Below are 82,662 nucleotides of genomic sequence, written 5' to 3' on the forward strand. Positions count from 1 at the left end.
GCGCCGAGAAACCAGTCGCTGTATTTCAGGCAGAGGATGAGAACGGTGGCAAGGACAATGAGTTGTATCAGTCTTTTTTTCGTCATGAGCAAGTCTCCTAATATATCTGGATAATGAGTTGTGTCTGCACCGCCGGTGAAAGATACCGGTAGGATTCTGCACCGTGCGGCTGAAAATATCATACCACATTCCGGTCTGTATGTGGTAGAATAGTATCAGATTTTAACGTGAAAGAAGGAGGAGCATTATGACACAGGAAACACGGAACTATATCATCGGAAAATCACATGAGCTTATGGAAGCAGTTACATGTAGCAAAGAGGCAAAAGCGGCGGCAGAGAGCTGGCTTGCGGCAGCGGGAACGGAGAGAGAAGCGGAAGAGACAGAAAAATACATTGCCGAACTTGAGGAAGATATCGTTACCGTAGACGCGCTGATCGCTCTTGCGGAGTCGGAGACGGGAGCAAAGATATTTGGTGACGGTGCAAAAGGCGTGGCGGACCATGGAAGGGAGATCAAAGCCGCCGGCGCGAAATACTGCGACTGCCCGGCATGCGCAGCGGTGGAAGCGATACTTGCAAAAAAAGATGAGATGCTGCATTCATGAAAAAGAGGATGAGCCGGAAAATACTATTGGCTGTAGTCCTGGTCCTTGCTCTGCTGATCGCAGCCGCTTCGTTTGTGATCACGGGATGGATTAACAGGGAAGAGGAGGAGCGGAGTTATGAACTGCTCAGCGAGGAAACGGAGAGGCTGGCCGGGGAGATCCGTACAGAGATCCGCGGTGATACAGAGAATCTCAGGATGCTTGCCGCAGTCATTGCCGCCGAGGACACAGACCTGACTTCACCGGAAGTCAGGTCCCTTCTCGGCGCATACAGCACCCTGGGAATGATATCCCGGGTTGAGCTGCTCCTTCCGGATGATACTGTTGTTACAAAGTCAGGACAGAGCGATGCCTCGGGCGTACTTTCGTTTTCGGAGGAAGCGGCAAAAGGGGTACATGTCAGCCGGAGGGAGACGGATCCGGACAATGGGGGAAAATATATTCTGCGTAGTTATGTCCCGGTGGAAAAAGACGGAGAGACAGTGGCAATGCTCTATGGAGTGATTGAACCGGGGACTCTTCCCGGGGAAATGGCGGCGGAGCCGTATGGAGGGGAAGCGGCGGTCTATATTATAGAAGGACAGACAGGCGACTTCCTTGTGGATACGTGGCACAATGAGGCGGGAGGAAACATATGGGCGCTGGGAGAGCGGAAAATGGCTCCCGGGTATAACCATGAACAGTTGAAAGCGGGGATGACGGAAGGAAAGACCGGCTATGTCGTGTTTGTATCTGATACGACAGGGGAATACCTTTATTTTTACTATGAGCCGGTGGGAATCAATGACTGGCAGCTTGCCCTGTCGGTGCCGGAGAAAGTGGTCTTTGAAAATGCGGAAAGGATCCGTCTGGGAATGAATCTGTACCTTGTTTTCGAGACGGTGTGTTTTGTGATCGGTGTTCTGTGGATTTTCCGCTACATGAGAATGAAGAAAATGTTTCAATGGCTCTGGAGAGAGTTGCACGTATCACTACGGCGAAATCAGTATCCCTGTGGATAAACTGCGAATCCGGGCTGTCCCGGTTCTTTTCCTGGCAGAGCGACGGCAGTACGGAACCGTGGAATAAGGAAACAATGACAGAACTGCGGAACTTTTTCCGATCGGGCAGTGACTTCTTCGAGAAGAATGGCATGACTGCGATCCCGGTCAGGGAGACGGACGGCAGGGTGTGCGGAGTACTGGCGGCTCAGGACGCCGCCGATCATTTCCGGCTGGCGCTGCTGAAAAGCATGGGTTACAGTTTCAGCATGTTCAGCCATAATCTCCGTCAGTACGCGCTTATGAAAAAGCAGGGAGAGATGGATCTGCTGTGCGGGCTGTATAACCGGAACCGTTATGAAATGGACCGGGAAAGAATACAGGAAATATATACGGAATCTATAGCCTGCATCTATCTGGATGTGAATGGTCTGCATGAGCTGAATAACAGCCGCGGGCATGAGGCGGGCGATCTTATGCTCAAGAGTGTCGCGGAAAAGATCGCAGGGTATTTTGACAGAACCCATGCATACCGGATCGGCGGAGATGAATTTGTGGTATTTGTGCCGGATACGGAAGAGAGCGTGGTGCAGGAGAACGGGAGACGGTTCGTGGAGGAACTGGAACAGGAGAATATTTCAATATCCATGGGGATTCAGCGGGATCACGGAGATGTCTCTGCGGATAAGCTGACGAAATCTGCGGAGCAGAAGATGTATGCGGCGAAACGGGAGTACTACGGGCAGGAGGCACATGACCGGAGGAGTAGAAAATAGATTTCAGACAGGGACAGAAAACAGGGGCTGGCGCAATCGGTGATTTCCTGATCATCGATGCGGCAGCCCCGTTTGTTACATCAGTTGTTCTGACTCAGCGATATACTGCACTGTGCTCCGGCAAGGCCGTCTGCGGTAACCTTCAGCACTGCGCTGCACTTCTCATAGCCTGCGCGGATGACTGCCGTTGCTCTTCCGTGATAAGATACGCATTTCCCGGAGGTGTAATTATCTTCTGTGATCGGATTGGATGAGCCGAATCCTGCCAGGATGGCATCTGCAGATTCCAGTTCTGCCGTGAGATTTACCTGTGCGTCCGGTACGACGTTCCCGTCTGCATCCAGTATTTCCACTGCCACATAGGAGGTGCTTTTCCCGTCCGGGGTGAGTTTCGTGCGCTCCGGGAGGAGACGGACTGACGCCGGAGCCCCGGTTGTCTTAAGCTCGATGCTCTTTCCACCGCTTACGGCTCTGAGAACTCCCGTTTCATAGGGAACTTCAAAAATGGCAGTATAGCGGTTCTCTTTTCCGGCGGGGGCAGTCCCCAGAGACTTCCCGTTCAGGAAGAGCTCCACTTCTTCTGCAGAATAGACAAATACTTTCACAGGTTTTCCCTCGTACCCGCTATAATTCCAGGAGGCATTCACCTGGTTCCATCCCCAGTTGCTGACCACTTCTGTTTCCCCGAAGTTTTCCGGGTGCTGGGTGAACAGTCCGATTGCGGGGCTGCCCCACACGATCCGGCGGTATACGCCCTGTGGCAGCAGTTCCCCGTTGATGGTAAAGTCCGCGTCGTTGGCAAGGCGCCACGGATAGTCGGAGGAGTGGGAGGAGAGCATGAAAGCTCCCTGTTTTGCATCTTCGGTTTCCGGAGAAAAGAACGCGCTTTTTCCGATTCCCGCTTCGCCGATGTAATCGAAGGCCGTCCAGGTGCAGTCACCGATCACATAGGGGAGCTTTTCCGTGAGATCCCATACTTTATCGATCTGGTTCGGATAGCTCTCCGTACCCAGGATGACCCGCTCCGGATAGCGCTCTCCCGCATATTCATAGTGGGCATCCAGATAGTTGTATCCCACCACATCCAGACAGTTGGCAAAGGCTTCGGTGCGGTCCTCCCAGTCGTTGCTGCCCTTGCTCAGATCCAGATTCTGGACATTTCCCTGTGCAGCCTGCATCATTTTCCGGAACATCTCATTGCTGCTTTTGTCATCCAGTCCGGACCACATGGAGCAGAGCCCGTTTGTGATAAGGCGGGTGGAGTCAAGGCTTCTCACGTATGCGGCCAGCTCCATGGCCAGGGCATAACCGTCCCCCATACCGCCCCGTTCTTCCACTTCATTTCCTGTGGACCAGAGCAGGACAGACGGGTGATTGCGGTCGCGGAAGACGAATGCCTTCATATCATCCTGCCAGTGGTCTGCAAAGAACTGGTTATAGTCGCCGGGCTGTTTGGCAAATCCCCAGGCGTCGAATGCCTCGTCGATGACATAGAGACCCAGGCGGTCGCAGGCGTCAAGGAGTACGGCTGACGGCGGATTGTGTGCCAGACGGACCGCGTTGTAACCGCTTTCTTTTAAGAGTTTCAGTTTCCGGTATTCACTGTCGTAGAGAGAGACTGCGCCCAGAAGGCCGTTGTCGTGATGGATGCAGCCGCCCTTGAGCTTCACGGTCTTTCCGTTTACCTGCAGCCCGTGGACCGCGTCCGCTGTGACTGTGCGGATTCCGAAAACTGTCTCTGCGGTGTCGGAGATGGTCCCGTCCGCTTTGGAGGAGTCCAGGTAAACACTGAATACGCCCATGTCTTTTACTGTGGCTTTTATGTGGTACAGGTTTGTGTGTTCCGCGTCCCAGAGAAGAGGATTCTTTACAGTAAAGGGAACCCGTGCCGTGGCAGTCTGTCCGGCTTTGACAAAGAGAGCCGTTTCCCGGCAGCTCCGGTCCGGGCCGGCAAGCTCCACACTGACTTTCACCTGATGATCCTTTCCGAGTGTGTTTTTTACGGTGACTTCCACCATAACCTGCGCTTCATCCGCGCAGGAGCCGGATTCATCGATGGAGGGATCTGTTTCGTCCAGGCAAAAATGCCGTCCACGTCGATATGGATAGGGCTCACATGGGCGAGAGTTACGTCACGGTAGATTCCGGCGCCGGTATACCAGCGGGAGTTGGGCTGCATGCTCGGGTTGACCAGCACGGAGATACGGTTTTCCTCACCGTAGTAGACGTAGTCCGTAATGTCTGCGGTGAACGGGGTGTATCCGTAGTGGTGGACTTTTACCAGGCTTCCGTTTACGGAGACGGACGCATTCATCATGACGCCGTCAAAGTGAAGATAGATTTTCTGACCTTCCCATTCCGCCGGGATAAGCATCTTTTTTGTATATGTGGCAGCTCCTTCCGTGTAATAGCCCATGGCAGGTCCGGCGGGTGCGTCCGGGTGTACGTCAGATTCGATCATGTAGTCGTGGGGAAGGTTCACTTTCTTTCCCAGAATGTCTGCATCGTTTCCGGGAAAGACGCGGACCTGTCCCTTTTTGAAAAACCAGTCTCTGTTGAGATTTTCCCATTTCATAGTTATTTGCCTCCGTTTTGTATTTCTGTTTCGTATTTCTGTTCCGGATTCCGGATCAGTGCATTCGGAAATGCGTTACTACTATCATAGAAAATTTCAGGGGGTATGGCAACGACGGTTTGATATCAGATCAGAAAAAAGATGGACGGTTTGCACTCGGATTCCCTTGATGAGCCTTTGGAAAATGTGGTATGCTGTATTGACAGATGATCAGGAGGTGCGGAATATGGCGGGATGGAAACTGAAACTTCACAGGGATATTCTGAACAGGCGGGATGTTTTCTATCCGTCTCTGAAGGAACGGACGGAAGCTTACGAATCTTTCTACCTGCGCGGAAAACATGGAGAAAAAGCGGAGAGCGGGACGCTGATCCGGGAAAATGAAGCGGCATTTAAGGACGTGCCGCAGGTATCCGCGCTGACCTGGGAGACGTTTCAGGCGCAGGATGACCGCAAGGCGGAGGAACCTTTTTCCACCCTCCTGGCAATTTACGGAAAGGATGGAAATGAGTATACGTTCAGCCGCAGGGGAATGCGCCATATGGAGCGGGAATTCCCGTGGCAGGGGCATTACCACACCCATGACTACATTGAGATCCTCTATGTGATCCACGGAAGTTTTGAACAGATCCTTCTCGGGGAACGGCAGAAATTCACGGAGGGGGAGATCGTCATCACGGACCGGAATCTGGAGCATGCAGATTATCTTGCCGGGGAGGAGGATACGGCGGTGCTGTTCCTGCTCCTGCAGAGCGGATATCTGGACCGCCTGCTTGCATCCTATGATCCCAACGACGACCTGCAGCATTTTCTCTTTCACGCTCTGAAAAGGCAGAGAAAGGAGCAGAGCTATCTCCATCTTATGCCATCCGACATAACAGAGGGGCAGAAGATATGTACAGATGCAGAAGCTGACTGCCCGGGGCAGATCCGTCTGGACCGGGTGATGGAACTTCTGGTCTGCGAGGACTGGAATCCGGCGGAGGGCACCTCGGATATCATAAAGGGCGCCCTGATCCGTCTGCTCTCAATCCTCTGCCAGAGCTATACCATGAAGCTTCACAGCTCTGACCGGGAGAGCAGGGAGAAGCTTTTCCTCTATGAACTGGAGCGGTACATCAGGCTGTCGAGAGGGCAGGCAGATGCAGCCATGCTGGAAAAGGTCTTTCATTACCACCGCAATTATTTTAACCGGATCCTCCAGAAATACCGGGGAATGTCCTTCCGGGAATATACCAGGAAGATCCGTCTGGATTATGCTGCTGCGCTGCTTTCGTCAACCGGCCTTCCGGTCCGGGAAGCTGCCGCCCGTGCCGGTTGGAATAACAGCAGCCACTTTTATCATCTCTTTGAGGCACGGTTCGGCATGTCGCCTGCCGATTACCGGAAGATGGGAGAACGGGGCGGGCAGAGTTCCGGACCGGATGTCTGACGCGGGAAATTTACGGCAGCATATCGAGCAGGAGCTCTGCAATCCGCTGCGGCGTCTCCCTGCATCCGTGGTACAGCCAGCGCTGCAGAAGGGCGCGGAATCCGGCACGGTAGAACCAGAAGATGTATTTCAGCGTCTCATCGTCGGTGCCGCCATCCTGTTCCAGCAGGCGGGTATGGCAGATGTCCCGGACGGATTTCCACAGTGCGGAGAGTCCGCTGTTTACCGATTCTTCTGTAGTGTGATTCAGATATATTCTGAAAAATTTCTGGTGTGTCCGCATGTACTCGAGCAGCCGGACCAGGTTGTTTTCCGTCAGGGGAAAGGTGCCGGGGGCGTTCTCGTCGTTGAGGAGCCCGCCGATATCTTCCATATATTTGATTCCGGTTTTCCGGATCAGATCCGGGATGTCGAGATAGTGGTCATAAAAGGTGGAGCGGTTAATGCCGACCGCCTTGCAGAGTTGGGAGACTGTGACTTTCTCCGGCGTCTGATCCTGACAGAGCGTCAGGAACGCTTCTTCAAGTTTTCGCTCGGTTTCCTGAAAACGCTGGTTATTCTTTTTGTTCATGAAGAATCCCTTTCTTTTATTAATACAACACTTGTTGTGAAAATGATGGTTGAAGGTGCCGTATATCAGAATTATAATATATTCAGATTAAAACAACAAGTGATGGAATAAAGAAAGGGGAAATCGATCAATGAAGGCAGAAAAAACAGAAGAACTGTTTGCAAAAGGCAATGTCTGGATGGCTATCGCCAAGATGGGAATCCCGGCGGTCGCCACAATGCTGGTGGTTCTGCTCTACAATATGGCGGACCAGTTCTTTGTGGCGCAGACAGGAGATTCCCTGCAGATTGCGGCAATCTCACTGTCCTCGCCGCTTTACTCTCTTGCGATGGCAGCGGGAACTCTGGTGGGAGGCGGCGGGATGGCGGCCGTATCCAACGCACTGGGCGGGAAGAACACGAAGCTGGTGAAAGCCTTAAGTTCCGCGGCGCTGATTCTGGTGCTGGCGGCAGGCGTAGTGTTCACCGGTGCGGTTCTGATCTTCCCCGATCAGATTCTGGGAATGCTGGGCGTGGATGAATCGACCTGGCAGTACACGAAAGACTACATTACGATTCTTGCGCTGGGGATGGTGTTCATCCTTTTCTCCAATGCGTTTGCCAATATTATCCGCGCGGAGGGGGCTGCGAAGGAATCCATGATCGGAAACGGCATCGGGACACTTGCCAATATCATCCTTGACCCGATTTTTATCCTGGCTTTCGGAATGGGTGTGAAAGGAGCAGCCATTGCCACGGTAATCGGCAATATGCTTGCCAGTGTCTATTACGTGGTGTACATTTACCGCTCCCGTTCCGAGCTTTCCCTGAATCCGAAATATGCGTTTGAGGTGCCGGTGGCTTTCTGGAGAGTGGCTGTACTTGGCGTGCCGAATGCGGTCAGCACACTGCTGAACAGTCTGACGGGAACGATTTCAAACCATATTCTCATGGGGTACGGAGCATCTGCGGTCGTTGCCATGAGCGTGGGCGGCAAAGCCTCCATGATCGTCTCCATGGTTGTCATGGGAATCTGCATGGGAGTGCAGCCCATCATTGCATATAACTACGGCGCGGGAAATGTGGCGCGGACGAAGGAGGTGCTGACGAAGATAACGGTTGTTTCCGTGGTGGCAGGAGCTCTTCTGACGGTTGTATGCTGGTGGCAGCGCCCGGCGATCGCGGGGCTTTTCCTCTCCGATCCTGCGCTCCTTGACCAGAGCGTGCAGATCATGAGCATTTCTCTGATCACTACGGCTTTCCTGGGATTTTACTATGTGGGGCTGAATTTTCAGCAGGCAGCCGGAAACGCAGGCCGGGCGGTTGTGCTCTCGGTACTCCGTCAGGGAATCCTCTATGTTCCGGCAATCTACCTGATGAACTGGAGCTTCGGTCTGGAAGGCGTGTACTGGGTATCCGTGATCTGTGATACCGTCTCCATCATACTGGCTGTGGGACTTTTGCTGTACCAGATGAGGCCCGGTACTCTTCCGGAGTCATCCCGGTGTACTTCTTAAACACTTTTCCGAAATAACTCTGGGAGGAGAAGGCGAGAAACTCGCTGATCTCCACCAGAGAGAGGTCGCTTACAGTGAGCAGCTGTCGGGCGGCCTTGATTTTTTCACTCTGGACATAATGAATGATTGTCATCCCTGTCTCCTTTTTGAAAAATGTACAAAGATAGGAACAGTTCATATTGAGTTTCTCCGCGAAAAAATGCGGAGAGAGCTTTTCGTCCAGGTGGTTGTAAATATAGTCGTGAATATATTTTACCACCGGTGAGCCGGAAGGCAGATCCCGAAGCTTTGCCACCTCCTGCGTGAAATCGGTGAGCATCCGGAAAAATACATCGCTGATATCCGATGAAGTGTCCGAATTCATGATCTGGTCAATATACCCGTACATCATTCCTGTCGCTGTGTCGGCGTTTACTCCGGCTTCAATGGTCTCGTGGGTGAAGCGGACCAGGGCGCCGAGAATATACTTCCGGTGTGCGGAAGGTATGGCTGCGGGCTGATAGGATGAGCTGGAAAAATATTTGGCAATAATCTCTTTTAGGTCCCGTGTGTTCCCGAAGCGCAGGCTGGACATAAGCAGATGTTCCAGATTTACCGCCTCCTCCGGAGGTGTATTGACGGACGGATAGGCTTTGATCGGATACGGAATTTCCCAACGAAAACTGACCGCTGTGATTTCCTCCGGATCCGGGATGCGGATAAGACGGCAGAAAAGCCGGATGCCGGAGAGAATACTGCTGACCTGTCTTCCCCCTGTGTAGTTCAGGTACTCCTGGATCTGAGTCCCGGAGGCAGCCGGCCTTCCCAGACGGCTGCAGATCTGTCTTGCCTGGCGCATGGAGCACGGGAATCTTAAGACAGGACCGAGAAAGAGAACTTCATCCGTACCCGGGATACAGACTCCGCCGAAATAGAGAAACTCCGGGGTAAATCCGTAAAAGGCGGGCGGGAGAGGCTTTTCAATTCCGGCGAACAGGATCAGGGGAAGATTGAAATCCTGGGTGGGGTGGGATGCTTTTTCCAACAGGTCGGTGCCGGAAAAGAGACAGACCGGTATGTTGACAGCTTCAAAAAATGTCCGGATCAGTTCTTTTTCTACCATAGTGTCCTCCATTTATAGTATTTTCCATTTCATAGTATTTTTTGTCATATAAAAATATCTTTAGCAAATATATTAACATAAAACAAAATATTTTTATATAAGAAATGAGAATTATGAGCTATTATTTCTAAAAAATAAAAGAGAACGTGCATAAAAGCACAGGAAAGAGGAGGACTTATTCATGAAGAAACAAAGGAAACCAGGCTGGATGATTCCTGCCGGAGAAAAAGTCGCAATGTTCTGCGGATCCGGTTCTTACCAGTTCATGAATACATTCGTACAGTCGTTTCTGTCGGTGTATATCCTGATGGTGGGAATCAGCCCGGCAGTAGCGGCAGGCGTACTGCTTGTCCTGAAGGCATGGGACGCAGTGACAGACGTTCTTGTGGGATATTTTATTGATAAATGGAAGATCAGAAAAGGGAAAAATCCATTTACAAAATGGCTGTTTTCCGGAAGATATATGCCGTGGTTCCGTATATTATTCCTGGCAATGCCTATCGGTACGATCGTTCTGTTTACCATTAGCACATCCCTTCCGATGTGGCTGAGAATCGTACAGTATTTTGTGGGCTACCTGCTGTTTGACTTTGGTATGTCAGCGATGAGCGCGTATAATCTGCTTCCGCTCTCCACCACGAACAACTATGACGAGAGAAGCTTCATCCTTTCCTGGAACGGACTGGGGCAGGGCATCGGCTCCCTTCCGGTCATCCTTCTCGGAACAGCCATGATCGCCGGATCCGTGGGATACGGCGGAGCTGCCACGATCTTCTGTATCGCCGGCATTATCCTGGGACTGATCCCGGCTGTCTTCGTAAAGGAGAGAAATGCGGGAGAATTTATGGAGAGCGAGGAGAAAAAGAAGTATACGGTCAAAGAGATGCTTCAGACACTTAAGAATATTCCGGAGTACCTGTTTTTCCTGATCGGCGTGCTGATATCAGGTATCTTCTATACGAGCGGATACGGAATGTTTGTCTCCTATTACATTTTCGATGACGCAATGCTCAGCATCGTGCTGACTCTGTGCAGCGTGCTGCCGACCATCGTGCTTGTACCGTTCCTTCCGGTGATTTTCAAGCATGTGGACAAGATCGTCGTGGCAAGAGTGGTATGTTTTGTCTTTGCAATATGCGGAATCCTGATCTGTGTACTGGGTGCGGATTTCCTGAAAGCAAACCTTCCGTTCCTGTACCTGCTTTCCGGACTTCAGGGTATGTGCTATTCCTTACATATGTTTGCATGTTCCCAGCTTACCGTGGATATCGTGGAGATGGCGAAGTACCGCACAGGCACAGACGCAGGCGGAATCATTTCCGCAGCATACAGCTTTGTCACCAAACTGGTCAGCTCCCTTGTGACAAGCGTAACCCTTCTGATCCTCGGATTTTACGGATTCGTATCTGTGGAAGCTGCATCCTTTGAGGAACTTGCAGAGCTGAACGCCCAGGGAATCGGACTGCAGACAGACCGGGCACTGGAAGGACTTTGGAATGTCTCCTACCTGTTCCCGCTGATCGGATTTGCACTGGCAGGAATTCTCTACTTCTTCGTGAAAGTGCGCAGAAAAGATGTCAAGGTCTACATGCAGGTCAACAGCGGTGAGATTTCAAGGGAAGAGGGAGAGAAGCTGCTGGCACAGAAATAGCGGCTAACAGAAGCCTGAAAAAATAAGCGAAAAATTTCTTCCTATGACGAAAAATTCTCTCGGATGATCAGCGGAAATTTTCTATAATACATACAGCAGTAAAATTATCACGCTGGCAGTATTGCAGAGAATGAAACTGTACAGCAGTAAGAGGAGGAATTAGGCATGGATTTTCAGGCTAAGTGGATCCGGGCGTCGGAGGAAACCGGCGATGTCTGCCCGGTGTACAGAAAAGAGTTTCAGACAGAAGGAAATAAGATCAGCAGGGCAGAGCTTTATATTACCGCTCTCGGTGTATATAAAGCCTGCCTGAACGGAAAAAGGATCGGCGGATACGTCCTGGCTCCGGGCTGGACTTCCTACGACAGCCGTCTGCAGTATCAGGTTTATGATGTGACGGAACTCCTTAAGGCAGAGGACGGACAGGATGAGAAAAATGTCCTGGAAGTCACAGTGGGAAAAGGCTGGTATGCCTCCCCCATGCCGGGATGGATGGAATCTGAGGACAAGCTGCGCAGGAAGACACGCCGGACAGGTGTATTCGCCGAACTGCATCTGCGGGAGAAAAATGGAAATGAGACTGTGATCGCCACGGATGATTCCTGGGAATGGGCGGAAAGCCCGGTGCGCTTCAGCGAGATTTACGACGGGGAGACTTTCGATGCGTCCTTTGAGCCATCTGCGTGGAAGACATCGGAAGTGTTTGAAGGTCCTGTGGAACTTCTGATCCCTCAGGAAGGCGAGGAGATCCGGGAGATGGAACGGGTGGAGGCAGCGTCTGTGTTTACCACCCCGGCGGGAGAGACCGTTGTGGATTTCGGGCAGGAAGTGACAGGATATGTGGAATTTACAGTCAATGCAAAAGCCGGTGACAAAGTCCATTTCCTGCACGGCGAGGTCCTGGACAAAAACGGAAACTTCTACAACGCCAACTACCGCAGCGCCAAAGCGGAAGTGTGCTATACATGCAGGGACGGGAAACAGACCTGGCATCCACAGCTGACATTTTTCGGGTTCCGCTACATTAAGCTCCTGGATTTCCCTGGAGTGCCTGTGCCGGAGGATTTCACGGCGGTAGTTGTGTATTCTGATATCCGCAGGACCGGACGCCTGGAGTGCGGCGTGCCCGAGCTGAACCAGCTCTTCTCCAACATTTTCTGGGGACAGAAAGGAAACTTCCTGGATGTTCCCACGGACTGCCCGCAGAGAGATGAGCGGCTCGGATGGACCGGAGACGCCCAGGTGTTCGTCAAGACGGCAAGCTATAACTATGATGTGGAGAAATTCTTCCGCAAATGGCTGCGCGACATGAAGGCGGACCAGAGTGCGGACGGTTCCATCGGCCAGGTAATCCCGGATTATCTTCCGGAGGGAGAGCCCAGTGCTGCATGGGGAGACGCGGCGGTGATCTGTCCGTGGCAGATCTATCTGACCTACGGAAATAAAGAAGTTCTGGAAGAACAGTTCGACAGTATGAAAAAGTGGGTGGACTATATTACGGGGGCCACGAAGGATGAATACCTCTGGACCGGCGGCACCCATTTCGGAGACTGGCTGGGACTGGACGCTCCCTCGGGAAGTTATAAGGGATCCAGCCGGGAGGACTTTATCGCATCTGCATTTTACGCATACTCCACGGAACTGGTGGTAAAGGCAGGCCATGTGCTGGGGAAACCGGTGGAGGAGTACGAGAAGCTTTATGAAAAAATCGTGGAGACATTCCGGAAGACTTATCCGGTCTACAAGACCCAGACCGAGCATATTCTTGCCGTGCAGTTTAAGCTTGCATGGAATCTGCAGGAGACAGCGGATGCTCTGGCGGATATGATCCGCAGGGACGGCATGCAGATGCGCACCGGATTCGTGGGGACGCCGTACCTGCTCCATGTGCTCAGCGATTACGGACACGCGGATGTGGCTTATTCCCTTCTGCTGCGCCGGGAATACCCGTCCTGGCTGTACTCCGTGGGGAAAGGCGCAACCACGATCTGGGAGCACTGGGACGGCATTATGGAAAACGGTGATTTCTGGAGCGATGATATGAACTCCTATAATCACTATTCCTACGGCTCGGTGGCAGACTGGGTATATGAGTCGGCTGCGGGGATCCGGCTTCAGGAGGATGCGCCGGGATTTGAGCGTGTAGTAATCGAGCCCAATCCGGACAGCCGTATGGGATGGCTTGATGCCGAGATCATGACGCGGCACGGCAGAGTGCGTTCCGCGTGGAAATATACAGGAGAACAGATCCGCTACGAGATCACCGTAGATATGCCTGCGCATATTTCGATCGGTGATACGCAGAAGGATGTGGAGCCGGGAACTTATACATTCTGGGATTAACTGCTGTCAGGCTCCGCCGGCAGCAGGAAAAGATGATAATAATGAAAAAGGAGAAAGAAAATGGAAAAAGAGATTTATCATGCAAAAACTGCGCCGGAATATCAGGAGCCTTTCATCGATATCGATGAAGAGCGGGAAAGAATACTGCCCGACAGCAGCAAAGTCGGATACCGCTACATGCACGGCGGATTTAAGAATACGGGAGTAAAATTCAGCTACTGTTTCCCGAAAAAGGAAAACTACACGGGGAGGTTCTTCCATTACCTCTCGCCCTTCCCGGGACCGGACGAGGAACTGGCGTCCCTGGAAAAGACAGGCGTCAATGACAGAATCGCGTTTGCTCTTGTAAACGGCGCTTACTATGTGGAGAGCAACATGGGTTCCACATCCATGTTCGGAGCAAAGGAGAATCCCCGGGAAGTCTGGCAGTCTAGTGCGGCAGTGGCAGAATACTCCCGTGTAAAGGCGATGGAGATCTATGGATGCAGCCGCCCTTACGGTTACGTCCACGGAGGAAGCGGCGGCGGATACAAGACCATGGCGTGTATCGAGAACACGGACGCCTGGGATGGAGCCGTACCTTTTGTCATCGGTTCTCCGGTATCCCTTCCTAATACGATCATGATGCACGCACAGGGACAGCGCTGCCTGCGCAGAGTGTTTAAACAGATCGTGGACGCGGTTGACGCAGGCGGAAGCGGCGATATGTACGCGGGACTTACAGAGGACGAGGCATTCATGTTAAGAGAGATCACCAATATGGGATTCCCGCCGAGGACGTGGTATCTGGAGGCGGCAGGGAAGATCGACGACGGCTCTCTTCCGGTGCTCGCGCCTCTGGTGGAGGCTCAGGATCCGGAGTATTTTACGGATTTCTGGACCGTTCCGGGATATCTGGGCGCAGATCCGAAGAGCAGCGCTGTGAAGGACCGGCTGCAGTTCCACGGGATTGTGAAGAGCGTGCATGTGCCGGGAGCGCCCGTGGATGCTGACAGCACGATGGAAGATGCGGCTTTGGAGTCCGGAGCGGAGGTTGGAGAAGCCTCTTCTCATGTGGACGGGCGCAACGGCGTTGACGATGCCTGGAAGAAAATGCTGGCAGACGGGAACGGCGCCTGGATCGAACTGGAGGAAGTGCCCCAGGGGGATGACCTGTACCTGAAAGGAGTCAATATCTGCTTTGAGAGCGGAGAGGCAAAAGGGATGAAGCTTATCCTGGACCAGATCAGAGGAAATTATCTTACCATCGGCATGTGCTACGGGATGGAGGATCTGCCGGGGGTACTCTCGAAGGTGAAGCCGGGGGATCAGGTGTTCCTCGACAACTCCAATTACATTGCCATTCAGTCCTATTACCGCCATCAGGTGCCGGCGGATTTAAGCTTCCATGCCTGGGATCAGTTCCGGGATGAGAACGGGAAACCGACGCTTCCCCAGAGAAAACAGGTTCTCGGATATGATATGTCGGGTACCGGTACGGTGCAGGATGGGAACATTCAGGGAAAAGTGATCATTCTTCAGGCACTTATGGACGAATCTACTTGCCCCTGGTGCGGGGACTGGTATTATAATAAGATCAGGGAGACGAAGGGAACAGACAGCGAGGCACGTCTCTATTACATGGACCGCTGCCTGCACGGAGACGATTCGGCTCTGGAAAACAATATGACGGTGGACTATACCGGAGCGTTAAGCCAGGCGCTTCTGGACATGTCCGACTGGGTAGAGCGGGGAATCGAGCCGCTTCCATCCACAGTATATCACAGAGAAGGCGGCCAGATTATCCCGGCGCCGTCTGCAGGAGAGCGCAAAGGCATTCAGCCGGTGATCACATTCCTGGCGAACGGGACGGAATGTGCCCGTGTGAAACCGGGAGAGACCGTACATTTTACAGTCCGGGTGGAAGTACCTCAGGGAGCGGGAGCGGTCACAAAGGTTCTGTATGACACGGAAGAAGTCTCTGTATTTCCGGCAGAGGGAGTGTTCCGGAATGAAGCCGCGTTCCGGTCTTATGAGAAGGACGGGCTGCAGTGTGCAGAAGCAGAGTTTACGGCGGTATATGAGAAGCCGGGTACATATATGGCTTCTGTTCAGGTACGGGCAAACCGGAAAGGCGATGCGTCGGATATCTATACGCAGGTGAAGAATCTTGCCAGGGCAAGGGTGATTGTCGGATAGGACGCCTGTTACCCGGGAAGCCAGGCGAAGCCGGTGCGGATTTGCGGGCGGTGCGGATTGCCCGGAAGAAAAAGAAAACGGAGGGTGAAAGATATGGAGAACACGATAGAGGAACGTCTTGCCACACTTGCCAACTATCTCTATATCGGAGGTGAGATCAGCCTCTGGGGATTCGGGGAAGACGGAGAACTGTATTACAGCACCTGCCCGTATGAGAAGGATATGCTCCTGTTCTTTAAGGACAGGGGCTGTCTTGCTTATGCACTTGGAAGGAAAGAAGCGGATACAGTCCCCTTTATCATGAGTGATAAAATGGGGCTGCTCTGGGTGGGCGAGTTTGCAGACCTCAGCGGGTCGAAAATGAGGATGCTGGTTGTTCTTGGCCCGTTTTTCGACCGGGCAATGTCGGTGGAAGAGATCGATAAGGGGCTGCGGAAAGTGGACGCGCCGCTTCCAACGAGAGGCAGATTCCGCGATATCTTTCAGAAACTGCCCGTTCTGCCTGCGGGGATTATGAACCAGTATATCCGGATGCTGCACTATGGGATCACAGACGAGACCATCGAGCCGGGGAAATTTGTCTTTCAGTCGCTGGATCCGGCCGGAAATCCGCAGGAGGACAGCGAAGAGAACCGGGAGCGCCTGGAGCATCATTTTACCGAGTATGAGCGGGCGCTGGGCAGGGAAGGAATCATCGCCCAGTGCATCCGCGAGGGCAACCTGAATTACCGGGAGATCGTGGATGAGGAAAACAAGTGGGCGCTTCCCCTTGACCTGGACCTGGGCGACCCGGTCCGGGAGGCGAAAGATACGGTGCTTCTCTTCAGCGATCTGTGCTGCAGGTCTGCGATTGAAGGAAAACTTCCGGTAAAGACGGCGAAAGAGATTCAGCGGAAATATATCCGACGGATAGAGAGATGCTCGACAATATCAGAACTGATGAAGACCAACCGGGATCTGCTGGAAGAGTATGTCACCTCCGTCTATGAGTTTATCAGCAGAGATAATACGGTGTCGGTGCCGATCCGGACCTGTTGCGACTATATCCGGTCCCATTTTATGGAGGAGCTGGACCTGAAGACCATTGCGAAAAATATCGGTTATACGGAGTATTATCTGAGCAGAAAGTTCCAGAAGGAGATGGGGATGAAGATCTGGGACTACATCAAGTCCGTGCGTCTGGAATATGCCAAGGTGTGGCTTGTCACAACGGAGAAGAGCATCCAGGAGATCAGCGAGAAGATGCAGTTCGGGACGAGAAATTATTTCAGCCGGGTATTCCGGGATAAAGAAGGGATGACGCCACAGGAGTATCGGGAGAGGGCGAGGAGCATCGGGAGGACAGAAGGGGCAGGAAAAGATTAAACTGCCCCTGATTCTGTTAGTGTCAAAATGGATTCCTCGAAATCACGTGCGCTCTGGCAGAGTTTGGTTACTTTAGACCAGTTCTCACAGACGGTAGGTACAAACTGCTCAAATATGCGTACACGCTTCTTTTGACCGGGAATCCGAATATTGTGATAACACTTTCTGTGTGCAATGATATGTTCCCATGGTGCCTCAATCATTTCAACGCCATCGGTCTGGTCGTAAGCAGCAACGATCCAGGCTTCAGTACTGTCGCATGGGATAACAATACAGGTATCAGATGTATCTTTGAGCCATGTGGCAAGAAGTCCTTTGAGATGGGACATATATCCTGCAACAGAAATATTGTGCCCGGGGCAAGGGAGAACGATGGGACAGGCAGCGCGTCCTTCAGGAGTGAGATCACACTCTAAAGGATTCCAGTCCCCTTTATGAATACATTCCGTAGCTTTGCACCAGCAATGAGAGGATTTTTCTTTACGGGATACATCCCCATCCATTTGAATAACCAGAAAATCCAGGGCGGGTTGGATGTCTTGCATTAATTCCCTGCGAATTGGCGCGTTGTCATGACACCATTTCCAGACACCTTTCCACCCGTTTCCATATTTCCCGCTAAGGTCGTTTTCAGGTTGAAGCAGGACATATTTGTTCTCTTCCCCAGTGATCTGGTCAATGACACCTTTCAAAATAATATAATCGGTGGGACCTTCGCAGACAATTCCTATGTGCTTCATATCAGAGTCGGAACACCTCCCAACCGGCCATTAATCCAAAGACGGGACAGTGGCTGACCTTCCATGATCAGTTCCTGAGAAACTTTGATTCGCTGGATCTGGGCATAACCATTCGCATCACGGTCTACTGCGAATAAGCGGATATCATCGTTGCTCAGATTAAGTCCATCCAAAACCAGCGGATTATGTGTGGTCAGAAAAACATGTTTGCCCTGCTGCAGGATCTGCTCACAGAAGACTTCCATCATCTTTTTAGCCAAACGAGGATTCAAGGCATGATCAAAGCTGTCTACTGCAAAAATGGAAGGCCCCTTCGGGTGCATGGCCAGTGCAAGCATAAACAGAACATAGAGAGCGCCTTCACTGGCATCGTATCCGGTGAATTGAGCGGTATCTTTCATGTAGCGGTCTGTGAACTCGATAATATCACGAGTGGTTGGAACATTGGCGTTGATGTTACTTTTCTTTGGGGCAGCAACTGTAATTTCAGCAGCCCAGTCAATCATATCGAGAATGTCATCCATATAGAGATTACCGAAAAAAACTTCACTATCTTCAGAGTGGATCAATGTCCTGATAGCTTCCGCAAGACGGCCGCCATTGAGTCCGATCGGTGTTGTCTGGGTCGTATCAGGAGCAGTGCCGCGTAAAGTGATGGTGTTCGGCTGAAAAATACCATATGCCGAAAAATCTTCCGCAATTTTTCGGCTGGCTTTCAAGTCAATCGCATCATCAATAAGAAAAAAGCCAATGTAGTTGTTGCTCTGTTGGGAAGAGGCATTGCTGCGTCCCCACAGCTTTTTGTTGTTCTGGAAAAACGCTTCAGAATGATATTTCCAATATTCTGTATCTGTGGGGGGAGTTAAGTGAACGTCATACTGGTACACATCCGGACTGCTGTTATCGTCCCATTCCAAAGAAAGGTCAACGGTAGGCTTTAGGCGGCCGATGCTCTTGAAATTTGATTTATAGAGGGCAGGTACACTGAGACGAACTCCTTTGCGTTGGAGACTGGCGGCATCAACACGATCTGTCATGGCCGCACTCAACAAACCGATGCCTTCCAGAATAGTGGATTTTCCGGAACCGTTCGCTCCGATAAATACATTGACTTTTCCCGGTTCAAAAGATGTTTTATAAAGACATTTAAAGTTTCCAAAACTGATTTTTCTCAGATTCATATGATTACGTCACCTCTTTTCTAATATAGTATAGCATGTTTTTGAAATTAAATACAATATAATTAGAAAAAGGGGCAATATCTAATCTGCTGAATAAATTGATTTGTACGGAGTCCTTTTATACTTTGATTCTGGGAAACGTGCGTAAAAGAAAAAAGTTTAGATTTATGAATTTTATGTTTTAATCTGGTATGTCCATTTCAGGATAAAAAGTGTTTAATATAGTTAACACAAAAATAAATCTGAAATCAAAGGAGGAAAGTTTAATGAAAAAACGATTGGTTGCAGCGCTGTGCAGTGCGGTTATGGTGTTTTCCCTTGCGGCATGCGGCAATTCGGGAGGTTCACAGAACGGCGGAGAGGACGGCCAGAACAGTGACGGGAACTCGGATGATGAAATTGTCGAGATATTCTGGCAGTTTCCTACGACGGGAGAGTTCAGTGAAGCGTTTTACCGGATGGAAGATGCACTCAATGAGATGATGGAAAAGGATATCGGAGTACATGTGACTTTTGTTGCGACAACGCTGACAGATTCCCAGCAGGATGCCACGCTTGCAGTTTCTACAGGGGAACAGCTTGATATCTGTCTGACAGCATTTACAGCCCTGGGCAATCTGGTAGAAAACGGCATGATTCTTGAGCTGGACGACTTGCTTGAGGAGTACGGACCGGACATTATCTCTCACGCTGAAAATAAGGTGGAGGGATGCTATTATGACGGAAAGCTGTATGCGGTGCCGACATGTGCAGACCAGGTATGGAATACCTATGGCTATATCATGAAGAAACAGTATGCAGACAAGTATGGTTTTGAGCAGGATGACAACAGGCTGTATACCCTGGATGAAATTGAAGATATGTTTGAGATCGTCAAGGAAGGAGAGGGAGAGAACTTCTATATGATGGCTCCCTGGAATAATACATATGAGCCTTTAAACTACAGCCTTCAGGAATATGATCCGGTGACGGGAAGCTTTTCCGCAGGCGTACTGATGCTGAACCGGAGCTTCGATGATCTGACGCTGTACAATTTCTTTGAGACAGAAGAATACAAAGCATTCTGTGAGCGGATGTATGACTGGGCTCAGAAAGGGTATATAGCTCAGGATGCCGCAATCGATACAGAGTATGCAACCCGATCGGCACAGGTCAATTATCTGGGGAACTTTGGGTATGGAATGCCAAGCAGTGACATGCTGACGGACAATGCTTCCTGGAATCAGGATGCAGTGCTGTTCCGGACTGTTGCTCCGTTCTATAAGCTGAATGGAGGATGCACCGTGAACTGGAATATCCCCATTACTTCGGCTCATCCGGAAAAAGCAATAGAGGCTATTAATTATACATTCAAAAATGTAAAGGCGGCTACCCTGCTCCAGTATGGTTTTGAAGGGGAAGAGTATGAAGTAGTGGAAGATAACGGAGAACATCAGGTGATCAAATACCTGTCTGATAATCCTGCAGATCTGCCCTATATGAATGCCTATGGTATCTGGGGAGACAGGTTTGAACTTCCGAGTATATATCCCAGCCCGATTGACTGGGGAGAAAGAATGCTTGCGTATGAGGCACAGATTCCCGAGGGACGGAAATCTCCTGCCCTGGGGTACAGTTTTAAAGCAGAAAGTGTATCCTCTGAAGTCGCTGCAGTGGAAACCGTGATGGAACAGTACTGCTACAGTTTCAATGCCGGGGCGCTGGATCCGGACAAAGCACTGCCGGAGTTCATCGATGCGCTGAAAGCTGCGGGAATCGATAAGGTAATCGCAGAAAACCAGAGACAGCTGGACGAGTGGGCGGCAAATAAATAATAAAGAAAAAGAGAATGGACTGCCGCAGTGGTCTGACCCGGCCATGGCGGCAGTCTTATGATATAAGGAGAACAAATTATGATGGGAAAAGGGAATGCTCCGGCGGTCAGAACGAAAAAGAAGTTTAAGCGTACGTGGCCTTTTTACCTGATGGTACTGCCGGGTCTTATTTATCTTCTGATCAATAACTATATGCCGATGTTCGGTATTATCATTGCGTTTAAGGATATGAATTATTCCAAAGGAATCTTCGGAAGCGACTGGTGCGGACTTGAAAACTTCCGTTTCCTGTTCGGGACAAAAGACGCATGGACGATCACCCGCAATACAATAGGATATAACGTGGCCTTTTTTGTGATCGGAACCTTTCTGGCAGTTTTTCTGGCGATCTGTATGAATGAGATCCGTTCCAGAACAGCGTCAAAGCTGTATCAGACGCTGATCCTGCTTCCGTATCTTATCAGCTGGGTGGTAGTCAGCTATCTGGTATATGCCTTTCTGTCAGGGGAAAACGGTTTCCTCAATAAAAGCCTGTTTCCGGCTCTGGGCCTGAAACCGATCAACTGGTATCAGGATAAAACTTACTGGCCTTATATCCTTGTTCTGGTAAATACGTGGAAGAGTGTGGGATACAGCATGATCATCTATTTTTCCAGTATTGTCGGGATCAGCCAGGATTATTACGAGGCAGCCCGGATCGACGGCGCTTCCAAGATAAAGCAGATCCGCTATATCACGCTGCCGCTTCTGAAACCTACTGTGATCACCATGTTTATCCTGAGTGTAGGTCAGGTGTTCCGTTCGGATTTCGGTCTGTTCTATCAGGTGACAAAAAACAGCGGAGCGCTGTATGAATATACCAGGACGATTGATGTATATGTGTATCAGGCGCTGATGAAGAATGCGGACTACTCCATGTCCGGCGCGGCAAGCGTATATCAGTCGATCTGCGGGTTTATACTGATTGTTGCAGCAAATCTGATTGTGAGAAAATATAACAGGAGCAGCGCGCTGTTCTGAAGGAGGATACTATGAAAACAAGAGAATATTGTGTTACACAGGTAATAACGAATGGAATCTGTATTATTGTCACCATTTGTGCGATCCTGCCTTTTATCCTTCTGGTGATTGCTTCTTTTACGGATGACAGTTGGGCGGCTCTGCATGGATTTACATTTTTCCCGGGGAAATGGAGCCTGACAGCTTACCAGTATATCGCGGCAAAATGGGCGACAATCGGAAGAGCGTATCTTATGACTCTGGTGGTGACTGCAATCGGAACACTGGCAAGTCTTTTTATTTCCGTCCTGTTTGCCTACGGAATCAGCAAGCAGAATGTAGCCGGAATGAAAATCATAAGTTTCCTTCTGATCTTTACCATGCTCTTTAACGGCGGACTGGTATCAACTTACTACTGCTATGTGAAGATATGGGGAATCAAGGATACGATCTGGGCGCTGGTGGTGCCGAATCTGATGATGAATGCCTTCAATGTGATCCTTATAAGGAATTATTTTGTCAACAGTATTCCCGCCAGTCTTGAGGAGGCGGCGCGGATTGACGGAGCGGGAGAGTTCAAGATCCTCGGATGGATTATCCTGCCTCTGAGCAAACCCATCATTGCCACGATCGGTCTGATGACCCTGCTTGTTTACTGGAATGACTGGCAGAATGGTCTGTATTATCTGACAGCACGGAATGGTGCTGACTATTTCACCATTCAGATTGTGCTGAATAATATTAACGAGGATATCCGTGCAATTTCGGCAGCGGTAACTACCGGAACCATGACAGCCGGTGTGTCTCTGCCGTCCACGACGATACGTATGGCGATCGCTGTGGTGGGCGTCCTGCCGATTCTGGTTTTATATCCTTTCTTCCAGCGTTATTTTGTCAAAGGTATTACACTGGGCGGCGTAAAGGAATAGAGATTCTGAGAGAAGAAAATATATAAGGACAGGGAAAGTGGAGGCGCGATGAGAAATATTGCAGTAAAAGTGATTGTTGTTTTTGTATTATTGATTTTACCTTTGAATCTGTTTGTTGTATTCCAGGCAAATGCAATGATTTCTACAACTGCAGAACAAGTGCGCATGTCGGAACAGGGCATGATGGACGTTTATGGAGAGACACTGGCAAACCGGATGGATAATGCAGTGTCTCTGCTGTATTATTTCGAGACAAAGAATACAGACTGCCTTTCCATGACGCAGCAGACAGAAAAAAATTATACTTATCAGAAAGGCAGACAGCAGCTGTATTACAGTTTCCGGACAATGGCGGATATGATCGACGGCGCGGAAGGGTATTTCTTCTTTTTCCCCAAGGTCAGTGATATGATTATGCTCAGCGGCAGCAGTGCGGACGAAGAACTGGAAAAGTGCCTGCAGGAGCAGAGGCTGGGGGATCAAGCCCGACAGACCCGCGGGTGGTATATTCAGGAAGCAGGAGACAATACCTATGCCGTGCTGTACATTGAACTGAAAAATGTATCCTATGGAGCATGGATAGATCTGTCAGACATTGCGGACAATATCCGGAAAAGTCTGGATTATGAGTCCCTGGATGTTGTGATCGGGGAGGGAGAACTGCCAGAGAACGAACTTTTTGCTTCCTTCCGTATGGATAATATCTATATAGGAATTTCTCTTGAACAGGATGAGATTATCCGGGTTCACGCACTGTATCAGAGGAGTCAGCTTGTTATGGCGCTTTGTTATCTCGGACTGATCCCGGTATTGTTTCTCTTTATCCGAAAAATATTCATTGCACCGCTGAAAAAGATCAATGATGCACATGTTCAGTTCCAGAAGGGAAATATGGATTACCGTCTGCCGGAAAAGGCGGGAAGCAGGGAATTTGAAATGGCATACCGCTCTTTTAACAAGATGGCAGACCATATCAAAGATCTGCGGATTCGGGAGTATGAGAGTAAGATTGAAAAGCAGAAGATGGAACTGCGCAATCTGCAGCTGCAGATCCGCCCTCATTTTCTTCAGAATACATTTAATCTGATCTATTCACTTGCCCAGGCGCGGGATACAGAGTCTATCCAGAATACGATGCTTTACCTTTCCGGTTATTTCCGGTTCATTTTCCGCAGCGACAAGGAACTGGAACTGTTTGCCAAGGAGCTGAAGCTGATCGAGGGTTATATTGCCATGGCTTCTTTAAGGTATGATAACGGGATCGAGTTCAGCTGCGATATTGATCCGGAAGTGGAAATGGTGCGGATGCCGCCGCTTCTGATCCATAATTTCGTGGAAAATGCGGTGAAGTACGGAGTCTGCCAGGACAGAATCCTGCACATTGACCTGCAGGCGAGATATGATGATAAGCGGGTGACATTTACGATTATGGACGACGGAAACGGAATGTCAGCGGAAATCCTGGAGCGTAACCAGAAAATGTTCAGGGGAGAATATGTCCCGGAAGACAAAAATGCTCATCTTGGGTTGTATAATTCCTTGAAGAGGTTAAAATATTTTTATGGAGATACAGCGTATATTGAGGTGATTTCCGAACCGGGAGAAAGTACCTGCTTTACGATTTCATTTCCCTATAATATGGAATTTTCAGATGATCCCGGGGATATATGATTTTGCCGGAGTGAGGTGTGCGTGAATGAAACTGCTGATTGTGAATGACGAGAAACTGACCGCGAACATGATGAAAAAAGAAATCATATGGAAAGATTACGGGATAGATGAAGTTTTTACAGCCTATGATGTGAAAGAGGCAAAAGAAGTGATCGGGGAGCAACAGATCGACGTCCTGCTGTGTGATATCGAGATGCCCGGAGAGAACGGAATTGCTCTTCTGCGATGGATACGGGAAGAGCAGAAAGATATAGAGTGTATCTTTCTGACCTGTCATGCATCTTTTGAATATGCCAGGGAAGCGGTTACTCTGGGGTGTCAGGATTATATACTGATTCCGGCAAAGTATGAGGATATAGGAAAAGCTGTGGAGAAAGTGGTAAAGCGGATACGGATCCGTGAGGAGGAAAAACGTTATCAGGAACTGGGGAGAAGGACAGTCCAGGAAAATCTTGCCACGGCTGCAGAGACTCATGGGGTAAAAAAGAGCGCGCAGCAGGTGGCGGAAGAAGTGGTAAAATATATCAAAGAACATCTGACGGAAGAAGAACTGTGCATTAATGAAATCGCATCATGGACCCACATGCATCCGGTGTATCTGAACCGGATATTTAAAAAGGAAAAAGAAAGTTCAATCGGGCAGTACATCATCAGTGAAAGGATGAAACTGGCAGAAGCGCTGCTGTTGGAAAATAAACTGAATGCCTATGCGGTGGCGGAACAGGTGGGATATAAAAGTTATTCTAATTTTAACCTGACTTTTAAGAAAACTTTTGGAGAATCCCCGACTCAGTATATTAACAGAAAGTCTCATAAGGAGTAACAAAGAAAAGCGAATTTTGACCTGTCCTGACAAAAATGTGACTGTGCATGCCGGGACAGTTCCTCTATAATACAAATTAAAGTGAAATGCATATCTGAAAAATCTGAATATGGTAAACTGATAATTCCAGCCGGTTCTGCCCGGTTGTGTCCCATTGAGACGACGGGAAGATGATGAAGGAGGGAATGACAGTGAGAGAGAGAAGAACAAATTCACTTCGAATGACAGAAGGCAGCGAGATCAGAAATATCCTGATATTTATGATCCCGCTCCTTATCGGCAATATTTTCCAGCAGCTTTACAATTTTGTAGATTCGGTCGTGGTAGGGCGGTTTATCAGCGCCCAGGCACTGGGATACTGGAGCGTGTGGGTTACCGCGATCTTTTCGTCCATGCTGGCGGCATCGCTGTGCATCTGGCGTTACCGCAGCGGAAAATGGATGAAGAAAGCTGCTGTGTAAAAATATTTATTTTTAAAATTATATATTCAGGAGGAAACACGATATGACAGAAAAGGAATTGCAGACATTACTCGAAGACATGACGCTTCAGGAGAAGATTGACCAGATGTTTCAGGTGGTCGGGATGTTCTATATAAAAGACAACACCGGCATTGAAAGCGGACCTGCACAGGAACTCGGCGTGACACCGGAAGATTTTGATATGGCAGGATCAATCCTCGGAATAACCGGGGCGCAGCGTCTCATGGATGTGCAGAAACGTTACATGAAAAAGCAGCCTCACCACATTCCCATGCTGTTTATGGCGGATATTATTCACGGCTTCCGCACCATATTTCCCATGCCGCTTGCACAGGGGGCCATGTTCGAGCCGGAACTCTCTGAAAAGTGTGCGTCCGTGGCAGCAAAAGAGGCGGCAGTCAGCGGCCTTCACGTAACCTTTGCGCCGATGTGTGATCTGGTGCGGGATGCGCGCTGGGGAAGAGTGATGGAATCGACGGGAGAGGATCCTTATCTGAACAGCCGGTATGCGGCGGCGATGGTGAGAGGATTCCAGGGAGATGACATGAAAGCGCCCGGGAAGGTGTGCTCCTGTGTGAAGCATTTTGCGGGATACGGGGCCGCGGAGGCAGGAAGGGACTACAATACCGTGGAACTCTCCGAGCACACATTGAGGGAGTATTACCTGAAGGCATATCAGGAGGGAATCAGCGCCGGGGCAGGTATGGTGATGACTTCCTTTAATACGCTGAACGGGATCCCGGCAAGCGTGAACCGCCGTCTGATGCGGGACATTCTCCGGGGCGAGATGGGATTTGACGGCGTGCTGATCTCGGATTACGGGGCGCTTCGTGAATCGGTTGTCCACGGATGTTCCGCGGATGACCGGGAAGCGGCAGAAAAAGGAATCCGGGCAGGCGTCGATATTGATATGATGACCGGCGTATATTCGGCAAATCTGAAAAGCCTTGTGGAAGAGGGAAAGGTGGATGAGAAACTCATTGATGAGAGCGTCATGCGGATACTGACTCTGAAAAACAGGCTGGGACTTTTCGAGAATCCTTATAAAGATGCGGATCCGGAGCAGGAGAAAGAAGTGATCCTCTGCGGGGAGCACCGCCAACTGGCGAGAGAGGCGGCGCAGAAATCCTTTGTCCTTCTGGAAAATGACGGAATTCTTCCTCTTGATCTGAAGAAAAAGACTGCTTTTATCGGCCCGTATGTGGAGAGCAGGGAACTGATCAGCTCCTGGGCCGTGACCGGAAAGACAGAAGACTGTGTCACTATCCGGGAGGCTGTGGAGGAACTTCCGGATATGGAGAATGTGGTATTCTGCGCGGATGCCACAGATCTGGATAAGGCAAGGGAAGCGGCCCGTGAGGCGGATACGGTTGTCCTTGCCATCGGGGAGAGCTACCGGCAGAGCGGAGAGGCGGCAAGCAGGGGGATGCTGGACGTTCCGGCGGAACAGATGGAACTCCTGCGGGCAGTGTCGGCAGTGAACGGGAATGTGGTTGTTGTTCTCTTTAACGGAAGACCCCTTGACTTAAGGGAAGTGAAGGAAAGAGCGAAAGCCGTTCTGGAAGTATGGTTCCCGGGCACAGAGGGAGGACATGCGATCCTGGATGTGCTGACCGGAAAGGTCAGCCCGTCGGGAAAGCTCCCCATGAGTTTCCCGTACTGTGTGGGACAGGTGCCGGTATATTACAATCACTTCTCGACCGGACGGCCGCAGCAGAAAGGGGCGGATGCAGGATACGTGTCACGGTATCTGGATATTCCCAATGAACCTCTCTATCCTTTCGGGTACGGACTGACATACACGGCATTTGATATATCCCCTGTGGCACTGGATAAAAAGGAAATGAAGACCGGGGAGAAGCTGACGGCGCGTGTCAGCGTGAAGAATACCGGAAAAACAGCGGGAACCGAGACTGTCCAGATGTATATTCAGGATGTTTCCGCCAGTGTGGCGCGTCCGGTCAGGGAGCTGCGCGGATACCAGAAAGTCGTGCTGGAACCGGGAGAGGAGAAAGAAGCCGCTTTTGAGATTGACGAAGCGATGCTTGCCTTCCTCCGGGATGACGGAACGGTGGGAAGCGAGTCCGGACGCTTCCGCGTATGGATCGGCAGCAGCAGCGAGACGGAAAACGAAGCAGAATTTACCGGGATATTTGAGGACTGAAATAAATACGGAAAGAGCGCTGCGGAAAATAAATGAAGGAAATCAATGAGAAAAACAGATACAGATAAGGAGGAACCAGATCATGGAAAAATATCTTGATACAAAGCTTTCGGCAAAGGAGCGGGCGCAGGACCTGCTCTCAAAAATGAGCCTTGAGGAGAAGATGGGGCAGGTCAACTGTCTCTTCCCGTGGGGAGACAACTGGGAGATGCTGGAGAAAGAAGCCGCTCACGGAATCGGAGAGGTCAGCACACTTGAGGTGAGGGAGATCGAGAGCCTTGAGGAGGCGGTGCAGTGGCAGAGAAAGATCCAGAAGATGGTGATGGAGAAGAGCGAGCATCATATCCCCGCCATCTTCCATATGGAAGGACTGTGCGGACCGTTTATTCAGGATTCCACAAGCTTTCCGTCCGGAATCGCCCGGGGCTCATCCTGGGATCCGGCGCTTGAGGAGAAAGTGGGGAGATGCGTGAGCCGTCAGGAGCTTGCCTGCGGATTTACGAGAGTCCTTGCACCGGTGCTTGACATTTCCAGAGATTCCCGGATGGGGCGTCAGGGAGAGACATACGGGGAGGATCCGACCCTGGCGGCAGCCCTCGGAACCGCTTATACAAAGGGCATCCAGGAGAACGAGACAGCGGGACGCCATGCAGAGTCGGCAGCCAAGCATTTCCTCGGCTTCCACAACTCCCAGGGAGGCATCCATGGGGCAAACAGCGACACGCCGGAGCGTCTTCTTGACGAGGTATACGGCAAGCCCTTCCAGGCTGCCATCAAGGGGGCAAACCTGCGGGGAATCATGCCATGCTACTGCTCCATCAACGGAGAACCGGCTTCCTCATCAAAGAAGATTCTTACGGATCTGCTTCGCAACGAGATGGGATTTGACGGCGTGTGCGTGGCGGACTATGGTGCGGTGAGCAATGTATATAACGCTCAGAGTGTCGGGGAATCTGTTACGGAAGCAGGGCTCATGTGTATGGAAGCGGGCATGGACGTGGAACTGCAGATGCGGACGGCTTATAACGATGAAATGAAAGAATGGTTCCGGACAGGAAAAGCAGATATGGCGATTCTCGACCGCGCGGTCCTGAGAGTCCTTGAGGCAAAATTCCGGATGGGACTGTTCGAACATCCCTATGCGCTGGACGGTGAGGATCTGAAGTCAGTATTCTATAACGAAGAGGACAGAAACGTTTCCCTCCAGTCAGCCCTGGAGTCCATGGTGCTTCTGAAGAACAACGGCATACTTCCTCTGGACAGCCAGATCAGGGACGGAAAAGTACGGACCATCGCGGTGATCGGTTCCCAGGCGAAAAATGCCAGGATCTTTTTCGGCGGTTATACCCACCTGAGTATGGAAGAAGCGGTTCATGCCGTTGCCAATTCCATCGCCGGTCTGGAATCGGGAAGCATAGAAGGCAAGAAAGCGGCACTGATCCCGGGAACACAGATCCAGAGCGATGAGACGGAAGAGTTTGACGAGATCCTCAAGGTGCAGAAACCGGGATGCAGGAGCCTTCTGGAAGAACTGCGCGTCAAACTTCCGGACACAGAGATCCTCTATGCTTACGGATATCCGGTGGCGGGAAATGACCTCTCCCACATTGATGAGGCGCTGGAGGCGGTAAAGAAAGCGGATGTTGTCATTATGACACTGGGCGGCAAGCACGGCTCCTGTTCTGTAGCGACCATGGGAGAAGGTGTGGACAGTACGGACATCAACCTTCCGGAGTGCCAGGATGAGTTCATCCGCCGGGCGGCAGAACTGGGAAAACCGATGATCGGCGTGCATTTTGACGGGCGTCCGATCTCCAGTGATGTGGCAGATCAGTATCTGGATGCCATCCTGGAGGCATGGAATCCATCCGAGACGGGTGCGGAAGCGGTTGTAAAGGTTCTGACAGGAGAGTATAATCCGGGCGGGAAGATGCCGGTATGTGCGGCGAGAAACGCGGGACAGATTCCGATATTCTACAATCACATCAACGGATCTTCCTGGCATCAGGGCGAAAGTATCGGATTCCAGGACTATGTGAATATGCCCCACACGCCAAGGTATTTCTTCGGCTACGGGCTTTCCTATACGACGTTTGAATATTCGGATCTGAACCTGGACCGGAAAGAAATCGCTCCGGACGGCAGTGTGAAGGTACATTTTTCCGTGAAGAATACCGGGGACCGGGACGGCGAGGAAGTGGTTCAGCTTTACATCCACGATGTTCGCGCGTCTGTGGCAAGACCGGTGAAAGAACTGGCAGGATTCCTGCGTCTTGGACTGAAAGCAGGAGAGAAGAAGACGGTAGAGTTTACCCTTCAGGCGAGCCAGACGGCGTTCCTTGACCGGGAGATGAAGTGGAAGATCGAGAAAGGCGATGTGGAGATCCTGGTGGGAAGTTCCTCCGAGGATATCCGGCTGAAAGATATGATTCAGATTACGGACAGCGCGTGGATCGAGGGAAGAGACCGGGCATTTTACGCGGAAGTACAGACTCTTTGAGACGAGAGGATGAGACGAGAGGAGAGATGTGACAATGAATCAGATGGAACAGACAATGAACCAGACAGAACAGTATGATGTTTTTGAAATATCGTTTGAAAATGCCGATACAGAGAATCACGTCATTGAACATGCGGCAGTGTTTGAACATGGGGGAAAGGAGTATCCGGCGGATGCGTTCCGAAAAGAAGACGGAGTATATGCCGTGCGCTTCATGCCGATGGAACAGGGAACATGGAATTACCGGATCTGCGTGGATGGAGCGGGAATGGACTCTTCTGTGGAAAGAAACATGCAGAAAACCTTCGAGTGTGTGGCAAATACCCATGGCAATCACGGCCCGGTTCACACGCAGGGGGACGGATTCCGCTATGCGGACGGCAGCAGATACCTGCCTTTTGGAACCACATGTTACGCATGGATCCATCAGAGTCAGGAACTTCAGGAAGAGACGCTGAAGACGCTTGCAGAATCTCCGTTCAACAAGATCCGGATGTGCGTGTTCCCCAAGTCCATGCCATACAATAACAACGACCCGGACGTGTATCCTTTCCGGAAGAGGGAGGACGGCTCCTGGAATGTGTGGGATCCGGATCCGGTTTTCTGGGAGAAGCTCGATACCCGGCTGGCACAGTTGAGAGATCTTGGGATCGAGGCGGATCTGATCGTCTTTCATCCCTATGACCGGTGGGGATTCGCGGAGCTGTCCCAGGAGGAGTCCCTTGTCTATCTGCGGTATTGTATTGCGAGACTTTCCGCTTATTCCAATCTCTGGTGGAGTCTTGCCAATGAGTATGAAATGGTGTACGCTAAGAGCATGAAAGACTGGGAAGAGTACGGGGAGATGCTTCTTGAAAAAGATATATACGGACATCTCCGCTCGGTACACAACATCTTTCTGCCGTTCCCGAAGAAGCCCTGGCTGACCCACTGCTCGGTTCAGTCTGTGGATATCGGTCATATTCCGGTGTGGAAGAAGGAGTATGGCATGCCTGTAGTGATCGACGAGTGCGGGTATGAGGGGAATATCGAATACGGATGGGGCAACCTGACCGGAATGGAAATGGTGCACCGTTTCTGGTGGACCATCTTCCGGGGCGGATACTGTACCCATGGAGAGACGTTCCACAGAGAGGACGAGGTACTCTGGTGGGCGAAGGGCGGAAAGCTCTACGGAGAGAGCGCTCCGAGGATTGCCTTCCTCAAGACACTGCTTGAGAGTCTGCCCGGAGAGTGGAAGCCGATCCATCTGAACCCCACGAACCCGAATCTGGATCTCAATGATCCGGAGGCAGTGGAGAATGAGAGAAAATTCCAGAAGGCTCTCTCAGCAATGCCCGAGAGTGTGAAAGAGGGCGTGATGCTCGGACTCAATACACCGCTTCAGCTTGAGTCTGAGAAGTTCCTTATGAAATATCTGGAGAGAATGCGCCCGTGCATGGCACACCTGGATCTGCCGAAGGAAGGCAAATGGACGGTTGAGGTTATTGATACATGGGAAATGACCTGGACAGTGGCCCTGAGGGGCGTCAGCGGCAAAGTAAAAGTGGATCTTCCATCGAAAGAAGGAATTGCCCTTCTGGCGCTGAAGGAAGACTGAAAAAACAGGAGGAAAATGTTATGTATGATGCAATTTATCCCGGCCAGACCTGGCTGGACACAGAGGGAAAAAGAATCCACGCCCACGGCGGATCTGTGATGTATCTGGACGGAGTTTACTACTGGTACGGAGAAAACAAGGAAAAGACAACAGGGAAGGATGACATCTGGCACTGGGGCGTGCGCTGCTATACGTCCACCGACCTGTACAACTGGGAGGACAAGGGGCTGATCATCCCTCCGGAACCGGACAATCCGGAGTCATCCCTTCACCCCTCATCCATGATGGACCGCCCGCATATCATTTACAATAAGATGACGAAGAAATTCGTGTGCTGGCTGAAGATCATGAACAAGGACGGCACCCAGACGGAGACGGTTATGACGGCAGACTCCATCCTGGGGCCCTATACCAAGGTGAGAGAAGGTCTTCGTCCGCTGAATATGAGCGCCGGGGATTTCGATCTTGTAGTTGCGCCGGACGGAAAAGCCTACTACTATTTCGAGCGCGTTCACAGCGAGACGATCTGCGCGGACCTGACGCCGGATTACACGGATGTGACCGGTTACTACAGCACCCATTTCCCGCATATCGCACCGCCCTATGTGAGGGAGGCGACTGCGCACTTTTACCGGAAAGGAAAGCACTATCTTGTGACTTCCGGAACAACAGGGTATCTGCCCAATCCGTCAGAGATCGCCATCGCGGACACATGGCACGGGCCATATACGGTGCTCGGCAACCCGCACCCTGACGATAAGAGCCATACTTCCTACCACTCGCAGATTTCCTCTGTATTCAAGGTGGAAGGAAAGAAGGATCTGTATATCGCCGTGGCAGACCGCTGGGTTCCGGGGCATATGGACTGGGAGTACGAGAAATACAAGAAAGTATTCGAGAAGAACTTCATGCCTGACTTTGAGGGGGAGGTTGACGTGTCCGATTATGAGATGGACAGCGCTATCAACACGTCTCTGGCAGACTATGTGTGGCTGCCGTTCCGCTTTGACGGAGAGATGGGATACCTGGACTGGAAGGACTCCTGGAGGATTGAGGATTACGAGTAGAATACAGGGACTGCCGAGGGAGTATACATAGTACACTGCTTGCGGCAGTCCCTTATAGAAACGAACAATATAATATAACTGATTTGTTCAAAAAATGCTTAAATAGTATGTTATTTTTTTGTACACCACCGAATAAGAATCAGATTAATAAGATATAAAATAATCGCACTCCAATATCCGAGTCCATAAAACTGTATGAACTCGAATTTAAGATTTTGTAAATAGAAAAGCCCCAGTTTGAAAACAGGATAAAGAGAAAATAAAATAATATAAAATATGTCTATTATATAAAGAGCCACAAATATATTTTTCATTATGCAGTAAATATATAGCAAAGTTCCGACAAAATATAGTATACCGTATATGAAATAAAAATCTGTAACCATTTCCACGCCTGTTGTATTTCCCAACGAATAAGCTTCAAAATCGTAATCGGTTTTAATAAACCAGTCAAAACCCAATAGACATACTACAAGCAAATAATTAATCAGTATTGTAACTTTTTGTTTTTGCCTCATTGCAATATCTCCTTCCTTTTTTATAAGTATCGTAAAGGGGGAACCTGCAGGGTGTTATGTGTAGGCTAAGCTATGAGAGGAAGGTTATCCTTTCTGGCTGCTGTGTCAGAATTAATTAGTTTGTTACGCCAAATTCTTCTTTTACCAGTTGTTCTTTCACAGACTCTAAATAATTTGAGTACCCATTAATAGTGTTTGTACTCTCGTTTGAATCAGGCGCAATCTTACCTTCAGAAGAATAATACTCCTGCTTCACGGACTCCAGATACTTCAGAATAGGAAGCTTTTTTCTATATACTTCATATTCAAACTCCCAATATTCTTCCTCGGTATCAAACTCGTTAATTAGAAGCTGCATATCTTCCCTATTTTCTGCAGTCTGAACAAGATTCTTTAATTCATTTATGTAATCCCTGATTTCTTCTTCTGAAGCTGTAAATCCTGAAGTAATTGCTTTTTGATATAATGCTTCTCTTTCCAACAGGTAATCTATGGCCTTTTCTCTTGCTTCTGTGTCTGTATTACCTGCTTTTATATAAAAATCTGTTGCCATATCAACTTCGTTTACTGTTACTATGCCACCACTTTTTCCCTGCGCATATATATCAGAATCATTTTCGTTTTTACTATAACGTTCAAATGCTTTTTCGACTTCAATTTGTTCCGTTGCCTTTAATGGATATCTGGAAAAAACTGCCCAGTATCCCCAAAATTTATCTTCGCTATGGTATGTATCGACCATGTTATACTCATTTTTCATCATGGTGATCAAATTTTCATCCGAGTAATATACAATTCCTGCGACATCATCCAGACTGCCGGTAATAAACTCGATCATGACCCCTTCATCATTATACGTACACTCTATATTCCGCTCCGCCAGCAATCCATATCTATCATTGTCTATAACCACTTTTTCGCGATCTTCTGCATCCACTGTTGATAATATTTTCTGAACTGCGGCGTTGTAAGAATCCCATAGAATGGATAACCGGTATTCGTTCAGGGAGTAGTAGATTCCCAGATTCGTATTATTACTGATCCATAATATAAAGAAAATCATCAGATAGAGAAACACATGCTTTGCTTTGTTCTTTACCATATAAATCACTGCTGCGGCAAAATAACCGGCAATGATGAGGTTTCTGCCGAGTGTAAATGCAAAAAAGAACGCTGCCAGAACGACAAGATTGATTAAGACAGTCCCTGCAATCCGCAATGCCGTGTGATGATAAAGATAATTTTTCATTTTTTCCATTTTCCCCATCTTTCTTTGTAAATGTTAATGCCCAAATACACTGATTTAGCTAAGTGGTATAAACATGGAATTAGAGGCATAAATTTGCTCGGACAAGGATATTTCAGGTAGGAAATTTGTACGATTCCCCATAATATTAAAAAAAATATTTCTTCTTTTAAATCCAACTCATCCATATTACTATTTACCTCCTTTCGAAAACCTTTCTACTTATAAGACGCGGGTAAAGCACAAAAATATAACATCTATTTAAAAGTTTTTTATTTTTTATGTTATATTTTTATATAGTTAATGCGTCTTATATATGTAAGATCTTATTTTACTGGTAATTACCACGAGAGGGAAAAGCATATGGGTGATAACGAACAACTGCTGCGAAAACTCATGAATGAATATGGTGATGACATATTGAGACTTTGCATTATATACATGAACGATTACCACACAGCAGAAGACGCATGGCAGGAGACATTTATAAGGGTCTATAAAAATCTGAACAGGCTGTCAGAAATCAGCTCAATAAAACCCTGGATATGCAGGATCGCTATTAATACATGCAGAACCCTTCAGCGGAAAACAGCATACAGGAGATATAATGAATTAATTATTGACGATATAACAGGAGAGACACATAGTAACATTACCCTGTGCGAGAACCATTTATCGATGTGTAAAGCAATCGATCAGCTGTCGTTAAAATTGAAAGAAGTAATCATCCTGCACTATCTGCATGACTTCAGTGTAAAAGAAATCTCATCCATCTTAGGAATTGGAACCGGAACTGTGTTGGTCCGGCTGCAGAGGGGCAGGGAAAAATTGAAAGAAATATTAAAGGAGGATTGCGCATCATGACAGATCTGTCAAAGCAATTAAAAGAAGAGCTTTCTGTTTTTACAGTACCTGATAAATTAGTTGAAGACACAATAAGAAAAACCAAATCCGGATCCGTATCTGATGCCACTAAAAAACACAATAAATTTTTCACTGTTGCTGCCGTTTTAGCGTTATGCCTGTTGATAAGCGGTTCTGCGATTGCCGGTGTACTGAGATATCAGAATATTTATATAAATGGTGAAGCGCTCCCTGAACTTGATGCCATGAAAACATACAGCTACTATGAAGCAGACGGCCTGCAGCCATCAGGAACTGCCGCACCTGTTATATACAGTAAGGAGTATGAAGATATCAGCGAACTTATAAATGAAATTCATAAAAATCTTCTCGTTCCTATGGCTTCCGGTGCAGAATACCAGGATATCTATTACGAAACCGATAAGACAGACTATGAATATATCAGATATCAGTTATCAGCAGCCATTGGTACTGGCAGAACAGCTATAGAATCTCAGATATTCATTGCCCTAAGTGACAGCCAGATCCGCAGCTACTCGCAGGAACTGCTCGGAGACTATACATTTGAGAAAGAAGAATTAACAAAAAATGGAAATAAAGTGATCATTGCCGGTTCCGAAGCAGTTGATCTGATTATTTTTGTTGCGGATGGAATTTTATATCAGTTTGAGGCACCGGTTTCAGCAGAAGAACTTCTTGAATATGTGAATGACATGATCAAGTAACTCGTACTTTCAGACCATGATAGAATTAATCGCGCCGGGAATACTATATAGTATCCCCGGCGCGGCTGTCAAAGATCAGGATTTTCACTCCCCCGGCTCCTCCTGTTCAAATACCGCTCCGTCCGGAACGCAGGGCAGAGTTTCCGATGAATCGCCGGAATATCTGTACTCCGGCAGCGGGGAGGATTCCCCGGCGAGAAATACCAGGTTCTCTCCTTGGCGGCGGAATGTGTAATGATTCTCACCGTCATCGGTATAAAGCAGGAGCTTATCCCCTTCCTCTTCCATTCTGCCGCGGGGCAGATAACTGCTGAGCAGGGAGTAAGTGAAGGTAAATGTGCCGTCGGAAGGGGAGAGGACAACCCCTGCCGCATCGTATTCGGGCGTGTACCGGTAGGTGATTGTTTCTTCCGTCTGCGCTGTGCCGGAATTGCCCGATCCGGAATTGCCGGGAACAGAGCTGTCCGTGCCGGAACCGCTTGTGCCGGAATCGCCTGTGTCCGTGCCGGAATCGCCTGCGCCGGATTCCCGGCTTTCAAAATATTCCAGGGCCTTCTGCTCGCAGGCAGCCGCCTGCCTCTCCACACCTGCTGTCAGGTCGAGCGCCCGTCCCTGCAGCCGCAGGGGGAATTTATTACGGATATCGCCTTCATAGTAAGAGCCGTCCCGGGGCTCCCAGTATTCTTCCAGTTCGAAGTTCCCGTCATCCCCCGCGGCTGATCCGGTGTTTTCACTGCCCTTTCTGACGGTGACGACCGTGGGAATGTATGCACCGGATTGTTCCTGAAGGCCGTCCGTGCTGTCGTAGCTGTATTCCCCGTACATAACCCACATGTAAACGGTGATCCGGTCATCGCTTTCGTCTGTCCCGAGAATGTCAAAATCCGTGCAGCAGTAATAATTGGCGCTGTAGTCCGTGCGGTAGTGTTCCAGTATCACAGTTTCCAGATAGGCGGACAGTTCCTGATCGGAAGCACTGTCCCCTGTCGGGCTCTTATCCGGCGGACTGGTGAGAAAGCAGACGGCCAGTATGACACATACGACTGCTGCAGCGGTTACGATCCAGAAGCCGGGCTTTCTGTAGTTCAGGACAGATCTGATCCGGGCTTTTACGCCTGCTTCGCCAAATGCCAGAGGGCAGGCTGCCAGGGAACTTCTGGGGGCGCTGCAGTTGATCAGGGCATGGGCGTATGGCTTTTTGACTCCGGGTCCCATCTCTTTTATTACCTGTTCGTCGCAGGCAAATTCGATATCCCTGCAGAACAGGAAATATGCCGCCCAGACCAGCGGATTGAACCAGTGGATGGCAAGAAGGAAAAATCCGAGCGGTTTCCACCAGTGGTCGTGCCGCCTTAAATGCGCCTTTTCATGGGCGGTGACATAAATGCTGTCCTGTCTGTCAATGCCAGAGGGCAGATAGATCACAGGGCGGAATACCCCGAAAATGAAAGGGGTGCCGATCTGGTCGCAGAGCCGGATATTTTCCTTATAAGGTATGGACTCACGGACTTTCCGCTGCGTGGCAAGAAAGCTGATTATCGCGTAGAGGAGCATCACTGCCATACCGGCGACCCAGATAACACAGGCGGCGAAAACGATGACCTGTGCAGGATTGGCGCTCTCTTCGGCAGCAGGAGCAAGGGCGGAAGAGATGGCAGGATTCACTGCGGAGTTGACAGCAGAAATGCCGCTCTGGACAGCCGGTGTGTCAGCGGTGGTGAAATTCTCCGGAATCGTCTGTGTGCTGGGAATCAGGCTTAAGGGACTCTCCAGGGCAAACGGGCAGACCAGACGGATGCCAACCAGAGCCCACATCAAAACTGCTGCAGATTTCGGAGCCTTTTTCAGCAGCAGGCGCAGGAGCATAACCGCGATGACAAGCCATCCTGCCGCAATGCTCATATTTACTACTTTCAGGAACAATGCTTCCATAATCACCCCTCCTTATACTCGTCAACCATGCGGCGCAGGCGCTCCACTTCGTCCGGTGACAGATTCTTCCGGGTTGTGAAGGCGATGAGAAATGCCGCCAGTGATCCGTGGAAATTCTCCTCTACAAACTTTTCGCTCTGGAGAGCATAAAATTCTTCTTTTGAGACCAGGGAAGTCACGGTTCCCCGGTTGTTCTGGAAAATCCCCTTGTCGCAGAGCCTTTTTAATACCGTATAAGTGGTGGATTTCTTCCAGTCCAGAAGTTCCAGGCTGCGGCGGGCAAGCTCTGCCGATGACAGTGGTTCATTTTCCCAGATAATTTCGGCAAACTTTGATTCAACGGGTCCCATCTGGTAAGCGCTCATGACAACCTCCTTTCTGCCGCGGATGAAAACCGCGGAGAGAATGTGAACGATTATAAAAGGATTTCATCAAAGAAAAATTCTACATATTGTAGACTAATTCTAATCTACAACATGTAGAATCAAGTTGTCAACAGATTTCTGTTATTATTTATAAATTTCTTCCCTCTTTCAATCGTATCTTCAAACTGCCTCTTCAAAGAAGAGGGGTCATATAGAGGGGAAGATAAACGATTCCACCCTCTTCTTTCCGGTCCCCGGTATGAAGAACATAGGGAATATATGTCTGCTCCTTATATTTATTGATAAATTTGTGCAGGGAAGAAAGAGTATAATTTTTTCCGGATTTTACCTCGATTGGTGAAATATTGTGGCGGCTTCCGGTCTTGCTTTTTGCAGTAAGGAAATCAATTTCCATGCGGGAGGCTGTATCTTCCCGGGAAGAATTTGAATAAAAATATAATTTGTGGCCGCCTGCAGTCAGCATCTGCGCTACAATATTTTCCACAATCATTCCCTTATTTACTTCCAGTTTATCAAATAACAGCTTTTTATAAAGCTCACTGCTGACGATTCCATTTTCATCAAATGCATGGCTGATCAGAAGACCGGTGTCAGCCATGTAACATTTCAGTGTCATACGGTCCATATTCAGCTTCAGCCCGATATCGGGAGCAGTAGAATTATAGCAGATATTGACGATCATCGCGTCATCAAGCCAGAACAGGGCGTCTTCATAATCCCGGAAACGGGCATCCTTTTTCAGGGATGACAGACGGAATTTCTTTTCATGTTTCTGAAGTTGGGAAGGGATTGCATCAAAGATGCTTTCTACTTTCATTTCATAGCCCTGGGCATGCTTAATAATATCTGCCCGGTAGAGTGTCAGAATATCCCTTTTTATCTGATCTACTCTGTCAAAATCACGGGACTCGGTATATTCCTGTACAGCCTGCGGCATCCCGCCGATAATCATATACTGACGGAAATAGTCCATTGCTTTTCTGTGCAGAACCTGCCCCATAGGACGGGCACTCTCATAATTTTTGCGAATAATATCCATGAGCATGTCATTTCCCAACGCCCAGAGAAATTCTTCAAAATCCAGAGGATACATTTTAATGTGGCGTTCTTCGGATGGAATTAAAATATCCTGTACATTTTTCCGTATGGACATCAGTGAACCGGTTTCGATATAATCATATCTGCCATCGGCCACAAGATATTTAATGGCGGCACGGGCGCGGGGATACAACTGAACTTCATCAAAAATAATCAAAGATTCATGTTCATATAATTTTACATTATAGTAGCCGGCTAAATACATAAAAAGGGTGTCCAGATCATTCAGATAATGTTCAAACAATTCTTTTACATCATTGTCTGCCCGGTTAAAATCGATCATAATGTATGATTTGTATTCATTTTTGGCAAACGCTTCTGCAATATAGCTCTTTCCGACACGCCGGGCTCCATCGATCAGCAGAGCAGTTTTCCCGCAGCTGTTTTGTTTCCATTTTTTCATTGCATCATAAATCTTTCGCTTCACAAGTTCCACCTCCGTATTTGCTGAAACCGTCATTGGATATCTGTAATTTATCACGAAATCGAGAATTTTACAATTAAAATTCTACACGAAATCAAAGATTTTATAACAGAATATTCTACACGAAATCAAGATTTTTTGCTTTCCTGCTCTCTCTGCTAACAAAAAAATATTTCTGAAATATCGCTAATTTATATCCCTGACGACAAATCTGAACCTTATCAGCGCTTTCGGCCCGCGATATGATTTTTACCAGAAACAAAAAGATCCGCGGATGAAAATGATTTTTTAAGAAAGGTAAGAGGTGTATAAAATGGGAAACTTTAAAGTACATGGAATTTTTCAGACGGGAATTCTTGTGTCCGATGTGGAGGAATGTCTCAGGCTGTTCCGGGACGGTCTCGGGCTGAATGTGGTGTTTGATGCGAGAAACCAGATCCAGAGCGCTAAGGAACTCTGCCACGGCGTGGAGAACCAGACGATGAACGTGCTGATGCTCCGCGGGGATGACGGTGTGGACCTGGAGATCCACCAGTATGTGAATCCGCCGGCACATCCATGCAAGCCGCTGGAGCACACGGACATTGGCTCATCCCACTTTATGCTCCGTGTTACGGGGATCGAGGAGGTCGTAAAAAAAGTGGAAGAACTGGGATACGAGATGATGACTCCGGTGATTGCGAGCAAGACTCTTCCGGACTTCAAGTTCGCGTATTTCAGAGGACCGGACGGTATGATGGTGGAGCTGCAGGAAGGAAGCTACATGCGGAAAAAAGACTGACAGGCAAGTGTAAAAAGAAAGGGCGGAGAATGATGGAATTAAAAGAGTATGATTTAAGCGGAAGAGCGGCGATCGTGACAGGCGGGGGAACCGGGATCGGAAAAGCATGTGCGGAGCTTTTGGCTAAAATGGGGGCAAAGGTGATGGTTACCGGGAGAAGAAAGGAAAAGCTGGAGGCCGTGCAGGACGAGATCCGGGCGGCAGGCGGAATCTGCGAGATCTTTGCCTGTGATATTTCCTCGGAGGAGTCATGCCGGGAACTGATCCGGCACTGCACGGATGTGCTCGGTGCTCCGGCGATTCTTGTGAACAATGCGGGAACTTCCGGCACGGCATACAGCCTGGAAGGCGAGTTTGACACAGAGCTCTACAGAAATACCATGGCGGTTGATCTGGACAGCATTGTATGGCTGATCAAATATTTCTATCCCGGATGCCCTCAGGAGACTGGCGGTTCAATTGTCAATATCTGTTCCATTGCCGCTCTGAAAGGAACCGGCCATGTGGCATATACCGCCGCGAAAGGAGCGGTGCGCAGCATGACCCGTGTGCTGGCGAGAAAGCTGGGGCCGGAACATGTGCGGATTAATTCGGTTTATCCGGGGCTGATTCAGACAGAGATGACCCAGAAAGCGGTGGAGAACGAAGCTTTCGCGGAATCCCAGAAGAAGAATACCCCGGTGGGAAGAATCGGACAGCCGGAAGATATCGCCCAATGCGTCCTCTATCTGGCGTCGGATGCCTCCTCCTTTGTGACAGGACAGGATTTTGTGGTTGACGGCGGGTATACATGCTGACGGAAATGCATGCTGGCAGAAATACCATCGATGATGAGATCACATAAGGGGATTCCATCAGGAAGTAAAAAAATCCGTATAAAAACGAAAAAATGCAGGGTGGAAAATTTCTGCACGGATGATATACTGGAGAGAGAAAAATAAGTTCTAAAGACGCCGGAAAATACGGCGGACTTGTTCTTGCAGAATGGAGGCAGCAGAAAATGAAGAAACAGGTATTTAACCCATATCTTCCGTCCTATGAATACATTCCGGACGGGGAACCCCATGTGTTCGGGGACCGGATCTATCTCTATGGGAGCCACGACCGCTTTGGCAGTGCAGGTTTCTGCCTGAATGACTACGTGTGCTATTCAGCGGATGTGAAAGATCTGACAGACTGGAAATATGAAGGAGTGATCTTCCGGAAAGATCAGGATCCGGTGAACCAGAACATCCCGGAGGATGCGCCGGAGCAGCAGCTTATGTTCGGCATTACGCCGGAAAAAGAGGAAGATCTGAATCCAAGAGGAGTCCATGCCATGTGGGCGCCGGATGTGGTGTGCGGACCGGACGGCAGATATTATCTTTTCTACTGTATGGATTTCCTTCCGGAGATCCGTGTGGCGGTCTGCGATACGCCTGCCGGGAAATATGAGTATTACGGAATGGTAAGACATGCGGATGGAACGGTACTGGGAGACCGGGAAGGAGACCTGATCCAGTTTGATCCGGGTGTGTTTGTGGATGACGACGGAGAAATCTATCTCTATTCCGGGAACGCGCCAATAAGACCGGAGATGGATGACGGGACAAAGGGCTCCCAGGTCATGCGTCTTGAGACGGATATGCTGACGCTGAAGGAAGAACCGAGGCATCTGATGCCGAGTATTATGGAGAGCGCAGGAACCGGGTTCGAAGGACACGAGTTCTTTGAGGCAAGTTCTATCCGGAAGATCCACGGGAAATATTATTTCGTTTACTCTTCTGTCAACAGTTCCGAACTCTGCTACGCAGTCAGCGACCGTCCGGACAGAGATTATACATACGGCGGAACTCTTGTAGATATCGGGGATATCGGACTGAACGGAAGAACCAGGGAAGAGGCGGTCAACGCCCTCGGTAATACTCACGGGGGAATTGAGTGCGCAGACGGTCAGTGGTACATTTTCTATCACCGTCAGACTGCACGGACCAGCTTCAGCCGTCAGGGCTGCGCGGAGAAGGTCTTTTTCGATGAAAACGGCAGGATCGCCCAGGTGGAGGTGACTTCCTGCGGACTGAATAAAGGACCGCTTGTGGATGAAGGCACTTATCCGGCGCGGATCTGCTGCCACCTGACCGGAGCGAAAGGTGTGACTTTTTCTCATCCTCTTGCCATGAAGATGGACTATCCGTTCCTGAATCAGGACGGCAAAGATATTGAGCCGGAGTCAGAGGAGGCAAAAAGAGAGACCGAGCTGCCGCTCCAGTATATCTGCAATATCCAGGACGGTACGGTGATCGGGTATAAATATTTCCGGTTCGGAGAAGAGAACGGGACAGGTGATGTGGAATATCAGATAAAAGTTCAGGTGCGGGGAAATGCACAGGGAACACTTTATGTTCAGACCGCTCCGGATAAGGAGGGAGCGGAGGTGTGCGGAAGCATCCCGGTGAACATTGACACGGAGCAGAAAGAGAGTGCCGGCGGGCCGGACGGATGGACGGAACAGACGGGTTCATTCCGGATCCCGGCGGGAGTACATCCGCTTTACTTCCGGTATGAAGGAACCGGAGCGTTCGATATGGTCACTTTTACTTTGAAGAAATAATACTTTCTGAATAAAGTTTTTTTGAGTAAAAAATATTTTCTGCAGCCTCGTCCTGTCAGGATGGAGGCTGCAGAATTTTGTACAGGAGGAGTTAAGCCGATGCTGCAAACAGCGGAAATATTTGGGGATGGAATGGTACTGCAGATGGCAAAGCTGGTTCCGGTCTGGGGAACAGGAGTGCCGGGGAGAACTGTGCAGGTACGGATCCGGGGCGGAGAAAATCCGCAGAAAAAGGAGAAAAGGAATGGCCGGACAGAGGAGAAGAGCACAACAGTCGGACCGGACGGGAAATGGAATGTCAGATTAGACGGCCTGAGCCCTGCTTCCGGTATGACCATGACAGTTACCGACGGAGAGGATACTCTGGAATACCATGATGTGGCTGTGGGTGAAGTCTGGCTTGCAGGCGGACAGTCGAACATGGAGTATCTGATGGGATTTGACGCGGAGCGGGAGCAGGAGAGAGAACTTTTAAGACAATGTGGGGAGCTGCAGCGGATCCGCTTTTTCTCCTGCCCGAAGATTTCCTGGGAGGGAGAAGAGGAGCAGTATGATTACAGCAGCTATGGCTTCTGGCGGAAATGTACGGCAGAGGATCTGGACTTCCTGCCTGCGGTCCCCTACTATTTTGCACGGCAGCTTGCGGAGAAGTTTTCAGATCGGTTTTCAGATCAGGAGAAAGCAGTGTTCAGGGATGTTCCCATTGGCATCGTGGACTGCACCTGGGGCGGCACCCGGGCGATGTGCTGGATGACAGAGGAAAAGATCCGGGAATCCGGCGGAGAGGCGTGGCTTGCAGACTATGAGGCAGGACTTCGGCTGCGCGATCCGGAAGAAGAGGCGGAAGAGTACCGGAAGAATCCGCTGAATGCTCCCACAGATCCGTTCCGGTCGGAGTTTGACTGCAGGGTGCTCTACCCGGGGCTTACCCGGGAGGAACAGGAAGCCCGGATGCGTGAGATCAAAGAGGAAAACGCACAGTCGGAGGAACAGGGGAATCCGGTGATTATCGGACTGTGCCACCCATGGCGTCCTGCGGGACTGTATCACACGATGCTGGAAAAGATCATTCCGTATGCGGTTCGAGGTGTGATTTACTATCAGGGCGAATCGGATGCTCAGAAAGCGGAGCTGTACGAGGACATGCTGACCGGGCTGATCGGACTCTGGCGTGAGAAGTGGGGAGAAGAACTGCCATTTCTCATGGTACAGCTTGCACCTTTTGAAATCTGGTATGAGGAATCCGGAGAGCGCTATCCTGAGATCCGGCAGGCACAGCAGAATGTGGCGGACAGGATGCCGAAAGTCTGGCTTGCGTCCAACGGAGACGCGGGAATGCGCTATGATATTCATCCGAAGCATAAGCGCCCCGTGGGATACCGTCTCGCTTTGCTTGCTCTGAAACATGTCTACGGGGCAGATATTGCCGCAGACGCGCCCAGGTGTACCGGAGCGGTGATGAAAGGACAGGAAATAGAGCTTTCGTTCTCCCATGTAAAAGAATTTTGTGTGAAAGGAAACCGGATCAACGCGCTCCGGGTGTACGACGGAGACCGGGAGCTTTCGGAAGATGAGTATACGGCAGCGCCTGCGGAAGAGGATGCTGTACGGGGAGATACGGGCAATATTCTGAAGATCATGCTGAACAGCCCGTTGAAAAATCCGAAGGTGAAGTTCGCACAGACGGGATACTATGAGGTGAATCTGTATAATGAGGAGATGATTCCGGCGCTGCCCTTTGAGGCGGGGCGGAAAATAAGGATATTGCAGGACGGGATCTTGAGGTGAGTGCAGTCCTGGACACCGGAGAAGTGATCGGGTTTTCATAGAAAAATACTTTACAGTCCGGCAGTAAGGCACTATAATGTTCCTAAAGAGAACGGCATTGCCGTTAGGGGGATTTAGGCGTCAGGGACACAGAATTGGCTATATATTACAAATATATGAGCGTGTTCATCGCAGCAGGAATGGTATGAAAAAGAAGAACGAGGATGAGGCGCGGAGAACCAGGCTTTACGGCGCTTATGTGATCTATGTGAATGCAGCGGTGAAAGACGGGGCAGACAGCGGGGAAGAGAGCAGGCGAACCGTTCTACGGCACGTAATCTTGCGGAGCTTGGAATGCCGTTGGAGCAGATTGCGAAAGCTGTCAGCACGGATGTGGTTACAGTGGGAAAATGGCTGCAGAAGCCCGGGCAGACTGGCGGCAGGCATTGAGAGGAAAAACGGACATTGACTTTCTGTGTTCTGCTTGCTAAAATACACATATGTAAAGTGACTGCCGAAGAGGCGGCACAATGCAGAAATATGCCGGATAAAGGAGTCCTTCGCTGTGAGGCGGAGGATTTTTTCATAACGGCACAATTATGTTACGTGAAAGAGGAGTGAAAGAATGAAGAAAACAGAAACAGACAACAAGGAAACACTCAATGGAAACGAAACAGTAAAGTACGGCGCCCTGGCCTTTCTGCCCCTGCTCGTATTTCTGGCTCTCTATGTCGGATGCGGCCTCGCATTTACGATCATGGGGGCAGAAGATCCGTTTAACAAGATGCCGAGACATGTGGCGCTGCTGGCAGGCGTGGCGGTTGCGCTTCTTCTGGCGCCAAAGCTGAAGATTGATGAAAAGCTGAATGTCCTGACAGAGAACATGGGAAATTCAGGGGTCATGATGATCGTTCTGATCTATCTGATGGCAGGCGGATTTCAGGGGGCGGCTTCGGCTATGGGAGGAAGAGATTCCGTGATCAATCTCTGCCTGAGTTACATCCCGGTACAGTTCCTGATCCCGGGAATCTTTCTGATGTGCTGTCTGATCTCGACTGCAATCGGTACATCTATGGGAACCATCGCGGCGATGGCGCCGGTAGCCATCGGCGTGGCAGAGGGAGCAGGGCTTAACGCGGCTATGGTCTGTGCAGCGGTAATCGGCGGCTCCTATTTCGGAGACAACCTTTCCATGATCTCTGATACCACGATATCAGCGGCACAGGGCTGCGGGTCCGACATGAAAGACAAATTTAAGATGAACTTCTTTATCGCATTTCCGGCGGCGATCGTGACACTGGTTCTTTATGCTGTACTCGGGGGCGGCGGAAGCGGCGAGATTGAAGTGGGCTCCTTCGATATTATCCAGGTCCTTCCGTATGTGATCGTCCTTGTTATCGCGCTGATCGGAGTGAATGTGGCACTGGTTCTGTTTATCGGAATTCTGGCATCCGGTGTGATCGGAATTGCCCAGGGAACAGTGACGTTTTTCGAGTGGACGGAAGGAATCGGAACCGGTATGAGCGATATGTTCAGTATCAGTATTGTTGCAATTCTGATTTCCGGTATCATCGGACTGATCCGTCACTACGGCGGCGTTGAGTGGCTGGTCGGCAAGATTACGGCAAAGATTCATACACGCCGCAGCGCGGAGTACGGAATCGGCCTTCTGTCAGGTGTCCTGTCCGCTGCGATGATCAACAATACAATCGCGATTATCATTACATGTCCGATTGCCCGCGAGATCGGAAAGAAATATACCATTGCACCCAAACGTCTTGCCAGCCTGGTAGATATCTTCGCATGTGCATTTATCACGCTGATGCCCCATGACGGAGGAATGCTGATTGTAACGGAATATGCCGGTGTTTCACCGCTTTCTGTTCTGCGGTATATGTTCTACACATTCGCCCTGCTGATTGCTACCTGCATTACGATTCAGTTCGGGCTGCTTCGCACGAAAGAAGAAAAAGAAGCTTTGAATAAATAGTTTTTGACACAACATAACCTCCCGTAAGTAAGAATGTGACTATGGGATAGACCGGGGATCCGGCAGCAGGTATTGCTCACTGCTTAGGGCTGCGCTTCGCTTGCATGCGCTGTTCGCAGCACCTGCTGCCGGATCCCCGGTGTTCATGTCGATATGTTCTTACTTGTGGGAGGTTATCCTGTGTCAGAAATATTTATATTCGGAAACAGAAATATTTACGGTCATCAATATTTGCGGTCAGAAAGACAGGAGTGCTCTCTGTATGATCTCTGCAACGGTTTCCTGTCCCAGTTCTGTGCTGACTGTCAGGTCATAGTTCTTTGAGTGTCCCCACATCTGATGAGTATAATAGTGGTAATTATCCGCCCGCCGGCGGTCCATCTGCTGAATCTTCTGGCGAGCAGCCTGTTCGCTGAGCTCTTCTGTGACCATGATACGGCGGATGCGGTATTCCACAGGAGCTTTGCCGTTTTGCCTGTTTCCCTCTGAAATGTCCGGGGAATCCTGCGGATTCCCGGTAAGTTGTCCCCGGGCGGCTGCAGCAGCTGCCGTTTCCCCGGAATCGGATGAATCCTGTGCTCTGACGGACACGGCTGTTCTGCGGTGCTCTGCGCACTTTTCCGGGCCCTGCCTTCTGCTCCGAACAGCGCAGGCTCAAGAAAATGGAGAGCCCTGCCGAACAGTCTGGCGAGAAATCCGACCAGAAGCGCAGCGATTATGGTCCCTTCGCGGACGCCGTGGAGCCGGCCAGAGAAAAGAAAGGACAGAACACCGGCGATGACGGTCAGTGACACGTCGAAGGAAATCTTTGTGATGCCGAATTCTGTTTTCCATGTGGAAGAGACCGCGCGCACAAAAGATTCTCCCGGAAGCATTGCCACATTGGCAAGCACTTCCGTATAGACGCCGAATCCGAGGATCACACATCCGATCAGAAGGCTGATGACTTTTACGGGATATGTCTGCGGATTGACGAATCCCAGAAGGATCATGGTCAGGTCAATAAAATAACCGAACAGGATGGAGATGGGAATCTGCAGAAAATGTTCCGGTTTAAAATTTTTTCTCAGAATGCAGAGCTGGATCAGGATCAGAAGAATACTGAAGATGATAGTGAACTGCCCCAGGGTCAGGGGAAAGTTCAGGCTGAGCACATAGGGAATGGCCGAGATGGGAGAAGTTCCCAGGTCAGCTTTTGTAATCAGGCTGACTCCCAGTGAATTGATAAAAAGTCCGATCAGAAATATGATGTAGCGTTTCAGTTTTTCCAATATGATTCCTCCCTCGATGTTAAATTCTGATTAATTCGGGAAAAGACTTCCATGAATTTTTCCCGGTCTGATTCGGAAATACCGCGGAAAGCTTCGTCTTCCAGCGCAGTAAATGCCTCGGCTGTGACAAGCGTGTATTCTCTGCCCTTTTCCGTGAGAAAGATATGGAACGTCCGGCGGTTTCCGTTGAGGACGGTCCGGCGGACCAGGCCTTTCTCTTCCATACGGTTCAGAACAGAGGTAAGCGACCCGGCTTCGATATGGCATCCCCCGGCGATCTCTTTCTGGCTGGCTCCGTCGTGCTCCATAAGATAGTCCAGGACTTTCGGCTGCCCTGCGGTAAGACCCGTGCTTTTCAGCCTCCCGAGCAGCAGTTTCTGAAGGAGCAGGTGGTTTGACATGAGAATATAGTGGAATGTTGGCTTCATCCGGATATCCCTCCCGAAATTATCTGATATTCAGCACATAAAACCGGCAGTACATAGCAGGGATGCACTGCTGAGAATTAGAATTATAACAGTTTGAATTCAAACTTTATGCGCCGGTGACTATTATAGTTGTGAGTTGCAGTCTTTGTCAAGGGAGAAATGGAGGCTGTTTCTGGGGTGCTTTGTCTTGAGGATATCTTTCTGTTTGCTCATGGCAACGTGGGTGTAAATCTCTGTTGTGGTGATGGAGCTGTGACCGAGCATTTTCTGGATATAGCGGATATCCACGTCCTCCTCGAGGAGAAATGTGGCGAATGAGTGGCGGAACATATGCGGGGTGATGTGCAGGCTGATGGAGGCGAGAGAAGCATATTTGCGCAGCATCAGCCGGACAGACTGTTCGGTGAGGCGTCTGCCGAAACGGTTTACGAAGAACCATCTGCCTTCCCGGATCTCCGAGGAAAAAGCGTGAATATAGTTGGAGAGGGCGAGTATGACTTCCGGATTTTCAATCTGGAGAATCCTCTCCTTGGCCCCTTTCCCGTGGAAGAGCAGCGAGTGATTTTGCATGTCCACCTGTTCCGGGGTGAGGGTGCAGAGTTCTGAGATCCGGGAACCGGTGGCGAACAGAAGCTCCGTGACCGCAATATCCCTGCACAGGGTCTTTTCCTGTAGTATAGTCATAGGTTCACGCTGCCTTTCATAGAGAGTCGAGAGAAATGTCTGAATTGTGTGGCGCGGAATGATCCGCGGCAGTTTCTGCGGTTCCCGGAACTGCAGATCGATCCTGGAGAAGGGATTCTGGTTCAGGATGTCTTCAAATTCCAGATAGTGGCAGAACGCCTTGATGCTTGCGATTTTCCGCTTTGTCGTTCTTGGCCTGAACTGCCGGTGAAGCGAGGTGACGTAATCATTGAGGGAATCCCTTGCAAATGGATCGCCGTAAGCTTCCATGAATTCTGCAAACTGGCCGAGATCGATCCGGTACGCCTTGAGGGTTTTCGGATCCAGCTCTTTGCGGTACTGGCAGTAGGTCAGATAAGTGGCTGTTAGTTCAGTTAGATTTTTCATTTGTAACCCTCCATTTCATTTTTGTTTTGCGTTTAATTATACGGGAAAAAGAGATGGAGAGGAATTAACTCTTTACATTTCTGCGGCAATCTATTAGATTAATGTATAGGAAAGATGGTCCGGACGGGCAGTGGCACAAAGGGCCGGGAATAGGAGAAAAGTATGAGATTAGGAGAAAAACAGGTACTTACTGTTGTGAAGATCGTCGATTTCGGCGTATATCTGGGAAGTGATGAAGAGCGCGTGCTTCTTCCGAAGAAACAGGTTCCGGAAGGAATCGAGAAAGGAGATCCGGTGGAGGTTTTTCTGTATAAAGACTCCTCGGACCGTATGATCGCGACGACGAAGGAGCCGAAGCTGACTCTCGGGAAAATGGCGGTTCTGGATGTCGTCGATGTGGGGCGTGTGGGCGCGTTTCTGGACTGGGGGCTTGAGAAGGATCTGCTGCTCCCCTTCCGTGAGCAGACGGTGAAGGTGGAAAAGGGCGACAGATGCCTTGTGAGCCTTTATATTGACAAGAGCGGAAGGCTCTGCGCGACGATGAAGGTCTATCCTCTTCTGAGGACGGATTCCCCTTATCAGAAGAATGACACGGTGAAGGGAACCGTATATGAGATCAGCCGGGAATTCGGCGCTTTCGTGGCGGTTGACAACTGCTTCTCCGCATTGATTCCGCGCCGGGAGATGTACGGGAGAATCCGGATCGGCGATGAAGTTGAGGCGAGAGTGGCTGCGGTGAAATCAGACGGAAAACTGGATTTAAGTGTCCGCGGCAGGATCCCGGAGCAGATGGATGAGGATGCCCGGCAGATCATGGAACAGATTGAAAAGCGGGGAGGAGAACTCCCGTTTACGGACAAGGCGGACCCGGAACGGATCCGGGCGGAATTCGGCCTGAGCAAGGCGGCTTTTAAGAGAGCGGTGGGACGGCTCCTGAAACAGGGGAAGATCCGGATCGACGAAAATCAGGGGAAAATCTTGAAAACCAGATGAAATCGGTTATAATGAGAAGAAGACAGAAGGGAGAATGAACGATGAAAGTTCATAATATAACAGATATAGAAGGCTTTTTCAAAGTGGTTGACCAGTGCAGGGGCAGGGTGGAGCTTATTACCGGTGAAGGAGACAGACTGAATCTGAAATCAAAGCTCTCCCAGTATGTTTCCATGGCAAATATTTTCTCAAACGGAGAGATACCCGAGCTTGAGCTGATTGCGGAGGAGCAGGAAGATGCGGACCGGCTGAGCCGCTTTATCAATGGCGGAACAAAATAGTTCCGCGCAGGGAAAATCAGTTTTTTGATGATATGGAGATCGACTTCCGGTACTGGCTGCCGGAAGTTTTTATTCATGGCAGCGGAAGGCTTGCAGTGCGTGCCGTCTGCTGGCTGACAGAGGTGGAAAATGAGTTTTGTACATTTGCATGTCCATACAGAGTACAGTCTGCTGGACGGTTCCAACAAGATTAAGGAGTATGTGTCCCGGGTGAAAGAACTGGGGATGAACAGTGCTGCCATCACGGATCACGGGGTGATGTACGGTGTCATTGATTTTTACCGGGAGGCGAGAAAACAGGGGATCAACCCGATTCTGGGATGCGAGGTCTATGTGGCGCCGAACTCCCGGTTTGACAGAGAGGTGACGGGCGGAGACGACCGCTATTATCACCTGGTTCTGCTTGCGGAGAACAATGAGGGGTACGCCAATCTGACGAAGATCGTTTCCAAAGGGTTCGTGGAAGGTTACTATTATAAACCCAGGGTGGACAAAGAACTTCTGCGGCAGTACCACAGCGGGATTATCGCGTTAAGCGCCTGCCTGGCAGGGGAGATCCCGCGCTATATTCAGAAAGGGCTCTATGAGGAAGCAAAGAAGGCAGCCCTTGAGTACCGGGACATCTTCGGGGAGGGAAACTTCTTCCTGGAACTGCAGAATCACGGGATACCGGATCAGATGCTTGTCAACCAGCAGCTTCTGAAGATGTCGGAAGAGACAGGGATCGGGCTTGTGGCGACGAACGATGTCCACTATACCTACGCGGAGGACGCGAAACCTCATGATATCCTTCTGTGTATCCAGACCGGCAAGAAGCTCTCGGACGAGAACCGCATGCGCTATGAAGGGGGACAGTACTTTGTAAAGTCTCCCGAAGAGATGGCGCAGTTGTTCCCCTACGCCCTTCAGGCACTGGAAAATACCCAGAAGATTGCCGACCGCTGTCACGTTGAGATCGAATTCGGAGTCACAAAGCTGCCGAAATATGATGTGCCGGAAGGTTATACCTCCTGGGAATATCTGCAGAAGCTCTGCTATGAAGGACTGGAAAAGAGATACGGGAATCCCTCGGATGAGTTGAGGGAACGCCTGGACTACGAACTCGGCACCATCCGGAATATGGGGTATGTGGACTACTTTCTGATTGTGTGGGACTTTATCAAATATGCCAAGGATCACGGGATCGCCGTGGGACCGGGGCGCGGGTCCGCAGCCGGGAGTATCGTCTCCTACTGCCTGGGGATTACCACCATCGATCCCATCCGTTATCAGCTCCTCTTTGAGCGTTTCCTGAATCCGGAGCGTGTGTCCATGCCCGATATCGACGTGGATTTCTGTTTTGAGAGACGGCAGGAAGTGATCGATTATGTGGTGCGCAAATACGGAAAAGACCGGGTGGTGCAGATTGTCACATTCGGTACCCTGGCAGCCCGGGGTGTAATCCGTGATGTGGGACGTGTTATGGATCTGCCCTATGCGTTTGTGGATTCCATTGCCAAGATGATTCCCCAGGAACTCAACATTACCATAGACAAGGCGCTCCAGGAGAATCCGGAACTGAGGAGAACCTATGAAAATGACGAGCAGGTGAAGACTCTCATTGATATGGCAAAGCGCCTGGAGGGGCTTCCGCGCCACAGTTCCATGCATGCGGCGGGCGTGGTGATCAGCCAGAAGTCTGTGGATGAGTATGTGCCGCTCTCCCGGGCGGCAGACGGCACGATCGTCACTCAGTTCACCATGACCACACTGGAAGAACTGGGGCTTCTGAAAATGGATTTCCTGGGCTTAAGAACTCTGACTGTGATCCAGAACGCAGTGGAGATGGCGAGAAAAAAAGATCCGGATCTGAATATGGAAAAGATCGACTACGATGACCAGAAGGTGATGGATTATATCGGCACGGGAAAGACGGACGGAATCTTTCAGCTGGAGAGTGCGGGGATGAAAGGATTCATGAAGGAACTGAAGCCCCACAGCCTGGAAGATATCATCGCCGGTATCTCACTGTACCGCCCGGGACCGATGGATTTCATCCCGCAGTATATCAAGGGAAAGAACGACCGGTCCTCCATTACCTACGACTGTCCCCAGCTCCAGCCGATCCTGGAGCCCACCTACGGGTGTATTGTATATCAGGAGCAGGTTATGCAGATCGTGCGTGATCTGGCGGGATACACCCTCGGGCGGAGTGACCTCCTGCGGCGTGCCATGTCCAAGAAAAAAGGGGATGTGATGCAGAGGGAACGGCAGATCTTTGTCTACGGGGACGAGGAAAACAATGTGCCGGGCTGTATAAAGAACGGTATCGATGAGAAGACTGCCAACAAGATCTACGATGAGATGATCGATTTCGCGAAATATGCTTTCAACAAGTCCCACGCGGCGGCTTATGCCGTTGTGGCGTATCAGACCGCGTGGCTGAAATATTACTATCCGGTGGAATTCATGGCGGCTCTCATGACTTCCGTGATTGAAAATCCCTCAAAGGTGGCAGAATATATCTATGCCTGCCGTCAGATGAATATTAAGATCCTGCCGCCGGATATCAACAAAGGGGAAGCGCAGTTTTCCGTGGACAACGGAAACATCCGTTACGGTCTGGCTGCCATTAAGAGTATCGGCAAGCCGGTGATCCAGGCGATTGTGGAAGAGAGGGAGGCTTTCGGCCCCTTTAAGAATCTGGAGGATTTCATTACAAGAATGTCCTCGAAAGACGCCCTCAATAAGCGTGCCATCGAGAATTTTATCAAGGCGGGCGCCCTCGATACACTGGGGGGCACGAGAAAGCAGTTTATGAGCATCTACGTGCAGATCGTGGAACATGTAAACCAGGAGAAGAAGTACTCCATGGCGGGGCAGATGAGCCTTTTTGATATGGCGACTGACGAACAGAAAGCGGATTTCCAGATCCGTCTTCCGGATGTAGGGGAGTATTCAAAGGAAAATCTCCTTGCATTTGAAAAAGAGGTGCTGGGCATCTACATCAGCGGTCATCCTCTTGAAGAATACGAGGAAAAGTGGAAAAAGAGCATCACTGCAACGACAGCAGATTTCCAGCCGGATGAGGAGACCGGACGCACAAAGGTGCGGGACGGCGCGAAAGAGGTGATCGGCGGGATGATCACGGACAAGACGGTGAAGCATACCAGAACCAATCAGATGATGGCGTTTGTCACCCTGGAGGATCTGCTGGGAACCGTGGAAGTCGTGGTTTTCCCCCGGGATTATGAGAAGAACCGGGATAATCTGGAGATTGACAGCAAGGTGTTTATCCGGGGAAGGGTGTCTGAGGAGGACGAGAAGGCGAGCAAGCTGATCTGTGAGAAAGTGATTCCTTTTGAGCAGACAAAGAGAGAACTGTGGATTAAGTTCCCGGACAAAGCCTCCTACATGGATGAGGAACAGATCGTATACGGATATCTGGCGGATTCCGAGGGGGACGATGAAGTGGTGATCTACTGTGCAAAGGAGCGGGCGGTCAAGCGTCTGCCGAGGAACCGGAATATCCGGATTAACCCGCAGATTTTAAGCAGATTGATGAATCATTACGGGGAAAGCCGCGTAAAAGTGGTTGAAAAAGCTATTGAAAACAAATTCTAAATAAGGTAGAATATTCTCGAAATTGTTAAAAAATAAGCAATTTCAGGGTTTGGAAGTAAGATGACTTTTTTGGAAAGGTGGAGAAGAACATGGCAGAGACAGATAAGGAAAAATTTTTGGATGAAATTGAAGACAGCATCCGTACAATCGGTGTCCTTACCAGCGGCGGCGATGCTCCGGGAATGAATGCGGCGATCCGTGCAGTTGTGAGAAGAGCCCTCTCAAAAGGACTGAAGGTTCGCGGAATCCGCAGAGGATATCACGGACTCCTCAAAGAGGAGATTATCGATCTGTCGGCGCGTGACGTGTCCGATACGATTCAGAGGGGCGGTACCATTCTCCAGACTGCGCGTTGCAAATCCATGCGCACAGAGGAAGGACAGCAGAAGGCTGCGGCAATCTGCAAGAAATATGGCATTGACGGTCTTGTGGTTATCGGTGGAGACGGTTCTTTCGCCGGAGCACAGAAAATTGCGAATCTGGGTGTAAATACGATCGGTATTCCGGGAACGATCGATCTGGACATTGCCTGTACAGATTATACAATCGGTTTTGACACAGCCGTAAATACAGCGATGGAAGCCATCGACAAGGTGCGCGACACATCCACATCCCATGAGCGTTGCAGCATTATCGAGGTTATGGGACGTGACGCCGGATATCTGGCTCTGTGGTGCGGTATCGCAAACGGTGCGGAGAGAATCCTGATGCCGGAGGAGCATGACTTCAATGAGGAAGAGATCGTAAAGGATATTCTGGCAAGTAAGAAGCGCGGCAAGAAGAATTATATCATTATTAACGCAGAGGGAATCGGAGATTCCATTAATATGGCGAAGAGAATCGAAAAGGCGACGGGCATGGAGACAAGAGCTACGATTCTCGGACACATGCAGCGCGGCGGAAGCCCGACATGTAAGGACCGTGTTTATGCATCTGTTATGGGTGTGATGGCAGTAGATCTGCTCTGCGCAGGTAAGACGAACAGAGTTGTCGGCTACAAGGACGGCAAGTTCGTAGACTATGATATCGAAGAAGCGCTGGCGATGAAGAAGAGTATATCCCAGTATGAATATGAGGTTGCCAAGACACTGGCGCTGTAAGAAAGATATTCAGGAGAGTATAAGACGTGAGTTTGGAGAGCAGGAAAACAGCTCCGGTCGGAGTGTTTGATTCGGGAGTCGGCGGGCTGACGGTTGCAAGGGAGATCTCAAGACAGCTTCCGCTGGAGAATATTGTATATTTCGGAGATACGGCCCGCGTTCCCTATGGAAGCAAGTCGCAGAATACGATTATCCGCTTTTCGGAGCAGATTATCCGTTTCCTTAAGACAAAAGGAGTCAAGGCGATTGTGATCGCCTGCAATACGGCCAGCGCACTGGCACTGGACGCTGTCAAGGATGAGTTTGACATCCCTGTTATGGGGGTGGTCATTCCGGGTGCCAGAGCGGCGGTTGAAGCGACGAAAAAGCGCAAGGTCGGCGTCGTGGGGACGGATGCCACTGTCCAGAGCGGTATGTATACAAAGATCATTCACGGCATGGCGCCGGATATCGAAGTGATCGAGAAGGCATGCCCCCTCTTTGTACCCCTTGTGGAGGAAGGATTTAAAGAACATCATGTGACACAGGAAGTGATCGAATTTTATCTGGAATCCATGCGCAGCACCGGTATTGACGCCATGATCCTGGGCTGCACTCATTATCCTCTCCTGCGCTCCAGAATTCGTGACTATATGGGAAAAGATATTCAGATTGTGAATCCTGCCTATGAGACCGCCATGGATCTCAAGGCGCTTCTCAGGGAACAGAACATGGAAAACGACGGGACAACCGCGCAGCACAGCAGATATGAATTCTATGTCAGCGATATGGCGGAGAAGTTCAGAAAGTTTGCAAATACAGTGATGCCCTTTGATGTCCCGACAACAAATGTGGTAAATATTGAGGAATATTAGAGATGAAGAAAGATGTACTGGTCAGTATTTCCGGAACCCACATCGGTGTTGTAGCGCAGATGGAGGATATGCCGGCGGGACCGCAGGATGAAGAGGAAGCGATCGAGATCGTGACTCCTGCAAGTTATTACTGCCGGAACGGCAAACATTATGTTCTTTTTGATGAAGTGATCGAAGGGATGAGCGGAACGATCAAAAACAGGATCAAGATCAACGGAACGGACAGCCTGGAGATTATGAAAACAGGGCTTTCCAACTCCCATATGATTTTTGAAAAGAACAAGAAAAACCTGAGTTATTACCGGACTCCTTACGGACAGCTCCTGATCGGCGTGAATACGCGGAATATGGAGATCAGTTATGAGGAGGACAAGATTGACATCCGGGTGGATTATGAGCTGGATGTCAACCATGCACCGCTTGCAGACTGCAGTGTGAAGATGAACATTATGTCCAAGGACAGCGGTGAATTTTCGGTGCTGAGCTGATTTTATCTGTATTTCCGGAAAAGGAATGCAGATTGTTCAAATGAATATCGCTTCTGTACACTGTCTGTCGGAAGAGCTGCCAGGATAAACGGCGGTTTTTCCGGCATTTTTTTGTATTCTTTTACCGTGCATCCGAGGTTTTTCAGAAACATCTGATTCAGGTAACGGCTGCTTGAGAATCCGGTTTCCAGGCAGATGTCAAGAATGCTCAGATCGGAAGAGTCTGCCAGGCGGAGCGCCTGCTCAAAACGGACCTGGTTCAGGTAATCCTGGAAGGAAATCCCCAGCATATTTTTGATAAAATGAGAAATATGACAGGCTGACACATGTTCCAGAGCCGCAATATCATCCAGTGCGATGTGTTCCGAATAGTGTTCTGCGATATAGTCCATGATCCGGTTAAGACGGCGGGAATTTTTCTTCGCTGCATCAGATTCCTTCTCGTTGGAGAAAGAAAAATGCGCAGCCGAGAGAATCTCGTACATGGCGTCAAGAAGCAGGGCAGAACACCGCACGTCATTAAAGGGCCGGGCGGAAAAGTATACATCCGCGCAGTCCAGGAGAATGCGGTGAAGCGTGTTGTGGAGAGAACCGCTGCGGATAATATTGCTCTGCAGTGACAGAAAACCGAGCTGATGGTTGATTTTCCGGTAGAAATCCGTCTTTATCTGGAAAGCGAGGATCAGGTTCTTCTCTCCTGTGCCATGGAAAGAGTGAACCTGGTAGCGGGTGATCACATAGATATCACCGGGGCGGAGGCGGTGCTGCTCCTGTTCGGTAAACAGCAGAAGAGAGCCCTCCAGGAGAATTCCGATTTCCAGATCCTCGTGGCCGTGAGGGCTGCGGGAAGTCATCTCCACGAGAAAGATTTCCAGATGTTTCATAGTAGTGTGACGGACGATTTCAAACTCTTTTTTCTGCTCCATGGATATTTGCCTCGTTTCTTTCAGGTGTTCATAGTATACCATATAATTCCGCAATATGGGATAGAGAAAACCGCAAGATTGTCATTTTTTCAAATCCCCTTTCTGGTATAACAGAATTATAGAAATCCCAGGGCGCCGGGACGGAAAACAGAAGGAGGATATAGCAATGACAAAATTTAAATTTTCTGTAGGACCGTGGAATGTACACGCGGGAGCAGATTCCTACGGACCGGCTACAAGAGCGGAGATTCCCATGGAGGAAAAGTTCAAAAAGTTCGCAGAACTCGGATTTTCGGCAGTTCAGTTCCACGATGACGATGCAGTTCCGAACATCAACGACTATACGGAAGAAGAGATCAAAGAAAAAGCCCGCGAGCTGAAGAAGACACTGGACAAATATAATCTGAAGGCTGAGTTTGTCGCTCCCCGTCTCTGGATGGATCCCCACACACAGGACGGCGGATTTATGAGCACATCCGCAGAGGACCGGGAATATGCGATGTGGAGGGCTTACCGCTCCATTGATATCGCCAACGAACTGGGCTGCGACATGATTGTACTGTGGCTTGCCAGAGAGGGAACCCTCTGTGCGGAGTCAAAATCTCCGGTCTGGGCGACAAAGATGCTGATCGAGTCCATCAACAAGATGCTGGAGTATGATCCGAAGATCCGGGTATGTATTGAGCCGAAGCCCAATGAGCCCATTGACCGGAGTATCTGCGGAACAATGGGGCACGTTATGGCAGTTTCTGCAGCAACCATTGATCCATCCCGTGTAGGCGGCAACCTGGAGAGTGCCCACGCGATCCTTGCAGGACTTGACCCGGCTCATGAGATCGGATTTGCCATGGCGATGGGAAAGCTGATGACCGTACACCTGAATGACCAGAACAGTATCCGCTACGATCAGGATAAATCTTTCGGAGTGGAGAACTTAAGGGCTGCATTCAATCAGGTGAAAGTGCTCAAGGAAAACGGGTACGGCGATCACGGCGAGTATGTAGGCCTGGATGTGAAGGCGATGCGCACGACAAAGGATGAGGACAGCTACAAGCATCTGGAAAACAGCCTGAAGATCTTCAAGGCGCTTGAGGAAAAAGTGGACAGATTCGACTATGACTTCCAGAAGAAGTGTGTGGAGAACCGCGACTTTGAAGCTCTGGAGATGTATGTGATGAATCTTCTGATGGGAATTGAGTGATTGGAAATTGAGCGACAGATTGAGTGATAAATTGAGCGGTAAGATGAAGAAAAAAGTGATTGCGGCGGGACATATCTGCCTGGATATCACCCCCACGTTTCAGATGGAGAGCCAGAGCGGGACCGGACGGGTCTTTGTGCCGGGAAGGCTTATCGAGACGGGAAAGGCGGATATCCATACAGGCGGCGCGGTGGCGAACACCGGGCTTGCCATGAAGATACTGGGGGCGGACGTGACGCTGATGGGGAAGATCGGCGATGACGCCTTCGGAAACATGGTGATGAACATACTTGGGAAATACGATGCGGACGGAGGGATGATCGTATCGAAGGAAGAGTCAACCTCCTACTCCATCGTCCTGGCAGTGCCGGGGATCGACCGGATTTTCCTTCACAACCCCGGGGCAAACCATACATTCCGCGCTTCGGATATCCCGGAGGAGGCACTGGAAGATGCGGCGCTGTTCCATTTCGGGTATCCGCCGCTGATGAAATCCATGTATGAAAACGACGGCAGCGAGCTGGTCGGGCTGATGAAGAACATGAAGCGTCATGATATAGCCACATCTCTGGATATGGCGGCGGTTGACGGAGATTCGGAGGCAGGGAAAGCCAACTGGGAGAAGATACTGGAACAGGTTCTTCCTTATGTAGATTTCTTTGTTCCCAGTGCGGAGGAACTCTGTTTCATGTTGGATAAAGAGCGTTTCGCGGACTGGAAGCGGCGCGCGGGAGACGGAGACGTCACGGAAATCCTGGATATTGAGAGAGATATCCGGCCTCTCGCTGATCAGTGTATGGCGTTCGGGGCAAAGGTACTGCTGATCAAGTGCGGCGCTGCGGGAATGTATTACCGGACAGCAGACCGGATGCAGCTGCTTGGCGTCGGCGGCAGGATCGGACTGAATGTGGGCGAGTGGGCGCAGAAGGAAGGCTTTGAAGAAAGTTATGTTCCGGAAAGAGTGCTTTCCGGAACCGGGGCGGGAGATACAAGTATTGCCGCGTTCCTCACAGCAGTGCTGGAAGGGTACAGCCTGGAGCGCGCCATGAACCTTGCGGCTGCGGAAGGAGCGAGCTGTGTGGCGGCTTACGATGCCTTAAGCGGGCTGAAATCCCTCGAAGAACTGGAGAAAAAGATCAGCGCAGGTTGGGAAAAGAGGAGAACATAAAACATGTTAGTAAATTTGAATGACGTATTGATTCCGGCAAGAAAAGGACATTATGCGGTGGGACTGTTTAACGCGGTCAACCTTGAACTGGCGAGAGGGATTATCAGTGCGGCAGAGTCGAGAAGAGCTCCGGTGATTATGGGGACAGCAGAGGTACTGTTCCCCTATGGTCCGCTGGAAGAAGTCTCATATTATCTTCTTCCGATGGCGAAGAAGGCGAGCGTCCCTGTGGTGATCCATCTGGACCACGGCCTGAAAAAAGAGACCTGTCTGAAAGCGTTGGAACTGGGATTCTCTTCGATTATGTACGACTGCTCTACGGATCCTTACGATGTGAATGTAAAGAAAGTCAAAGAGATGGCAGAGATTGCCCATGCGTACGGCGCCACAATCGAAGGCGAGCTGGGACATGTAGGGGACAATGAGGGCTCGGCAGAGGGAGACAGCCGGATGGATGACCCATCCCGTTTCTTCACGGATCCGAAGATGGCAAAGGACTACGTGGACAAAACAGGAGTGGACGCCCTGGCGATCGCGGTGGGAAATGCCCATGGCGCATATAAGCTTCCGCCGAAGCTGGACTTCGGACGGATCCGGGAGATCGCCCGGAGCGTCAGTGTGCCGCTGGTGCTCCACGGAGGCTCGGGACTTACGGATAATGATTTCCGTCAGGCTATCCGGGAAGGAATCAGCAAGGTCAATATTTTCACTGATATTAACGTGGCGGCAGTGGAAGCGGAGTTCCAGCGTTTCAGTTCCATGAACAAGGGAATTATTGATCTGATCCCGGCGGCTGTGGAGGCAGTAAAGCAGGAGACCATGAAGAAGATCGATCTGTTCGGAAGCGGCGGAAAGGCAGACAACGGAATGAACGCCGGCGGAACCGGCACTGTGGACGTGGAACTGCTGACGAAACTGGTCGCTGATGAGGTGAAGAAGCATCTGAAAAAATAAAAGAGATACGGTGATATGCCGGATGTCAGGGGGGGCTGTGCAGTGCGCAGCCCCTAAAAAACTCTTTTCACGGAAGGATTATTGAAGTAAAATAATAAATGTTGAACGAAAGAAATTAATTTCCGGAAGGGAGCGCATTCAGATGCTTGACGTATCTCTGGCAAAAAAACTGATTGAGAGAGTGACAGAATATACCAGTTACAATGTAAATATCATGAATGAAGACGGCGTCATTATCGCCAGCCGGGATCCGGAGCGGGTGGGGACATTCCACGAGGCGGCATATCAGATCGTTCACGGCGGTAAGGATATCATAACTGTGGAAGGCGATCATGATTATCCGGGGGTGCTCCGGGGAATGAATATGGTTATAGACATAGACGGAAGGCGGGAGGGCGTGGTCGGCGTAACAGGCAATCCCGATGAGATCCGCCCGGTTGCGCTTATCACCAAGATGGCCATCGAGACGATGATCAAATATGAAAACCAGAAGCTTCAGTCGATCCGGAGACAGACAAGGAAAGAGCGGTTTGCGGAGATGCTGACCCATGAACCGAATCCTGACCCGAACTATATCCGGGGGCTTGCACGGGAACTGAATTACCATGAGGATATTGTGCGTATTCCGGTGCTCTGCCGGCCGGAACAGCCGAAGTATGTGGACGCCCTGCTTGAGACGATAAAGAGCAGCAGTTCCCATGGCGGGGAGGACATCAGTTTTACTCTGGACGATAAGTATGTGCTCGTCTATAAAACGCTGGACACATCGAAAGAGAATATCTTTTCGGATTATAAATACATTCTCGCGGACTATCTGGGCGGCGCGCTGAAGTGGATGCGGAAGGAAAATATCGGGTGCCGGTTCTTTGTAGGAACCTTTCAGAGCAATTTTACCCAGTATTACTGCGCTTACCGGCACTGCCGCTGGCTGGCGGATAATATCCATTCGGAACACACGGCAGTATATTTTTATGACAATGCAGGAAAATACATACAGCAGCTGCTCCCCCAGAAGGAACTGCAGCAGATATTCAATGTGTTCGGAAGCAGTTTGTCGAGCGAGTTTAAGAAAGATTACTGCGAGCTGGTGGGCAGCCTGATTGACAATGACTTCAATATTGCCGCGGCGGCGAGACAGATCTTCATGCACAAGAACACGTTCGTCTACCGGTATAATAAAGTCCGCGACATGCTCAATGTAAATCCCCAGGCATCGCCCCGGGACAAATGGCTGCTTATCTATCTCTATCTGTATATGACCCCGTAAAACGGTTCCGCTTACAGTGAAGAGAACGAACATATGTTTTGTGCTGACGACACAAAATTTGCCCCTCGTTTTGTGCTGCGGCGTTCTGAATTTCGAAAAAATCCCCTGCTAAAATAGGTGCATACCAGAAAACACCAGAGAAAAGGGGGTTATATTTATGACTGGTTTTCCACTTATAATCGCGTTCGTTATCGCGATTATCGTCATGATCGTAGCTATTTCAAAATTCAAGATTCATCCATTTCTTGCGATCATGGCAATCTCGCTGATCCTCGGACTGGTGGCGGGCATTCCGCTTGTTGACCAGACGGCAGAGGACGGCACTGTCACACAGGGGTTGGCAAATGTAATCGGAGCCGGATTTTCCGGGACATTTACGAGCATCGGTATCGTAATTATCCTCGGCGCGCTGATCGGAACGATCCTGGAAGAAACAGGAGCAGCGCTGAAGCTTGCGGATATGGTGATCCGTCTCGTCGGGAAAAACCATCCGGAACTTGCCATTGAGCTTATGGGCTGGGTTGTATCTATCCCGGTATTCTGTGATTCGGGTTTCGTTATCCTCAACCCGATCAGAAAGGCTCTTGTAAACCGCACGGGAACCTCCTCGGTTGCCATGACGGTAGCTCTTGCCAGCGGACTTTATATTTCGCATGTGTTCATCCCGCCGACACCGGGACCGATCGCAGCGGCTTCCACGCTTGGCATCGGCAACAATATGCTTCTCGTCATGGGAATGGGCGCGCTCTGCTCCATCTTCCCGCTGATTGCCGGATATTTTTATGCAAACTATATCGGCAAAAAGGTGACATCTGACGATGAGGCAAATGCCAATGATGTAAAGAAAACATACGAAGAACTTGTAGCGGAGTACGGAAAACTTCCAAACGGCTTCAATGCTCTTGCGCCGATCATTATCCCGATCATCCTGATGGGATTGAGCTCCATCGCTTCCATGGCCGGATGGACCGGACTGGCAAGTGATATCCTGCAGTTCCTCGGCACACCGATCATTGCTCTTGCAGTCGGTACTGTATTCGGCGTGATCCAGCTGGCAGGAGCGAAGAAGCTGGGCAATTTCTACAAGCTGACAGACGATACGTTAAAGACGGTAGGACCGATCCTTTTTGTTACGGCGGCAGGCGGCGTTCTTGGAAAAGTTATCTCTTCCACGGACATGATCAACTACATTACACAGAACGCGGCTCTTCTGGAGACAATCGGCATCTTCTTCCCGTTCATTCTGGCGGCGATCCTGAAGACAGCGCAGGGGTCTTCCACAGTGGCACTTACGACGACAGCAGGTATTGTGGCGCCGATTCTTCCGGTGCTCGGACTGGCGACACCTGTCAGAACAGCGCTTACCGTTATGGCAATTGGTGCAGGAGCCATGACAGTATCCCATGCTAACGATTCCTATTTCTGGGTTGTGACAAACTTCGGAGCCATGACGCCGGAGAAAGGATACAAGACACAGACAGTTGCAACCCTGATACTTGGTATTTCAAGTATGGTGGAGATCTTCATCCTTTCGCTTTTCCTGCACTGATAAGGAGGGACCTATGAAATTTTTATTTGCATCCGATTCATTTAAAGGAACTCTGTCTTCAAAGAGGACCGCTGAGCTTCTTGCACAGGCGGCGTCGGAGATCTTTCCCGGATGTGAGTACAGCAGTATTGAAGTGGCAGACGGAGGAGAGGGAACGACGGATGCAGTGCTCTCAGCGGTAAACGGAGAGAAAATAGCAGTTTCCGTTCACGGTCCTCTCTGGGAAGAAATATCTGCTTACTACGGAAAACTTGATGACAGAAGAGCTGTCATGGAGATGGCGGCAGCCTCAGGGCTGCCCCTTGTCCCGAGTGAGCAGAGAGATCCGAGAAAGACAACTTCCTACGGAACCGGGGAGATGATTGCAGACGCTCTTGGCAAAGGTTTCCGTGATATTTCGATTGCCATCGGCGGTTCCGCAACAAACGACGGCGGCATCGGCTGTATGAGGGCGCTGGGAGTCCGTTTCCTGGATGAAAACGGTCAGGAACTCTCCGGGTGCGGGGCAGATCTGGCGGAAATACGGAGCATTGACGTATCGGGGCTTGATCCCCGTGTAAAGGAATGTAAGTTTACCGTCATGTGTGATGTGACGAATCCTCTCTGCGGAGAAAAAGGGGCGACCCACACCTTTGGAAAACAGAAGGGCGGTACGCCGGAGATCCTTGAGGAGCTGGAAAAAGGAATGTGCAACTACCGCGATATCCTGAAGAACCAGTTCGGAGTCAATATGGACGAGGTGCCCGGTGCAGGAGCCGCAGGCGGACTTGGAGCCGCTCTCATGGTTTTCCTGAACGGTACGCTCAAATCAGGAATCGAGACCGTACTTGACCTGGTGGAATTTGATCGGAAACTGGAAGGCGTGTCGCTGGTTGTCACAGGGGAAGGTTCCACAGACTGGCAGTCTGTCTTCGGCAAGGTGATGCAGGGCGTGGGCGTCCACTGCAGGAAAGCGGGGATCCCCGCCGTGGCAGTTGTGGGAAGTATGGGAAAAGGTGCGGAGGATATCTTTGACTACGGCATCGAATCCATCCTTACTACCGTAAATGCAGTCATGCCTCTTGACGAGGCGCTTGGCAGGGCGGAAGAACTGTACCTGCAGGCAGCGCGGCGGATGTTCCGGATGCTGAGAGCCGGACGGGAGATGAAGAACGTATAGACTGCAGAGAACTGAATGATAGGAAATACACATAATTTATTAATATTAAGGGGATCCGAGAGGGTCCCCTTTCCATTGCCTCATTATGCTTCTTCCGATCTATGTGCTTTGCCGGCTGCAGGTGAACAGGACTTCCTGAGCTGCAGCGGCGGTTTGCCGTATTTTTCCCTGAATTTTCTTACAAAAACCGGATAATTGCAGAAACCGCTGGCTTCGAAGATCTGCTGTACCGAAAAATCTGTATACAGTATCAGATGATGAGCGAGATTTAGGCGGAGCATATCCAGATATGCAGTATATGTCATGCCAATATATTTCTTAAAGAATCGCGATAAATATGCTGGTGACAGCCCGAATAGTTCTGAAACAGCAGAAAGAGAAAGTGCTTCCTGAAAATGAGAATTCAGATAATCGACAATAGAAATCAGTCTTTCGGAATTCTTTTCATCGAGGATCGGGCAAGGGGCGGAGTCCTCTGACTGAAAGTCCTTCATGATAACATAGAGAAGCTGATAGAGAAGAGATTTTTGAAGCAGATGGAGATAAGTCTCGTCAGGACTTGAAGAAGTACACAGATTATCCAGGATTTTGCGCACTGCCATCCTCCCGTCTGCGGAAAAAGTTTCTCCGATGCAGGTATCAAAGGCAATATGACTGCAATCGGGACAGTTCTCTTTTACAAAATTCAGGGAGAGCTGCAGCATATATCCGGAAGTAGCTTCTCCGGATTGTATGGAATGGATTCGGTTGGAACCGATCAGAATAAAACTGTCGGGAGTAAGTGTTATAACGGTTCCGTTAATTGTAATAAAGAGTGATCCCTCCAGAAGAAAGATCAGTTCTATGTCTGTGTGCCAGTGAGGCGGGTAATACTCGGCCACAGGGTTCCATGTTGCGGTGAAACGGGCAGGAAGCAGGTTGGAGTTAGTGACGATTTCATAGGGATATTTCATACAGGCCTCCTTATCAGGTAAAAAAATAATATATTTTTTGTCAACAAAATAGCTGTTTAGAGATAAAGAAAAGCGCTAAAATGCAAGTATACAGAAGAAAAATGCTGTCTTGTGTACAGGGTTTAGTATAACAAAGCGGATAAGAAAAATCAAACAGACAGGAGACAAAAATGAAAACATTAAAAAAAGAAGTGGAAAAAATTCTGAAATCTATGAGTCTGGAAGAAAAAGCATCTTTGCTGTCTCAGTATGTAATGGAACAGACAGACGTGGGAAAATACGGACTGTCAGGATTTCTGCTGGCGGATGGCCCCTCCGGGATACGTAAAATGAAGAGTGCTGATTCGGAGGATATTTATGATACTGTGCCTCTTACTTCCTATCCTTCAGCAAGTACCTATGCATGTTCGTGGGACAGAGAACTTCTGCGGGAACTGGGACACTGTCTTGGAGCAGAAGCTCAGGCAGAAGGCGTAAGTGTATTGCTGGGACCGGGCTGCAATATAAAGAGGAGTCCTCTGGGGGGAAGAAACTTTGAATACTATTCAGAGGATCCGGTACTGACCTCAGAGCTTGCAACCGAATATGTTCTTGGACTGCAGGAGGAGGGAACAGGTGCATGCGTGAAACATTTCGCGTGCAACAATCAGGAGACCCGGCGCATGACTGTCAACGAGCATATAGACAACCGTACATTGCATGAAATATATCTTAAAGCCTTTGAAAAGCCTGTTCGTACAGGTAAGCCCTATATGGTGATGAGCGCGTATAATCGCGTGAATGGAGAGTATGGCGCCGAGAGCGGAAAATTACTGCGTGATACGCTGCGGGGAGAATGGGGGTATCAGGGAAATGTAGTCACGGACTGTTTTGGGGCTCATAATCTGGCGAAAGCGGTAAAAAACGGGTTGAATCTTCAGATGGCCGGGGAATCGGCAGAGCGTCTGGCAGAAGAAGTCGGCGAACTGATCAGCAGAGGGAGTCTGACGGAAGAAGAACTGGATGCAAGTGTAGCGCCCACTGTGGAGCTGTCCCTGAAATGCAGAGATTCCAGAAGGAATACACAGTATGATCCGGAACAGCATCACCGGTTTGCGGAGAAGCTGGCACGGGAAAGCATGGTTCTGCTGAAAAACGAGGAAAATTTTCTTCCGGTATCACCCGATGATCGTATTGCAGTGATAGGAGGAATGGCCGGAAAACTGAGGTTTCAGGGGGGAGGAAGCTCCCATGTCACACCGTACTGTCTGGAACAGGTGAACGATGCGGTGAGAAGAATCTGTCCCGGTGCTGTGTATTCGCAGGGGTATGATGATGATGTCACAGACGAGGCTCTGATGGAGGAAGCGGTAAAGACTGCACAGGACGCGGATAAAGTTATTTTCTGTATGGGACTTCCGGAAATCTATGAATCAGAAGGCTATGACAGAATGCATATGAGGCTTCCGAAGTGCCAGGAAGAGCTTCTCATGAAGATTCTTGAAGTAAATCCGCAGGTGGCAGTTGTATTATTTCATGGGGCCCCTGTGGAAATGCCGTGGATACATCAGGTTAGGGCTGTGCTTGACGCCTGCCTCCCTGGGGAAGCAGGAGGGAGTGCAGTGGCAGACCTGCTGTTTGGAAGGGCAAATCCGTGCGGAAAACTGGCAGAGACAATCCCGGTGAAATTATCGGACAATCCAAGCTATCTGAATTTCCCCGGCAGTCTCGATAATGTTGTATATGCCGAACGGATATATGTGGGATACCGGTATTACGACAAGAAAGAAATGGAAGTCCGGTTTCCTTTCGGGTATGGACTGTCATATACTACATTTTCCTACAGTGGTCTGGAGATTGGCTGTGAAGGAAAAACGGTGAGCCTGGATGTGGAAAATACCGGAAACAGAGATGGCGGGGAAATCGTGCAGATCTATGTAAGAAAGCCCGGCATTCTGTATGACTGTCCGATACGGGAGCTGGCCGGATTTGAGAAGGTATTTCTCAGAGCCGGAGAAAAAAGGAGAATTACCATAGCATTGGAAAAATATGCATACAGCATATATGATGGCGATGCAGACTGCTGGAGTGTGGAAGGAGGAACGTATGTGATCGAGGCCGGACGTTCTTCCAGAGACATCTGCCTTGAACAGGAGATTGTGATCGGACAGGACAGGACGCTGGCGCCGATAACAGAGGATACCTGTCTTGGAGACATGCTGGAGATTTATGGAAAGAAGGAGACCCTGGAAGAACTGTTTGCCGGCTATCCGGATTGCCGCCGTTTCCTGCATTATTGCATGGATGCAAATCCTCTGATACGGACAATGGGAACATTAATGAGTTTCCAGACGCTCAGAAGAGTAGATAATACGCTGAAAGAAGATGATATCAGGTATTTTCTGAAAGTTCTGAATCAATGATGTAAAACTGAATAATAAAGGAAAAAGACACACGGGAAAAGGATTACTTTTCGTGTGCTTTTTCTGTATAATAAGGGAAAGAGAGAGGGGGCGGCGGCAATGGAGAAAAAACTTCCGTGGTATAAGACGGTAGCGTTTAAACTGATGTGCATTTTGCTGCTGACGCTTCTAATGGAAATAACGTTTTTTTTGAAATTGTACGACAATTTTCAGAGAGACACCATCAGCAGCGTCAGGGAGACAACATTTAGCCGTGATCAGCAGATTTTTGAAAATTTTTATTCTAAAATAGAGGAAGCGGAATTTTATGCCCAGGATTTGTATAATGAACCCGCTCTCTATTTGTTGTCGGATATGTGGGAATATTATGATGTACTTGAGCGCTCGGAGAAAATTGTGGATATTCAGAATCGTATGCAGTGGTATCGGTTCATGGAGTGGTTTATCTCTGATATGGAGGTTTATCTGTTAAGAAATAGTCTGACAATCCATTACAGTTACTGGGCGGAAATGAATGAAGAAGACCAACAGGCGATAGATGCATATTTTGAGAATCCAGAGACGCTTACCGTGGATCATGGCAATGTCCGGATTTATATAGGAAATTTTTCGCAGGGAACCGGGCGCGATCAGGTGAGGGCAATCTGCCGTATGACAATTTCCGGATACAAATTTCAGGAACTTTTACAGCAGTTGAGTAATGATGACATGGCGCAGGCGGCGATTCTGATTGACGGGGAAGTTCTTATGGAGAATGTCAGAGATGAGGAGACGCTCCGGCAGATGCTTGAATATTACCGGGAAGGAAAAGAGGAAGAGAGGGGCGGAACGTTTCAGGTTACCGGAAAAAACGGAGAATACTTCTGCTCATATATTGGAGATTATGGACATAGAATTGATGTTCTGACCTGCCGGTCTTACAACGCTGTATTCCAGGATATAAAGGAAAGCTTTTATCTTGTTCCGCTGATTCTGACAGTGAATCTGGCGGTGTTTCTACTGTTTCTGCTGTATGTAAGACGATATATCAGGCGTCCGGTTCAGGTGCTGTGCTCCGCATTTGACAAAATTAAAGACGGAGATGAAGCTGTCACTGTGGAGGCGAGTACAAGAGATGAGTTCGCCCATCTTTATACAGGGTTTAATGAGATGAGCAAGCGGCTTTCGCAGAATATCCGGGAAAATTATCTTGCGCAGATCGACCTGCAGAGGGAACAGCTCAAGCAGCTCCAGGCACAGATAAATCCTCATTTCCTTTATAATACGCTGCTGTTTATAAAAATCAGAATTAAGCGGGGGGATAATGAAGGAGCAGAACACATGGCGGGACTGCTGAGCGATTATTTCCGGTTTATGAACAGAAACAGGAGAGATGTGATTCCTCTGGAGGAGGAACTTGCGTGTATCTGTACTTATATGAGCATCCAGGGAGCGCGCTTTGCAAACCGGTTTCAGTTCAGAGTAGAGCCGTGTCCGGAAGAGATGAAAAAGCTTCCTGTGCCGAGACTCCTTTTACAGCCGCTTGTGGAAAATGCTGTGAAGTATGGAGTGGAACGAATTGAAGAAAATGGGGAAATCAGCCTGTATTTTGAAAGAGATAAAGAAAAATTCAGTGTTATCATCGAGGAATCCGGGATAGAAATAAATCAGGCGGAGATTGATGAGATGAATCTCAGAGTTCAGTCTCCGCCGGAGGAGGCTGAAATTACTTCCACTATCAATATAAACAGAAGAATAAAGCTTTTTTACGGGGAAAACTACTGTCTCAGATATGAGAAAACGGAAAAAGGTGCAATACGGACTATTGCCGAGCTAAACGGAGGAAAAACCTATGAGCAAATGGAAAGTTCTGGTAGTTGACGACGAGATGGAAATAGCCGAATATATAGGAAGTCTGGTAGAAGAAACAATAGGACAGGATGCGGAGATTGAGGTGCTCTATTCCGGAACAAGAGCGAAAAAGAGACTGGAGGAGGAAAAAGTGGATCTGCTGCTGACAGACCTGGTTATGCCGGTTACTGACGGATTTCAGCTCCTGGAATACGCCGCGGAGAACTGCCCGGAAATGGAAGTAATACTGTTGACGGCTTATGAGGAATTTGAATATATCTACAGGGCAAATAAAATCAGACCATGCAGTTATGTGGTCAAAGCCGAAAAAGAGAGTGTGATCTGCAGGAAGATTGAAGAGGCTGCAAACCGGATCCGGGATTCCAGGTCACGAAGAGATACTGTGGAGCATGCCAGAAAACAGATAGAAGAGGTGAAACAGATTTTCTCTGAGGAAAAGGTAAAGCAGATGATAACTTACGAGGAATATGGAGAATCAGATCAGAGTGAACGACAAATGATAGAAATTATCAAAAATTATATTCGGGAACACAGAAAGGAAGATCTGACAGCGGCATCCATTGCAGAGGTTTTTCACTATTCGCCGGCGTATTTGTCAAAAATATTTCGGATTTATGGAAAAGAGAAGCTGTCTGTCTATATTATGCGCCAGAAACTCAGTGAGGCAAAGCGGATGCTGGTGGAAACGGATCAGACAGTGCAGAGTATCGCGGGGAGTCTGGGATATCAGTCCCCGCAGGCGTTTGCCCGGGCTTTCCGCCGCGAACTGGGAGTGACTCCTCAGGAGTATCGGAGAGATTATGGGAGAAGAAAAGAAGGGTTATAAAAACGCTTTTGCTTAATCCTTACGAGTTGAATTATAGGTTATGCACCGCAGAAGTGCTGCCCCGGCTTAGAGCTGCAGGGCAGCACTTTTTTCAGGTAGTTAAAAAATGCACCATATGACAAAAAGTGCACATAGAAAAAATGTGCAGAATAACTAAAATGTAGATAAAGAAGTAAAAAAAATATAAAAAATAACAAAGGAGCGATGAGTATGAAAGGGAAAATGAGGAAAATATGTACGATTCTGGTCGGAGCTAGCATGGTGTTTTCTCTCACTGCGTGCAGTGTACAGAAATCAGGAGATACACCTGCAAAGACTTCTTCTGCAGGCGAAGATGGAACAGGACTTTCCACTATGAAAGTAGGGTTTGCCAGGGATACAAGCTTTTCCTATCAGGGAGATGAGACCGCCGAGGATAATGCATGGCTTGATTTGTACAGAGAAAACGGGATTGAACTGGAGGTAATCTATGACGTAGATGTTTCACAGAAAACGGAAAAGCTCTCCATGTGCATTATGTCAGGAGAGTATCCGGATTTTATGGATGTAGATGCGAAGAATTTTACAGGATGGGCAGAACAGGGAGTATTTGCGGATCTGACGGACGGTTTTGAAAAATATGCATCGGATGAGATGAAAGAATATTACAGTACCGAAGCGGGACAGAGAGCTCTGAAGGCAGCAACTGTGGACGGAAAGCTTTACGCCCTTCCTGTAGTGGCAACACCGAACGACGGAATGCCGATTCTGTGGATCCGGAAGGACTGGCTGGATAATCTTGGACTGGAAGCGCCGAAGACTGTTGAGGAATTCTACGAGGTCGCAAGGGCCTTTGCGCAGGATGATCCGGATCAGAACGGACAGAATGATACATACGGGCTGGCTTTGAACGGAAAAGATGTATTCCACAGTATAGGAGACGTTGCTACGTTTTTTGAAATGTTCGGTGCGCAGCCCGGATATTATTCAAACGTGATTCCTTTTATAGATGTTGACGGAAAAGCAGTATATGGCGGAGCCAAGTCAGAAGAAATGAAAGAGGGGCTTTCCATGCTCCGGGATATGTATGACAATGGTATTATTTCCAAAGACTTTGTGACTGCAGGTCAGGATCAGATCTTCCAGGATATGGCAGCAGGCAAAGTTGGAATGGCCTTTTCCCTTTTCATGGGAGCGGAAACACCGTGGAAAAATGCGTTGGAAACGCAGCCGGATGCGGAATTTATCTCTGTACCGATCCCGGGAAAAACAGAAGATGACAGGGGACAGGCGTTTTATACGGCGCTGCCGTCTCAGTATTACACAATGAGCAGCAAATATGATGATATGGAGGCGTTTTTCAAGGTAGTAAATCTCAGTATGCATTATCTGGCGCAGCCGGATACGCTTTCGCAGGAAGAATATGAGAAGTACAACGGACTTGCAGGAAAATATACGGGATATTCACTGGCAGTGTGCGGCTTTGCAGTACCTGATAAAAACATGGTAGGCTGGGGGCGCATCCAGGAGGCTCTGAAGACAGGAAGCACGGAAAATCTGAATGCTGAGAACCAGAGAGATTATAATGCCATGATGGCTTATTATGAAAACCGGGACAGACGTTCTGAACTCGATGAGCAGGAACTGGCCGCGTTTAATGCGGGAGTATTATACTGGTCGGTATATGGTGCGGATCACTGCGCATACCAGACTCTGCATGAAATGATGGAGATGGATAACTATATTTATTCTGCATATGACGCTGCAGCAACAGAAAAAATGAATGAATGCACCACAAGTCTGATCACTCTGACGAAAGAGACCTTGATTGACATTATCACAGGAAATGCGGAGGTGGATTCCTATGATACCTTCCTGGAACAGTGGAATGCACTCGGAGGCGCGCAGATTACAGAGGAGGCTGACGAATGGTACCAGGAATCCCGGGCAGAATAGGCGGAAAGGATGATTGAATATGAAAAATCCGAAAAAATTCGGCGCAAAGAGAAAAATAAATTCAAATCATGTGATGCTCCATCTTATGATATGGATACCGCTGGTCTTTATTCTGGTTTTTAATTACGTACCTATGTTTACGGGATTCAGTATTGCCTTTAAAGATTATCAGCCCGCACTCGGAATCGCAGGTTCCGAGTGGGTCGGACTGAAACATTTTAAGACCATATTCATGACAGATGATACACTGCGCGCGCTGAGAAATACACTGATTATAGCTGTGATGAAAATTATCGGCAATCTGATTATTCCTCTGGTGTTTGCGCTTCTTCTAAATGAAATACGTCTGAAATGGTTTAAGCGGATGACACAGACGATAACATATCTTCCGTATTTTATTTCATGGATTATTCTTGCGGGAATCCTGACCAATATTCTCAAAACGGATGGAGGACTTATTAACCGTGTCGTCGAGGCTCTGGGGCATGAACCGATCTTTTTCCTCGGAGATAACGACACATTCCGGTGGACGCTTGTAATCAGCGATGTTTGGAAAAATTTCGGATATAATGCGATCGTTTATCTTGCTGCACTGACGGGGATCGACCCGTCACTGTATGAGGCAGCCTCCATTGACGGGGCGGGAAGGTGGAAACAGACACTCCATGTTACGATTCCGGGTATCTCCATGTTTATTGTTCTGATGACGATTTTGTCTATAGGCAATATATTGAATGCCGGATTTGATCAGGTGTTCAATCTGTACAATGTTTCGGTATATGAATCCGGAGACATTATTGACACCCTGGTATACCGTCTGGGAATTCAGCAGCAGCAGTATTCATTTAGTACGGCAGTGGGACTGTTTAAATCGCTCGTATCGTTTATCCTGATTGCGGGCTCCAATAAGCTGGCGGATAAATTTGCGGGATACAGAGTGTTTTAGGAGGCTTTTAATGATGAAAGAGTACAAGACAAAGGGACGAATTATATTTAATATATTTAATTATACAATCATCTGTATACTTCTTTTGCTGTGTCTGCTTCCGCTGGTGCATATTCTTGCACTGTCTTTCAGCAGCACGGCATATACAGATGCAAACCTTGTGACATTTCTCCCGAAAGGCTTCACGCTTGCAGCGTACAAATATGTCATGGGAAACGAGATGTTCTGGCAGGCATTCAGAGTTACTTTTGAAAGACTTCTTATCGGGGTGCCGCTGGGAATTCTGCTGACTGTACTCGCGGCGTATCCTCTGTCGAAGGAAGACAGGGATTTCCCGGGACGGAAAATCTATATGTGGCTGTTCATGTTCGTAATGATTTTCAATGCAGGACTGGTGCCGACATATCTTCTGGTAAAAGATATGAACCTGACTGACACTATCTGGGCGCTGGTACTGCCTGTGGGAGTCAATGTCTTTAATATTGTTCTTATGATGAATTTCTTTCGGGGGATTCCGAGGGAAATAGAAGAGTCGGCACTGGTAGATGGCGCAAGGCAGCATACGATTCTGATGAAACTCTATCTTCCTCTTGCAAAGCCGTCTATAGCAACGATATCGTTATTTACATTCATGACGCACTGGAATTCCTGGATGGATGGGCGGATCTACATGAATAATACGGCAAATTATCCGCTGCAGACATATCTTCAAAATGTTCTTCAGTCATCAGACCAGATGCTGATGAATACGGCAAATCTGCAGAGCCTGATTGACAAGATGACAGTAAACGGACAGAACCTCAGGGCGGCACAGCTTTTTATTTCCATGATACCGCTGCTGTTGATATATCCGTTCCTTCAGAAGTATTTTACAACCGGATTGGTAATGGGAAGCGTAAAGGGATGAGTAAACAGGAAAAACAGGAGGACAGCTTATGAAGTATAATTCTATAAAACCAGGCCAGATTTGGCTGGACACGGAGGGAAAAAGGATTCATGCCCATGGTGGAAGCGTGATTTATGTAGACGGTATTTATTACTGGTATGGCGAGAATAAGGAGAAAACAACCGCTGACAATGGAATATGGCACTGGGGAGTCCGCTGTTATGCGTCGCGGGATCTTTATAACTGGGAAGACAAGGGAATCATTATTCCGCCGGAACCGGATGATCCGGAATCTGGTCTGCATCCGTCCGCCCATATGGACAGGCCTCATATTATTTATAATAAAAAGACGGGAAAATATGTGTGCTGGCTCAAGGTATGGAACGGGGAAACAGTTCTGGTTGCGGATCATATTCTCGGTCCTTACACAAAAGTAAGGGAAAAGTTATGGCCTCTGGGAATGAATGCGGGGGATTTTGACCTTGCGGCGGCAGAGGATGGTAAAGGGTACTATTATTTCGAAAGGGCGCATACAGAAACGATCTGTGCGGATCTGACAGATGATTATACGGATGTGACAGGGTATTACAGCACACATTTCCCGAGAAAATATCCCCCTTATGTGAGGGAGGCAACATCACATTTTATGAGAAAAGGAATGCATTATCTTATTACTTCCGGGACAACCGGATATTATCCCAACCCGTCAGAGGTGGCAGTAGCGCATACGTGGCATGGGCCGTACACAGTCATTGGGAATCCGCATCCGGAAGATAAGACGAATACATCTTTCCATTCGCAGATTTCTTCGGTCTTTAAGGTAGAAGGAAAGAAAGATCTGTATATTGCAGTGGCGGACCGGTGGCTGCCGTTAGAAATGAACAGAAAATATGATGACTATAGAAAGGTGTTTGAACGTATATTCAATCCTGATTTTGATGAAGAAATTCCGGTGGAGATGGCTGCAGAAGATAAAGATACGTCGATTGCAGACTATGTATGGCTTCCGTTGAGATTTACAGAGCCGGATGAGGAACATCCCATGGGAATGGTGTATATTGACTGGAAAGATGAATGGAGGATCGAGGATTATGCATAAAGAGTGGCTGGTATTTCCTCCCGGTTTTCTGTTCGGCACGGCAACAAGCGCCCCGCAGATCGAGGGGGCGGCATATGAGGACGGAAGAGGTGCATCTATATGGGATACATTTGCGGCAAAGCCCGGCAGAATAAAAGACGGGACCACACCTTCCGTGACATGCGACTTTTACCACAGATATAAAGAGGATATCAGGCTTGCGGCAGAGCTTGGAATGAAAAGCTTTCGATTCTCCTTTTCCTGGTCGCGTATACTGCCGGAAGGAACAGGGCAGGTTAATCAGAAGGGGATTGATTTTTACCACAGAGTATTAGATGAACTGGAAAAATACGGGATGGTTCCTAATGCTACGGTGTATCACTGGGATCTGCCCCAGGCTCTGGAGGAGAGAGGCGGATGGCTGAACAGAGATATTGTGAAGTGGTATGGAGAATATGCTTCACTTTTATTCCGTGAATACGGAAAGAGGATCCCGCTGCGGGCAACAGTTAATGAACCGATTGCGACATATGTGGGGTATGCACAGGGAATTTTCGCACCGGGACACAGGAGCGAAGCGATGGGACGTCAGGCAAATCATCATGTGCTTATGGCCCATGGTGAAGGCGTGAGACGTTTCCGGGAAGAGAATATCAGAGACAGCAGGATTGGAATTGTAGTAGATATCTGGCATCATCATCCTCTGCGTCCCGATAATGAGGCAGACAGAAAAACAGCAGACCTGAATAATGAAAAGACTTACCGTTCTTATCTTAATCCTTTGCTTAAAGGAGAATATACGAAATGTCTTCTTGACTGGATGGAGAAAGAAAACTGCATGCCGAAGATGCAGGCGGAAGATTTCGCACTGATCAGCACCCCGATCGATTTCTTTGGATTAAACTGTTATAACAGAGTAGTTGACTGTGCTGACGAAGAGCTGCTTAAACAGCGGCAGGAAGAAGAAAAAAAGGGCGGGAATTTCCAGGACAGCGGCAGAGAATTTTACCCGAAGGCGGTTTATGATGCCATCCATATTCTTAGGGAAGAGTATGGCCTGAGAGTGCCGGTCTATATAACAGAAAACGGTACGGCCGTTGAGGATGAGAAAACAGGACAGGAAGGGCGGATCCATGACCGGAAGCGTATAGAGTATATAAAAGGTTTTTTGTACTGGATACATAAGGCAATGGAAGAAGGCGCGGATATACGGGGATATTATGTGTGGTCGCTTATGGATAACTGGGAATGGAATGGAGGATTTACGGCCCGATACGGACTGACAGAAGTGGATTTTACAACTCAGACGAGAACTGTCAGGGACAGCGGTAAATGGTATGGAAAAGTAGCACAGAGGCATTGGATGGAGATAGAAGTATGAAGAGCGGAACAGAAGGATTTCTGAAAGACAGGATAACAAAAAAACCGGTATTTCTTACGGGATTACAGTGCCACAATTCTTCTGCAGGTACAGAATTGATGGACAGAACCCTGCAGGCGGTAAAACTGTATGGAGGGAATCTCCTGGAGGCACCCGTTTACTGGTGCGAGGTGGAACCGGAGGAAGGAATCTATGATCTGAGTTCTGTGGAGCGGCTTTTACAACAGGCAGGTGACGCAGGCATATATCTGATCCCGCTCTGGTTCGGGGCAAGCAAGAACGGTATGTATACCTATGCTCCGGAATATGTAAAGAGAAATCCTTCAGTCTACCGCAGAGTAAAGGACGGGAGAGGCCGTACGACAGAGTCTTTGTCGGCCGGATGCCGGGCAACTCTGGAGCGGGACAAACGGGCATTTGAAAAAGTGATGGAATTTCTGGCGAAAAAAGATACCCGGGGAACTGTGATTGCAGTTCAGGTGGAAAATGAGGTTGGGTATGTTCATACAGACAGAGATTATTCTGACGAGTCCGAGCAGGAATACAGGGGAGATGTACCGGGATATCTGAGCAGTGTCAGGATTGCAGAGTGCGGGACAGATGATAATGGAAGCGGGACGTGGAAAGAGCGGTTCGGACAATATTCAGCCGAGGCATTTTCCGCATGGCAGCAGGCAGTGTATATTCAGGAAATGATCGGGGCGGGGAAGCGGAAACTGGATATCCCCTACCTGATGAATATATCAATAGAAGTGAATGAATATGAAGAACCGGGGCATTGTTATATTTCCGGGGGCCCTGTAGCAAGAGTGCTGGATATCTGGAAAAAGACCGCCACATCTGTCACTTTGTTCGGACCGGATATTTATGTTCAGGCAGAACGGGATTATCGCAAAGCATGTGAAAAGTATGCGAGAACAGATAATCCGCTGTTTATTCCGGAATCCTGCATTTCCGGTGTGGGAGCCGGGCTGAATATTATGATTGCAGCGGCGGATTATAATGCGATAGGCATCTGCTGCTTTGGAGCGGAGAGTGCTGTTGAAGGAGGAAGACTGCTCCCGGAGGCAGAAGAAGTGGCAGTATCGATGCGGGCGGTTTCCGCCCTGGCTCCGCTTCTGATATTAAACAGAGGAAATGGAAAAGTACATGCGGTGACTCAGGCGGAATTCGCAACATGGCAGCACATTATGACGGAAAAATACCATATCCTTGCTCATTTCCTGAACCAGGAAAAGCAAAAGAGGGGGTATTTCGGATCGCGTATCAACCTTTATGCAGAAGAAAACCGGAAACATCTGGAGCGAAGAGGACGCTGTCTGATCATTGAAGGTCATCCGGACGAATTCTTTGTGGCCGGATGCGGAGTATGTATTGAATTCAGACGCCGCCCGGATATTACTGAAGAAAACGTTTACGAATACTTTTCATCCTCCATGTGTACACAGGCACAGTTCCTCTCCATTGAAGAAGGGCATTTTGAAGGGGAAAGATGGGTGTGTGATTATAAGCGGAACGGGGATGAAGCATATGGTCCGGTCTATGTACATGACGGAGGCGCAGTACGCATCCGGCTGGATAATACCTCGGATGACCCGGCAGAAAAACGGGGGACTGGTGATCGGCAGCCGGATTGAGATGAACGACGGAGGAAGAAAAAGCAGGATGGAAACAAAAAGGAAAAACGGTTGGATATGGTATCCGGGAGATTTTGAGATCTATCATGGAATGCTTCAGAATTTTCAGCGGGAAGAGAGAGGGTATGACTGGCCGGCGTACTGGAAAATGGCTGACTGGAGGAAAAATCTTCGCTTTTCCAGAACTTATGATCTGAAGAAAGAAGAGGACTTTGCGATATATGGAACCGGCGTAGGCTTTGTGGAGGTAAATGGAGAAAAACATCGTCTCGGTGAAGTGATTACTGCGGGACCGGGCAGGGTCGATATTACAGTTGGAATTGGAAATATGCGTGCGCTTCCCTGTATCTATGCAGAGGGAGAGACAGTACGCACAGACGGGACGTGGAATGTCTGTGATTTTGAGGAGACCTATCAGGCAGGCAGTTCCTCTCTTTACACGGAAAGAGAGCAGGATCCGAATGAGGTATACTATAATAAGGAGTATGTAAATCCTTCTGATATAAAAGAGAAAAACGGTGGATGGCTTTATGATTTCGGAAGGATGGTCAACGGGACACTGGAGCTGAAATTCACGGGGGATCCGCTGACAGTATGCTATGGGGAATCCGAGGATGAGGCACTGGATCCGCAGTGGTGCTATTACAGACAGGATGGCATCACGGAAGAGAGCAGGATACGAAGGAGAGCGTTCCGGTTTATTTTCATTCCAGACCGGAAGGAATGCGTGCAGTGCCGTGCAGTGCACGAATGGTTCCCGATTGAAGTGAAAGCAAAGTTTCAGTCTGACGATGAAGAAATAAACAGAATCTGGGAAGTGGCAAAAGAGACATACTGTCTCAACAGCGGTCTGTTCTTTACTGACGGGATAAAAAGAGACAGATGGATCTGGTCAGGAGATGCGTATCAAAGTTATTTTGTTAATCCATACCTCTTCTTTGATGAAGAGATCAATAAAAGAACGATTCTGGCTCTCAGGGGAAACAGGGAGATACATCAGCATATTAATTCAATCGTGGACTATTCCATGTTCTGGCTGATTTCAATTGCAGATTATTACCGGATGAGTGCAGATCTCGGATTTGTAGAGCAGGTTTATGACAAAATGGAAGCCATGATGGAGTTCCTGAAAGAACAGAGGGATGAAAACGGATTCCTTCAGGGAAGAAAAGGTGACTGGATCTTTATAGACTGGGCGGAAACACTGGATAAAACGGGTGCTGTAGCGGCTGAACAGATGCTTTTTTTGAAATGTTTTATGACAATGGCAGACTGTGCGCGCCTTCTGGGAAGGGAATATGAAGAGTATGTAGACTGTGCGGCTGATCTTAAAGAAAAGATCATAAGATATTTTTGGGATGAAGAGAAGGGAGCATTCATCGACAGCTTTGAATCCGGACGAAGAAATGTGACCCGGCATGCAAATCTTCTGGCAGTTCTCTTTGACATTGCGGACTCATATCAGACGGAAAGAATCGTATCATCTGTGCTGCTCAACGACAGTATCCCGATTATTACTACACCGTATTTCAAATTTTTTGAACTGGATGCTATGGCAAAACTGGGATTTCTCAGAGAAGTGCTGGAACGTGTGAAAGAATACTGGGGCGGCATGCTCAAAGAAGGAGCGGTGACTTTCTGGGAAGAATACATTCCGGGGCAGACAGGGAAAGAGAGGTTTGCCATGTACGGAGATCCTTATGGCAAGAGTCTGTGTCATGCATGGGGCGCGAGCCCTATCTATCTGCTGGGAAGATATTTCCTGGGGGTGCGTCCGTTGGAGCCGGGATATGAAACGTTCGAAGTATATCCAAAGGCAGGGAAAGAAAATGGAATATTCAGGGAACTGGACTGTATGGTTCCTGTGAAAAACGGAAGCGTGCATATTGTATATCATGAAGGTCTGTTGTCTGTGACAGCGGATCGGAAAGGCGGCAGACTCAGAATAGGAGAAGAGTATTATGAACTTTTGCCGAATACAACAGTAAAGTTCCGAATTTGAAAAACAGGGAAAATATATGCAGGTTCACAGGGGACTTTCGGAAAATGAATAGTTCTAAACAGGGGAAGGAACGACTCGCATGAGTCATGCCTTCCCCTGAAATTTATCCTTGGATTATTATAATGACTTTTTTGAAATTGGGCAACAAAGAATTAACTTCGATTTCTTCGAATTGGATTTATTCTAATCATGCTGTATTCTGTTGTTACCTATGCAAACATGCGCGGGGGCAGGCCGACAGCCCCTTTCCCTGGTTATGAATCTATTCTACATCCTGCAGATCCAGATATTGTTTCAAATATTTTTCTGCGGCTTCTGGAGAAAGTCCGTAAGCTTTCTCCACCGCATTTTTGATCTGCGTTTCCTGAATACCTATGTCACGTAATGATACAATCATCCTACGGATTCCGTTCTCACGTTCTAGCTTCTGCCCTTCCTTTCTGCCTTCTTTTTTGCCTTCTTTTCTGCCTTCTTCCTGCCCTTCCTTCAGTCCATCCTCCCTGCCCGCTTCATACCAGTCCTTCTTCATCGCCTCGTCATGTTTTTCCTGATCAAATGTTTCCAGAATCATCTGGACCACCTCTGCTTTCTGCGACACCAGGATATCTGCCAGAACGTCTCTTTCTATACATTCATTAACTGCCCGCAATACAGATTCCCGCAGCGGCATATCCGATGCAAGATTGCTTCTTACTGCTTCCACAAAATATGCGTATTCCTTCAGTCTCCGGCACTTTTCCATCAGCTCTTTGTTATGACCGTAGTTGATGTTCAACATCGTCGCGGTACACTCCAGACAGGGTTCTTTCCTTCCTGCCGCTGTATGGGGGACTGCATCGGAATCCTTCGGAATATATTCCCCGGTGACACCGCGGAATAAATCAGACAGTTTCAGTTCCGTCCGGTCCGGTTCTTCCTTTGTCCCGTTATAAAACACAAAGTACTGGGGAAAAGGCAGTTCTTTCCGGGTGCTTGTGTAGATATCAATATCATTCTCTGCAATATATTTTTCATAGAGCTTTGAGAAATACATCAGCCCCCGGACCGGCATATTGGGATTATACGTGCTCTGATGCTCATACAGGT

66 protein-coding genes and 3 pseudogenes (1 of these 69 cut by a window edge) are annotated in these 82,662 nt (G+C 49.1%); 50 read left to right on the forward strand and 19 right to left on the reverse strand.

Features of this window, described 5'->3' with window-relative positions:
- On the reverse strand, window positions 1-86 hold the 5' end (the start) of the coding sequence (locus tag B5F07_RS07830; RefSeq protein ID WP_162613071.1) for an AI-2E family transporter. The gene continues 1,138 nt to the left of window position 1, outside the view; only the first 86 of its 1,224 coding nucleotides appear in the window; its start codon is at window positions 84-86; the stop codon falls past the left edge of the window.
- A 161-nt stretch (window positions 87-247) separates the two neighbouring features.
- Between B5F07_RS07830 and B5F07_RS07835 the strand changes: the two genes are divergently transcribed.
- The 3 genes from B5F07_RS07835 to B5F07_RS07845 are packed head-to-tail and all read left to right on the forward strand — an operon-like array spanning window position 248 to window position 2,363.
- Complete coding sequence (locus tag B5F07_RS07835) at window positions 248-607, forward strand: molecular chaperone Hsp90 (RefSeq protein ID WP_087160724.1); 360 nt, start codon at window positions 248-250, stop codon at window positions 605-607.
- Entirely contained in the window at window positions 604-1,608 is a 1,005-nt protein-coding gene (locus B5F07_RS07840; protein ID WP_087160725.1) for a cache domain-containing protein, read from the forward strand. Before B5F07_RS07835 ends, B5F07_RS07840 begins: the two co-directional genes overlap by 4 nt.
- The gene (locus B5F07_RS07845) at window positions 1,551-2,363 is read left to right on the forward strand and encodes a GGDEF domain-containing protein (protein WP_087160726.1); all 813 of its coding nucleotides are present in this window, start codon (window positions 1,551-1,553) and stop codon (window positions 2,361-2,363) included. The genes B5F07_RS07840 and B5F07_RS07845 overlap by 58 nt, the downstream gene beginning before the upstream one ends.
- A gap of 80 nt (window positions 2,364-2,443) precedes the next feature.
- On the opposite strand, the gene B5F07_RS07850 is transcribed toward B5F07_RS07845, so the two are convergent.
- Both B5F07_RS07850 and B5F07_RS07855 read right to left on the reverse strand, forming a co-directional pair.
- Complete coding sequence (locus tag B5F07_RS07850; RefSeq protein WP_087160727.1) at window positions 2,444-4,381, reverse strand: glycoside hydrolase family 2 TIM barrel-domain containing protein; 1,938 nt, start codon at window positions 4,379-4,381, stop codon at window positions 2,444-2,446.
- The gene (locus B5F07_RS07855; RefSeq protein ID WP_087160787.1) at window positions 4,363-4,938 is read right to left on the reverse strand and encodes a sugar-binding domain-containing protein; all 576 of its coding nucleotides are present in this window, start codon (window positions 4,936-4,938) and stop codon (window positions 4,363-4,365) included. Before B5F07_RS07855 ends, B5F07_RS07850 begins: the two co-directional genes overlap by 19 nt.
- Window positions 4,939-5,164: 226 nt before the next feature.
- Here B5F07_RS07855 and B5F07_RS07860 point away from each other — a divergent pair, with 226 nt between their 5' ends.
- Window positions 5,165-6,370 (forward strand): AraC family transcriptional regulator, encoded by a 1,206-nt coding sequence (locus B5F07_RS07860; RefSeq protein ID WP_162613072.1) that lies wholly within the window; start codon window positions 5,165-5,167, stop codon window positions 6,368-6,370.
- A gap of 10 nt (window positions 6,371-6,380) precedes the next feature.
- Here B5F07_RS07860 and B5F07_RS07865 read toward each other — a convergent pair whose 3' ends face one another.
- Window positions 6,381-6,941, reverse strand: coding sequence for a TetR/AcrR family transcriptional regulator (locus tag B5F07_RS07865; protein ID WP_087160729.1), 561 nt, complete (start codon window positions 6,939-6,941; stop codon window positions 6,381-6,383).
- A gap of 130 nt (window positions 6,942-7,071) precedes the next feature.
- Here B5F07_RS07865 and B5F07_RS07870 point away from each other — a divergent pair, with 130 nt between their 5' ends.
- Window positions 7,072-8,436, forward strand: a complete 1,365-nt coding sequence (locus B5F07_RS07870; RefSeq protein ID WP_087160730.1) for an MATE family efflux transporter — start codon at window positions 7,072-7,074, stop codon at window positions 8,434-8,436.
- On the opposite strand, the gene B5F07_RS07875 is transcribed toward B5F07_RS07870, so the two are convergent.
- A complete protein-coding gene (locus tag B5F07_RS07875) occupies window positions 8,360-9,538 on the reverse strand; it encodes a helix-turn-helix domain-containing protein (RefSeq protein WP_162613073.1) in 1,179 nt (392 codons plus the stop codon). The two genes, B5F07_RS07870 and B5F07_RS07875, sit on opposite strands and share 77 nt — an antisense overlap.
- Before the next feature lie 181 nt (window positions 9,539-9,719).
- Between B5F07_RS07875 and B5F07_RS07880 the strand changes: the two genes are divergently transcribed.
- The 4 genes from B5F07_RS07880 to B5F07_RS07895 all read left to right on the forward strand — a co-directional run bounded on the left by B5F07_RS07880 (window position 9,720) and on the right by B5F07_RS07895 (window position 17,075).
- Window positions 9,720-11,189, forward strand: a complete 1,470-nt coding sequence (locus B5F07_RS07880) for an MFS transporter (RefSeq protein ID WP_087160732.1) — start codon at window positions 9,720-9,722, stop codon at window positions 11,187-11,189.
- Between the two features lie 165 nt (window positions 11,190-11,354).
- A complete protein-coding gene (locus B5F07_RS07885; protein WP_087160733.1) occupies window positions 11,355-13,532 on the forward strand; it encodes an alpha-L-rhamnosidase in 2,178 nt (725 codons plus the stop codon).
- A 60-nt stretch (window positions 13,533-13,592) separates the two neighbouring features.
- The gene (locus tag B5F07_RS07890; RefSeq protein WP_087160734.1) at window positions 13,593-15,710 is read left to right on the forward strand and encodes a hypothetical protein; all 2,118 of its coding nucleotides are present in this window, start codon (window positions 13,593-13,595) and stop codon (window positions 15,708-15,710) included.
- A gap of 93 nt (window positions 15,711-15,803) precedes the next feature.
- Complete coding sequence (locus B5F07_RS07895) at window positions 15,804-17,075, forward strand: helix-turn-helix transcriptional regulator (RefSeq protein ID WP_087160735.1); 1,272 nt, start codon at window positions 15,804-15,806, stop codon at window positions 17,073-17,075.
- Here B5F07_RS07895 and B5F07_RS07900 read toward each other — a convergent pair.
- Together B5F07_RS07900 and B5F07_RS07905 are read right to left on the reverse strand one after the other, a co-directional pair.
- The gene (locus tag B5F07_RS07900; protein ID WP_087160736.1) at window positions 17,072-17,815 is read right to left on the reverse strand and encodes a hypothetical protein; all 744 of its coding nucleotides are present in this window, start codon (window positions 17,813-17,815) and stop codon (window positions 17,072-17,074) included. The genes B5F07_RS07895 and B5F07_RS07900 overlap by 4 nt on opposite strands.
- The gene (locus tag B5F07_RS07905; protein ID WP_087160737.1) at window positions 17,812-18,996 is read right to left on the reverse strand and encodes an AAA family ATPase; all 1,185 of its coding nucleotides are present in this window, start codon (window positions 18,994-18,996) and stop codon (window positions 17,812-17,814) included. Before B5F07_RS07905 ends, B5F07_RS07900 begins: the two co-directional genes overlap by 4 nt.
- A 266-nt stretch (window positions 18,997-19,262) precedes the next feature.
- Between B5F07_RS07905 and B5F07_RS07910 the strand changes: the two genes are divergently transcribed.
- From B5F07_RS07910 to B5F07_RS07955, 10 genes are all read left to right on the forward strand, one after another.
- On the forward strand, window positions 19,263-20,810 hold the full coding sequence (locus B5F07_RS07910; RefSeq protein WP_087160738.1) for an ABC transporter substrate-binding protein: 1,548 nt from the start codon (window positions 19,263-19,265) through the stop codon (window positions 20,808-20,810).
- Between the two features lie 78 nt (window positions 20,811-20,888).
- Complete coding sequence (locus B5F07_RS07915) at window positions 20,889-21,830, forward strand: ABC transporter permease (protein ID WP_242972463.1); 942 nt, start codon at window positions 20,889-20,891, stop codon at window positions 21,828-21,830.
- Window positions 21,831-21,841: 11 nt separating this feature from the next.
- Entirely contained in the window at window positions 21,842-22,738 is an 897-nt protein-coding gene (locus B5F07_RS07920) for a carbohydrate ABC transporter permease (RefSeq protein WP_087160739.1), read from the forward strand.
- Window positions 22,739-22,786: 48 nt separating this feature from the next.
- A complete protein-coding gene (locus B5F07_RS07925; RefSeq protein WP_087160740.1) occupies window positions 22,787-24,409 on the forward strand; it encodes a sensor histidine kinase in 1,623 nt (540 codons plus the stop codon).
- A 25-nt stretch (window positions 24,410-24,434) separates the two neighbouring features.
- Window positions 24,435-25,232 carry a response regulator transcription factor gene (locus tag B5F07_RS07930; RefSeq protein ID WP_087160741.1) on the forward strand — a complete coding sequence of 266 codons (798 nt, stop codon included), beginning with the start codon at window positions 24,435-24,437 and terminating at the stop codon, window positions 25,230-25,232.
- Between the two features lie 191 nt (window positions 25,233-25,423).
- Window positions 25,424-25,693, forward strand: a complete 270-nt coding sequence (locus B5F07_RS07935; RefSeq protein ID WP_242972464.1) for an oligosaccharide flippase family protein — start codon at window positions 25,424-25,426, stop codon at window positions 25,691-25,693.
- Between the two features lie 43 nt (window positions 25,694-25,736).
- Window positions 25,737-27,878, forward strand: coding sequence for a glycoside hydrolase family 3 N-terminal domain-containing protein (locus tag B5F07_RS07940; RefSeq protein ID WP_087160743.1), 2,142 nt, complete (start codon window positions 25,737-25,739; stop codon window positions 27,876-27,878).
- An 82-nt stretch (window positions 27,879-27,960) separates the two neighbouring features.
- Complete coding sequence (locus tag B5F07_RS07945; protein ID WP_087160744.1) at window positions 27,961-30,378, forward strand: glycoside hydrolase family 3 N-terminal domain-containing protein; 2,418 nt, start codon at window positions 27,961-27,963, stop codon at window positions 30,376-30,378.
- 34 nt (window positions 30,379-30,412) lie between these two features.
- Complete coding sequence (locus B5F07_RS07950) at window positions 30,413-31,978, forward strand: DUF5605 domain-containing protein (protein WP_087160745.1); 1,566 nt, start codon at window positions 30,413-30,415, stop codon at window positions 31,976-31,978.
- 20 nt (window positions 31,979-31,998) lie between these two features.
- Window positions 31,999-33,045, forward strand: coding sequence for a family 43 glycosylhydrolase (locus B5F07_RS07955; protein WP_087160746.1), 1,047 nt, complete (start codon window positions 31,999-32,001; stop codon window positions 33,043-33,045).
- A gap of 633 nt (window positions 33,046-33,678) precedes the next feature.
- Here the strand turns inward: B5F07_RS07955 and B5F07_RS07965 are convergent.
- The gene (locus B5F07_RS07965) at window positions 33,679-34,821 is read right to left on the reverse strand and encodes a hypothetical protein (RefSeq protein WP_087160748.1); all 1,143 of its coding nucleotides are present in this window, start codon (window positions 34,819-34,821) and stop codon (window positions 33,679-33,681) included.
- Window positions 34,809-34,997 carry a hypothetical protein gene (locus B5F07_RS07970; RefSeq protein ID WP_087160749.1) on the reverse strand — a complete coding sequence of 63 codons (189 nt, stop codon included), beginning with the start codon at window positions 34,995-34,997 and terminating at the stop codon, window positions 34,809-34,811. The genes B5F07_RS07965 and B5F07_RS07970 overlap by 13 nt, the downstream gene beginning before the upstream one ends.
- A 175-nt stretch (window positions 34,998-35,172) precedes the next feature.
- Between B5F07_RS07970 and B5F07_RS07975 the strand changes: the two genes are divergently transcribed.
- Together B5F07_RS07975 and B5F07_RS07980 are read left to right on the forward strand one after the other, a co-directional pair.
- The gene (locus tag B5F07_RS07975; protein WP_162613074.1) at window positions 35,173-35,673 is read left to right on the forward strand and encodes an RNA polymerase sigma factor; all 501 of its coding nucleotides are present in this window, start codon (window positions 35,173-35,175) and stop codon (window positions 35,671-35,673) included.
- On the forward strand, window positions 35,670-36,398 hold the full coding sequence (locus tag B5F07_RS07980) for a hypothetical protein (protein ID WP_087160751.1): 729 nt from the start codon (window positions 35,670-35,672) through the stop codon (window positions 36,396-36,398). The genes B5F07_RS07975 and B5F07_RS07980 overlap by 4 nt, the downstream gene beginning before the upstream one ends.
- Window positions 36,399-36,482: 84 nt before the next feature.
- Here B5F07_RS07980 and B5F07_RS07985 read toward each other — a convergent pair whose 3' ends face one another.
- The 3 genes from B5F07_RS07985 to B5F07_RS07995 form a co-directional block, all read right to left on the reverse strand.
- Entirely contained in the window at window positions 36,483-38,330 is a 1,848-nt protein-coding gene (locus B5F07_RS07985; RefSeq protein WP_087160752.1) for a M56 family metallopeptidase, read from the reverse strand.
- Window positions 38,331-38,332: 2 nt separating this feature from the next.
- Window positions 38,333-38,695 (reverse strand): BlaI/MecI/CopY family transcriptional regulator, encoded by a 363-nt coding sequence (locus tag B5F07_RS07990; protein WP_087160753.1) that lies wholly within the window; start codon window positions 38,693-38,695, stop codon window positions 38,333-38,335.
- Window positions 38,696-38,888: 193 nt separating this feature from the next.
- The gene (locus tag B5F07_RS07995; RefSeq protein ID WP_242972465.1) at window positions 38,889-40,241 is read right to left on the reverse strand and encodes an ATP-binding protein; all 1,353 of its coding nucleotides are present in this window, start codon (window positions 40,239-40,241) and stop codon (window positions 38,889-38,891) included.
- Window positions 40,242-40,551: 310 nt separating this feature from the next.
- On the opposite strand from B5F07_RS07995, the gene B5F07_RS08000 reads away from it, so the two are divergent.
- From B5F07_RS08000 to B5F07_RS08025, 6 genes are all read left to right on the forward strand, one after another.
- Window positions 40,552-41,019 carry a VOC family protein gene (locus B5F07_RS08000; RefSeq protein ID WP_087160755.1) on the forward strand — a complete coding sequence of 156 codons (468 nt, stop codon included), beginning with the start codon at window positions 40,552-40,554 and terminating at the stop codon, window positions 41,017-41,019.
- A 29-nt stretch (window positions 41,020-41,048) separates the two neighbouring features.
- Window positions 41,049-41,816, forward strand: a complete 768-nt coding sequence (locus tag B5F07_RS08005; protein WP_087160756.1) for an SDR family NAD(P)-dependent oxidoreductase — start codon at window positions 41,049-41,051, stop codon at window positions 41,814-41,816.
- Between the two features lie 203 nt (window positions 41,817-42,019).
- The gene (locus B5F07_RS08010) at window positions 42,020-43,609 is read left to right on the forward strand and encodes a family 43 glycosylhydrolase (RefSeq protein WP_087160757.1); all 1,590 of its coding nucleotides are present in this window, start codon (window positions 42,020-42,022) and stop codon (window positions 43,607-43,609) included.
- 99 nt (window positions 43,610-43,708) lie between these two features.
- Window positions 43,709-45,397 (forward strand): sialate O-acetylesterase, encoded by a 1,689-nt coding sequence (locus B5F07_RS08015; RefSeq protein WP_162613075.1) that lies wholly within the window; start codon window positions 43,709-43,711, stop codon window positions 45,395-45,397.
- Between the two features lie 184 nt (window positions 45,398-45,581).
- Window positions 45,582-45,845: a hypothetical protein gene (locus B5F07_RS08020; protein ID WP_087160759.1), complete on the forward strand. Its 264-nt coding sequence runs from the start codon at window positions 45,582-45,584 to the stop codon at window positions 45,843-45,845.
- Between the two features lie 156 nt (window positions 45,846-46,001).
- On the forward strand, window positions 46,002-47,366 hold the full coding sequence (locus tag B5F07_RS08025; RefSeq protein ID WP_087160760.1) for a Na+/H+ antiporter NhaC family protein: 1,365 nt from the start codon (window positions 46,002-46,004) through the stop codon (window positions 47,364-47,366).
- Window positions 47,367-47,603: 237 nt separating this feature from the next.
- Here B5F07_RS08025 and B5F07_RS23675 read toward each other — a convergent pair whose 3' ends face one another.
- The 4 genes and pseudogenes from B5F07_RS23675 to B5F07_RS08045 form a co-directional block, all read right to left on the reverse strand.
- On the reverse strand, window positions 47,604-47,798 hold the full coding sequence (locus tag B5F07_RS23675) for a cytidylate kinase family protein (protein WP_087160761.1): 195 nt from the start codon (window positions 47,796-47,798) through the stop codon (window positions 47,604-47,606).
- Between the two features lie 299 nt (window positions 47,799-48,097).
- A pseudogene (locus B5F07_RS23680) lies at window positions 48,098-48,637 on the reverse strand (YczE/YyaS/YitT family protein); the annotation flags it as partial.
- On the reverse strand, window positions 48,625-49,065 hold the full coding sequence (locus B5F07_RS08040; protein WP_087160762.1) for a MarR family winged helix-turn-helix transcriptional regulator: 441 nt from the start codon (window positions 49,063-49,065) through the stop codon (window positions 48,625-48,627). The pseudogene B5F07_RS23680 and the gene B5F07_RS08040, both read right to left, overlap by 13 nt.
- Before the next feature lie 123 nt (window positions 49,066-49,188).
- Window positions 49,189-50,136 carry a tyrosine-type recombinase/integrase gene (locus B5F07_RS08045; RefSeq protein ID WP_087160763.1) on the reverse strand — a complete coding sequence of 316 codons (948 nt, stop codon included), beginning with the start codon at window positions 50,134-50,136 and terminating at the stop codon, window positions 49,189-49,191.
- A gap of 162 nt (window positions 50,137-50,298) precedes the next feature.
- On the opposite strand from B5F07_RS08045, the gene B5F07_RS08050 reads away from it, so the two are divergent.
- From B5F07_RS08050 to B5F07_RS08075, 6 genes are all read left to right on the forward strand, one after another.
- Window positions 50,299-51,129 (forward strand): CvfB family protein, encoded by an 831-nt coding sequence (locus B5F07_RS08050; protein WP_087160764.1) that lies wholly within the window; start codon window positions 50,299-50,301, stop codon window positions 51,127-51,129.
- A 41-nt stretch (window positions 51,130-51,170) separates the two neighbouring features.
- Entirely contained in the window at window positions 51,171-51,410 is a 240-nt protein-coding gene (locus tag B5F07_RS08055; RefSeq protein ID WP_087160765.1) for a polya polymerase, read from the forward strand.
- Between the two features lie 129 nt (window positions 51,411-51,539).
- The gene (locus tag B5F07_RS08060) at window positions 51,540-55,013 is read left to right on the forward strand and encodes a DNA polymerase III subunit alpha (protein WP_087160766.1); all 3,474 of its coding nucleotides are present in this window, start codon (window positions 51,540-51,542) and stop codon (window positions 55,011-55,013) included.
- Window positions 55,014-55,102: 89 nt separating this feature from the next.
- Window positions 55,103-56,113 carry a 6-phosphofructokinase gene (pfkA, locus tag B5F07_RS08065; protein WP_087160767.1) on the forward strand — a complete coding sequence of 337 codons (1,011 nt, stop codon included), beginning with the start codon at window positions 55,103-55,105 and terminating at the stop codon, window positions 56,111-56,113.
- A gap of 32 nt (window positions 56,114-56,145) precedes the next feature.
- A complete protein-coding gene (murI, locus tag B5F07_RS08070; RefSeq protein WP_442911410.1) occupies window positions 56,146-56,967 on the forward strand; it encodes a glutamate racemase in 822 nt (273 codons plus the stop codon).
- A gap of 2 nt (window positions 56,968-56,969) precedes the next feature.
- The gene (locus tag B5F07_RS08075) at window positions 56,970-57,455 is read left to right on the forward strand and encodes a DUF1934 domain-containing protein (RefSeq protein WP_087160769.1); all 486 of its coding nucleotides are present in this window, start codon (window positions 56,970-56,972) and stop codon (window positions 57,453-57,455) included.
- Window positions 57,456-57,457: 2 nt separating this feature from the next.
- Here the strand turns inward: B5F07_RS08075 and B5F07_RS08080 are convergent, their stop codons facing one another.
- Window positions 57,458-58,381: an AraC family transcriptional regulator gene (locus B5F07_RS08080; RefSeq protein ID WP_162613076.1), complete on the reverse strand. Its 924-nt coding sequence runs from the start codon at window positions 58,379-58,381 to the stop codon at window positions 57,458-57,460.
- Between the two features lie 166 nt (window positions 58,382-58,547).
- Here B5F07_RS08080 and B5F07_RS08085 point away from each other — a divergent pair, with 166 nt between their 5' ends.
- The 6 genes from B5F07_RS08085 (at window position 58,548) to B5F07_RS08110 (ending at window position 65,679) form a co-directional block, all read left to right on the forward strand.
- Window positions 58,548-59,582, forward strand: coding sequence for a TIM barrel protein (locus B5F07_RS08085; protein ID WP_087160771.1), 1,035 nt, complete (start codon window positions 58,548-58,550; stop codon window positions 59,580-59,582).
- 43 nt (window positions 59,583-59,625) lie between these two features.
- The gene (locus B5F07_RS08090; RefSeq protein ID WP_087160772.1) at window positions 59,626-60,750 is read left to right on the forward strand and encodes a carbohydrate kinase family protein; all 1,125 of its coding nucleotides are present in this window, start codon (window positions 59,626-59,628) and stop codon (window positions 60,748-60,750) included.
- 3 nt (window positions 60,751-60,753) lie between these two features.
- Complete coding sequence (locus B5F07_RS08095) at window positions 60,754-61,704, forward strand: class II fructose-bisphosphate aldolase (RefSeq protein WP_087160773.1); 951 nt, start codon at window positions 60,754-60,756, stop codon at window positions 61,702-61,704.
- Between the two features lie 142 nt (window positions 61,705-61,846).
- Window positions 61,847-62,971: a CdaR family transcriptional regulator gene (locus B5F07_RS08100; RefSeq protein WP_087160774.1), complete on the forward strand. Its 1,125-nt coding sequence runs from the start codon at window positions 61,847-61,849 to the stop codon at window positions 62,969-62,971.
- Window positions 62,972-63,128: 157 nt separating this feature from the next.
- Window positions 63,129-64,520, forward strand: a complete 1,392-nt coding sequence (locus B5F07_RS08105) for a GntP family permease (RefSeq protein ID WP_087160775.1) — start codon at window positions 63,129-63,131, stop codon at window positions 64,518-64,520.
- A gap of 13 nt (window positions 64,521-64,533) precedes the next feature.
- Window positions 64,534-65,679, forward strand: a complete 1,146-nt coding sequence (locus B5F07_RS08110; protein WP_087160776.1) for a glycerate kinase family protein — start codon at window positions 64,534-64,536, stop codon at window positions 65,677-65,679.
- Window positions 65,680-65,762: 83 nt separating this feature from the next.
- Here the strand turns inward: B5F07_RS08110 and B5F07_RS08115 are convergent, their stop codons facing one another.
- Window positions 65,763-66,632, reverse strand: a complete 870-nt coding sequence (locus tag B5F07_RS08115) for an AraC family transcriptional regulator (RefSeq protein WP_087160777.1) — start codon at window positions 66,630-66,632, stop codon at window positions 65,763-65,765.
- A gap of 170 nt (window positions 66,633-66,802) precedes the next feature.
- Between B5F07_RS08115 and B5F07_RS08120 the strand changes: the two genes are divergently transcribed.
- The 11 genes and pseudogenes from B5F07_RS08120 to B5F07_RS23685 all read left to right on the forward strand — a co-directional run.
- A complete protein-coding gene (locus B5F07_RS08120) occupies window positions 66,803-69,034 on the forward strand; it encodes a beta-glucosidase (protein ID WP_087160778.1) in 2,232 nt (743 codons plus the stop codon).
- Window positions 69,035-69,133: 99 nt separating this feature from the next.
- The gene (locus tag B5F07_RS08125) at window positions 69,134-70,894 is read left to right on the forward strand and encodes a sensor histidine kinase (RefSeq protein ID WP_140397990.1); all 1,761 of its coding nucleotides are present in this window, start codon (window positions 69,134-69,136) and stop codon (window positions 70,892-70,894) included.
- Window positions 70,866-71,711 (forward strand): helix-turn-helix domain-containing protein, encoded by an 846-nt coding sequence (locus B5F07_RS08130; protein ID WP_087160780.1) that lies wholly within the window; start codon window positions 70,866-70,868, stop codon window positions 71,709-71,711. The genes B5F07_RS08125 and B5F07_RS08130 overlap by 29 nt, the downstream gene beginning before the upstream one ends.
- Before the next feature lie 210 nt (window positions 71,712-71,921).
- Window positions 71,922-73,646: an extracellular solute-binding protein gene (locus B5F07_RS08135; protein WP_162613077.1), complete on the forward strand. Its 1,725-nt coding sequence runs from the start codon at window positions 71,922-71,924 to the stop codon at window positions 73,644-73,646.
- A gap of 19 nt (window positions 73,647-73,665) precedes the next feature.
- Window positions 73,666-74,592: an ABC transporter permease gene (locus B5F07_RS08140; protein WP_087160782.1), complete on the forward strand. Its 927-nt coding sequence runs from the start codon at window positions 73,666-73,668 to the stop codon at window positions 74,590-74,592.
- A gap of 10 nt (window positions 74,593-74,602) precedes the next feature.
- Window positions 74,603-75,499, forward strand: coding sequence for a carbohydrate ABC transporter permease (locus B5F07_RS08145; RefSeq protein WP_242972467.1), 897 nt, complete (start codon window positions 74,603-74,605; stop codon window positions 75,497-75,499).
- A gap of 28 nt (window positions 75,500-75,527) precedes the next feature.
- On the forward strand, window positions 75,528-76,577 hold the full coding sequence (locus B5F07_RS08150) for a family 43 glycosylhydrolase (RefSeq protein ID WP_087160783.1): 1,050 nt from the start codon (window positions 75,528-75,530) through the stop codon (window positions 76,575-76,577).
- Entirely contained in the window at window positions 76,570-77,937 is a 1,368-nt protein-coding gene (locus tag B5F07_RS08155) for a GH1 family beta-glucosidase (RefSeq protein ID WP_087160784.1), read from the forward strand. The genes B5F07_RS08150 and B5F07_RS08155 overlap by 8 nt, the downstream gene beginning before the upstream one ends.
- Complete coding sequence (locus tag B5F07_RS08160; protein WP_162613078.1) at window positions 77,934-79,574, forward strand: DUF5597 domain-containing protein; 1,641 nt, start codon at window positions 77,934-77,936, stop codon at window positions 79,572-79,574. The genes B5F07_RS08155 and B5F07_RS08160 overlap by 4 nt, the downstream gene beginning before the upstream one ends.
- The gene (locus B5F07_RS08165; protein ID WP_242972468.1) at window positions 79,468-81,576 is read left to right on the forward strand and encodes an alpha-L-rhamnosidase-related protein; all 2,109 of its coding nucleotides are present in this window, start codon (window positions 79,468-79,470) and stop codon (window positions 81,574-81,576) included. Before B5F07_RS08160 ends, B5F07_RS08165 begins: the two co-directional genes overlap by 107 nt.
- Before the next feature lie 109 nt (window positions 81,577-81,685).
- A pseudogene (locus B5F07_RS23685) lies at window positions 81,686-81,810 on the forward strand (transposase); the annotation flags it as partial.
- A 28-nt stretch (window positions 81,811-81,838) separates the two neighbouring features.
- On the opposite strand, the pseudogene B5F07_RS22605 reads toward B5F07_RS23685, so the two are convergent.
- Window positions 81,839-82,662 (reverse strand): annotated as a pseudogene (locus B5F07_RS22605) (hypothetical protein); the annotation flags it as partial.

The organism is Lachnoclostridium sp. An169, assembly GCF_002160525.1.
In the GTDB taxonomy this organism is placed as follows: Bacteria; Bacillota; Clostridia; order Lachnospirales; family Lachnospiraceae; genus Mediterraneibacter; species Mediterraneibacter cottocaccae.

Excerpts from the sequence above, each read along its gene's own strand:
- B5F07_RS07850 (WP_087160727.1), bottom strand. The coding sequence starts at position 4,381 with ATGGTGGAAGTCACCGTAAAAAACACACTCGGAAAGGATCATCAGGTG.
- B5F07_RS08105 (WP_087160775.1), top strand. The coding sequence starts at position 63,129 with ATGACTGGTTTTCCACTTATAATCGCGTTCGTTATCGCGATTATCGTC.
- B5F07_RS08140 (WP_087160782.1), top strand. The coding sequence starts at position 73,666 with ATGAAAAATCCGAAAAAATTCGGCGCAAAGAGAAAAATAAATTCAAAT.
- B5F07_RS08165 (WP_242972468.1), top strand. The coding sequence starts at position 79,468 with ATGGTCCGGTCTATGTACATGACGGAGGCGCAGTACGCATCCGGCTGG.
- B5F07_RS07975 (WP_162613074.1), top strand. The coding sequence starts at position 35,173 with ATGGGTGATAACGAACAACTGCTGCGAAAACTCATGAATGAATATGGT.
- B5F07_RS08055 (WP_087160765.1), top strand. The coding sequence starts at position 51,171 with ATGAAAGTTCATAATATAACAGATATAGAAGGCTTTTTCAAAGTGGTT.
- B5F07_RS07955 (WP_087160746.1), top strand. The coding sequence starts at position 31,999 with ATGTATGATGCAATTTATCCCGGCCAGACCTGGCTGGACACAGAGGGA.
- B5F07_RS08060 (WP_087160766.1), top strand. The coding sequence starts at position 51,540 with ATGAGTTTTGTACATTTGCATGTCCATACAGAGTACAGTCTGCTGGAC.
- B5F07_RS08090 (WP_087160772.1), top strand. The coding sequence starts at position 59,626 with ATGAAGAAAAAAGTGATTGCGGCGGGACATATCTGCCTGGATATCACC.
- B5F07_RS08125 (WP_140397990.1), top strand. The coding sequence starts at position 69,134 with ATGGAGAAAAAACTTCCGTGGTATAAGACGGTAGCGTTTAAACTGATG.
- B5F07_RS08095 (WP_087160773.1), top strand. The coding sequence starts at position 60,754 with ATGTTAGTAAATTTGAATGACGTATTGATTCCGGCAAGAAAAGGACAT.
- B5F07_RS08015 (WP_162613075.1), top strand. The coding sequence starts at position 43,709 with ATGCTGCAAACAGCGGAAATATTTGGGGATGGAATGGTACTGCAGATG.
- B5F07_RS08100 (WP_087160774.1), top strand. The coding sequence starts at position 61,847 with ATGCTTGACGTATCTCTGGCAAAAAAACTGATTGAGAGAGTGACAGAA.
- B5F07_RS07835 (WP_087160724.1), top strand. The coding sequence starts at position 248 with ATGACACAGGAAACACGGAACTATATCATCGGAAAATCACATGAGCTT.
- B5F07_RS08080 (WP_162613076.1), bottom strand. The coding sequence starts at position 58,381 with ATGGAGCAGAAAAAAGAGTTTGAAATCGTCCGTCACACTACTATGAAA.
- B5F07_RS07905 (WP_087160737.1), bottom strand. The coding sequence starts at position 18,996 with ATGAATCTGAGAAAAATCAGTTTTGGAAACTTTAAATGTCTTTATAAA.
- B5F07_RS08160 (WP_162613078.1), top strand. The coding sequence starts at position 77,934 with ATGAAGAGCGGAACAGAAGGATTTCTGAAAGACAGGATAACAAAAAAA.
- B5F07_RS08005 (WP_087160756.1), top strand. The coding sequence starts at position 41,049 with ATGATGGAATTAAAAGAGTATGATTTAAGCGGAAGAGCGGCGATCGTG.
- B5F07_RS08000 (WP_087160755.1), top strand. The coding sequence starts at position 40,552 with ATGGGAAACTTTAAAGTACATGGAATTTTTCAGACGGGAATTCTTGTG.
- B5F07_RS08120 (WP_087160778.1), top strand. The coding sequence starts at position 66,803 with ATGAAAACATTAAAAAAAGAAGTGGAAAAAATTCTGAAATCTATGAGT.
- B5F07_RS08130 (WP_087160780.1), top strand. The coding sequence starts at position 70,866 with ATGAGCAAATGGAAAGTTCTGGTAGTTGACGACGAGATGGAAATAGCC.
- B5F07_RS08010 (WP_087160757.1), top strand. The coding sequence starts at position 42,020 with ATGAAGAAACAGGTATTTAACCCATATCTTCCGTCCTATGAATACATT.
- B5F07_RS08025 (WP_087160760.1), top strand. The coding sequence starts at position 46,002 with ATGAAGAAAACAGAAACAGACAACAAGGAAACACTCAATGGAAACGAA.
- B5F07_RS08045 (WP_087160763.1), bottom strand. The coding sequence starts at position 50,136 with ATGAAAAATCTAACTGAACTAACAGCCACTTATCTGACCTACTGCCAG.
- B5F07_RS08135 (WP_162613077.1), top strand. The coding sequence starts at position 71,922 with ATGAAAGGGAAAATGAGGAAAATATGTACGATTCTGGTCGGAGCTAGC.
- B5F07_RS08110 (WP_087160776.1), top strand. The coding sequence starts at position 64,534 with ATGAAATTTTTATTTGCATCCGATTCATTTAAAGGAACTCTGTCTTCA.
- B5F07_RS07925 (WP_087160740.1), top strand. The coding sequence starts at position 22,787 with ATGAGAAATATTGCAGTAAAAGTGATTGTTGTTTTTGTATTATTGATT.
- B5F07_RS07965 (WP_087160748.1), bottom strand. The coding sequence starts at position 34,821 with ATGGAAAAAATGAAAAATTATCTTTATCATCACACGGCATTGCGGATT.
- B5F07_RS07900 (WP_087160736.1), bottom strand. The coding sequence starts at position 17,815 with ATGAAGCACATAGGAATTGTCTGCGAAGGTCCCACCGATTATATTATT.
- B5F07_RS07985 (WP_087160752.1), bottom strand. The coding sequence starts at position 38,330 with ATGGAAGCATTGTTCCTGAAAGTAGTAAATATGAGCATTGCGGCAGGA.
- B5F07_RS08115 (WP_087160777.1), bottom strand. The coding sequence starts at position 66,632 with ATGAAATATCCCTATGAAATCGTCACTAACTCCAACCTGCTTCCTGCC.
- B5F07_RS07875 (WP_162613073.1), bottom strand. The coding sequence starts at position 9,538 with ATGGTAGAAAAAGAACTGATCCGGACATTTTTTGAAGCTGTCAACATA.
- B5F07_RS07870 (WP_087160730.1), top strand. The coding sequence starts at position 7,072 with ATGAAGGCAGAAAAAACAGAAGAACTGTTTGCAAAAGGCAATGTCTGG.
- B5F07_RS07970 (WP_087160749.1), bottom strand. The coding sequence starts at position 34,997 with ATGGATGAGTTGGATTTAAAAGAAGAAATATTTTTTTTAATATTATGG.
- B5F07_RS07940 (WP_087160743.1), top strand. The coding sequence starts at position 25,737 with ATGACAGAAAAGGAATTGCAGACATTACTCGAAGACATGACGCTTCAG.
- B5F07_RS07990 (WP_087160753.1), bottom strand. The coding sequence starts at position 38,695 with ATGAGCGCTTACCAGATGGGACCCGTTGAATCAAAGTTTGCCGAAATT.
- B5F07_RS07945 (WP_087160744.1), top strand. The coding sequence starts at position 27,961 with ATGGAAAAATATCTTGATACAAAGCTTTCGGCAAAGGAGCGGGCGCAG.
- B5F07_RS07920 (WP_087160739.1), top strand. The coding sequence starts at position 21,842 with ATGAAAACAAGAGAATATTGTGTTACACAGGTAATAACGAATGGAATC.
- B5F07_RS07845 (WP_087160726.1), top strand. The coding sequence starts at position 1,551 with ATGGCTCTGGAGAGAGTTGCACGTATCACTACGGCGAAATCAGTATCC.
- B5F07_RS08150 (WP_087160783.1), top strand. The coding sequence starts at position 75,528 with ATGAAGTATAATTCTATAAAACCAGGCCAGATTTGGCTGGACACGGAG.
- B5F07_RS07930 (WP_087160741.1), top strand. The coding sequence starts at position 24,435 with ATGAAACTGCTGATTGTGAATGACGAGAAACTGACCGCGAACATGATG.
- B5F07_RS08050 (WP_087160764.1), top strand. The coding sequence starts at position 50,299 with ATGAGATTAGGAGAAAAACAGGTACTTACTGTTGTGAAGATCGTCGAT.
- pfkA (WP_087160767.1), top strand. The coding sequence starts at position 55,103 with ATGGCAGAGACAGATAAGGAAAAATTTTTGGATGAAATTGAAGACAGC.
- B5F07_RS07865 (WP_087160729.1), bottom strand. The coding sequence starts at position 6,941 with ATGAACAAAAAGAATAACCAGCGTTTTCAGGAAACCGAGCGAAAACTT.
- B5F07_RS08040 (WP_087160762.1), bottom strand. The coding sequence starts at position 49,065 with ATGAAGCCAACATTCCACTATATTCTCATGTCAAACCACCTGCTCCTT.
- B5F07_RS07855 (WP_087160787.1), bottom strand. The coding sequence starts at position 4,938 with ATGAAATGGGAAAATCTCAACAGAGACTGGTTTTTCAAAAAGGGACAG.
- B5F07_RS07895 (WP_087160735.1), top strand. The coding sequence starts at position 15,804 with ATGGAGAACACGATAGAGGAACGTCTTGCCACACTTGCCAACTATCTC.
- B5F07_RS08155 (WP_087160784.1), top strand. The coding sequence starts at position 76,570 with ATGCATAAAGAGTGGCTGGTATTTCCTCCCGGTTTTCTGTTCGGCACG.
- B5F07_RS07840 (WP_087160725.1), top strand. The coding sequence starts at position 604 with ATGAAAAAGAGGATGAGCCGGAAAATACTATTGGCTGTAGTCCTGGTC.
- B5F07_RS07980 (WP_087160751.1), top strand. The coding sequence starts at position 35,670 with ATGACAGATCTGTCAAAGCAATTAAAAGAAGAGCTTTCTGTTTTTACA.
- B5F07_RS08145 (WP_242972467.1), top strand. The coding sequence starts at position 74,603 with ATGATGAAAGAGTACAAGACAAAGGGACGAATTATATTTAATATATTT.
- B5F07_RS07860 (WP_162613072.1), top strand. The coding sequence starts at position 5,165 with ATGGCGGGATGGAAACTGAAACTTCACAGGGATATTCTGAACAGGCGG.
- B5F07_RS07950 (WP_087160745.1), top strand. The coding sequence starts at position 30,413 with ATGAATCAGATGGAACAGACAATGAACCAGACAGAACAGTATGATGTT.
- B5F07_RS08075 (WP_087160769.1), top strand. The coding sequence starts at position 56,970 with ATGAAGAAAGATGTACTGGTCAGTATTTCCGGAACCCACATCGGTGTT.
- B5F07_RS07910 (WP_087160738.1), top strand. The coding sequence starts at position 19,263 with ATGAAAAAACGATTGGTTGCAGCGCTGTGCAGTGCGGTTATGGTGTTT.
- B5F07_RS07890 (WP_087160734.1), top strand. The coding sequence starts at position 13,593 with ATGGAAAAAGAGATTTATCATGCAAAAACTGCGCCGGAATATCAGGAG.
- B5F07_RS08020 (WP_087160759.1), top strand. The coding sequence starts at position 45,582 with ATGAAAAAGAAGAACGAGGATGAGGCGCGGAGAACCAGGCTTTACGGC.
- B5F07_RS07880 (WP_087160732.1), top strand. The coding sequence starts at position 9,720 with ATGAAGAAACAAAGGAAACCAGGCTGGATGATTCCTGCCGGAGAAAAA.
- B5F07_RS08085 (WP_087160771.1), top strand. The coding sequence starts at position 58,548 with ATGACAAAATTTAAATTTTCTGTAGGACCGTGGAATGTACACGCGGGA.
- B5F07_RS07885 (WP_087160733.1), top strand. The coding sequence starts at position 11,355 with ATGGATTTTCAGGCTAAGTGGATCCGGGCGTCGGAGGAAACCGGCGAT.
- B5F07_RS23675 (WP_087160761.1), bottom strand. The coding sequence starts at position 47,798 with ATGGTCACAGAAGAGCTCAGCGAACAGGCTGCTCGCCAGAAGATTCAG.
- B5F07_RS07915 (WP_242972463.1), top strand. The coding sequence starts at position 20,889 with ATGATGGGAAAAGGGAATGCTCCGGCGGTCAGAACGAAAAAGAAGTTT.